A 115,343-nucleotide genomic window follows, 5' to 3' on the forward strand; every position below is an offset into this window, starting at 1 on the left:
CGACCGGACCGAACACCTCGCCCTGCCCGGCGTGCTGACCGCCGCACAGGCCGCCGAGACCGTCGCCGGCATCCTCGCCGCCCAACGCGCCGACGGCGCCATCCCCTGGTACCGCGGCCACCACCTCGACCCCTGGGACCACACCGAGGCCGCCATGGCCCTCGACGCGGCCGGCGAACACCAGGCCGCCGCCCGCGCCTACGCCTGGCTGGCCCGGCACCAGAACGAGGACGGCTCCTGGTACGCCGCCTACGCCGACCGCCCCGAGGGCGTGGACACCACCGCCCCGCAGGACGCCGGCAAGGAGTCCAACTTCACTGCCTACGTCGCCGTCGGCGTCTGGCACCACTACCTCGCCACCGGCGACGACACCTTCCTCGACCGCATGTGGCCCGTCGTCTACGCGGCCGTCGAGTTCACCCTCGCCCTGCAACGCCCCGGCGGCCAGATCGGCTGGAAGCGCGAGGCCGACGGCACCCCCGTCACCGACGCCCTGCTGACCGGCTGCTCCTCCGTGCACCAGGCGCTGCGCTGCGCCCTGGCCATCGCCGACCACCGCGAGGAACCCCAGCCCGACTGGGAACTGGCCGTGGGCGCCCTGCGACACGCCATCCGGCGGCACCCCGAACGCTTCCTCGACAAGTCCCGCTACTCCATGGACTGGTACTACCCGGTGCTCGCCGGGGCGCTGACCGGCCCGGAGGCCAAGGCGCGCATCGAGGAACGCTGGGAGGAGTTCGTCGTCCCCGACCTCGGGGTGCGCTGCGTGCTGCCCAACCCGTGGGTGACCGGCGGCGAGAGCTGCGAACTGGCCCTCGCGCTGTGGGCCTCGGGGGAGTCCGACCGGGCCGTGGAGGTGCTCCGCTCCATCGCGCACCTGCGGGCCGAGAACGGCATGTACTGGACCGGCCGGGTCTTCGACGAGGACGCCGTGTGGCCGGTGGAACAGACCACGTGGACGGCGGGCGCGCTGATCCTGGCCGCCGCCGCGCTCGGCGGGGACGAGGCCACGGGCGAGGTCTTCGGCGGCGGCCGGCTGCCGGCCGGGCTGGAACCCGCGTGCGCGGAGGAGTGCGGCGCCGGCCACTGAGCCCGGCCGGCCGCGCGCGAACGCCCCGGGCGGGGAGCCATCCCCGCGCGGGGCGTCGGTGCCCGGTGGGCGGACCTCAGAGCCGGCGGGCCAGGGCGTGGCCGACGACGAGGTACAGCAGGGCGGGCAGGCCGTAGGAGAGGAGGACCCGCAGCCACTCGGGGTCCACCGTGAAGATGTCGTGGCACCAGGCGGTCAGCCAGGTCGCCGCGTCGTGGAAGAACGCGACCACGGCGTTCCCCGTGTTCGCGTCCAGCATCCACATCACGATCCACAGGACGATGATGAGGACGACCGCGTCCGTCACCAGGGCGATCAGGCGCCCGGCGGTACCGCTCGTTCGTGCGCGCAGCGCGCTGTGTGTGGGCATGTCGCGCTTCTTGCCGCCCCCGGGGTTCGCAAACCCGTGCGAGGGCGGCGCTTGCCGTGTACCCGTCAGGAGTTGAGCTCGGCGAGCACCCGCAGGGTGTGCGGGTCGGGCGCGGTGACGAGCAGGTCCGTCACGGGCCCCTTGCGCCACTCCTCCAACCGCTCCGCGATGCGCTCCCGGGGGCCGACCAACGAGATCTCGTCGGCGAACGCGTCGGGCACGGCGAGCACGGCCTCCTCCCGACGGCCGGCCAGGAACAGCTCCTGCACCCGCCGGGCCTCCTCCGCGTACCCCATCCGCCCCATCAGGTCGGCGTGGAAGTTGCGGGTGGCGTGCCCCATGCCGCCGATGTAGAACCCGAGCATCGCCTTCACCGGCAGCAGCCCCTCCGCCACGTCCTCGCAGACCCGCGCCCGCGCCATCGGGGCGATCGTGAACCCGGCGGGGAGGTCGGCGAGGGACGCCTCGTAGACGTCGGTGCGCAGCGGGGACCAGTACAGCGGCAGCCAGCCGTCGGCGATGCGGGTGGTCTGCGCGATGTTCTTCGGGCCCTCGGCGCCCAGCAGGATCGGCAGGTCGGCGCGGAGCGGGTGGGTGATGGGCCGCAGCGGCTTGCCGATGCCGACGCCGTCGGCGCCCCGGTAGGGGTGGGAGTGGAAGCGCCCGTCGACCTCCACGGGGGCCTCGCGGCGCAGCACCTGCCGGATCACGTCCACGTACTCGCGGGTGGCGGTCAGCGGGCTCGCCGGGAACGGCCGCCCGTACCAGCCCTCCACCACCTGCGGCCCGGACAGCCCGAGCCCCAGGATCATCCGGCCGCCGGAGAGGTGGTCGAGGGTGAGGGCGTGCATGGCGGTGGCGGTGGGGGAGCGGGCGGCCATCTGGGCGATGGCGGTCCCGAGCCGGATCCGGCTGGTGTGGGCGGCGATCCAGGTCAACGGGGTGAAGGCGTCGGAGCCCCATGCCTCGGCGGTCCACACGGAGTCGTAGCCGAGCCGTTCGGCCTCGCGGGCGAGTTCGAGGTGCTCGGGGTTGGGTCCGCGTCCCCAGTACCCCAGTGCCAGTCCCAGCCGCATGCCGCACCCCTTCCCGTATCTGACGACACGTCAGATCCCGTGTCGGCCCGACTGTAGGCCAACGCCCCGCGGCCCGGAAGGGGCGGCGGGGCGTCGGGGGGTGAGGGGTGGGTCGGGGGGATCAGCCGCGTTGGATGTTGCCCGTGTCGTTCAGGACGCCGCGGCGCTTGTCCTGGGTCTCCGCGATCAGCGTGTTCGGGCCGCGCTGGTCCACCGCCAGGTACCAGGTGCCCGGCTCCAGGCGGGCGATGGGCGCGCCGCCGCCGTCCAGCGGGAACAGCGGACGGGACTCGGGCACCGCGAACCAGAACGGCGCGAAGCCGGGGGCCGTGCCCGCCGCGTGCGGGTCCGGGCGGTCGGCGGGGGTGGCGTCACGGGGGCCGCCGAAGGGGTCGGAGGCGCCGCGTCCGGTGCCGGGCACCCCGTACGGCGAGGTCTCGCCCGGCACGCCGGCGCCGAAGCCGCCGGGCTGCCCGGTGTGCGGCTGTCCGACGCCCGGCTGTCCGGGGGTGCCCCACTGGGGGGCGCCGGGGCCGCCGGCCGGGCCCGCGCCGGGGCCGCCGCTCGGACGGGGGCCGCCGGCCGGGACCAGCGGGGCGGCCAGGGCCGGCACCCGCGAGCCGAAGAGCAGCACGCCGGCGATGGCGAGGGAGCCGAGGAAGGCCAGGATCAGGCCGGCGCCCACGTCGGAGGTGCCGGGGGTGTTCAGGGACCACAGGGCCGCCCACGCCGCGAGCACGGCCAGCACGGTGGCCCAGGCGTTCGGGGTCAGCCCCAGCACCGAGCGGTCGAGCGGCGCGAACTTCGGCACGACGGCCAGGGCGGCGGCGCCCAGGGCCGGCAGGAAGACGGTGGGCAGGACCAGCGGCACGAGGTCCAGCGACCAGGCGGACGCGCCGCCGCAGTCCACGGCCAGGCGCCCGCAGTCGAACGAGTAGTAGTCGAGGAACGAGGCGATGAGCAGCACGACCGCTGCTCCGATCACCACGCCGTCGCCTCGGGTGAGGGAGCGGATGTTCACGGGGAGTCCTTCTCGGTCGTCTCGGGGCCTCGTCGGCCGGCCTCGGGTCTGGCCTCGGGTCTGGCCGCGGTGGCGTTGCGGGCCCGCGGCGAGAGACCATCGTACGGATGCGCGGGCCGGTGGGGGGAGCGGCCTCGAAGCTCGCGCCGGACGGATCGGGGCGAGTCGGGGCGCACGGGAGGACCCGGGGCGCGTCGCGGCCCCCGGGCCGGGCGGGCTCGGGGGCCGGACGGTACGGGCGTTGCGGCCGGGGTGGCCGGGGTGGCCGGTGCGGGCGGTGCCGGTGGTGCGGCCGGTGCCGGCGGGGGCGGTGGTGGTGCGGGCCGGGTCGGGTCAGCCGCCGAGGAAGCCGATCAGGCCGTCGGCGATGCCCTGGGCCGCCTTCTGGCGCCACTGTGGGTCGGTGAGCCGGCCGGCGTCCTGCGCGTCGCGCATGTTGCCGCACTCCAGGAAGACCTTGGGCTGCTTGGACAGGTTGAGGCCGCCGAGGTCGTCGCGGGTGACGATGCCGGTGCCGCCGCCGAGGTAGTTGGCGGGCGCGGAGCCGGTGGCGCGCACGAAGTTGCCCGCGATCCGCTCGCCGAGGTTCTTGGAGGGGCCGACGATCGCGGAGGTGTCGGCGGCGCCGCCCTTGACGAGCGCGGGCAGGATCACGTGGAAGCCGCGGTTGCCGGCGGAGGAGCCGTCGGCGTGGATGGAGATCACGGCGTCGGCGTGGGCCTCGTTGCCGATCCGGGCGCGTTCGTCGATGCACGGGCCCCAGGCGCGCTCGCCGGTGTGGGTCAGCAGCACCTTCACCCCGCGCGCCCGCAGCAGCTCGCTCACCCGGCGCGAGACGTCCATGGTGAACTCGGCCTCCTTGTAGCCGGCGTTCGTGGCGGTGCCGGTGGTGTCGCACTCCTTGCGGCCGGTGCCGATGTTCACGAGCTGGTTGATCTCGCGGCCGTGGCTGAAGTTGTTCAGGTTGTGGCCGGGGTCGACGACCACGGTGCGGCCGCTGAGCGGCAGGCCGGGCGCGGGGGCCGGGGGTTGGGCGGCGGCGGGCGGGGTCGCGCCCCGGGGGTCCGCGTTCGCGCCCGGGTCCGTGTCGGTGTCGCCGGCCTTGGGGGTCGCGGTGCCGGGGGCCGGGGTGGAGGGGGCCGGGGCGGGGGGCGTGGTGGCGGCGGGGGCACCGCTGGGCTTGGCGTCGCCGCCGGTGCCCGCGCCGCCGGCCGGGCCGGGGGAGCTCGCGCCGACGATGGCGGTGGACCCGCCGCCCCCGTTGTCGTCGTCGACCACGTTGGCCAGCATCCAGCCGGCCAGGCAGGCGGGCGCGAGGGCGGCCAGGGCGACCGTCAGCGTGGCCCGGCGCACGAACCAGGGGCGGTCCGGGCTGATGGAGGAGGCGGACTCGGGCTGCGGAGGGCTGTCGTCGTTCAGCACCCCGTGATGCTAGACCGTAAGTCGGTCAATCGTCCGGATCCTGCTCCATCCGGGGGCGGGTGGGGCCCCCGGGGCCCGGGGGGCTCAGATGCCGGGGGCGGTGCGGCGCAGGACGCGCAGCGAGTCGGTGACGGAGACCTCCTCGAACGCGCCCGAGGCCAGGGCGCGCTGGTGCACCCGCCAGGGCGCCTGCCCGCCGTCGGCGGGGTCGGGGAACACGTCGTGGATGACGAGGAGGCCGCCGACGGCCAGGTGCGGCACCCAGCCCTCGTAGTCCCCGCTCGCGTGCTCGTCGGTGTGTCCGCCGTCCACGAAGACCAGGCCCAGCGGGGTGCCCCAGACGCGGGCGGCCTGCGGGGAGCGGCCCACGAGCGCGAGCACGTGCTCCTCCAGCCCGGCCGCGTGCAGGATCCGGCGAAAGGTGGGGAGGGTGTCCATGAGGCCGACCTCGGGGTCGACCAGGCTCGGGTCGTGGTACTCCCAGCCGGGCTGCTGCTCCTCGCTGCCCCGGTGGTGGTCGACGGTCACGGCGAGCACGCCGGCGGCGCGGGCGGCGTCGGCCAGCAGCAGGGTGGAGCGCCCGCAGTAGGTGCCGATCTCCAGCAGCGGCAGGCCCAGCGCGGTGGCCGCCTCGGCCGCCGCCGCGTACAGGGCGAGGCCCTCGGCGTACGGCATGAAGCCCTTGGCGGCCTCGAAGGCGGCGAGGGTCTCCGGCTTGGGGGTGGCGGCCACGGCCATGGGTCCTCCGACGGTCGGTGCTGGTGGGCGGGGGTGCGGGCGGGGCGCCCGTGCCGCGGCGGCCCATGCTGCCCTACCGGCGGGTAGTCGTCACCCTCCGGGGTCGTCGGTCCGGTCGACACGAATCTGACCTTCCGTCAGACTGTAACGTGTTCTACTCTGCCGGTCGACCCGGCGGACGGCCGCCGACCTCGCCGACGAGGAGCGTCATGGGCATCGGAACCACCACCGAACACGCCGAGTTGGCCGCCGCCGTACGCGGTTGGGCCACCCGACACGCACCCCCCGAGGAGACCCGCAAACTCCTCGACGCGCCCCCCGCCGCCCCCGGCACCCGCCCCGCCCACTGGGACGCCCTGGCCGGCTCCGGCCTGCTCGCCCCCCACCTCGACGGCGGCACCCTCCTCGACCTCGCCGTCGTCCTCGAAGAGGCCGCCCGCGCCGCCCTCCCCGGCCCCCTCCTGCCCACCGCCCTCGCCTCCGTCCTCCTCGACCGCGCCGGCCGCCCCGAGCTCGCCGGCGAACTCGCCGAGGGCACCCGGATCGGCGCCGTCGCCCTGGGCCCCGGCACGCTGACCGCCGTCACCGTCGAGGGCGGCGGACTGCTCCTCGACGGCCTCGCCCCGCCCGTCCTCGGCGCCGACGCCGCCGACCTCCTGCTGCTCCAGGCCACCGCCGCCGACGGCACCCGCTGGTGCGCCGTGGACGCCGCCGACCTCGCCGTCCGCGTCCACGACAGCGCCGACCCCACCCGCCCCACCGCCGAGGTCCACGCCCGGGGCGTCACCGTCCCCGCCGACCGGATCCTCGACCTCACCGGCGCCGAAGCCCTCGACCTCGCCTGCGTCCTGTTCGCCGCCGACGCCTGCGGCACCGCCGCCAAGGCCCTCGACCTCGCCGCCGAACACGCCCGCGTCCGCGTCCAGTTCGGCAGCCCCATCGGCCGCTTCCAAGGCGTCAAACACCTCTGCGCCGACATGCTCGTCCGCCTCGAACAGGCCCGCGCCCTCACCTGGGACGCCGCCGAGGCCGGCCAGGACCGCGCCCTGGCCCCCGAGACCCGCGCCCTGGTCACCGCCCTCGCCGCCGGCGTCGCCCTCGACGCCGCCCACGGCTGCGCCAAGGACGCCATCCAGATCCTCGGCGGCATCGGCTTCACCTGGGAACACGACGCCCACATCTACCTGCGCCGGGCCCTGGTCGCCCGCCAACTCCTCGGCACCGGCGACACCCACCGGCTGCGCGCCGTCCGCCACGCCGCCGCCGGCGCCCGCCGCGAACTCCGCCTCGACCTCCCGCCCGAGGCCGAGACCCACCGCGCCGCCTCCCGCGCCGCCCTCGCCGCCGCCCGCGGCCAGGACCCGGCCACCGCCCGCCGCACCCTCGCCCCCACCGGCTGGGCCGCCCCCCACCTGCCCGCCCCGCACGGGCGCGGCGCCGGCCCCGTCGAACAGATCGTGGTCCAACAGGAGATGCGGGCCGCCGGCGTCCGCCTCGCCGACCTCTCCATCGCCACCTGGGTCGTGCCCTCCCTCCTCGCCCACGGCACCCCCGCCCAACAAGAGGCATGGGTGCCGGCCACCCTCACCGGCGAGCTCACCTGGTGCCAGCTCTTCTCCGAACCCGAGGCCGGCTCCGACCTCGCCTCCCTGCGCACCCGCGCCGAACGCCTCGACGACGGCACCGGCCGCTGGCGCGTCACCGGCCAGAAGGTGTGGACCAGCTCCGCCCACACCGCCCACCTCGGCATCCTCCTCGCCCGCACCGACCCCACCGCCCCCAAGCACAAGGGCCTGGGTTACTTCGTCGTCGACATGCGCCACACCCCCGGCATCGAGATCCGGCCGCTGAAGGAGATCACCGGCGAGGCCCTGTTCAACGAGGTCTGGTTCGAGGACGCGATCCTCCCCGCCGACGCCCTCGTCGGCGGCGAGACCGAGGGCTGGAAGGTCGCCCGCAACACCCTCGGCAACGAACGCGTCCACATGGCCGACCAGATGCGCTTCGACACCGGCCTCGAAGCCCTCCTGGCCCGCGCCGCCGACCTTGACGGCGCGACCCGCGCCCGCCTCGGCGCCCTCGTGGCCGAGGCCCACGCCCTGGCCTGCATCGGCCTGCGCACCACCATCGGCCAGGTCTCCGGCCTCGAACCCGGCCCCGGCGCCTCGATCCGCAAACTCGTCCAGACCCCGCACCAACAGAAGGTCGCCGAACTCGCCCTCGAACTCCTCGGCCCCGCCGGGGCCGTCGCCGAGGGCCCCGGCGCCCGCGCCGTGCACGGGATGCTCATGTCCCGCTGCCTGACCATCGCCGGCGGCACCACCCAGGTCCAGCTCAACGTCGTCGCCGAACGCATCCTCGGCCTGCCCCGCGACTGACCCCGCGACCGATCCCCCCGAACCCGTACGGAAGAAAGAGGCGATCCCCGTGGCACCGCACACCAAGAGCTACCTCGTCGGCGTCGGCATGACCCCCTTCGTCAAACCCGAGTCCCGCGACTGGCAGTACTGGGACATGGCCCGCGAGGCCGGTGCCGCCGCCCTCGCCGACGCCGGCGTCGACTACGGCCTCGTCGAACAGGCCGCCGTCGGCTACTGCTTCCAGGCGTCCACCGCCGGCCAGCGCGCCGTCTACGAACTCGGCCTCACCGGCCTGCCCGTGCACAACCTCAACAACAACTGCGCCACCGGCTCCACCGCCCTCATGTACGCCCGCCAACTCGTCGAGGGCGGCCTCGCCGACTGCGTCCTCGCCCTCGGCTTCGAGAAGATGAAGCGCGGGGCCCTCGGCGGCGGCTCCGACGGCGGCGACTTCGCGACCTCCCCCGTCGCCCGCCACTACGGGATCATGGCCGCCCGGCACGGCTTCGAGATGAGCCCGCCCACCGCCCAGATCTTCGGCAACGCCGCCCGCGAACACATGGAGCGGTACGGCACCACCGAGGCCCAACTCGCCGCCGTCGGAGCCAAGAACCACCGCCACTCCGCCGACAACCCCTACGCCCAGTTCCGCGACGTGTACACCGTCGAGGAGATCCTCGCCGCCCGTCCCGTGCACAGCCCGCTCACCAAGCTCCAGTGCTCGCCCACCTCCGACGGCGCCGCCGCCGCCCTCGTGGTCTCCGAACGCTTCGTCGTCACCCACGGCCTGCACGACAAGGCCGTCGAGATCGCCGCCCAGGCCATGACCACCGACACCGAGGAGTCCTTCGCGTCCGGCTCCTGCATCGACGTGGTCGGCAAGCCCATGACCCGCACCGCCGCCCGGCAGGTCTGGGAGCGCTCCGGGCTCGGCATCGAGGACGTGGACGTGATCGAACTCCACGACTGCTTCTCGATCAACGAACTGCTCACCTACGAGGCCCTCGGCATGTGCGCCGACGGGGCCGCCGGCAAGCTCGTCGAGAGCGGCGCCACCACGCACGGCGGTCAATGGGTCGTGAACCCCTCCGGCGGCCTCATCTCCAAGGGCCACCCGCTGGGTGCCACCGGCCTGGCCCAGGCCGCCGAGCTGGTCTGGCAACTGCGCGGCGAGGCCGGCCCCCGCCAGGTCCCCGGAGCCCGCGTCGGCCTCGCCCACAACATCGGGCTCGGCGGCGCGGCGGTGGTCACGCTGCTGAAACGCTAGAGCCCAGGAGCGGTAGGTGGGGCGATAGGGCTCAGGCGGGTTCCGGGGCCCGCAACGGCGGGTCCAGGACCAGTTCCCCGGCCGCCGCCCGGCGGATCGCCTCCGCCAGCTCCCCGGCCGGCACGTCGCGCAGCACCGCCCCCGCCGCCCCGGCGGCCAGCGCCTCGGCCAGCGGCCCTGGGCGCGCCGACCCCACCCGCAGCAGCACCCGGGCCTCGGGGTCGGCCGCCCGCACCGCGGCCAGCTCCGCCGCGTCGTCCAGCAGCACCACCTCGGGACGCCCGTCGGCCACCGCGCCGGCCGTCCCCGGGCCGTGCGCGGGCGGCACGCTGGGCGCGAGGTCCGGCTCCAGCCCCAGCAGCACCGCCAGCGCGGGCGCGTCGGGGCCGGTCAGCAGGACCCGCAGGGACCGGCGGGGCCGGTGCTCGGCAGGCATCTCGTCCACGTCCGCCAGGGTAGGCCGCGCCCGCCGGCCCGGCGACCCGGGCGGTTCGGGACGGGCCCCCGCGGGCCCCCACCGGCCCGCGACCGCGTGAACTGACGAATCGTCAGCCGCCGCGTCGGAAGCCTTCCCAACCCCCGGGCCGTGCGTTATACATTCCTCCACCGGTACTGAAACGCGTTCCAGAAACCGCTCCGGCGGGGCCCGCCGAACGCGATCCGCACCGGTCCGCAGACGACCTCGGCGCGGCCGACGGTGCGGACGGCCGCGCCGGGGTCTTCCACGAAACAAGGAGCCACGTCCTCATGCCGATCGACGCAAGCCAGGCACTCGCCGCCGAACCCCGGCGCAGCGCCCTCGCCTGGGATCACAAGGACATCCAGCTCTACCACCTCGGCCTCGGGGCCGGTCTGCCCGCCGAGGACCCCGACGAACTCCGCTACACCCTGGAGTCCAAACTCCACGTCCTGCCCAGCTTCGCCACCGTCGCCGGCGCCGGCATGGCCATGCTCGGCGGGCTCGGCGCCCCCGGCATCAAGGTCAACCTCGCCCACGTCCTGCACGGCGGCCACTCCATCGAGCTGCACCGCCCCATCCCTGTGAAGGGCGAGGCCACCTCCAGCTCCACCGTCCAGGCCGTGTACGACAAGGGCAAGGCCGCCGTCATCGTGCTCCGCTCCGAGGTCTCCGACGCCGACGGCCCGCTGTGGACCAGCGACGCCTCCATCTTCGTGCGCGGCGAGGGCGGCTTCGGTGGCGAACGCGGACCCAGCGAACGCGCCGAACTCCCCGACCGCGAACCCGACCGGACCGAGGACCGCCGCATCCGCGAGGACCAGGCCCTCCTCTACCGGCTCTCCGGCGACTGGAACCCCCTCCACGCCGACCCCGAGTTCGCCAAGCTCGCCGGCTTCGACCGCCCCATCCTGCACGGCCTGTGCTCCTACGGCATGACCCTCAAGGCCGTCGTGGACACCGTCCTGGACGGCGACGTGTCCCGCGTCCGCGCCTACCGCACCCGCTTCGCCGGGATCGTCTTCCCCGGCGAGACCCTCCGGATCCGCATGTGGCGCCACGAGGGCCGGGTGCAGGTCACCGTCCACGCCGTCGAACGGGACGGCGCGCCCGTCCTCGCCGACACCTTCGTCGAGCACGTCTGACCCGCCCCCCGCACCAACCCGACACATCGAGGAGCCGCACCGTGCGCGCAGCGCTGCAGAGCGAGATCGGTCAGGACAAGCTGGAGGTCGTCGAGGACGTCGAGGCGGCGGGATTCGGGCCCGGCAAGGTCCGCATCCGGGTCCGGGCCACCGGACTGTGCCACTCCGACCTCTCCGCGATGAGCGGCGTGCTGCCCCAGCCCGCCCCGTTCATCCCCGGCCACGAGGGCGCCGGCGAGATCGTCGACGTCGGCGACGGGGTCACCTCCCTCGCCGCCGGCGACCGGGTCCTGGTCTGTTGGCTGCCGCCCTGCGGCCGCTGCCCCGCCTGCGTGCGCGGCCAGGGCCAGCTGTGCCTGGAGAGCTTCATGAACGTGGCCACCCCCAACTTCAAGCGCCCCGGCGGCGACGTCTTCGGCTTCGCCGGCACCGGCACCTTCGCCGAGGAGATGGTCGTCCCCGCCTCCTGCGCCGTGCCCATCCCCGACGACCTCCCCTTCGACATCGCCGCCCTCATCGGCTGCGGGGTCACCACCGGTCTGGGCGCCGCCATCAACACCGCCAAGGTCGAGGCCGGGTCCTCGGTGGCCGTCATCGGCTGCGGCGGCGTCGGCATCTCCGTGATCCAGGGCGCCAAGCTCCAGGGCGCCGCCCAGATCGTCGCCGTCGACCCCGTCGAATCCCGCCGCGAGGCCGCCCTCCGCTTCGGCGCCACCGAGGCCGTCGCCCCCGACGCCCTCGGCGACGCCAAGAACCGGATCACCTCCGGCGAGGGCTTCGACTACGTCTTCGAGGTCGTCGGCAAGTCCGCCACCGCCAAGACCGCCTACGACGCCACCCGGCGCGGCGGCAGCGTCGTCATCGTCGGCGCCGGCGCCATGGACGACAACTTCCAGGTCAACATGTTCTCCCTGTTCTTCGACGAGAAGAAGATCCTGCCGTCCATGTACGGCGGCGGCGACGTCCTGCGCTCCTACCGCCGCACCATCGACCTGTGGCGCGCCGGCCGCATCGACCTGGAGAGCCTGATCACCCACCGGGTGCGGCTCGCCGAGGTCAACGAGGCCCTCGACCAGATGCGCACCGGCGTCGCCCTGCGCACCTGCATCGAGATCTGACCCGGCACACCGCGCACCCCCGCCGGGACCGGCGGACGGGACCTTCCCGTCCGCCGCGCCCGCGCGCCCTCCTTCGTCCACGTTGCCTCCGAGAGGAAACCGGTCATGTCTCTCCCCCTGGACGGCCTGTCCGCCGTCGTCACGGGCGCCGGGCGCGGTCTCGGCCGGGCCGAGGCCCTCGAACTGGCCCGGCTCGGCGCGAGCGTCGTCGTCAACGACTTCGGACAGCCGGGCCGCGACGGCTCCGGCGCCGCCTCGGCCGGACCCGCCGACGAGGTGGTGGCCGAGATCCGCGCGGCCGGCGGCGCCGCCGTCGCCCACCTCGGCGACGTGGCCGACCACGAACAGGCCCGCGACCTCGTCGACACCGCGATCCGCGAGTTCGGCAAGCTCGACGTGCTCGTCAACAACGCGGGCATCCTCCGCGACCGCATGGTGTTCTCCATGACCGAGGAGGAATGGGACACCGTCATCCGCGTCCACCTCAAGGGCCACTTCAACACCACCCACTTCGCGGCGGTGCACTGGCGGCAGCGCGCCAAGGCCGCCGCCGACGGCCGCGTGCACGGCCGGATCGTCAACACCTCCTCCGAGGCGTTCCTCGGCGGCTCCGCCGGCCAGCCCAACTACGCCGCCGCCAAGGGCGGAATCGTCGGGCTCACCACCTCCACCGCCCTCGCGCTCGGCAAGTACGGGGTCACCGCCAACGCGATCTGCCCGCGCGCCCGCACCCGCATGACCGAGGACGTGTTCGCCGGGTTCCAGGTCCCCGAGGAGGGCCGGCTCGACGCCCTCGCCCCCGAACACGTCGCCCCGCTCGTCGGCTGGCTCGCCGGCCCCTCCTCGGGACAGGCCAACGGGCAGCTGTTCGTCGTGCACGGCGGGATCGTCGCCGTCATGGAACGCCCCAAGGTCGCCGCCAAGTTCGACACCGCGAAGGAGACCTTCTCCTACGAGGAACTCGACGGACTCCTCGGCGCCCACTACGCCGACCGCCCCGCCGGCGAGACCTTCGCGGCCACCGAGGTCCTCGGCCTCAAACACGGCGGCCACGCGGGCTGACCGGCGGGGCCGGGGCGGCGCGAGAGCCCGGGCGGCCGGAGGGCTCACGGGCACGGGCGCTCGGGTACGGGCGCGGACTCACGGGCACGGGCACGCTCGGGCCGCCCGCCCGCTCAGAAGCCCGTCGGGCGACCCGCCAGGGCCTGCCCCAGGGACAACACCGCGCCCGGCATTCCCACCGGCCCCGACCGTCCGGCCGTGACCCACGCACCCTCCGTGCCGGGAGAGCCGGCCGCCCCCACCGGCTCCGCCGTCGGACCGGCGGGCGCCGGCGCGGGAACCGGCACGGGAGTCGACACGACGGACCCCACGCCCGCCACCGACCCGCCCAGCACCGGCCCCCCGCCCATCGGCCCGGGCCCCGAGCCCCTCGGGCCCGCGCCCACCGGCCCAGGGCCCATCGGGTCCGCGCCCACCGGCCCGCCACCCAGCACGGCGCCCGCGCCCACCGGCCCGCCACCCAGCACGGCGCCCGCGCCCACCGGCCCGCCACCCAGCACCGCGCCCGCCCCCACCGGCCCCGCGCCCACAGGCCCCGACCCCGTGGGGGCCGGGCTCGCGGGGCTCGCCGTCGGGGGCGAGGGGTGGGCGCGGGTCGGGCCGGCCGGGGCGCTCGGCGGCATCGACAGGCCCACCAGCGCGCACGGCGCCTGCGGGGTCGAACACGGCAGCCGCAGCCGCCCGCCCTCCGTCCACAGCCCCGCCCCGCCCAACCAGCCGACCGGCGCGCCCAGCCGGAACACGTGCCGGTCCGCCGGCCGCCACAGCAACAGCCCCTCGGTCGGCCCGTAGCCCGCCGGATCCGTGCGCCGGAACGCGACCGCGCAGGTCTCCGGCGTCAACGCCTGCCCGGGCTGCACCGCGAACGGCACCGACCGGCCGGCCTCCCCCCGCAGGCACTCCGGGAACCGCACCACCGGCCGCGCGCTGCCCAACACCCCCCACCCCAGCCGGTCCTCGCCGCTCGCGTCCGACCGCACCAGCAACAACCCGCTGTCCGGGTCGGCCAACAGCAGCCGGTCGTCGCTGTCCTCGCCGATCTGCAACAGCGGGGTCACCTCCCCGCCCCGCCCCAGGTCCACCGCGACCGCCTTCACCCGGCCGCGCGGATTGTCGTGCGCGGCCTGCCGGTCCACGGCCAGCAACCGGCCCTCCCGGTCCAGCCACACCCCGCCCGTGCAGCGGCCCTCCACGTCCGCGATCCGCTCCGGCATCCGCCCCTCGTGCCCCGCGACCCGCCACACGGTGCTCAGCGTCGCCCCCGTGACCAGCGCGTACGCGTCCACCCCGGTGGGGGCCGGCGGCAGCAGTCGGATCGTGGCCCCGGCCGGCGGCTCGATCACCCCGAGCGGCAACTGGCCGGTGCGCGGCCCCACCGGATACAGCAGTGAGAACGCGTGCCGCCGCCCGATCCTGCGGTGGATCAGCACCCGCCCGTCCGAGAGCGGTCGCACCTCGCTGTCCGGCTCCTCCGGCTGGTCCAGGGGGAGGGGGACGGCGTACGGCTCCGGGCCGTCCAGGGTCCAGCGCTCCGCGTACCGCGCGGCCCCGGTCCCCGCGAGCCGGGCCGCGTAACCCCCGTCGGCGGTGATCGCGAACGGCGCGCCCGCCCCGGCCGCCGGCGGCATGTCGGGACGCGGGGGCACGGGGGGCGGCGCCGGCGTCGGGGGCCCGGAGGCCGCCCCGATCACCGGGAACACCCGGGTCGCGTCGGAATCCCGCTGCTGTTCGTCGTGCACGGACACCGCCTCCGCTCGTCCACATCGACCCCCGCGGTCCCCCCTTCTCGACGGCACAGCCTGTCACCGTGGGGCCACCTCCGGTGAGGAAGCTAGTTTTCGCACTTCCTGACGAACAACACGACCGGGTGGCCTTCACACCAAAGGGTGTCGCGACACCGGTTCCCCCCCGAACCCACCCCGGAATGTGCCGGCGGGACGTGCGGACGGCGGGCCCGGCGGAGGGGGGCTTGTGGACGGTAGCCTTGACCCGTGCCCCGTCTCTCCGAAGTCATCGCAGCCCTCGACGCCCTGTGGCCCCCGGACCGTGCCGAACAGTGGGACGCCGTCGGCACCGTCTGTGGCGACCCCGACGCCGAGGTCGGGCGCGTGCTGTTCGCCGTGGACCCCGTGCAGGAGATCGCCGACGAGGCCGTGGCCCTCGGCGCGGATCTCTTCGTCACCCACCACCCGCTGTGGCTGCGCGGCACCACCACGGTGTCCGCCGGCACCTTCAAGGGCAAGGTCGCGCACACCCTGATCCGGGCCGGCGTCGCCCTGCACGTCGCGCACACCAACGCCGACTCCGCCGACCCCGGGGTCTCCGACGCCCTCGCCGGGGCCCTGGACCTGCGGATCACCGGGCCGCTCGTGCCCGACCCCACCGACCCCAAGGGCCGGCGCGGGCTGGGCCGGATCTGTGAACTCGACCACCCCGAGACCCTCCGCGAGTTCGCCGCCCGCGCCGCCGCGCGCCTGCCGCGCACCGCGCAGGGCATCCGGGCCGCCGGCGACCCCGACGCGTTGATCCGCACCGTCGCCGTCAGCGGCGGCTCCGGCGACAGCCTCTTCGACCACGTGCGGGCCGCCGGTGTGGACGCGTTCCTCACCGCCGACCTGCGCCACCACCCGGCCTCCGAGGTCCGCGAACGCGGCCCGCTGGCCCTGGTGGACGCCGCGCACTGGGCCACCGAGTGGCCCTGGTGCGAACAGGCCGCCGCCGAACTCGACGCGATCTCGGAACGGCACGGCTGGGGGCTGCGCACGCACGTGTCCCACACGGTCACCGACCCGTGGACCGCGCACGTCCCCTCCTGATCCCTCCCGGGATCCCCGTACCACCCCCATCTCCACCCGTTTTCCTCTTCCTTGGAGCCCCCAACTGAACGCCGACACCGCCGACCAGATCCGACTTCTCGACGTGCAGGCGCTGGACGTGCGGCTGTCCCAGCTCGCCCACAAGCGCGCCTCGCTGCCCGAGCACGCCGAGCTGGACTCCCTCACCAAGGACCTGACCCAGCAGCGCGACCTGCTCGTCGCCGCCCAGACCCAGGAGGGCGACACCGCCCGCGAGCAGGTCAAGGCCGAGCAGGACGTGGACCAGGTCCGCAAGCGCGCCGTCCGCGACCAGGAGCGCCTGGACTCGGGCTCCGTGCGCTCCCCGAAGGACCTGGAGAACCTCCAGCGCGAACTGACCTCCCTGGCCAAGCGGCAGGGCGACCTGGAGGACATCGTCCTGGAGGTCATGGAGCGTCGCGAGGCCACCCAGGAGCGGGTCACCGCGCTGACCGAGCGGGTCGCCGCCCTCCAGGCCAAGTCCGACGACGCCAAGACCCGTCGCGACGCCGCCACCACCGAGATCGACGCCGACGCCGAGGCCGTGGCCAAGGACCGCGAGGTCGTCGTGGGCTCCGTGCCCGCCGACCTGATCGCCCTGTACGAGAAGATCCGCGCCAAGCAGAACGGGATCGGCGCCGCCAAGCTGTACCAGCGCCGCTGCCTGGGCTGCCAGCTGGAGCTGGACATGGCCGAGATCAACGAGATCAAGGCCGCGCCCGGCAACCGGGTCGTGCGTCACGACAACTGCGGCCGCATCCTGGTCCGCACCGCCGAGTCCGGGATCTGACCGGCGGTGGCGACCCCGCGGTACGTGGTGGAGGCCGACGGCGGGTCCCGGGGCAACCCGGGGCCGGCCGGGTACGGCGCCGTCGTCCTGGACCCGGCCACGGGTGAGACCCTCGCCGAACGCGCCGAGTACATCGGGGTCGCCACCAACAACGTCGCCGAGTACCGGGGCCTGATCGCCGGCCTGAGGGCCGTGCGCGAACTGGACCCGGAGGCCACCGTCCTGGTGCGGATGGACTCCAAGCTCGTCGTGGAGCAGATGTCGGGCCGCTGGAAGGTCAAGCACCCCGACATGCGCCCGCTGGCGGCCGAGGCGGCCCGGCTGCTGCCGGGGCGGAACGTGTCGTACGAGTGGATGCCGCGCGAGCGCAACAAGCACGCCGACCGGCTCGCGAACGAGGCCATGGACGCGGGCCAGGCCGGTCGTGAGTGGCGGCCCGCCGAGCCCTCGGCGGCGCGCGCCCTGGCCGTGCCGCCGCCCGCCGGCGTCCCCGGGGACGCGCGGGCGGGGGCCGCCGCCGTGCGGGCCGCCCTGGCCCGACCGGCCGCGCCGGAGGCCGACGCGCTGTTCGCGGCGGAGGACATCGCGCCGACCGCGCCCGCCGCGCCGACCGCGCCCGCTGGGCCGACCGCGCCCGCGTCGGCGGTGGCGCCGGGCTGGGCCGGGCCCGATCTGGGGGCTCCGACCACCTTCGTGCTGCTCCGGCACGGGGAGACGGCCCTCACCCCGCAGAAGCGTTTCTCCGGCAGTGGGGGCACCGACCCCGAACTCTCGGAGGTCGGCCTCGGCCAGGCCGCCGCCGCCGGCCGCGCACTCGCCGCGCGCGGCGGACTCGACGTCGTGCTCTCCTCCCCGCTGCGCCGCTGCCGGCAGACCGCCGAGGCCGTCGCCGAACGCCTCGGCCTGCCGGTGGTCGTGGACGAGGGACTGCGCGAGACCGACTTCGGGGCCTGGGAGGGACTCACCTTCGGGGAGGTCCGCGAACGCCACCCCGAGGACCTCGCGGCCTGGCTCGCCGACCCCTCGGCCGCGCCCACCGGCGGCGGGGAGAGCTTCGACACGGTCGCGGCGCGGGTCGAGGAGGCCCGGGAGCGGCTGATCGCGGCGTACGGGGGCCGGACCCTGCTGGCCGTCACGCACGTCACGCCGATCAAGACCCTGGTGCGGCTCGCGCTGGGCGCCCCGCCCGCGTCGATGTTCCGGATGGAGCTGTCGGCGGCGGCCCTGTCGGTGGTGGCCCACTACCGGGACGGCAACGCCTCGGTCCGCTCCTTCAACGACGTCTCGCACCTGGCCTGATCCGGCAAGGGCACGAAAAGACCCGAGGGGCCCTCGCGGGCCCCTCGGGGGGTGCAGATCGACCGGAGCTGTACGCCGGGTTTTGTCACCCGACGGCCTCGCGGCCGCCGGGGAGACGGTCATCCATCTAGGACCGGTGTTGCCACCGGCCTCGTGCGGTCTACCCGCGAACTCGGGCGGGCAGCCCTCGATCGTCCGCGCGGGGCCGTCCTTGCGGACGACCCACCGTGACCTTGCTCCGGGTGGGGTTTACCTAGCCGCCTGGGTCACCCCAGGCGCTGGTGGTCTCTTACACCACCGTTTCACCCTTACCGGCGGCCGAAGCCCCCGGCGGTCTGTTCTCTGTGGCACTGTCCCGCGGGTCACCCCGGGTGGGCGTTACCCACCACCCTGCCGTGTGGAGCCCGGACGTTCCTCGGCGGGACCCGGGGGCCCCGACGCGACCGTCCACTCCGGTCGTTCTGCGGTGGACCATGCTACCCGGGCCGGCGGGTCTCCTTGACCTTGACGCGGCGGCAGGGTTTCCACTGGGACCATGCGAATCGGAGAGATCGCCGCGCTGGTCGGCGTCACCACCCGTGCCATCCGGCACTACCACCACGTCGGGCTGCTGCCCGAACCCCGCCGGCTCGGCAACGGGTACCGCGTGTACAGCGTGCGCGACGCCGTGCGCCTGGCCCGGGTACGGCGGCTCACCGAGCTGGGGCTGAGCCTGGACGAGGTGCGCGACGTGCTCGCCGAGGACGCCGGGCGCGACCTCGCCGAGGTGCTGGCCGAACTGGACGCGGACCTGGCCCGGCAGGAGGAGGCGCTGCGGGTGCGCCGCGCCCGGCTGGCCGCGCTGCTCGCGGCGGGCGCGGAGGGCGGGGCGGACGCCGTGGACCTGGTGTCGCCGGGGATCGCGGAGCTGCTGGCGATGGCGCCCGCGACCGACTCCCCGACCGCCGCCCTGGACCGCGAGCACCTGTCGCTGCTGGACGCCTCCGGGGTGCCGGGGGAGTCGCTGTACGCGCTGATGGGGCCGCTGGTGAGCGATCCGGCGGTGCTGCGGTTCTACGAGCGGCTGGACGAGCTGGCGGACGCGGCCCCCGAGGACCCGCGGGTGCCGGAGCTGGCCGCGGACCTGGTGGCGGCGCTGCCGGAGGGCCTGTACCGGCTGATGGCCGAGCAGGCGCCGGGCGCGCAGGCCGCGCCGGGCTTCGGGGAGGCGCTGCTCGCCGAGTACGCGCCGGCCCAGGCGGCGGTGGTGCGGCGGGTGCTGGACGCGGTGACGGAGCGGGTCGCGGACGGTGCGCGGTGAGCGGCGCGCGGGGACTGACGCGGGCCGCGCGGATCGCCGTGGGCTGCGCGCTGCCGGCGGAGCTCGCGCTGGTGGTGTGCGTGCTCGCGGGGGTGCGGATACCGGGGGCCGTGCTCGTGGCGGCCGAGATCGTGGTGCTGGGGGTGCTGGTGTTGGAGGCGGTGGTGCTGGGCGGGCACTACCGGGCCGCGCGGGCGGCCGGGCTGGACCGGGCCGGGGCGCGGCGGGCGTCGGTGCGGGCCGTGGTACCGCCGCCGGCGCTGCTGTTGGTGCGGCACGAGCTGGCCGGGATGGGGGCGCTGGTCCGGTGGGCGGGGCGCCGGCCGCACGGGGTGCGGGAGGGCGATCACGCCGCCGGGTACACGGGTCCGCAGACGGCGATGGTGTACGGGATGTTGTTCGTGTGCGTGGTGGAGACGGTGGTCATGGCGTTGGTGATCCCGTGGCCGGTGGTGCACTGGATCGTGCTGGTGCTGGACGTGTACACGATCGCGGCAGTGCTGGCCCTGCACGCGGCGTGCGTGACCAGGCCGCACGTGGTGGGCGCGGACGGGTCCCTGCGGATCCGTTACGGCGCCCTGTTCGACCTGCGGCTGGCGCCGGGGGACGTGGTCGCGGCCCGGTTGGAGAGCCGCTTCCCCGAGGGCCGGACGGTGGCCCTGGGGGAGGACGGGGTGCTGGACGTGAACGTGGGCAGCCAGACGACGGTGACGGTGGAGCTGGCCGGCCCCACCCCGTTCCGGCGTCCGCTGGGGGCCCTGGCGCGGACCCACACGGTCCGTTTCCACGCCGACGACCCGCGCGCCCTGCTGGCCGCCCTGCGGGCGGCGGGGGTGCCCGCTACGCGGGCGTGAACAGGACCCCGCCGTCCTTCGCGGCCGGGTCGGCGCGCGTGAGGCGGACGCGGAGGCTCCCGCCGAGCGGCAGTGGGCCGCCGCCCTCGACGCGGCCGACGACGGCGGGTTCGTCGAGGTGGACGGTGCCGGTGGTGGGTTCGTGGTCCTTGACGTCGATGACCACGGCCCGGAACGTCTCGCCGACCCGGCCCTGGAGCAGGGCCGCCTCGACCAGGTCCACGCTCGCGCGTTCCACCGCGCCGGCCGTCCGATTGCCCTCGGCCATCTCGCGGGGCAGTTCGGGCAGGGCCTCGGTGACCCAGGCGGGGGGTTCGCGGCCGGCGACGGCGGCCAGGCACAGTTCCCCCGCGTAGCGGTCCACGAGCCGCCGCAGCGGGGCGGTGGCGTGGGTGTAGGGGGCGGCGACGGCGGCGTGCACGGCGGGGTCGGGGAGTCGGCCGTCGGTGAAGACGGTGTAGCCGGCGCCGCGCAGCAGGGTGGTGCACTCCTGGAGGAACGCGGCGTGCGCCGGGCGGTGGGCGTCGAGGGAGCGGATCAGTTCGGCGTAGGACACGTGGTGCGGCCAGTCGATGCCGAGGGCCTTCGCGGAGCGGCGCAGCCGGCCGACGGCGCCGTCGGGGGCGAGCGGCAGGGTCCGCAGGATGCCGGCGCCGGCCCGCAGCATCAGGTCGGCGGCGGCCATGCCGGTGAGCAGGGAGATCTGCGCGTTCCAGCCGTCGGCGGGCAGCGGCGCCCGGTAGACCAGCCCGTAGCCGCCGTCCGCGCGGGTCACGACCTCCTGTTCGGGGACGTCGAGGGAGACCCCGCCGCGTTCGGCCTCGCGGTCCTCGCGCAGCCGGCCGATCTCGGCGAGCAGCGCGAGGGGTTCCTCGGCGGTGCCCGCGTCGAGGGCGCGCTGCACCCCGTCGTAGTCGAGTTTGGCGCGGCTGCGGACCAGGGCGCGGGAGACGTGGGTGTCGACGGCGCGGCCCTCGGCGTCGAGGTCGATCCGCCACAGCAGGGCGGCCCGCTCGCGGTCGGGGAGCAGGCTCGCGGCGTCCTCGGAGAGCACGGTGGGGTGCAGGGGCACCTTGCCGTCGGGCAGGTAGAGGGTGGTGACGCGGTGGTGGGCCTCGGTGTCGAGGGCGCCGCCGGGGCGGACGAAGGCGGCCACGTCGGCGATCGCGTAGTGCACCCGGTAGCCGCGCGGGGAGCCGTCGGGGGCGGTGCGGCGGGCCAGGTGGACGGCCTGGTCGAGATCGACGGAGGTGGGCGGGTCGATCGTGAACAGGGGCAGGTCGCGGGCGTCGTCCCGGGGGCCGAGCGCGGGGTCGGGGCCGCGTCGGGCGGCCTCCTCGGCCTCGGCGAGGACGGCGGGCGGGAACGCGGCCGGCACCCGCAGCGAGGCGCGCAACGCGGTCAGCGCCTCCCGCAGGGCGGCCCCGTCCGTGTCCGAGACGCGCAAGTGACGGCGGGGCATGGACCGAGCCTAGGCTCCCGGCCCCGGGACGGCGCGGTGAGGGCGCGCGGACGCCTTACCCTGGCGCGGGGGCCGCACCCTCCGCCGTGTCGTGCCTGTGAATGGAGAACCACCGTGCTCGTGCTGTTGCCGCCGTCCGAGGGAAAGGCCGCCGGCGGCTCCGGCGCCCCGCTGCGCCCCGAGGCCCTGTCGCTGCCGGGGCTGGCCGGGGCGCGGGCGGCCGTGCTCGCGGAGCTGGTCGAGCTGTGCCGGGGCGACGAGCTCAAGGCCCGCGAGGTGCTGGGGCTGAGCGAGGGGCTGCGCGGGGAGGTCGCGAAGAACGCCGGGCTGTACGAGGCGGCGGCGCGCCCGGCGGGGGAGATCTACACGGGGGTGCTGTACGACGCCCTGGGCCTGGCCTCGCTGCCGGCCGCCGCCCGTGACCTGGCCGAGCGGACGCTGCTGGTGTTCTCGGGGCTGTGGGGGGCGGTGTCGGTCGCGGACGAGATCCCGTCCTACCGGTGCTCGATGGGCGTGAAGCTGCCGGCGCTGGGGGCGCTGGGCGCGTACTGGCGGGAGCCGATGGCGACGGTCATGCCGGAGCGGGCCGGGGACGGGCTGGTGCTGGACCTGCGGTCGGCGGCGTACGCGGCGGCGTGGAAGCCGAAGGGCGAGGTCGCCGGGCGCACGGCGACGGTGCGGGTGTTGCACGCGCGGATGGTGGACGGGGTGGAGAAGCGCTCGGTGGTCAGCCACTTCAACAAGGCGACCAAGGGCCGGCTGGTGCGGGATCTGCTGACGGCCGGGGCCGCGCCCGCGTCCCCGGCGGAGCTGGTGACGGCGCTGCGGGACCTGGGGCACACGGTGGAGTGCGAGCCGCCCGCGAAGGCGGGCAAGGCGTGGTCCCTGGACGTGGTGGTCACCGAGATCCACTGAGCGGTCCGCCGCCGCCCGGGTCCGGGCGGCGGCGGGCGGGTCAGCGGCCCAGCGGCCAGGCGACGGCGTTCGGGCGGTCGCCGGTGGCGTCGGCGTGCCGGCCGCAGGCGTCGGTGAGGGCCTCCAGCAGGTTCAGCGGGTCGGGCAGCGGGTGCTCGGGGCCCCGTACCCAGGTCACGCGGTCCTCACCGGGCAGGACGGCGGGCGGCACGAGCACGTAGCTGCCCCGGCAGTGCCAGCGCAGGCCGGGGTGCTCGTCCATGGTCTCGGGGTGGCAGTCCAGCTCGCAGGGCCACCATTCGTCCTCGTCCTCGGGGGTGCCCCGGGTCGCGGTGAAGAACAGGGCGCGGGCCTCGTCGCCGCTGCCGCCGGACTCGGCGACCGGGCCGACCTCGACCCCTTCGGCCAGGAGGCGCTCCAGGGCGGCGCGGCCGGCGGCCAGGGGCACGTCGAGCACGTCGTGGACCATGCCGGTGGCGGTCACGAAGTTGGCGGCGGGCTGGTTGCGGGCCCACCGTTCGATCTGGGCCCGGTCGGTGGTGGACTGGGTCTGCCAGGCGAAGGAGAGCGGGTGCCGGGCGGGGGTGGGACAGCCGACCCGGCCGCAGGAGCAGCGGTAGCCGTCGGGGTGGGCGGCGGGGGCCAAGGGGAGGCCGGCCGCGGCGGCGGCCAGCAGCAGGGCCTCGCGTTCGCGGGCCGGATCACCGGGACCGGGTTTGCCGCGCCTGCGCAGCCAGGCGCCGATCTTGCCGTACTCGCCGCGCTCCGCGCGACCGGACGTGGACCCCATCTATCCCCTCACACCTCACCGTTGCCCCGGCAGATCTGCACATCGTCGCACCATCCGGCGGCGCGGATGACCGTCCGGGGCGATGCGGGCCCCTCGCCCGAAGGGTTCACGGGCCCTGGAATCCTCCCATAACCCCAATTTTCGGCCGAACATTCTCGGCCAATTCCGGGCGGAGGGGTCCGGGAGGGCGCCGGGTGAGCTTCGCCACCCGGCCGGGGGACGCGCACGAACGGACGGTCGGCGGACCGGGCTCAGGGGCGGGCCGGCAGGATCCCGCGCAGGGTCTGGTCCACGAGGGCCTCGGCCCACGCGTGGGTCAGCGGGGCCGTGCGCAGCAGCCAGCGGTGCGTCACCGCCCCCACCAGCGCCTCGGTGGTCAGCCGCGGATCGGTGTCGGACGCGATCTCGCCCACCTCGATCGCCCGCCGCAGCCGGGCCTCGTACCGCGCCATCGAGGGCTCCAACAGCTCGGCCGCGAACCGGGCCCCGAGGACGGGGTCGTCGGCGCCCGCGATGGTCAGGGCCCGGCCGGGGGCCTCGGTGCGCGGATCGGTGAACTCGTCCACGGTCGCCCGCAGCACCGTCTTGAGGTCGGCCGCCAGATCGCCCGTGTCGGGGAACGCGAGCGCCTCCTCGTCCCCCGCGGACCGCGCGTACAGGTCGACGGCGGCGTCGAGGAGCACGGCGGCCTTGGAGTCCCACCACCGGTAGATGGTCTGCTTGCCGACGCCCGCGCGGGCGGCGATCGCCTCGACGGTCAGCTTCCGGTACCCCACCTCGCCGATCAGGGCGAGGGCCGCGTCGAGGATGGCGCGCCGGGAACGGTCGCTGCGACGGGAGGCGTCCGGGGCGGGACGGGACGTGGGCGCGGGGGTGGCGGGGGGCGTCATGGGCCCACCCTAACGGTGCGACGAGACGGCGCGTATCGCCGGGCGTCCGTCCCGCGTGCGTCTGGCGCGTGTTTTCGGACGGTGGACATGGTCATCGCGCCAACCACGGAACCACCCGATCAGTTCACTGCGCGGCCGCCCCCGGGGAGAAACAATTCTCTCCTCTCCGTACCGTGAGGAGCCTTCTTTGCGCAGAGACGCCACACCCCGGCGCTACCTGATGTGCCCACCCGCGCACTTCAAGGTCACGTACTCCATCAACCCGTGGATGGACCCCACCAAACCCGTCGACCTGCCCCTGGCCAACGCCCAGTGGGAGGACCTGCGGGACCGCTACCTCTCCCTCGGCCACACCGTCGACCTCCTCGACCCCGACCCCGACCTCCCCGACATGGTGTTCGCCGCCAACGGCGCCCTCGTCGTCGACGGCCGCGTGCTCGGCGCCCGCTTCGCCCACCCCGAACGCTCCGCCGAGGCCGCCGCCCACCTCGCCTGGTTCCGCGCCCACGGCTACGCCGAGATCGCCGAACCCGTCCACATCAACGAGGGCGAGGGAGATTTCGCCGTCACCGCGAGCTGGATCCTCGCCGGCCGCGGCTTCCGCTCCAGCCCCCTCTCCCACGACGAGGCCCAGGAGTTCTTCGGCCGCCCCGTCATCGGCCTCGACCTCGTCGACCCGCGCTTCTACCACCTCGACACCGCGCTGTTCGTGCTCTCCGACGACGAGATCGCCTACTTCCCCGGCGCCTTCTCGCCCGGCAGCCGCGCCGTCCTGGCCCGCCTCTTCCCCGACGCCCTCCTCGTCGCCGAACGCGACGCCCTCGCCTTCGGCCTCAACGCCGTCAGCGACGGACTGCACGTGCTGCTGCCCCAGGCCGCGACCGGCCTGTTCGCGCCGCTGCGGGACCGGGGCTTCGAACCCGTCGGGATGGACCTCGGCGAACTCCTCAAGGGCGGCGGCAGCGTCAAGTGCTGCACCCAGGAACTGCGCCCCTGACCGAGAAAAGGGGCCGGGCGGCGGCCCGACGGGAAGACCCCCGTCCCGCCGTCGCCCGGCCCCTCGCGGCTCGCGGCTCGCGCCTCGCCCTCGTCGTGACGCGCGCGCTCAGTCCTGCGCCGGGGGCCACGGGTCGCCCCAGGCCGCGTCCCGCGCCGCCTTGTACAGGTCCCCGTGCCGCTTCGTCACCGTCGCCCGCACCTGCGTCGGCCCCGCGCCCTCCGCCGCGTCCGCGCCCGGCCGCTCGCACAGCTCCAGCGACACCAGCCCCTTGCGGATCTGCGGCCGCCGCGTGATCCGCGCCGACACCGGCGACACCGGCAGCCGGGTCGCCGCCACGTACGCGAACTTCTCGTCCTCGTGCGCCAGCGAACCGCCCTTGACCTGCCGGTGCAGCGAGGAACGACTCACCCGCGCCGAGAAGTGACACCAGTCCTTCCCCGGCTCGATCGGGCACGCCCCGTCGTGCGGGCACGGCGCCGCGATCCGCAGCCCCGCCGCCAGCAGTGCCTCGCGCGCCTCGATGATCCGCAGGTAGCCCTCCGGCGTGCCCGGCTCCACCACCAGCACCGACCCGCCGGCCCGCGCCGCCTCCGCGACCACCACCGCCCGCGCCCGCTGCGTCAGCTCGCCCAACACGTAGCTCACCGTCACCAGGTCCACCTCGGGCAGCGACAGCTCCGCCCCGATCACCGCCCGCCGCCACGAGGCCCCGGACAACACCGGATCCCCCGATGCCCCGGCCAGCTCACGGCCCAGCGCGAGCGCCGGCTCCGCCCAGTCCAGCACCGTAGTTTCCCGCGGCCCGTCCCAGGTCGCGGCCACCGCCCAGGTCGCCGCCCCGGTCCCGCCGCCCACGTCCACGTGCGAGGCCGGCGCCCACCCGGGCACCGCGTCCGCCAGACCCGCCAACGCCGAACGCACCGCCTCGAAGGTCGCGGGCATCCGGTACGCGGCGTACGCGGCCACGTCGGACCGGTCCCGCAGCACGGGCGCGTCGGTCGGGGTCCGACCACGGTAGTTCGCGATCAGCCGGTCCACGGCTGCCGCCGCCTGCTTCGGCGGCAGCCCGTCCAGCAGCCCGGCCAGGGCTCCGCGCAGGGTCTCGGAGGGGGAAATCGAGGCGTTCACCCCGGAAGCCTACGGCTTTCCGACGACCGGACCGGCCGCCTCCGCACCGTCCACGGCCTCCGCCACCGCCTGCCGCTCCACCGCCATCGGCGCCCGCGCCGCCCACGGCCGGCACATGCCCAGGAAGAACGCCGCCGCCAGCACCGAACACACCAACTGCACCAGCGCCATCGGCACCGCCGTGTCCTCCCCGGCGATCCCCACCAACGGCGAGGCCACCGCGCCCACCAGGAACGAGGACGTGCCCAGCAGCGCCGAGGCCGAACCCGCCGCGTGCGGGGTCCGCATCAACGCCTGCGCGTTCGTGTTCGGCATCACCACACCCATCGCCGACATCAACACGAACAACCCCGCCGCCATCGGGAACAGCCCCACCTCCCCGAACACGCCCGAGGCCATCACCAGCAGCGCCACCGACGCCACCGTGATCACGACCATGCCCACCACCAGCACCTTGTCCAGGCTCACCCGACCCACCAACAGCCGACCGTTCACCTGACCCATCACGATCAACCCGATCGCGTTCACCCCGAACAGCAACGAGAACGTCTGCGGCGAGGCCCCGTAGATCTCCTGCACCACGAACGGCGACGCCGAGATGTACGCGAACAGCGTCGCGAACGCGAAACCGCCCGCCAGCATGTACCCCGCGAACACCCGGTCCGCGACCAGCCCCTTCATCGTGCGCAGCGCCTCGCCGACCCCACCGGTCTGCCGGCGCCCCGGCGGCAGCGTCTCCGCCAGCCCCCGCCACACCACCAACGTCAGCAGCGCGCCCACACCCGTCAACACCCAGAAGACCCCGCGCCAGTCCGCGAACCGCAGGATCTGCCCGCCGATCAACGGGGCCACGATCGGCGCCGCACCCGAGATCAACATCAGCGTGGAGAAGAACCGGGCCATCTCCACCCCGTCGTACAGGTCCCGCACCACGGCCCGCGCGATCACGATCCCCGCCGCCCCGGCCAGCCCCTGCGCCAACCGGAACGCGATCAGCGACTCGGCGTTCGGCGCCACCGCGCACGCCACCGTCGCCACCACGTACACCAGCATGCCGATCAGCAGCGGCCGACGCCGACCCAACTTGTCACTGAGCGGGCCGATCACCAGCTGCCCCAGCGCCATGCCCGCCAGACACGCCGTGAGCGTCAACTGGATCGTCGCCGCCGGCCGCGACAACGCCTCGGTCACCTGGGGGAGGGCCGGGAGGTACATGTCCATCGACAACGGAGGCAGGGCCGTCAGGCCCCCGAGTATGAACGTCACGAACAACCCCGTCCGCCGCGCGGCCACGAGCTTCGCGTCCGGGGCGATCCGAGGTTCGGGTACGGCGGCGGGCCGCGACGGGGCGGCACCTCGCTCGGGCATGGGTTCTCCACTCTTCGGCACGGCGTGTACTCCCCCTGATCGACACCATTTTCTCAGCCGGCGGACCGCCCGCGCCCCGATCAGGGGTGTGACATATCGTGCGGCCCCATGAACGCAGCCCAGAACAAGATCGCCGTGGTCACCGGCGCCGGCTCCGGCATCGGCCGCGCCGTCGCCCTCACCCTCGCCGGCGCCGGCTGGCACGTCGCCCTCGCCGGCCGCCGCGCCGACGCCCTCGCCGAGACCGCCGCCCTCGCCGGCGACCACGCCGAAACCCTCGCCGTGCCCACCGACATCACGGACGCCGACGCCGTCGAACACCTCTTCACCGAGGTCGACGCCCGCTGGGGCCGCGTGGACCTGCTCTTCAACAACGCCGGCACCTTCGGCCCCGCCGGCGTCGCCCTCGACGAGATCACCCCCGACCAGTGGCGGCAGGTCGTCGACGTCAACCTCACCGGCGCGTTCCTCTGCGCGCAGAGTGCCTTCCGCCGCATGAAGGCGCAATCCCCGCAGGGCGGCCGCATCATCAACAACGGCTCCATCTCCGCACACGCCCCGCGCCCCAACTCGATCGCCTACACCGCCACCAAGCACGCCATGACGGGCCTCACCAAGTCCCTCTCCCTGGACGGCCGCCCGTTCCGCGTCGCCTGCGGCCAGATCGACATCGGCAACGCCGCCACCGAGATGACCGAACGCATGCAGACCGGCATCCTCCAGGCCAACGGCCAACTCGCCGTCGAACCCGTCATGAACGCCGACGACGTGGCCCGCACCGTCCTGCACATGGCCGAACTCCCGCTGGAGGCCAACGTCCAGTTCGCCACGGTCCTCGCCACGACCATGCCCTACATCGGCCGCGGCTGACCCCCACCGCCCACCTGTACCGACCGGAACGCGCGGACAGGGCGCGTGCCCGGCCGGGGTCAGCGACGCCCGTAGTGGTGCCAGGCGCTCACCCCGCCGGGGAGTCCCGCCCGAGGTGGAGGTCCTCCGCGATCGCGGTGCAGAAGACGGCTCCCGCGAGCCAACCGGCCTTGTCCGGTCCCGAGGCGGGAAGGATCAGACTGCGACGAACCCACGGTTCGGGTCGCGCGGAGAACTCGACGGTGGCGACGGCCCAGACGCCGTCCGATTCCTCGGAGAGGGAGAAGCCGCGCAACACTCCTCCGTATTCCGAGAGGACCCCGCCGAGCGCACTGTCGACCTCGGCGCGGAACTCCGCGAGGTAACGCCGCTCCTCAACGGTCAAGGCCATGCCCTCGACACCCGCAGTCGTAGTGGCACGCCGTGATCGTGACGGACATCGTTCGTCGAACCATCGACGTGAGCACGGGACCACCTCGCGGGCCGGGGGCTTGTGGACGCGACCAGTCACTCTGACCGCGCCGCCGGGGCGAGCCGGGGCCGCCACACCCGTCCGACGGGAACACCACCCGTCCGTGTCGCTCCCCCGACCACGTGCCGTCCGAGGGGCGCCGGGGAGGCCCCCGGTCCCGTCGGGGCCCGGGCTGCCCCCGATCATGGGCGGATGACCGCTCACCGACTCACCGACGAAGTCCTCCAGTACGCCGCCTTCAGCGGTGATCCCGCCGGCGGGAACCCCGCCGGGGTCGTGCTCGACGCCTCCGCGCTCGACGACGCCGCCATGCTCGCGATCGCCGCCCGGCTCGGGCACAGCGAGACCGCCTTCCTGACCGCCCCGCCCGCCGGACTCGACGGGCCCGCCGGGCGCACGTTCACCGTCCGCTACTTCAGCCCCAAGGCCGAGGTGCCGTTCTGCGGGCACGCGACCGTGGCCGCGGCCGTCGCCCTCGCCGATCGGATCGGTACCGGCGAGCTGCTGTTCGCCACCCAGGCCGGGCCCGTGCCCGTCACCGTGACCACCGCGCCCGACGGCTCCGCGCGCGCCGTGCTCACCAGCGTCGAACCGCACGTCACCGAGGTCGAGGACGCCGAACTCGCCGAGGCCCTCGCCGCCCTCGGCTGGGCCGCCGAGGACCTGGACGCGCAACTGCCGCCCCGGATCGGCTACGCCGGCGCCCGGCACCTGATCCTCGCCGCCGGCACCCGCGCCCGGCTCGCGGACCTGGACTACGACTTCGACCGGCTCGCCGCGTTCATGACCCGCCTGGACCTCACCACGCTCCAGCTCGTGCACCGCGCCGCCGACCGCGTCTTCCACGTGCGCGACCCGTTCCCGATCGGCGGGGTGGTCGAGGACCCGGCCACGGGGGCCGCGGCGGCGGCCTTCGGCGCGTACGCGCGGGAACTGGGGCTCGTGCCCGAGGACGCCGTCCTCACCCTCCACCAGGGCGAGGACATGGGGCGGCCCGGGGAGCTGACCGTGGAACTGCGCACGGGCGACCCGCGCGTACGAGTCGGCGGCGCCGGCGTCCGGATGCCCTGACCTGCCCTGAGCCGGCCTGAGCCGGCCTGAAAGGCCGCAGGCCCCTCCCTGCTCGGGAGGGGCCTGCGGGTGTGCTCGTAGTCAGCTCTGCATCTGCGCCGGCTGTCGGGGCGGCTTCGGGGTGGTGGTGTCTCGGTTGGCGAAGAGGAAGAGGCCGAGGGTCGGCAGCAGGTACGCGCACCACACGGCGACCTGCCACACCGTCGGGTCCGGCTGGAAGTTCAGCGTGCCCTTCAGCAGGGTCCCGTACCAGCTCGTCGGCGGGATCGCCGCGCTCACGTCGAATGCCTTGTCCGCGAGCCCCGGCAGGAACGCCGCCTCCTGGAGGTCGTGCACCCCGTACGCCAGCACCCCGGCCGCGACCACGACCAGCATTCCGCCCGTCCACGTGAAGAACCGGGCCAGGTTGATCCGCAGCGCGCCCCGGTAGAAGAGGACGCCGAGGCCGATCGCCGCCGCGATGCCCAGCAGCACGCCGACCAGCGGGCCCGAGCCGTTGCCCGCCGCGTGCACCGAGTTCCACACGAACAGCGAGGTCTCCAGCCCTTCCCGGCCCACGGCCAGGAACGCGGTCGCGGCCAGCGCCCCCGAGCCCATGGCGAGGGCCGCGTCGAGCCGGCCGTGGAGTTCGGCCTTCAGGTGCCGGGCGGTGCGCTTCATCCAGAACACCATCCACGTCACCAGCCCCACCGAGAGGATCGACAGGGTGCCGCCGATGGCCTCCTGCGCCTCGAAGGTCAGGGTGCGGGTGCCGAACTCCAGGACCGCGCCGAAGACCAGGCTGAGGGTGACGGCGGCCCCGATGCCCAGCCAGATGGCGGGCAGCCGGTGCCGGTTGTCGGTCTTGACCAGGTAGGCGATCAGGATGCAGACGACCAGGCTCGCCTCCAGCCCCTCGCGCAGGCCGATCAGGAAGTTGCTGAACATGTCGGGTTTCCCTCGTGTTCCTCGCGTCAGGAGAACAGCGTCCGGCCCCACCAGTCGTCCTTGTCGCGGACGCCCGGCGGGACGGCGAAGACGGCCGAACCCACATGTTGGATGTACTCGTTGAGCGCGTCGGCGCGGGCCAGGGACCGCTGCACGGGCACGAACCCGGTGCGCACGTCCTTCTGGTAGGCCAGGAAGAACAGGCCCGCGTCGAGCCGGCCGAGGCCGTCGGTGCCGTCGGTGAAGCTGTAGCCGCGGCGCAGCAGTGTGGCCCCGGAGTTGGTGTCGGGGTGCGCCAGGCGCACGTGAGCGTCCGGCTTCATCGCCTTGAGGAAGGGCTCGTCACGTTCCTTGGACTTGCCGACGGGCGCGCCCTCGCCCTTGTCGCGGCCGAACACGTCCTCCTGCTCCTGCAGCGAGGTGCGGTCCCAGGTCTCGATGTGCATCCGGATGCGGCGGGCCACGAGGTACGAGCCGCCGGCCATCCAGGGTTGTCCGCCGCCGTCCGCGCCCACCCACACGTGCTTGTCGAGGGCGGCGGTGTCGGTGCCGGAGACGTTCCGGGTGCCGTCCTTGAAGCCCATCATGTTGCGCGGGGTCTGTTCGTCGGGGGTGGTGGAGGAGGTCTTGCCGAAGCCGAGCTGGGACCAGCGGATCGCGACCGTGCCGAATCCGATCCGGGCGAGTTGCCGGATCGCGTGCACGGCGACCTGCGGGTCGTCGGCGCATGCCTGGACGCACAGGTCGCCGCCGGAGCGGGCCGGGTCGAGGTTGTCGCCGGGGAACAGTTCCAGGTCCACGAGGGCCTCGGGCCGCCGGCCGTCGGGCACCAGGCCGCGTTCGGGGGCGAACAGGCCGGGTCCGAAACCGATGGTGAGGGTGAGCCGGGACGCCTTGAGGCCGAGGGCCTCGCCGGTGTCGTCGGGCGGGGCCTCGGGCAGGCCGCCGAAGCCGCCCTCGCCGACGGGTTGTCCGGCCGCCATCAGCCGGGCGGCGGCCGTCCATTCCTTCAGCATCCGCACCAGCGCGGCCCGGTCCTTGGTCTTCACGTCGAACGCGGCGAAGTGCAGCCGGTCCTGCACGGGGGTCGCGATGCCCGCCTGGTGTTCGCCGTGGAAGGGGACGGCCGCGCCGGCCGACGCCGCCGGCACCGGGTCGGGGCCCAGGCCGAGGGCGGCGCCGGTGCCGACGGTCGCGGCGGCGCCCAGCGCGAGCCCGGCCCCGCCCCAGCCGAGCAGGGCACGGCGGGAGGGGCGGGAGGGGCGGGTCGGACGGGCGGCGGACTCGTCGGACGCTTCCGGGACGGGGGTGTTCTCGTCGGCCATCACGGTCCTCCTCGGCGTGGGTCGGCGGGCTGTTCTCGGGCTACTTGACGACGGCGGCGGCGAGCTTGGACAGCGGCTCGGCAAGCGCGTTCACCGCGTCCGACAGCTCCTTGCGGTCGTTCTCGGCGACCTTGTCGTAGGAGGTGAACACGTAGGTGTTCTTGTCGGCCCGGTACTTGTCGAGGAGGGTGTTCAGGGCCGCGAAGCGGGTGTCGAGGTCCTTGACGAGGGCCGCGTCGTTCTTCGTGGCGACCGGCTTCAGCAGGTCGAAGGACTTCTGCGCGCCCTCCACGTTGGCCTTGAAGTCGACGAGGTCGGTGTGGCTGTAGCGCTCCTCCTCGCCGGTGACCTTGCCGGTGGCGACCTCGTCGAGGAGTTCCTTGGCGCCGTTGGCCATGGAGGTGGGGGTGATCTCGGCCTGGCCCACCTTCTTCTGCCAGGCGGTGAGGTCGGTGATCAGGGTGTCGGCGAGCTTCTTCTCCTCGTCGCCGATCTTCCCGCCCTCCCACAGGGCCTTCTCCAGCCGGTGCCAGCCGGTCCAGGTCTGCCCGGCCTCCAGGCCGTCCTCGCGGACGTCGACCTTGGGGTCGATGTCGCCGAAGGACTCGGCGACGGGCTCGGTGCGCTCCCAGCCGATCCGGGACTCGGCGTAGGCGGCCTTGGCCTTCTCCACGTCGCCGGCCTTGACGGCCTCGGCGAAGGCCCTGGCCTTGGGGAGGGTCTCGTCGGCCTGCTGCCGGACGTAGGTGCGGTAGGCGGCCACGGCCGCGTCGGCCTCGGCGCTGCGCTTGGCGCCGCCGCCGTCACCGGTGACCTTGACCTGCTGCCGGATGCCGTCGCCGACCATGCCGGGCTTGCAGGCGATGGCGTAGTCGCCGGCCTTGATCTCGGCGGTGATGGTGGCCTTGGCGCCCGCGCCGATGTTCTCGCGCTCGGTGACGATGCGGTCGTCGGGGAAGAGCACGTACACCTCGGTGACCTTGGAGCCCTTGTTCTCCACGTCGAGGGTGACCTTGCCGGCGGGGAACTCCTTGGCGGAGACCTCGCAGGCGGTGTCGGAGGCGGTCACCTTGATCGTGTCCGTGCCGGGCGCGGCCTTCTCGGCGCAGCCGGTGACGGCGGTCAGGGCCGCCGCGGCGGCGACCGCGGTGGTGACGGAGAGGCGGACGGGACGCATGGCGGGCTCCTGGCAGTGGGTCGATCGGCCCGGTCCGCGAGCGGGTCCGGCCGGTGAGGCTGACCTAACTTAACCAAGCCTTACCTCCCCGGAACAGGCGGGACCCGTGATTCCGCTCTCACCTTTCGCCCCCGGACACGGCCCTGTCACGGAGCCCCCAGGACCGCCCCACGAGAGGGCAAAGCGCCGGTCAAATCACCCGTGGGCACTCTCGTCCGCCCCGTCCCGTCCCGCCGGATCCGCCGGGGCGTCGCGCAGTGGCAGCACGAGGGCCGCCCCCGTGCGCGGGTGCGCGAGCACCTCCACCGGCTGCCGGTACACCCGTGACAGCAGCCCCGCCTCCAGCACCTCGCCGGGCGGGCCCGCCACCGCGATGCGCCCCTCGTGCAGCACGGCCACCCGGTCGGCGTGCGCGGCGGCCAGCCCCAGGTCGTGCAGGACGACGACCACGGCGTCCCCGGCGGCGGCCCGCGCCCGGCACAGCCGCAGCACGAGTTCCTGGTGCCGCAGGTCGAGGGCGGCGGTGGGCTCGTCGAGCAGCAGCAGCGGGGTGTCCTGGGCGAGCACGCGGGCGAGGGCGACCCGGGCGCGCTCCCCGCCGGAGAGGGCGGGGAAGGGGCGGCCGGCGAAGGCGGTGACCTCGGTGGCGGCCATGGCCTCGGCCACGATCCGGTCGTCCTCGGCCTCGCGTCCGGTGCCGGCCCAGGGGGCGCGGCCCATGCGGACCACGTCGAGGACGGGGAACGGGAAGGAGAGGGCGGCGTCCTGGGGGAGGACGGCGCGCCGCAGCGCGAGGTCGGCGGGCGACCAGTCGCCGGCCGGGCGCCCGTCCACGGTGACGGAACCGGCGGACAGCGGCAGGTCGGCGCAGAGCGCGGCGAGCAGGGTGGACTTGCCCGCGCCGTTCGGGCCGACCAGGGCCAGCACCTCCCCGGCGCGCACGGCGAGGTCGATGCCGGCGAGGACCTCCCGGCCGCCCGCGCCGTGCCGGGCCCGCACCCCGCGCGCCTCGGCGAACACCGTCCCGGCGGTCGGACGCCGGGGCGGCAGGCGCCGCGCGCGGGCCCGGGCCCGGCCCCACGTCCGCCGTCCGAACGGCGCGCGCGACGCGGCGGGGGCGGGGGCGGTGTCGGCATCGGTGTCGGCATCGGTGTCGGCGTCCGCACGGGGCACGGCGTCGGTCTCGTGCGAGGTGTTCGTGGTCGCGGCCATCAGGCCCAGCCTCCCTGGCGGCGACGGGTCCGGCGCAGGAGCCAGAAGAAGAAGGGGCTGCCGAGCAGCGCGGTCAGCACGCCCAGCGGCAGTTCGGCGGGCTCGGCGACGGTCCGGGCCGCGAGATCGCCGGCCACGAGCACGAGGGCCCCGCCCAGGGCGCTGCCCGGGATCAGGAAGCGGTGCCCGGGGCCGTGCGCCATCCGCAGCAGGTGCGGCACGAGCAGCCCGACGAACGTGATGATCCCGGCCACCGCCACCGCCGCCGCCGTCAGCAGCGCGACCACGAGGATCAGCGCGAGCCGCAGCCGTTCCACGTCCACGCCCAGGTGACGGGCGGGCCGTTCGCCGAGCGCCAGCAGGTCCAGCCGGCGCGCGTAGAGGGGGGCGACGCACAGGCCGAGGAGGGCGCAGGGCAGGACGGCGAGGACCTTGGGCCAGGTGGCCTGGGCGAGGGAGCCGAGCTGCCAGAAGGTGATCTGGTTGACCTGGCCGGAGTCGGCGAAGAACACGAACAGGCCGATCAGGGCGCCCGCGAAGGCGTTCACGGCGATGCCGGTGAGGATGAGGGTGACGACCTCGGTGCGCCCGCCGGAGCGGGAGAGGGCGTAGACCACGCCGACGGTGATCAGCCCGGCGACGAAGGCGCAGGCGGTGATCGTCCAGGTGCCGAGGAAGGTCAGGCCGAGGGCGATGGCGGCGACCGCGCCGACGGCCGCGCCGGCGGAGATGCCGATGACGCCGGGTTCGGCGAGCGGGTTGCCGAACACGCCCTGCATGAGGGCGCCCGCGCAGCCGAGGCTCGCGCCGACGAGCAGGGCGAGGACCACGCGGGGCAGTCGCACGTTCCACAGCACGCTCTCCGGGACCCGGTCCAGGGGCGCGCCGCCGAGGCCGATCCGGTGCTGGAGGGAGCCGAGCACGTCGCCGAGCGGGATCCGGTAGGCGCCGGTGCCGGCGGCCACGAGGGCGAGGACGACGAGGGCGGCGGCGAGACCGAGGACGAGCAGGGGCGCGGTCCCGCGCGCCCGGGCCGGGGCCGGCGTGGTCCCGGCCTGTTTCGGCGCCGTCGCGGGCGGGTCGAGGGGGAGGGTCATGGATCAGTTGGCCTTGTCGTACAGCTGGGTGACGAGGGACTTCAACACCTGGTCGGTGCGCGGCCCGTAGTTGAGGAGGACCCCGTCGTCGACGGTGAGGACGCGGCGGTCCATGCCGGCCGGGGTCTGGGCGATGCCGGGGACCTTGAGGAGTCCGTCGACGCCGCCGACGGAGTCCAGGCCCTTGGTCATGACGAGGACGGCGTCGGGGGCGGCGGCGGCCAGGGCCTCGCTGGTGATGGGGGTGAAGTCCTTGGCGAGCCCGGACTCCTTGCCCGCGTCGACCGCGCCCGCGGCCTCCAGGAGGGAGGCCGCGCCGGAGTCGGCGCCGCCGAGCATGTAGACGGAGGCGGTGCCGCGCAGGTAGAGGAAGGCGACGCGGGGCCGGTCGCCCTTGGCGCCGGCGCCGGCGGGGACGCCGGCGGTCGCGGCGGCGAGGCGTTCGTCGGTGCGCTTCTTGAGGGCGTCGCCGGCGGCGGGCACGCCGAGGGCGGCGGCGACGGCGTCGATGCGCTTGTCCACGTCGGCGAGGGTCTTGGCGGGCGGGATCACGAGCACGGGCACGCCGGCGTCGCGGATCTGGTCCACGGCCTCGGCCGGTCCGGTGGTGGTCTCGGCGAGGACGAGGTCGGGCTTCAGGGAGAGGACGCTCTCGGCGGACACGTCGTGGGCGCGGGTCACGATCGGGAGTTTCGCGGCCTGTTCGAAGGTGGCGGTGAGGTCGCGGGCGACGACCTTGGGGCCGAGGCCGAGGGTCTGCACGATCTCGTTGAGGCTGCCGCTGAGCGGGATGATCCGCTCGGTGGAGGCGATCGTGACGCGCGCGCCGTCGGCGGAGGCCGCGGTGACGGGCAGGGCCTGGCCGGCGGGGGCCGCGAGGGGTTCGAGCCGGTCGGGCAGGGCGGGGGCGGCGGCGGGCCGGGCGCCCGTCGATCCGGTGCCGGGGCTCGTGCCGCCCGCGCCGCCGCCGCATCCGGTCACGGCGAGGGCCGTCGCGAGGACGCCGGCGAGGGCGAGGGCCGCCCTGCGTGCGGGGGTTGTGGCTGTGCGGGTGGGCACGGGGGCACCGTCCTGATCGTCCGACCGAAGTGCTGCGGTTCCGAGATGCTCGGCACTTCCGCACCGACCGGCCGTTAGCTTAGGTTAGCCTAACTTCACTTGCCAGACCTTGGAGGGGACATTCATGTCCGCACGACCTGCCCGTGTGCTCACGGTCGCCGCGTTGGCGACCCTGCTGGGCGCCCTGCTGCCCACGACCGCCGCCGAGGCGGCCGAGAGCACGGTGCGGGGAGGTCGACTCGACTGGGGCATCAAGTCCTCGTTCCAGAGCTACGTCACCGGCCCCATCGCGAAGGGGCAGTTCAAGCTGCGGGACGGCGCGGCCACCGCCGGCGGCAGCATGTTCCGCTTCCACAGCGCCAACGGCCGCTACGACCCCGACAGCGGAACCTTCGAGGCCGCGTTCGGCGGGGCCGTGCAGTTCGTCGGGCACGCCAAGCCCGACGGCACCAACGAACTCGACCTCACCATGTCCCGCCCCACCGTCCGGATATCCGGCGGCAAGGGCACCCTCCTGCTCGACGTGGCCGGCACCGAGAAGGGCAGCACGAAGATCGTCGACCGCAAGGCCGTCCCCTTCGCCACCCTCGACCTCGGATCGGTGAACATGCGCGGCGCCGCGAGCCCCCTGGGCCTGACCGGCGTCCCCGCCACCCTCACCACCGAGGGCGCCGCCGCCTTCGCCGGCTACTACACCGCCGGCACCCGCCTCGACCCCGTCTCCCTCTCCGCCGACCTCGTCGCCGCCGCGACCGGCGCGGGCGCGAGTGCGAATGCGAGCGCGAGCCCGAGCGCGGGCGCGGGTTCCGCCGCGCCCAGCCCCTCCGGTTCGGCCGCGGCCGGCCCCTTCGCCGACGGAGCCGTCGACTGGGGCGTGCGACGCACCTTCCGCGAGTACGTCACCGGCTCCGTCGGCCAGGGCAAGTGGACCCTCGCCGACGGCGCCAAGGACGGCGGCGCGCTGTTCCGCTTCGGCGCCGGCACGGGGGAGTGGGACGGCGCGAAGGGCACCCTCGACGGGAAGTTCGCCGGCTCCGTCCACTTCACCGGCGCCCACCTCGACCTCCGACTGTCCGCCGTCACCGTGAAGGTCGCCGAGGCCAAGGGCACCCTCACCGCCGACGTGACCACCGCCGGGAACACCGCCAAGGCCGTCCCCCTCGTCGAGTTCGACGCCAAGGACCTCAAGGCCGACGGCGGCCTGGCCCGCGTCACCGAGGCCCCCGCCACCCTCACCGAGGACGGGGCCAGGGCCTTCGACAACATGTACAAGGCGGGCACCGAGATGGACCCCGTCTCCCTCGCGGTCGCCGTCACCCCCGGCACCGCCCTGCCGGCCCTCCCCGACCTCGGCTCCACCGGCACCCCGGCCGCCCCCGCCCCGTCCGCCCCCGTCGCCTCGGAGACCCCGGTCGCGGCCGAACCCGCCGGCGACTCCTCCTCCACCGGCCTGTACGTGGGCATCGGCGCGGCCGTCCTGATCCTGGCCGCGGCGGCCGGCGCCCTCGTGATCCGCCGCCGCCGCACCGAACCGACCCCGGCCGCCGCGACGACCGGCACCCCGGGAGACGCGACGGACGGCACGACGGGCGGCACGACGGACAAGCCCGCCGCCTGAGCCCCACCCACGAACAACCCCACCCCCCCCACGAACACGGCACCACCCGAACCACCCGCACCACATCCCCACACCCCCGCATCACGGACCCGAGCGCCCCGGACACCCCGACACCCCGTCACCGTCCGGCCGCCCGGCGATCCGGCGACCCCGCGCCCCGCCACGCGCCCTTTCCCCCCTCGGCCCTCGTCGCCCAAGGAGCACCCCCGTGTCCGACCGGAACACCCCCCGCGCCACCCCGCGGCACACCCCGCCGCAGCACACCCCCCGCCCGGCCCGGCACTCGCGGCGGCTGCTCGCCGTCACCGCCGCCGGCCTCACCGCCATGGCCCTGGGCACCACCACCCTCCTGCTCCCCGCTACCGCCGCCGAACGCCCCGCCGGCGCCGACGGCACCACGCAGGGCGCCGCCCCCGTCTTCGAGCGCAAGATCCTCGACGGCACCCTCGACTGGGGCCTGCTCAAGCGCTTCCGCGAGTACGTCGTCCAGACCGGGCAGAACAAGCCCAACGGCACGATCACCGTCGCCGACGGCGCGAGCGTCAACGCCGACGGCAGCTTCCGCTTCGTCAAGCCGACCGGGAAGTACGCCTCCCCCTCGCACGTGACCACCGCCGCGTTCCAGGGCAGCGTCACCTTCGCCTCGCCCACCTATCCGGCCGGCCACGGCTTCACGATCACCCTCTCCGGCCTCCGCTTCGACACCGGCACCAAGACGATCACCGCGGACGTCACCACCGGCACCGGCGACCAGCGCAAGACCGTCAAGGACGTGGCCCTGGCCACCGGCGAGTTCGGCCGCGACAACGAGAACATCGCCACCAAGCTCACCAAGGGCGCCGCCGACTCCCTCGGCTCCCCCTCCTACGACGGCATGGCCGGCGACCCCTTCACCGCCAAGCTCACCTTCGAGGGCGCCCCCGCCTCCTCCTCCGCCCCCGCCTCCTCCTCGGCACCGGCGTCCTCCTCCGCCCCGGCCTCGTCCTCCGCCCCCGCCTCCTCCGCGCCGCCCTCCTCCTCCGCCCCGGCGACCGGGGGAACGACCGGCCCGACGGCGAGTACCACGTCCACCGCCACCGCCACGTCCACGACCGGCACCCCCGCCGGCGACGGCCGGATCCTGAACGCCCGGCTGAACTGGGGCGTGAAGGAGTCCCTGCGCCGGTACGTGGGGGAGAGCGGCGTCACCGCGTCCGACGGCGCGACGCGCGACGGCGAGGGTTACGCGTTCGCCTTCGACAGCGGCACCCTCGACCCGGCGAAGAAGTCCCTCACCTCCGCCCACAAGGGCTCGCTCCGCTTCCGCTTCGAGGCCCACGGCGTCGACATGACCTTCGCCAACCCCAAGATCGTGGCCGGCGGCACCACCGGCACCCTCTACGTGGACGTGCGCACCCCCGGCTCCGACAAGAAGGCCGTCCGCTTCGCCACCCTCGACCTGGCCAAGGCCGCCTACACCCCCACCGCCGGCGCCCTGACCCTGTCGAAGATCCCCACCGCCTTCACCGCCGAGGCCGTCGCCGCCCTCTCGACCGACCAGGCGAGCACCGGCTACAAGGTCGGCGACCTCATCGACCCCGTCACCCTCGCCCTCACCGTCGACCCGAACACCACCGTGCCCACCGGCACCCCGGGCACCACCACGGGCGGCTCGGGCGCCGCCGGCGGTTCCGGTGCGGCCGGGGGCGCGGGCACGGCCGGTGGCGGCGCGGGCTCGGCCGGCGGCAACCTCGCCTCCACCGGCGCCGAACTCCCCGCCGCGGCCGTCCTCACGGCGGCCGGGGCGGTCGTCGCGGCCGGCGCGGGCGCCGTCCTCGTGGCCCGTCGTCGTCGCCAGGCCGACGCCGCCACCCCCGCGGCCCACTGACCCCACCGACCCGAGTACCGACACCGACACCCCACCCCCAGAACCCCCACCCCCCGGGCCCCACACCCGGGTTCCCCCCACCCCGGAGGGCCGGTCGCCCCGACGACCGGCCCTCCGGCCCGTCCCGGCCCCGTGCCCGGTCCGTCCACCCCGCCCGTGTCCGTGCGGCCCGTCCGGGTGTTCAATTGCGGACATGAACGATCTCGACGTGCTGCTGGTGTTCTGCGCGGGCGACGGCCGGTACGGCAACGCCCTCGGCGTGGTCCGCGACGGCCGGACCCACCCCGACCAGGAGTCCCGTCAGGCACTCGCCCTCGAACTCGGCTACAGCGAGACCGTGTTCGTCGACGACCCCGAACGCGGGGTCGTGGACATCCACGCCCCCGGCGCCCGCCTCGACTTCGCCGGCCACCCCCTCGTCGGCCTCGCCTGGCTGCTCGACGTGGAGGAACTCCGGGTCCCGGCGGGGGAGGTGTGGGCGCGGCACGACGGCGAGTTCACGTGGATCACCGCCCGTCCCGAGTGGGTCACCGCCAAGCGCACCGTGCGCTACGAGAGCCCCGCCGAGGTCGAGGCCCTCGCCCCGCCCGAGCCCGGCTCCGGCTGGATCTACGCCTGGGCCTGGGAGGACGAGGCGGCGGGCCGCGTCCGGGCCCGGGGCTTCCCCGACCGGGGCACCATCGTGGAGGACGAGGCCACCGGCTCCGCCGCCCTCCTGCTGACCGCCGAACTCGGCCGCGCCCTCAACATCACCCAGGGCCGGGGCTCCCAGATCGTGACGGCCCCCGGCCCCGGCGGGGTCGTGGAACTCGGTGGCCGGGTCCGCTTCGCCCCCACCCGGGGCCTGTAGGCGCGAGGGCACTCGGGCAGGGCCGCCGGCGGGGCCGCGCGGGCGGGGCCGCGCGGGCACGCGAAAGGGGCCCTCCCGTCCGCCGGCCGGCGCGGGTCACGCGCACGGCTCGGGAACGGAAAGGGCCCTCGGGCGCCCCCACTCCCCCGTGGTTCGGGCGCCGGCCGGACACCGCCGGCGGGACCGGTCAGGCCCGCAGGGCGCCGGTGGTCGGGACGACCACGCCGAACAGGTCGGCGATCGTGGTCAGGGCGGCGGTCTGGAGCGCGGCGGCGGGCACGACGGTGCCGTCGGGCGCGGGCAGCGCGCGGGTCGCGGTCGCGTCGGCCACGACGGTGGGCCTGTAGCCGAGGTTGAACGCGCCCTGCGCCGTGAACTGCACGCACATGTGCGTCATGAACCCGGCCAGCACCAGCTCCTTGTCCGCGCCGGGCGCGAACCCGAGGCCGGTCAGGGTCTCGGTCAGCGTGGTGGCGTGGAAGGCGTTCGGGTAGTTCTTGACGACGACGGGCTCGCCGTCGATCGGGGCGACCTCGTCGCTGATCGCGCCGATCCGGGTCCGGATGTCGTACGGGGTGCCCTCGCCGGCGTCGTTGACGACGTGCACGACCGGGATCCCGGCCGCACGCGCCGCGCCGAGCAGCTCGGCCGTCGCCTTCACGGCCTCCTCCACGTCGGTCAGGGCCATGACGCCCTCGCGGTAGGTGTTCTGCACGTCGATCAGGACGAGGGCGGCGTCCGCGAGCCGGGCCGGCTCCTCGGGGAGGCCGGAGACGGCGCGCAGGGTGGGGGAGGGGGTGGGGGTGCTCATGACGAAACCTTTCAGCGGTTCGGGAAACGGGTTCGGGAAACGGGTGCTGGAAACGTGTGCGGGAAACGGGAAGGGCAGGACCGGGCACGCCGCGGCGCACGGGGCGCGCACGGACGGCCGGGCTGTCGGAGGGGGGAAGAGGGGGGCGGGGACGAGACCGCGTGGGGCCCGGGCCCTCAGGGGCCCGCGGTGCGGAAGCGGCGCCGGTAGCTCGCCGGGGTGGTGCCGAGCCGGCGGCGCATGGCCCGGTGCAGGGTCTCGGGGGAGCCGAGGCCGGCGGACGCGGAGACCTCGGCCAGCGGCAGGTCGGTGGTCTCCAGCAGCCGACGGGCGGCCTCCACCCGGGCCGATTCCACGTACGCGGCCGGCCCCATGCCGGTCTCCTGGGTGAAGACCCGCGCGAAGTGCCGTTCGCTGAGCGACATCCGGGCCGCGAGGACGGGCGCGGAGAGGTCGCGGTCGAGGTGGTCGGCGATCCACGTGCGCAGTTCGTCGATGTCCCGCCGGGAGGCGGCGGGTCGGCTGAGCGGCACGGAGAACTGGCTCTGCCCGCCCTGGCGTTTGAGGTACATGACGAGCTGTCGGGCCACCGCCAGCGCCGTCTGTTCCCCGAGGTCCTCGGCGACCAGCGCGAGCGAGAGGTCCAGGCAGGCGCTGATGCCGGCGCCCGTCCACAGCCGGCCCCGGTCGGCGCGCACGAAGATGGGGTCGGCGTCGACGGTGATCTCGGGGTGTTCGGCGGCGAGCTGGGCGGCGGTGGACCAGTGGGTGGTGGCCGTCATGCCGTCCAGCAGGCCCGCCGCCGCGAGCAGGTGCGCGCCCACGCAGACGGACGCGACGCGGCGGGCATCGGGGGCGACCCGGCGCAGCCAGTCGACGACCTGCCCGTCGATGCGGGCGACGAACCCGTGCGGACCGGGGTCCACGGCGCCGGGCACCAGGAGGGTGTCCACGCCGCCCGTCACCTCGTCGAAGGAGGTGTCGGCGAGGATCCGCACCCCGGCGGAGGTGCGGACCGGGCCGGCGGTGGGGCCGGCCAGGACCACCTCGTAGCCGGCGCGGCCCCCCGTCTCCCGGTTGGCGAGGGCGAAGACCTCGGCCGGGCCGGTGACGTCGAGGAGGTCGACGTCGGGGAAGACCGCGATGACGACGCGGTGGGTGCGGGGCATGTGCCCATCCTCCCCGCGCCCCGGGTCCGGCCGCAATGACGATTCCCCGTCACATTCGGACATGCCCGGGTCGGTGACCTGCGGGAACGCGCGCGGGGCCCGACCGTGCGAGACGGTCGGGCCCCGGGGCGGAGTGCTCACGGGCGGGTGCGGGCGAGCGGGTGCGGGCGGGGTGCCGCCGGGCCGGGGCGGGGGCCCGGGCGGGGCTGCGGGCCCGGGTCAGGCGGCGACGGGGAAGAGGTCGCCCAGCTCGCGGAAGACGGCGCCGTTGAAGTCGAAGGCGCGCTTGCACTCCTCCACGATCCGCTGCTTCTCCAGGTCGTCGGCGGCCACGCCGTCCAGCAGCTCGCGGTACAGGCGCTTGAAGGCGGCGGGGTTGGAGATGTCGGCGAACACGTAGAAGCGCACGCCGTCGCCCTTGCGCTCGAAGCCCCAGGTCCGCTCGGCCTTGTCGCGGATGATCTGGCCGCCGGAGAGGTCGCCGAGGTAGCGGGTGTAGTGGTGGGCGACGTAGCCGCCCGGCCAGGACGCGGCGCATTCGGCGACGCGGGCCGCGTAGGCGGCGGTGGCCGGCAGGGCGCGCACGGTGGAACGCCACTCGGAGCCGCGCAGGTGCGCCAGGTCGCGTTCGATCTCGGTGACGCGCATCAGCTCGGAGCGGATGAAGGGCCCGGCGACCGGGTCGTCGGCGAGGGCGGCGGCGCCGTCCTCCAGGGCCCGGTACACGAACCACAGCTGCTCGGTGTAGGCGGTGTAGGCGTCGACGCCGAGTCGGCCGCCGAGCAGGTCGCTCATGAAGGTCGAGGTCTCGGCCTCCGTGTGCTGCTCGTGGGAGGCGACACGGATGACGGTGGAGAAGGCGTCCAAGGCGGACCTCCGAGAGGCGTTGGGTAACGAGGACCGGGCGTGGCGGAGCAACCCCGCCACGCCGATCTTCCTACTTAGGTTTACCTAAGTCAATGGGTTCCCGACAACGTGTCGGAAAAAACCCGTGAACGTGGCCGAGCACACCCGTACGGCCGAGCCCGGGAACGCGAAAACGCCGGCCGCGAGGGCCGGCGTCTCGTCGCGCGGAACGTGGGAGGGCGGGGGTAGGGGGGCGGAGGTCAGGGGAGGGTAAGGATCTCGGCCCCGTCCGCCGTCACCACCAGGGTGTGCTCGAACTGCGCGGTCCGCTTCCGGTCCTTGGTCACGACGGTCCAGCCGTCGGCCCACATGTCGTACTCGTGGGTGCCCAGCGTCAGCATCGGCTCGATGGTGAAGGTCATGCCCTCCTCCATCACGGTGGTCGCGTGCGGGCTGTCGTAGTGCGGGACGATCAGGCCGGAGTGGAAGGACGTGCTGATGCCGTGGCCCGTGAAATCACGGACCACGCCGTAGCCGAAGCGCTTCGCGTACGACTCGATGACCCGGCCGATCACGTTGATCTGCCGCCCCGGCCGCACCGCCTTGATCGCGCGGTTCAGGGCCTCGCGGGTGCGCTCCACGAGCAGCCGCGACTCCTCGTCCACGTCCCCGCACAGGTAGGTGGCGTTGTTGTCGCCGTGCACGCCGCCGATGTACGCCGTCACGTCCAGGTTCACGATGTCGCCGTCGCGCAGCACCGTGGAGTCCGGAATGCCGTGGCAGATGACCTCGTTCACCGAGGTGCACAGCGACTTCGGGAAACCCCGGTAGCCCAGGGTCGACGGGTACGCGCCGTGGTCGCACATGTACTCGTGGGCGACCTTGTCCAGGGCGTCGGTCGTGACCCCCGGGGCGATCAGCTTGGCGGCCTCCTCCATCGCCCGCGCGGCGATCCCGCCCGCGTGGCGCATGGCCTCCACGGTCTCCGGGGTCTGCACCTCCGGCCCGGTGTACGGGGTCGGGGCGGGCTTGCCGACGTACTCGGGGCGACGGATGGCGCCGGGAACGGAACGGGTGGGAGAAAGCTCTCCTGGGACGAGCAGCGACTGGCTGGACATGCGGGCGAGTGTAGTCGGCGGTTCTCGGGCAGCATGGCGTCACAGGAGCCGATCACGGAGCACGACGAGGAGACGGTGACGATGGCGCTGCTCAAGAAACGCCAGGTGGGCAAACCGGGCGAATGGTACTACTGCCTCAAGCACAAGAAGGTCGAGGAAGGCCCGGAGTGCCCGGCCAAGGACCGCTTCGGCCCGTACACCTCCCGCGAGGACGCCAACCACGCCATGGAACGCGCCCGCGAACGCAACCTGCAGTGGGAGAACGACCCCCGCTGGCACGGCAAGACCACCGACGCCCCGACGGCCGAGGACGGCGACGGCGCCGGAGCCGCAGGTACGACGGACACGGGCACGGCCACCCCGACCGACTGACCCGACCCCGCCAAACGAAAAACGACGAGCGGCCCACACCACCGGGCGGCCACACCGCCGGGCGGAGCCACGCAGCCGGGCAGACGAACGCCGAGCCCGCCACACGCCCGGGCCGACGGTGGGGCGGGCACGCGGTCGGGCGGACGGATGCCGATGCGGGCACGCGGCCGGGTGGGCGGACGGTGAGGCGGGCACGCGGTCGGGCGGACGAACGCCGATGCGGGCACGCGGCCGGGTGGGCGGACGGTGAGGCGGGCACGCGGTCGGGCGGACGAACGCCGATGTGGGCACGCACCCGGGCGGGCGGTCGCCGACTCGGGCACGCGGTCGGGTGGTCGCGGAGGCGGGCACCTGGCCGGGCGGGCGGCTGGCGAGACGCGCACCCGGCCGGATGGGTGGATGCCGAAAGGCGCACCCGCCCGGATGGGCGGACAGCGAGGCGGGCATCCTGCGAGGCGGGCACACGGACGGCGAGACCCGCACCCGGCCGAACCGACGCCCGACCCCTCGCCACCCCGCGCCCACACCCGTCGCCCCGTCCCGCCCCGCACCGACGGACCGACCCCGCGCCCACACCTGTCGCCCTGCCTCGCCTCGCCCCGACGGACCGGCCCCGCGCACACACCAGTCGCCCCCGCCCCGGATCGACGGACCGACCCCGCGCCCACGATTCGGTCCTGCGGCTTGTGGCCGTAGCCGCGCCTGCGGCCTGGCCTCGCCCTCCCGTGGCCCAGTCCCGCCCCCGTGGTCCGCCCCTGGGGCCACGCCCGCGGATCGGCCCCGCGCGCACGGACCAGCCCCGTGCCCACGACCCGGTCCTGCGGCCCGTGGCCGCAACCGCGCCCGTGGCCTGGCCCGCCGCCTCCCTCGTCGGCTGACCCTGCCCCTCGCCCCCCCGGTGCCCCATCCCCGCCGGCCCAGCTCTGGGGCCATGCCCACGGATTGGCCCCGCGTGCACGGACCAGCCCTGCGCCCACGATCAGGTCTTGGGGCCCGTGGCCGTAAACGCGCCAGTGGCCTGGCCCCGCCGCCTCCCTCGTCGGCTGACCCCGCCCCTCGCCCCCCGTGCCCATCCCCGCCCCCGTGGCCCAGCTCTGGGGCCATGCCCACGGATCGGCCTCGCGTGCACGGACCAGCCCTGCGGCCACGATCCTGTCTTGGGGCCCGTGGCCGTAACCGCGCCCGTGGCCTGGCCCCGCCCCCTCGTGGCCGTAACGCGCCTGTGTCCTGGCCCCGCCCGCCCCCGTGGTCCGCCCCTGGGGCCCTGCCCACGGACCGGGGTCGTGGCCGGACCGAGAGCCGGACCAGGACCGGCCCCGGCTCCGGACCAGGGCCGGCTCACGGACCCGGACCGTGAGCGGTACTGGGAACGGGGTGGGGTGGGGCTACCAGCGGGCCGGTGGGGGTGAGGTCAGGGTGTCCGCCAGGCGGGCCAGGCGGTCGCGGAACCGGCGCGGGGTGCGTTGGGCCGGCAGCGAGTTCTCCCCGGCCGCCGCGCTCACCAGGTGCTGCACGGTGTCCAGGTCCGTCGCCGCGCCCGTCGGCACGCTCAGCAACTCGTGCGCCATCGACCCCAGGTCCGGATCGCCCGCGTCCAGCGACAACACCGTCGCCCCCGCCCGGCGCGCGTCGTGCACCCGTTCCAGCAGCCCCGCCCCCGGCCGCTCCGGGGCCACCACCAGCAGCGTCTCCCCCCGCCGCGCCCCCTCCAGCCGGCTCAGCCCCACCGACAGGTGCGCGGGTGCGCCGCGCGGAACGGCGTGCCGCACCAGCGTCGGCGCCAGCTCCGGCAGTCCCGCCCACGCCGACTCGTCCACCAGGTGCGCCGCCAGGTGCCACGGCTCGTGCCCCGAGGTGCCCACCAGCAACAGCCCGCCCCCCGCCGACACCACCGACCGCCGCAGGTTCCCCCCGAACCGCCGCGCCGCCCCCGGCCACTCCGTTCCCGCCAACACCTCGCGCAACAGCGCCACCCGTACCGCGTCCATGCCCCGCATCCTGCGCCCGCCGCCCGGGCGATCGCGCGCGGATCCGGGCCGCGTCACCCGTTCGGTCCCGCGCTACCCGGCAGTACCCTCGCCCCCATGACTTCCACTGAGAGCACCCCCGCCGCGCCCGCCCCCAAGGACCCGCGTGACCTGCCCGACGTGTCCGGACTCGTCGTCGGCGTCCTCGGCGGCACCGGCGACCAGGGCCGCGGCCTCGCCTACCGCCTCGCCCGCGCCGGCCAGAAGGTGATCATCGGCTCCCGCGCCGCCGACCGCGCCCGTGCCGCCGCCGACGAACTCGGCCTCGGCGTCGAGGGCGCGGACAACGCCGAATGCGCCCGCCGCAGCGACATCGTCATCGTGGCCGTGCCCTGGGACGGCCACGCCGCCACCCTCGAATCCCTGCGGGAGGACCTCGCGGGCAAGCTCGTCGTGGACTGCGTCAACCCGCTCGGCTTCGACAAGCAGGGCGCGTACGCCCTCAAGCCCGAGGAGGGCAGCGCCGCGCAGCAGGCCGCCGCGCTGCTCCCCGAGTCCCGGGTCACCGCCGCGTTCCACCACCTGTCGGCGGTCCTGCTCCAGGACGAGGCGATCGAGGAGATCGACACCGACGTCATGGTCCTGGGCGAGTCCCGCGCCGACACCGACACCATCCAGGCCCTCGCCGAACGCATCCCGGGCATGCGCGGCGTCTTCGCCGGCCGCCTGCGCAACGCCCACCAGGTCGAGGCCCTGGTCGCCAACATCATCTCCACCAACCGCCGCTACAAGGCCCACGCGGGCCTCCGCATCACGGACGTCTGACGGACCCGGCCTGGCCGGACCTGACCAGGCCCGACCAGGTCCGGCTCGGCTAGGCCGTTTCCTTGGGATCATCTGATCGTTGGTTGATGTGTGTCGTTGACTGATGCCCAGTGGGCCCGTATCGAGCCGTTGTTGCCGGATCGGTCCCCGAGGCGGGGTGGGCGGTGGCGGGATCACCGGCAGGTGATCGACGCGATCGCGTTCAAGTACCGGACCGGGACGCCGTGGATGGACCTGCCCGAGCACTTCGGTTCGTGGAAGGGCGCCCACAATCGGCTGCGGGTCTGGGCGGCGGACGGGACCTGGGAGAAGGTCTTCACCGCCCTCCTCGCCCAGGCCGACGCCGAGGGCGACCTGGACTGGGTCGTCGCGGTCGACTCCACGATCGTGCGTGCTCATCAGCACGCCGCCGGGGCCCGTCAAAAGGGGCCCCGGCCAGCGAGCCGCACGATCATGCCCTCGGACGCTCCCGCGGCGGACTGACCACGAAGATCCACCTCGCCGCCGACGGCCGCTGCAGGCCTCTCGCCTTCGTCATCACGCCGGGCCAGGCCGGTGACGCGCCCGCGTTCACGCAGGTCATGGCCCGCTTGCGGGTGCCCCGGCGGATCGGCCGTCCCAAAGTCACGCCGGACGTGGTCCTGGCCGACAAGGCGTACTCGTCCCGGGCGATCCGCCGACACCTGCGGCGACGTGGAATCAGGGCGGTGATCCCGCAGCCGGCCGACCAAGCCGCCAACCGCAAACGTCGCGGCCGGTTCGGCGGCCGCCCGCCGGCCTTCGACCGGGAGGCATACAAGCAGCGGAACACCGTCGAGCGGTGCATCAACAAGCTCAAGCAGTGGCGCGGCCTTGCCACCCGCTACGACAAAACCGCCACCATCTACCTCGCCGGACTCCACCTCGCCGCCATCTTCATCTGGTCAGCACGATGATCCGAAGGAAACGGCCTAGGTCCGGCTCGGCCTGGCTCCGCTCGGCCCGGCCCGATCCGGCCCGATCCGGCCTGGCTCGGCCCGATCCGGCCTGGCTCGGCCCGATCCGGCCTGGCTCGGCTCCGCCCGGCTCGGCCTGGCTCCGTCCGACCGGACCCGATTCGACCCAAACCAGGCTCGGCCAGACCTGATCCGATTCGGCCTGGCTCGGTCCACCAGGCCCGGCCCGGTGGGCCGGCGGCCCAGCGGTTTCACACCGCCGCGCCGGACCCGCCGGCCTCGTCGGACCGTCACGCCGGCCCCGTCACACCGCCCGTGTCACGCCGGCGATGCCGGACCCGGTCGGGTGGGCTCTCCGGTACCCGCCGGTCCCGCGTCGCCGCGCCGGCCGGGCATGGCGCGGCGGGACCCACCGGGCCGTCCGCACACTGGTCACGGGCGTCACGGGCGTCACGGGCGTCACGGGCGTCACGGGCGACGCGGGCGGCTCGACCGGGCCAACCGGCCCGACCGGTGCCGCCTCAGCGCCCGATCTCGACGCGCTCGATCAGCAGCGGGGAGAGCGGCTTGTCGCTGCGGTCCGTCTCCACCTTCCCGAGCGCGGCCACGACCGCCTGCGACTCCGCGTCGGCGACCTTGCCGAAGATGGTGTGCTTGAAGTTCAACCAGGTGGTCGGGCCCAGGGTGATGAAGAACTGCGAACCGTTCGTCCCCGGACCCGCGTTGGCCATGGCCAGCAGGTAGGGCTCGGAGAACGTCAGGTCGGGGTGCGCCTCGTCGCCGAAGGTGTACCCCGGCCCGCCCCGACCCGTGCCCGTCGGGTCACCGGCCTGGACCATGAACCCGTCGATGACCCGGTGGATGGGCGTGCCATCGTAGTAGGGCCCGCTGAGCGGCGTCGCGGTGCGCGGATCGGTCGCGCCCTCCTTGGTGCCTTCGGCGAGTTCCGCGAAGTTGCGCACGGTCTTCGGCGCGTGGTTCGGGTACAGCTCCAGCCGGATCGCACCCAGGGTGGTGTGGATCGTGGCCGTCTTGGCGGGGCTCGTGCTCATGGGACCCTCCCGGTCGTCACGTACGGTACGCCCGCGATCATCCCAGCCCGCACCCCCCAACCACCCGACTTCCTCCACATCCCCCGAGTCCGGGCCCCGCCAAGGCCGCTACCCGGACCCGCACACAACCCCACCCCACGACCCGCTCACGCCCTGTCCTCACCCGGACCCACACCCCAACAGTCGAGGGCGGGGGCAAGCCCCGTGGACCGCCGCCGCCCCCAAGGGCACGCTTGCAACGGCCCCACGCACCCCCCTCAGGCCGCCCCGGGCCGGCACCCTGCGGCGAGGCCACCCACCTCGCCCCCCACCCGCACCGAACCAACCCCGCACCGAACCAACCCCGCCGCACGACGACCTCCCCCGGTCGCCGAACCAGCGGAACCACCGGAACAGGCATCCCGAGGTGCCCTGATCCGCCGGGCGACGGGTCGTCGAGTGGCGGAGGTGGCCGCCTGCCGGCGGCGGGCAAGTCAAAAGCTTTTCCCAGGGGCGGCGGAGGGGAGCCGGGGCCAAGGCGATTGCCCGTCCTCACCCAATCCCGTGGCGAGCGCAGCCCCCCAACAACCACCCCCGGAGCCCGCGAAGGCCGCCCTCACGAACCCGGCCCGAACGCGGCCACCCACCACACCTCGACCGCCTACGGCCCCCGACGGCCCCACCCCGAAGGCCGGCCCCGCAGGGGGCAGGGGCGAGCCCGACGCGGCGGGCCCAAGGGGCCCGAAGCCCCCACCCCACCCGCACCCGGCAACGCACCGAGACCCCGTACCCCTCCCCGCCGCCACCGGGAAACGCTTTTGACCTACCCGCCGCCGGCAGGCGGCCACCCCAGCCCCGACCGCTCCCACCACCGCGCAACAACCCCGACCCACCAGGACGTACGCCCCCCACCCCCGACAAAATCAGCGAAGATAACCCCCAACAGCCCAGCCCCAAGAAGCGCCCACCCCCAAGGCCCAGATATGTCGGAAATGTCGCGATCCCCAATCCTTGCCAAAAACCCCACCCCGCCGCGACAAACCCGCAGGTGAAAGACTCCAGCCCCCGCGCACGCGGGGATGACCCCGAACCGGTGGCCGCGCGCCCGGCAGCAGCCCGCCAGCCCCCGCGCACGCGGGGATGACCCCCATCGTCTTGGAGGTCTTCATGAACACCCTGCCCAGCCCCCGCGCACGCGGGGATGACCCCTCGGCGAACCCCTTGCTGTCCTTGAGCCCTTGCCAGCCCCCGCGCACGCGCGGATGACCCCCTGCGGGAGCGCCAGCGGCGGCCTGCCGGATGCCCGCCAGCCAGCCCCCGCGCACGCGGGGATGACCCCGGTGGCCCAGTGGGGGTGGGTGCTGATGGCTTCCAGCCCCCGCGCATGCGGGGATGGTCTTGCGCCGGTTGCATTGGCTGATGGACTCGGTTGCCGGCCCCCGCGCGTGTGGGGGCGGTTTTCGGTTGGTGGGTTTGGTTGCCCGGGGCTTGTGCTTGCTTTCGTGGGGGCTGGTGGCTTTGGGGGTGGACCCCGGGGTGGGGTGGGGGTGGGCGTGGGGGACACTGGGGGGGTTCGTCCTAGCCGTACCGTCCCGCCGGAACCCGAGGAGCCCGATCCATGCCTCGCCTCGCCATCTACGCGATCGTCGTTTGTGCCCTGTCCGTGGCGGCAGCGGTGGTCGCCTTCGTGGAGGGCAGTTTTCTCGGGATCGTGTGGGTGTTGCTGGCGGGCATCACCTCGAACATGGCGTGGTTCTACATTCGCAAGGCCAAGATGCGGGCCGCCGCCCAGCAGGCCGCCCCTGCCCGGACCGTTGAGGTCTGAGCCATGGCTCTGGTGGTCTGAGATCGGGTGACGCCCGGTGAGGGCCCGCCGGTCTTCGCCGGGACCCCACCGGGGTCGTGCGGGGGTTACTTCGCTCGGCGGAGGGTGAAGCGTTCGCCGTCGATCGCCACGACGATCCAGAAGATGTCGGCGAACTTGATCTGCCTGTCCACCTCCACCGTGCCCATGAACTTCGCGCCCCTCGCCTTCGCGCCGAGGCGGGTCTGGAGTTCGTAGAGGGTGCCCGCGATGGACTCGCCGACCCCCGGGTCCGCCTGTTGTACGGGCGGCGGGGCGATCGAGGTGCCCGTGCTCCGGGTGTTCGCCGCCGCCGCGGCCTTGTCCTCGACGATCTTGCGGACCCGGCCCTCGAAGTCCAGGTACTCGCTGTCCGTCAGCAGGGCCCGGAGGTGGGCCTCCAGGTTGTCCTTGCCGGGGTTCACGGCGAACGTCGCGAAGTAGCCCAGCCCGCGGTTCGGGCCCACCACCCATTCCCGGGCGATGGCGTCGCCGTACACGCGGCGCACCGAGTCGAGCTCGTGCGCGAAGACGAGACCGTTCTCCGGCGCGCCGTGCAGCACGTGCCCGAACTCGTGCCAGATCTTGCCCTCCAGCGCGATCCCGCCCTCCTTGACCGTCGCGATCTTGATGAGGATCGTGTCGAGGACGATGCGTTGCTGCACCGCGCTGATGAGCTCCGGGGACTTCTCCTGGCGCCGTCCCTCGAAGTCCACGGTGTTGCGGTACAGGTCGATCTGGGTCTGGGTCTTGATGGTCAGCGCGTCGTTCGCGGCCTGGAGGTTGAAGCTGTCGGGCACGACGACGATCGACGCGCCCGGCCTGATGCGCCACAGGATCCCGGACGCGAGCGCGTCCGGGTCCGGGGCGAAGGAGTTCGTGCCGTTGTAGGTGCCCTCGGGCAGGCCGCCCTGGTGGTGTTCGGACATGGTGGTGTACCCCGTCCCTCCCCTGAGACCGCCGCCGCGTCCGGTGCGCGCCGGCGGGAAACCCCCGGCCGACGCCCCTCGGGGGCGGCGTGGCCGGGGGATGACTGCCCAGGGCGCGACGACGGAAACCGGCCGGCGGGGGGCGCACGTCAGACGCCGGCGCCCGCCGTCCCGTCCGCCGTCCGCGCGCCCCCTGCGGGCCGGGCCACGGAGTCGGCCCCGGCCCCCGCCTCGGCTTCGGTGTCGATCGTGGCCGGGACCGTGTTCGCGCGTTCGGTGACGAGGGCCGGGGCGCGGGCCGTGACGGCGCGGTCGGCGGGCGGCAGGTCGCCGTACAGGTGCTCGGTGACGTGGGCGACCCGTTCCCGGATCCCGTCCTGCGTGGCCCGTCCGGCCTCGGTGAGGGTGAGGGTGACGGAGCCGGTGTCGCCGGCCCCGCCCGTGATGAGCCCGGCCCCGCCCGTGACGAGCCCGGCCCCGCCCGTGACGAGCCCGGCCCCGCCCGTGACGAGCCCGGCCCCGCCCGTGACGAGCCCGGCCGCCACCAGCCCGGCCGGCGCGGCCTCGGCGGTGGCGTGTCGACCTTGAGTCCGTACCGGATCCGGGCGAGGAGCGTGGCGCGGGTGTGGGGGCCGGTGGAGCGGGAGTTGAGGGCGTTGGCCCGGGTGAAGTCGAGCCCGAGCGGGTCGAGGGTGGTGCGTTTCGGGACGGCGTGGGTCGCGTAGTGGGCGAGGCCGATGGCTTGGCCGGTGAGCGTGGCGTCCGCGGGCGCGGGCGCGGGCACGGGCGCGGGGGTGAGGGGCGGGGGCTGCGTGGCCAGGGCCGCGCCGAACGCGGCCCGGGGCGCCGGGGCGGGGTGGGGGATGCGCGTGGGCATCGGAGTCCCGCGCAGGGGCGAACGCGGGACGGTGCTGCCCCGTGTGGGGGACGTGGCGGACCTCGTTCGGCCCTATGGGACCGTCCGTCGATCCGCTGCGTTCGTGCGTCCGCCCTAACTCGCCCCGTCACGCCCCCGCCCCGCCCCCGACCCCGTCAGTCGTGGGTGGGGCGGGCAGTGCGCGGCGTGCCGTACGGGGGCAGTGTGAAGGTGTCGGCGGGCGGGACGAGGAAGCGGTCGAGGGCCGCGGCGACGCGGGGGTGGGCGGCGGCCCGCAGCACGGTGTTCAGGGTGCGGATGCCGACGCGGGTGCGGGGCGAGGCGACGCGGGGCACGCCGGGCGGGAGGTGCTGGGCGCGGGCGGTGTAGGGGCGCAGGAGGTGTTCGTAGCGGGCGAAGGCGTCGCCGTGGCGTGCGTGGTGGGCGAGTTCGCCGGCGAGGACGTAGGCGCCGGTGAGGGCGAGGCTGGTGCCCATGCCGCTGAGGGGGGACGCGCAGTACGCGGCGTCGCCGACGACCACGACACGGCCCCGGGACCACGTGGGCATGCGGACCTGGACGACGTGGTCGAGGAAGAAGTCCTCGGCGTCGTCCAGAGCGGCGAGGATCCGCGGGACCTCCCAGCCCACGTCGGCGAAGAGGGCGCGCAGCAGCGTCCGTTGGGCGTCGGGGGCGAGGCGTTCGTGGCCTCGGGGCGGGGAGAGCCAGGCGAGGGAGGCGCGGGTGGTGCCCCGGTTGTCGGGGCGGAGGGTCGCCGTGCGCCCGCCGGGGGCGTTGTGCCAGCGCGCCCAGCGGCCGTCGGAGGGGTGGTGGGGGATGGTGAGGTACGCGGTCGAGATCCCGACGGACCGCACGTCGGTGAGCCGGGACGCGGCGGACCGCCCGTCCGAGGACCGCCCGTCCGAGGACCGCCCGTCCGAGGACCGCCCGTCCGAGGACCGCCCGTCCGGGGACCGTCCGTCCGGGGACCGTCCGTCCGGGGACCGTCCGTCCGGGGACAGCCCGTCCGGGGAGCGGCCGAGGGCGGCGGCCCTGTCGGGGCCGTCGGGGCCGTTGGGGCCCACGGACCCGCCCGACGCGGCGGTGGTGCCGGCCCTGCGCGTGCCGCCGGCCGTGGCCGCGTTGCCCGTGCCGCTGGTCCTGCCAGCGTTGCCCATGCCGCCCGTGTTGCCTGTGGCGCCCGCGTTGCCCGTGCCGCTGGTCCTGCCAGCGTTGCCCATGCCGCCCGTGTTGCCTGTGGCGCCCGCGTTGCCCGTGGCGCCCGTGTTGCTCATGCTGCTCGTGTCGCCCGCGTTGTCTGTGCCGTACGTGCCGTACGTGCCGTCCGGGCCACCCGCGCGGCCCATGCCGTCCGGGCCACCCGCGCGGCCCATGCCGCTCGTGCCGGCCGCGCTGCCCATGCCGCTTGTGCCGGCCGCGTTGCCCGTGCCGGTCCTCCCGGCGGCCCCGCCGGACCCGGCGGTGCCCTCGGGTGGGCCGAAGACGAGGTCGCGGGTGCGGGAGCGGGCTCCGTCCGCCGCGACGACCAGGTCGAAGGCGCGTTCCGTCCCGCTGCGGAAGGTGACGTGCACCTGCTCGCCGACCTCCGCGAGGTGCGTGATCTCGTCCCCGAACAGGTACTCCGTGCGGGGGACGGTGTCCTCGTACAGGACGCGGGAGAGGTCGGCGCGCAGGATCTCCAGGTCGGAGATCGGCCCCTGCCCGCCGAAGGCCCCGGACGGGAACGCGGCCTTGACGCGGTCCGCCCCGTCGACGAAGCGGATGCCCTCCTCGCGGGTGGCGTGCGCGCGCAGGACGGGCTCCAGGCCCATCCTGCGCACGACCTCGCGGCCGGCGCCGCGCACGTCCACGGTCTGGCCGCCGTCGCGCAGGGCGGGGGCGCGTTCGACGATCGTGGCCCGCATGCCGTGCCGGTCGAGCCAGTGGGCGAGGGCCGGGCCGGCGATGCCGGCTCCCGCGATCAGGACGTTCCGGTGTGCCATGTGACTCCCCATGTCCGTGTGCCGGTGTGCCGGTATGCCGTGCTGTGCCGTGTCGCTCGCCCGCCCGCCCGCCCGCCCGTGCGTGTGCGGGCGTCCGTGCTTCGGTGTGTCCGTTCCGTCCTACCCCGTCCCGTGCGCGGCCCGGCCGGCGTCAGAGGGTGACACGCTCCCCGTCCGCCCCGGTCCCCGTCCCGGTCGCGGGGGTGATGCCGTGCTGCTCCTCCTCCGGGCGGGCCTCGCGGGGGAGGAGGAAGGTGATCGCGAAGAACGCGACGAGCAGGCACGCCTGCGCGATCAGCGCGTGGTGGAACCCGGCGGTGAAGTCGCCCGTCTTGGCCCGGTCGAAGAAGACCGACCCGAAGACGGCCACGCCGATGGACCCGCCGACCGCCTGCACCGCCGTCAGGACGCCGGACGCGGAGCCGATCTCGTGGTCGTCGACGGCGGCCAGGATGAAGCTGAACAGGGCCGCGATCACCAGACCCGCGCCGACACCGGCCACGACGGTGCCCGGCACGATGTCCCAGATGGAAAAGGCCGAGGCGTCGAGTCCGTCGAGTTCGAACCACAGCAGGGCCGCGCCGGCGAGCTGCACGAGCGGCCCGACCTGGAGCACGCCGCGTCCGATCCGGTTGGCGAGGAACGCGCCGCTGACCGCGCCGCCGATCGCGGTGCCCACGGCGAGCGGCAGGTTGCCGAGGCCGGCCTCGCCGGCGGTGAACTGCCGGCCGATCTGGAGGTAGAGGGTCAGCACGAGCTGGGTGCCGATGAGCCCACCGAAGAACAGGGCGATCCCGCCGAGCCCGACGGTGAAGGCGGGCTTGCGGAGCAGGGCCGGGGTGACGAGGGGTTCCCGGCCGGCGGCGGAGGCGCGACGCTGTTGGACGGCGAACAGGGCGAAGCCGATCACCGACGCGGCCATGCTCAGCCACGTCCACAGCGGCCACCCGTCCTCCTGCCCCTGGTTCAGCGGCAGCACGAGCAGGGCGCACGACGCGATGACCAGGGCCGCGCCGGTCACGTCGACCCGCACCGTGCGATCGCCGTCCTTCGCCGGCACGAACTTCGCGGCGATGATCAGCGCGGCGATGCCGATGGGCAGGTTGATCAGGAACACCGAGCGCCAGCCGAGGCCGAAGAAGTCGCCCTCGATGAGGAAGCCGCCGAGCACCGGCCCGATGATGCCGCCCAGCCCGAGGACCGGGCCGAAGATCGCGAACACCTTGGTGAGCTCGGGTCCGGAGAAGTTCTCCCGCAGCAGGCCCAGGCCCTGCGGCAGCAGCATGGCCCCGGCGGTGCCCTGGAGGAGGCGGAAGGCGATCAGCGACCCGATGTTCGGCGCGAGCGCGCACAGGAGGGAGCTCGCGGTGAACGCGGCGAGGCCGATCAGGAACATGCGGCGCCGGCCGTAGCGGTCGCCGAGTCGTCCGCCGAGGACCAGCCCGGCGCCGAGGGTGAGGGCGTAGCCGCCGATCACCCATTGCAGGCCGACGGGCCCGGAACCGAGGGATCGCTCCAGGTCGGGGCCCGCGACGTTGACGATCGAGGCGTCCAGGAGGTCCATGATCTCGGCCGTGATCATGACCGCCAGGATCAGCCACCGCCATCGGTAGGGCGCGGCGGGGGCGCCGGCGCCGGGGGCGTCGGAGGTGGGGGCAGGGGCGGACACGAGCAGATACCTCCATGGTGAAGTAATTCCATGGTGAAGGTAAATTGGTGGAGGTAGGTTGTCAACCGGAAGCGCCGGCGTGATCACGCGGCGCACGACGAGGGCGGAGAGTCCGGTGGAAGAAGCCAGGCGCGACGACGTCGCGGAGCAACGCGAGCGGCTGACGGAGGCGCTGCGGATCTACGGCGCGCACTACACCGAACTCGGTCGCCGCTTCGCCGCGTGGCTCGGCCTGCACTCCACCGACGCGGTGGCACTGCTCCAGATCACCGCCGCCGAGGAACGCGGCACGCCGCTGTCACCCGCCCGGCTCAGCGAACGCATCTCGCTCTCCACCGGCGCCACCACCGCGCTCCTGAACCGCCTCGAAGCGGCCGGACACATCACCCGGGCCCGCGAACACACCGACCGCCGCGTGGTCACCCTGCGCGGCGGCGCGCACATCAGCGCCCGCGCGGAGGAGTTCTTCGACCCGATCGCCGACCGCCTCGACGCGGCGATGTCCCCCTACTCGACCGAACTCCTCGACCGCTTCGAAGCGCTCATGACCGACCTCAACGCCACCCTGGACACCCACCTCAAAACGGCCGGCCCGCCCCCACCGCCCACCACCCCGACCCCCTGACGAGCCTCCGTCCCGGCGGGTGGGAGGGGACGCTGTCGGGGGCGCGCCGGGCCTCAGCCGCCGTCCACCCGAGCCCCGGCAACGAACGCGCCCCAGGCGGCGGGGGTCACGCGCAGACTGCCCTTGGCGTGATCCTTGGTGTCGCGCACGAGCACGGCGGCGTCGGCCTTCGCCACCTCGACGCAGTTGCCCCCTTCGGGGCCACTGTGGGCCGACTTGATCCAGGTCGTGGCGGGGGAAGTGTCCATCGAGTCCTCCGGGGTGCCGTGCCGAGACGTCGCACACACGATGACGGCCCCCTTCCCGTCAGGGAAGAGGGCCGTCGGGGCGCGTGAGGGCTCAGGCCGCGTGAGCCTTGGCGCCCGAGACGAACGCGTCCCACGCGGCGGGGGTCACGCGCAGACTGCCCTTGGCGTGGTCCTTGGTGTCACGTACGTGGACTGCTGTGCAAGTCCTCGCCACCTCGATGCAGTTACCCCCGTCGGGGCCGCTGTGGGTCGACTTGATCCACTGGATGGGGCGAGGCTTCACAGGCTCTCCAAGTGCTTTCTGATCAGGTCCGCGCTGTCACGTGTTGGCAGTGCCTCCGCAGTGAGGTCGTCGAAGGCGGATGCGGCGTTCCGTACGTGCTCGGGGTCGGTGATGATCCCAGCCGTACGGTACGTCTCGACGCACACCGAAGTCACGTGCGCAGGAGACCGCAGCAAGGTGACGGGCCACTCCAGCAGGCGGTGAGCCTTGGCCCGCTTGGACAGCACCTGGATTCGGATTGTGGGGCTCTCGCTGTGTCGCAACAGTGCGTGCAACTGCTCGCGCATCACTTCAGGGGGGCCGATCTCCCGCTCGACGACCGACTCGCACAAGATCACCCTAAGGCTCGGCGGCCTGGCACCGGACAGCCGGTTCTGTCGGATCAGGCGCGAGGCCAGGGACACCGCAACCTCCGCCTCCGTGCACCGTGGCAGCCCGCCGCGAAAGACGGCACGTGCGTACTCGGGCGTCTGTAGCAGGCCCGGGACCACCGTCGGGGACCATTCGCAGATCTCGATCGCTTCCCGTTCCAAGGCCATGCGGCGGCGATACAGAACGGGAACGCCTTGGTCGGCGATCTCGTCCGCCAGTCGCTTGAACAGCCCGTCGGTGCCGAAGAACTGGTCGAGGATCGCGGGTATGCCGGCGGGGATCGAGCCCGCGCCGCTCTCGATGCGGCTGATCGTGGACTTCGAGGTGCCGATGTGCCGGCCCAGGGCGGTCTGGGTGAGTGGGTGGGGGTTCCACAACTCGCGGGCGCTGCGGAGTTCCTCGCCGAATTGTCGGCGTGGGTCGGCTGCTTGGGTGTCCGGCTCTTCTGCCACGCGGGGCTCCCTCCCGGGCTTCTGGTCGCATCGAGCATTCCGCCGTATTTCCCAGTTCACACCGAACGGCATATGCCGCCGCGACCAGGTCACCGGTCGGGAATCGAAACGTTGGCGCAGGTGTCCGCAGAGGAGGAGCCTTGTGGACGTGAGCGCCGAACACGGCGAATTCTCAGGTGAGTTGTGACCTGCGGTATTCGGCTTTGTTCGGCTCGGTCGTCGAAAAGAAATGCGAGGTGTGCGAATGCGGGACGAAGAGGAGTTCGACAGCCCGGCTCTGCCGGCGCCGAGGCCGGTCGTGGGGTGTGGGGAGTGTGCCGGGTTCGAGGCGCGGCGGGTGGTGGCGGCGCGGGGCTTCGACCACTCCGCCGTGACCGACGCGCGCGTGCTGCTGCGGCGGCACCTGGACGCGGCGCACGCCGAGCAGCCGACCGTGGCGATGACCATCCGCGTCTCGCGGGACTCCGGACGGACCTGGGGCCCGACCGTCGTGCACCCCTCCGACCCCCGCCAGGGCCCGCCGCCGGTGCGGGCCGTCGCGGCGCCGTGCGCCTGCGGCTCCTGTGACCCCGAGCTCGTCCGCCGGGCCGAGGACGCCGGCCTGCGTGCGTCCGGGGCCGGGGGTGGGGCCGCGACCTGAGGTCGGGGTGGGCCCGCGTGGCGCCCGGCTCGCCGCGGGCCCGGGGTCCCCTTGACGGCCGTGTCGTCGCTGACCAGACGAGAGGGAGGGTGGTGGGATGGTTCGGGGGATGTCGGGAAGTGGGGGAACGGGCTGAGGAGGGGTGATCGTGGGCAGTGGTGAGGCTGGGCGGGTCGGGCGGTTGGCTGGCAGGGTGTGTGTGATCGCCGGGTGTGGTGGGGAGATCGCGGAGGCGGTCGCCGTGCGGCTCGCGGCGGAGGACGGTGTCGTCGTCGGGATCGATCGGGCCGAGCCGGTCACCGGTTTCCCCGTCTTCGCCGCCGACCTCACCTCCGAGGACCAGGTGCGGGAGGTGTTCGCCGCGATCACCGCCGAGTACGGGCGGATCGACGTGCTCCACAACAACGCCGGCCCCCTCCACCGCGAGGACCGTTCACTGTTCGCCGGCTCCGCGCAGATCTGGGACCGGGTCTTCCGCGACAACCTCACCCCGGTGGTGTTGGCCTGCAAGTACGGGATCCCGGCGATGCTCGCCGGCGAGGGCTCGGGCGGCGGATCGGTGATCAACACCGGGTCCTTCCTCGCCGGGATGGGGGCCGCGACCGCGCAGATGGCGTTCTCCGCGGCCAAGGCCGCCGTGACGCAACTGTCCCGGGACCTGGGCGTCCATCTGGCCCGGCAGGGGGTCCGGGTGAACGCCCTCGCGCTGGGCCCCGTGGAGACGGCGGAGTCCCGGGCCATGTTCGAGACGTTGGGTCCGGACGGGGCGGCGCGACGGTTCACCCACATCCCGACCGGACGCTTCGCGACCGTACGGGAGATCGCGGGCACGGTGGCCTACCTGGCCAGTGACGACTCGGGGTACGTCACGGCCTCGGTCGTCCCGGTCAACGGCGGAATCCCGCACGCGTACACCCTGCCCGAGTAGACCCTCGCGCCGGGCCCGAAGCGCTCCCCGAAGGCCAAGGGGTGGGCGGGGATGGCTTGTTCGGGTGGGTCTCGTGGGGGCGTCGCGTCCTACACTGTGCGGCACGCGAGCACCGAGCGGGGGCATGGTGTGACACAGGGGGCACGGCCCGGTGACGTGATCGGCGGTCGCTACGGGTTGATCGACATCGTCGCCTCGGGCGGCATGGGCCGGGTCTGGCGGGCGTCGGACGACCGGCTCCACGTGCAGGTCGCGGTCAAGGAGTTGTGGTTTCAGGGTCCGCTGTCGGAGGCCCAGCGGGCGGTGGCGGTGCGGCGGGCCGAAGTGGAGGCGTTGAACGCCGTCCGGCTGCGCGATCACCCGCACATCGTCACGGTGCACGACGTGGTCGTCGAGGACGGCGTGCCCTGGATCGTCATGCAGTTCGTCTCCGGAGGCACCCTCCAACAGCGTTTGAAGGGAGGCGCGTTGCCGGTTTCGGAGGTCGCGACGCTCGCGGTGTCGCTGCTGGAGGCGCTGCGGGCCGCGCACGCGCAGGACATCGTGCACCGCGACGTGAAACCCGCGAACGTCATGATCGACGCGACCGGCCGGGTCCTCCTCGCCGACTTCGGCATCTCCGCGCCCACCACCGGCACCGGCCTGACCTCGACCGGGGTCGTCATCGGCTCCGCGCCCTACCTCTCCCCGGAACGCGCCGCCGGCCTGCCCGCCGGCCCGGCCGGCGACATGTTCTCCCTGGGCGTGACCCTCTACGAGGCGGTGGAGGGTCGCTCGCCCTTCCTCCGGCCCTCCGACCTGGCCTCCGCCCACGCCGTCCGGTACGAGCCGTACCCGCCCATGGAGCACGCGGGCCCGCTGCGGCCGCTGATCACGGGGCTGCTCCGGAAGGGGGCGGCGAGCCGGCTCACGGTCGACCAGGCGCTGGCCCTGCTCGCGTCCGCCATGGTCGGCGCGCCACCGGAGGGCCCGCCCGGGGACGAGTACACGCGGACGCGGGACGTCGGGCCGGTCGAGCCCCCCGTGCCGCCACCCCCCGTGCCGCCGCCGCCCGGATCGGCGGAGCCCGGATCGCCACCGCCCGGATCGTCGGCCCCCGAGGCGCCGCCCGAGCCGCCGTCCGGGGACGCGGGGGAATCGGAGCGGGTGGCGCTCCGGATCACCAACCTGGCCGGGGTGTCGATCCGGGCCGTGCTCGGGGTGGACGAACTCGGGGACATACCCACCGGCAGGACCCTCGGGTACGCCCTCGAACCCTTCTCCGCCCGCACCCTGCGGGTGTCGGCCCCCGGGTTGGCCACGGTCCCGCGCATGTTGCGCCCGAAGCCCGGCAAGGTCCTGTCGGTCACGGTGCGCAACGAGGACGGCGCCCTGCGCCTGACCGGGAGCGGGACCCCGCCCCGGCCCCCGCGTCCCAAGCCGGACACCGCCGGCAAGGCCGGCAAGGACAAGGTCGACGTGGGCGTGCGACCGCCCATGTCGTCGTCCCAGCGGCCCAAGCCTCCCGTGCCACCGTCACCGGCCCCCTCAAGTTCCGAAGCCGGCAATGTGGTGGTCGGGATCCTCGTCATCGCCCTGATCCTGGTCGTCCTGAACTACGTGAACTCCGAGGGCTTCTCCGGCTGGGCGAGCCACTACCTGAACGATTCGGTCGCGTCGGCGAGGACCGGCGACTGTCTCTACGCGGACGTCCGACAGGAGGCGCGGCCCGGCGAGGCGGCGACCTCCGACGGGCACGCGTGGGTGACGGTGCCCTGTTGGGCGGCGGCGGCCGAGTACGAGGTGCGGACGGATCCGACCTACGTCGCGAACTTCACGTCCGCCACCTGCGTGATCGGGGCCAGTGTGATCTGGGTGTCCCAGGAGCCCGGCTCCGTCACCGGGCCGAACCGATTCCCCGGCACCTACCTGTGCGCGGCACCCAAGACCTGACGCCCGAGCGCTCCCGTCAGCGATTGTCGAGGAACTGTCGGCAGATGCCGTCCGTGTCCCGCCAGAAGCTGTAGAGGTCGCGGCCGCAGTACGTGGTGGCGTCGTCCACGCCCAGCAGGGACAGCAGGGTGCGCACGAGGTCGAAGAACCACACGTTGACCGTCGGGATCCACAGCAGCGCGAACACCAGCAGCAGGCCGAACGGGGCCAGCGGGGCCACCTCGCGGCGCACGCGCGCCGACAGCCAGGGCTCGATCACCCCGTACCCGTCCAGGCCCGGCACCGGCAGGAAGTTCAGCAGCGCCGCCGACACCTGGAGCAGGGCCAGGAACCCGAGGGCGAACACGAACGCGGTGGGCACCCCGTCGAGCGCGTCCAGCCAGAACGGGGCCGTGCACACGACCGCGAACGCCACGTTCGTCAGCGGGCCCGCCGCCGAGATCAGGCTGTGCCGCCACCGGCCCCGGATCGCGCCCCGGTCGATGTACACCGCGCCGCCGGGCAGGCCCAGCCCGCCGAGGATCACGAACAGCACCGGCAGCACGATGCTGAGCAGGGCGTGCGTGTACTTCAGCGGGTTCAGGGTCAGGTAGCCGCGCGCCCCCACCGACAGGTCGCCGCTGTGCAGGGCGGTCCGGGCGTGCGCGTACTCGTGCAGGCACAGCGACACGATCCACGCCGAGGTCACGAACAGGAACACCGCGAGCCCGATGCTCTCCGCGTAGTCCGTCCACACCGCCCACCCGGTGACGGCCATCACCGCCACGATCCCGAGGAACACGGGACTGATCCGACGCTCCGCGCGCCCCACCTGACTCGTCATGCGCGCAAGATACCCGCCGGCGGGCCGTTCGCCCCCGCCAGAAGGATTCGGACGGCCCCGAACCCGTCCCCGCGCCGATATCGGGCCGCGTTCACCGGGCGGACCACGCACAATGGGCCGGTGCGTTACGTGATTATCGGCAGTGTTCAGGCCATCCGCGACACCGACGAGCCGGTCCCGCTCGGCGGTGCCCGCCTGCGCGCGCTGCTGACGGCCCTGGCGCTGCGCCCGGGTCGGGCCGTGCCGCACGACACCCTGATCGACGAGGTGTGGGAGGACGCCCCGCCCGCCGACGCCCCCGCCGCCCTCCAGGCCCTCGTGGGCCGGTTGCGGCGGGCACTGGGGCGGGAACGGGTGGCCTCCGACGCCGGCGGGTACCGGCTGGTGGCCGCGCGGGACGCCGTGGACCTGTACCTCTTCGACCGGCTCGCCCGGGAGGCGGCCCGCGCCCTGACCGCCGTGCCCGCCGATCCGGCCGCCGCCGAAGGTCTCGCCGGGCGGGCCCTCGCCCTGTGGCGCGAGCCCGCCGACCAGGCGCCCGGCGAGCCGGGACGGTGGGCCACGCTGCGTCGCGAGACCGTCCGCACCCGCCTCGCCGCCGCCCTCGACCTCGGCGGGCGGGCCGAGGCCCTGCTGCCCGAGCTGGACGAGCTGTGCGCGGGGCATCCGCTGGACGAGCCGGCGCAGGGCTTGCGGATCCGGGCGTTGCGGGACGCGGGCCGGCCGGCGGAGGCGCTGGCCGCGTACGAGGAGGTGCGGCGCGGGCTGGCCGACCGGCTCGGCGCCGATCCGGGGCCGGCGCTGCGGGCCCTGCACCGCGAACTCCTCGACCCCGGGCCCGCCGCCCCCGTCCCCGGCCCTGTCCCCGCCATCGCCCCAACCCCCACCCCCGTGCCCGCTCCCGCCGACGATGCCGCGCCCGCGCCCGGGGGGCTCGTGCCGGCTCCCGAGTTGCCGGCGCCGGTGCCCGGGAACCTGCGGGCCCGGTTGACGACCTTCGTCGGGCGGGACGAGGACATCGCCGTGCTCGGCGCGGACCTCGCGCGCTCCCGGCTCGTGACCCTGCTCGGGCCCGGTGGGGCCGGGAAGACCCGGCTGTCGCAGGAGGCGGCCGAGGCGCACGGCGGGGCCGGGGCCTGGCCGGACGGGGTGTGGATGGTCGAGCTGGCGCCCGTGGACGACCCGGAGGACGTGCCCGAGGCCGCCCTCGCCGCGCTCGGCGCGCGCGAGACCCGGCTGCGCGGGGCCGCCGCCGAGGAGCTGCGGCAGCTCACCGACCGGACCGGGGACGATCCGCTGACCCGACTCGCCGAGCACTGCGCGCGCCGCCGGATGCTGATCCTCCTCGACAACTGCGAGCACGTCGTGGCCGCCGCCGCCCGGCTCGCCGACCACCTCCTCGCCCGCTGCCCCGGCGTGCGGATCCTCGCCACCAGCCGTGAGCCGCTGGGGGTGCCCGGCGAGCTGCTGCGCCCCCTGGATCCGCTGCCGGACCCGGCGGCCCTGCGGCTGCTCGCGGACCGGGGGCGGGCGGTGCGGCCCGGGTTCGACGTGACGGCCGATCCGGGGGCCGCCGCCGAGATCTGTCGCCGGCTGGACGGGATGCCGCTGGCGATCGAGCTGGCCGCCGCCCGGCTGCGGATGCTGACCCCGCGCCAGATCGCCGACCGCCTCGACGACCGCTTCAGGCTCCTGACCGGCGGCGCCCGCACCGTGCTGCCCCGGCAGCAGACCCTGCGGGCCGTCGTGGACTGGTCCTGGGACCTGCTCGACGCCGAGGAACGGACGGTGCTGCGCCGGCTGTCGGTGTTCGCGGGCGGCTGCGACCTGACGGCCGCCGAGGCCGTGTGCGCCGACCCCGACGCGCCCGCCGGTCCCGGCGCCGACGGCGAGCCGCTGTTCGCGGCCGACGTGCTGGGGCAGCTCGTGGACAAGTCCCTCGTGATCGCCGAACCCGATCCGCACGCCCCGGCCGGGTCCGCGATGCGCTACCGGCTGCTGGAGACGGTGTCCGAGTACGCGGCGGCCCGCCTGGACGAGGTCCCCGGGGACCGGGCCGCGGCCGAACGCCGGCACCTCGTGCACTTCCGGGAGCTGGTGCGGGCCGTCGAACCGCGGCTGCGCGGGCGGGAACAACGGGCGGGCGCCGCCCTGTTGGGCACCGAGTACGAGAACATCCGCTCCGCGCTGCGCCGGGCCGTCGCGGCCCGCGACGAGAGCGAGGCCCTGTGCCTCGTGCACGGCCTGATCTGGTACTGGGGGATGCACGACCTGCGGGGCGAGACCCGGCACTGGGCCGACGCGATCGCCGAACTCGGCCCGGACCCCTTCGCCGCGCCCGTCGTGCCCGCCGAACCCGTCCTGGACCGGGTGCTCGACGTGACCCCGCCCTACGCCGGGGAGCTGCTCACCGAGGCCCGGCGCGGGATCCGGCTGTTGCAGTTGGCCTCCCGCGACGACCGCAGCGAGGAGTGGCAGACGCCCGAGACGCAGGCGGTCGTGGACGGGATCCTCGCCTCCTACCGGCCCGGTCTGCCGCAGACCTGCCGCACCCCCGGCACCCTGTGGATCTACGCGGTGATGATCAACGGGGATCCGGAGCTGTTGGCGCGGACCCTGGACGCGACCGTGGAGACCGCCCGCGAGCTGGGCTTCGACTGGGAGCTGGCCACGGCCCTCCAGATGCGGGCCAACGTGCTCGCCAACCGGGTCGAGTGGGCCGGGGACGCCACGCGGGACGCCGAGGAGAGCCTGGCCATCCACCGCCGGCTCGGCGACGACTGGGGGTGCGCCGAGGCGCTGTCCGCGCGGGCCGAGGCCCGTGAGCGGGCCGGGGACTGGACGGCGGCCGTCGCCGACTACCGGGAGGCGGTCCGGCACGCGACGAGCCTGGGGGCCAGCGCCCAGGTCACGGTGTTGAAGGTGCGGATGGCGGGGGTGCTCGGCGAACTCGACGAGGGGGACACCGCCGAGGACCTGCTCACCGAGGTGCTGTCCGGGCCCGGGGAGTTCGGCAACGAGGCCCTGCCCGCCGCCCGCATGTTCCTGGCCACCCGCTACGGCCGCACCGGCCGGTTGCCGGAGGCCAGGGCCCAGATCGCGCTGTTGCGGGAGGAGTTCGCGTCCGGCGCGTACGCCGTGTTCGAGGGCTTCCTGCTGGGGGTGGTGGCCTGGTTGGACAACCTGGAACGGGACTGGGCGCGGGCCCGGGTGAGTCTGCGGGGGGCGCTGGCCGCGGCGGCCGATCCGCTGGCCCTGCTGATCGCGCCGCAGATGACGGCGACGTACTTCGCGACGGGCGCCGTGGCCCTGTCGGGGGTGGCCGCCGAGACGGGAGAGAAGGAGCCGGCGCTGGACGCGGTGCGGCTGCTGGGCGCCTACCGGGCGCGGTTGCCGGCCGGGCACCATCCGGTGTTCACCGAGCGGGCGAGCGTGGCGGAGGCGGAGGAACGGACGCGGGCCCTGTTGGCGCCCGAGGAATGGGAGCGGGCGCACGCCGAGGGCGGCGACCTCTCCGTGGGAGAGGCCACCGCCCTCGTCTGACCCCCGGGCACCCGCCGCGGCCGGGACGCGATCCGTCGCGCGGCGTGAGGCGGGCTCGGGCCCGATCCGCCTCGGGGTGTCCGCGGGTCAGGTCTTGTTGCGGAACTTGCGCACGGCCAGCGGGGCCGTGACCACGGTGATCGCGACGGTCCAGACCAGGGTGATCAGGACGGGGTGGGCGATCGGGCCGGTGCCGTTCATCAGGTTGCGGGCGGCGTCGGCGAGGTTGGACAGCGGGTTGACGTCGGTGAACGACTGGAGCCAGCCCGGCATGGTGGTGGTGGGCGCGAAGATCGAGCTGCCGAACTGGAGCGGCATCAGCACGAGCATCGCCATGCCCTGCACGGCCTGGGCGGTCTTCACCGTCAGACCCAGCAGGATGAAGATCCACATCAGGGAGGCGCCGAACAGCAGGGACAGGCCCACGGCCGCCAGCAGGTGCAGGAAGCCGCCGGGCACCGACATGCCCAGGATGAGGCCCATGACGAGCAGGATCGTGATGGCCACGATCATCCGGCCGACCTCGACGACGATCTTCGCGATGAGGACGGAGGAGCGGGCGATGGGCATGGACCGGAAGCGGTCCATGACGCCCTTCTTGAAGTCGTCGTGGACGCCGCTGCCCACCGCCATCGCGATGTTCATGCCCATCATGGCCATCAGGCCGGGGATCAGGTAGTTCACGTAGGTGTCGCGGTCGCCGGCGATGGCGCCGCCGAACACGAACACGAACAGCAGCGTGAAGACGATCGGCATGAACAGGACGTCGAACATCGACTCCGGATCCTGCTTGATCTGGAGCACGTTGCGGCGGGCCAGGGCCCCGATGTGCCGCAGGTGGGCGCGCAGGCCCAGCCGGCCCTCGGCGGGCGCGGGCCGCCCGGCCGCGGGGGTCGGGGCGGACGGGGACGGGGCGCTCGTGGGCGCGCCGGCGGTGGTGACGGTGCTCATGCCGCGACCTCCTCGGGGGACAGGACCTCGTCGGTCGGGGTGGTGGCGGGGGAGGCGTCGGCCTTCTGGCCGGTGATGGCGAGGAAGACCTCGTCCAGGCTCGGCAGGTAGGTGCCGAGGTCGGCGATGCCGAAGCCGCGCGCGGCCAGCAGGCCGACGACGGCCGTGAGCTGCTCGTCGGAGAGGATCGGCACGAGCAGGGCGCCCTCGTCGGGCACGGCCTGGCTGCCGGCGAGCCCGTCGAGGCCGGACTCGGCGAGAGCGCGGGCCATCGCGGGCAGGGCGGCGGTGTCGGCGGGCACGATCCGCAGGGTGCGGCCGCCGACGCGGGCCTTCAGCTCGTTCACGCCGCCCCGGGCGATGACCTTGCCCTTGTCGATGACGGTGAGCTCGCTCGCGAGCTGCTCCGCCTCCTCCATGTACTGGGTGGTGAGGAGCACGGTGGCGCCCTCGGCGACCATTCGCTGCACCTCGTCCCACACCTCGTTGCGGGTGCGGGGGTCGAGGCCGGTGGTGGGCTCGTCCAGGTAGAGGACGGCGGGGCGGCCGATCATGGAGGCCGCGAGGTCGAGGCGGCGGCGCATGCCGCCGGAGTAGTGCATGGCCGCCTTCTTGGCGGCGTCGGTCAGGGAGAACCGTTCCAGCAGCTCGTCGGCCCGGGCCCGGGCCTCCTTGCGCGGCAGGTCCAGCAGGCGGCCGATCATGTACAGGTTCTCGCGGCCGGAGAGCTTCTCGTCCACGGAGGCGTACTGGCCGGTGAGGCCGATGGTGCGGCGCAGTTGCCGGGGCTGGCGGACCACGTCGTAACCGGCGACGAAGGCGGTGCCGGCGTCGGGGACGAGGAGGGTGGACAGGCAGCGGACCAGGGTGGTCTTGCCGGCGCCGTTCGGCCCGAGGACACCGAGCACGGTGCCCTCGCGCACGTCGAGGTCCACGCCGTCCAGGGCCTTGGTCTCGCCGAAGTGCTTGACCAGTCCCCGGACCTCCACGGCGTTGCCGCCGCTGCGGGGGGTGTTGTCGTTTCGCGTCATGTCCCACAGGAAAGCAGCGACCACCGACAACGCGCCGACAGCCGACCGACAGAACCATCGGCAGCGGTGTCGGCGATGTGTCGGCGAGCTGTCGGGACCTGTCGGCGGCTGTCGGACGTCACGCGGGCGGGGGTCAGTGGAAGGCGTGCTCCTCCTGCGGGAAGGAACCGCCGACCACGTCCTGGGCGAAGGCGCGGGCCGCGTCGCCCATCGTGCGCCGCAGGTTCGCGTACTGCTTCACGAACCGGGGCAGCTTGCCGTCCGTCAGCCCCATCATGTCCGTCCACACCAGCACCTGCGCGTCACAGTCCGCGCCCGCGCCGATGCCCACGGTCGGGATGTGCAGGGACCGGGTCACCTCGGCCGCCAGCTCGGCCGGGACCAGCTCCAGCACCACCGCGAACGCGCCCGCGTCCTGTGCGGCCTTCGCGTCCCGCAGCAGCCGGTGCGCCGCCTCGTCCCCGCGGCCCTGCACCCGGTAGCCCATGGCGTTCACGGACTGCGGGGTCAGGCCCAGGTGCGACATGACCGGGATGCCGGCCGACACGATCAGCTCGGTCTGCGCCAGCGAACGCTCCCCGCCCTCCAGCTTCACCGCGCCGACCCCGGCCTCCTTCACCAGCCGGGTCGCGCTGCGCAGCGCCTGCGTCGGGCCCTCCTGGTAGGAGCCGAACGGCAGGTCGCCGACGACCAGGGCCCGCCGGGTGCCGCGCACGACGGCCGCCGACAGCAGGGTCATCTCGTCCATCGTGACCGGGACGGTGCTCTCGTAGCCCAGGTGACAGTTGCCCATCGAGTCCCCGACCAGGATCACCGGGATGCCCGACTCGTCGAAGACGGACGCGGTCATCGCGTCGTAGGCGGTGAGCATCGGCCACTTCTCGCCGCGCTCCTTGGCCAGGGCCAGGTCGCGGACGGTCACGCGGCGGTTCGCCTTGCCCCCGTAGAGGGTGGGGCCGGCCTGCGGCGCGGGTGCTGCGGCGGATGCGGGTACGGGCGCGGGCACGGCGGTGCCACTCGCGCCCGCGTCGCCCGAAGGCGAGACGGCGTGCGTCATCGGAACTGCTCCTCGTGTCATCTCGCGGCGCCCTGACGGCGTCCACGGACTCCCCTCCATGGTGGCATCCCGCGCGCGGGACGGGGAAGGGGTCGGCAACGGCCCGGGAACGATCCGCGAACGGCCCGGGAACCTCCCGGCCGGCGAGGCCGAACCGGCCCGCGGTGGGGCCGGAGGTCCGGGTCCTGAGACTCCCGACCGGACCGCTGTGCGAGCCCCGGACGCGACGCGCCCGGCCGAATGTGCGCGTTTCGTGACATCAGGAACCCGCGGCGCTGCTCTGATCGTCAAAGCGGTCGTACGGCCGTTCCAGGCCGGCACGGAAGGCTTCCGTCATCGCCTAGGGTCAGAGTCGCGGACGGAGCGCGAGGCACGGCAGTGAGGGTACGGGCATGGCACAGGCGTATGTGACGGAGTCGGGGAACGGCGGCTCCGAGCAGGAGCCCTCGGGATCCGGCTTCGGGCGCCGTTGGGCGGCCCTGCGCAGGGATCCGGGCATCTGGCGCCGGGGGCTGGTGCTCGCCGCCCTCGCGGTCCTCGTGGCCCTCGTGATGATCTTCCACGCGAGCCTGCCCAACGACATCGGCAACCTCGGCAGCCTCACCGAGACCTTCCTGCCCTGGTTCGGGCTGGCCGTGCCGCTGCTGCTGGTCGGCGCCGTGTGGCGGAAGTCGGCCACGGCGCTGATCGCGACGCTGCTGCTCTCCGCGGTCTGGCTGAACCTCTTCGGCTCCCTGTGGACCGACAAGTCGGGCACCGGCGGCAACCTCACCGTCGCCACCCACAACGTGGACGCCGACAACCCCGACCCGAGCGGCACCGCCGCCTCCGTCGCCCGCTCCGGCGCCGACGTGCTGGCCCTGACCGAACTCAAGGGCAGCGCCGTCCCCACCTACGAGAAGGCGCTCAAGGACACGTACAAGTACCACGCCGTGCAGGGCACGGTCGGCGTGTGGAGCAAGTACCCGCTCTCCGCCGACCGTCCCGTGGACATCAAGATGGGCTGGACCCGCGCCATGCGCGCCACCGTCGAGACCCCGCGCGGCCAGGTCGCCGTCTACGTGGCCCACCTGCCCTCCGTGCGGGTCAAGCTGAACGCCGGGTTCACCGCCAACCAGCGCGACAACAGCGCCGACGCCCTCGGCCAGGCCCTCGCCGCCGAACCCCTCAAGAAGGTCGTCCTCCTCGGCGACCTCAACGGCACCATGAACGACCGCTCGCTCTCCGAGGTCACCTCGCAGATGCGCTCCACCCAGGGCGCGGCCGGCGACGGCTTCGGCTTCTCCTGGCCCGCCCAGTTCCCGATGGCCCGGATCGACCAGATCATGGTCCGCGGGATCAAGCCCGAGGCGTCCTGGACCCTGCCGCGCACCGGCTCCGACCACCTGCCGGTCGCCGCCCGCGTCACCGTCTGAGCCGACGGGGCCGCCGGGGGGTCGGGGCCGCCGGGGCCGGTCAGTAGACGGCCACCGGGCGGCCCTCCAGTTCGTGCACGCGGACCTCGGTGTCGAAGATCTCCGTCAGCAGTTCGTCGCGCATCAGGTCCCGGGCCGGTTCCGAGGCCACGATCCGGCCGTCGCGCAGGGCCACGATCCGGTCCGACCAGGCCGCCGCGAAGTTGATGTCGTGGACGATGAGGACCACCGTCCGCCCCAGTTCGTCGGCGGCCCGCCGCAACTGCGCGAGCATCCGCACCGAGTGCTTCATGTCGAGGTTGTTCAGCGGCTCGTCCAGCAGGATGTACTCGGTGTCCTGCGCCAGCACCATCGCCACGTAGGCCCGCTGCCGCTGCCCGCCGGAGAGTTGGTCCAGGTGCCGGTCGCGCAGCGCCCCGAGGTCGAGGAACTCCAGGGCCTCGTCCACGATCCGCCGGTCGGCGGCGGTGTGCCGGCCCTGGTTGTGCGGGAAGCGGCCGAAGGCCACGAGTTCGGCGACGGTGACGCGCGCGGTGAAGTGGTTCTCCTGCCGCAGCACCGACAGCACCTTCGCCACGTCCTGCGACTTCGCCTTGTGCACGTCGAGGCCGCCGACGGTGACGGTGCCGGTGGTCGGCTCCGCGATCCGGCCCAGGATGGTCAACAGGGTCGATTTGCCCGCCCCGTTGGGCCCGACCAGCGAGGTCACCCCGCCGGCCGCGATCTCGCCCGAGACCGGCCCGAGCACCGTCTTGCCCTGGTAGGACTTGGTGATGTCGCGGAAGGTGATCACAGGGTGCCCTTTCGGAGCAGACAGGCGAGGAACACGGCCCCGCCGAGGAACTCGATGACGACGGTCAACATCCCGGACGCGTAGAAGACGTGCTCCATCGCGAACTGGCCCGACACCAGGGTCAACAGGCCCAGCACGAAGGCCATCGGCAGCACGATCGCGTGCCGGTGGGTACCCGCGAGCTGGTGGGCGACGACGGTCACGACGAACCCGAAGAAGGTCATCGGGCCGACCAGCGCCGTGGACAGGGCCAGCAGCACCGAGATCATGATCAGCGCCTGGGTCAGCTCCCGCTTGTGCGCGATGCCGAGCCCGGTGGCCGCGTCCCGCCCCAGCAGCAGCACGTCCAGCCGGCGCCGGCGCCGCCACACCAGGAACCCGATCACCGCGCACACGGCGAGCGCGAGCGGCAGGTGCCCGGCGTCGGCGGTGCCCAGCCGGCCGTACAGGCGGGCGGAGAGCACGTCGTACTGGGAGGGGGACAGGAGGCGCTGGAGGAAGGTGGAGAGGCTGGAGAAGGCCAGGCCGAGGGAGACGCCGACCAGCAGCAGCACGTGCAGGGAGCCGAGCCGGCCGCCGAACAGCCACCGGAACAGCAGGGTCGAGAACCCGACCATGAGGAGGGTCTGCACGACCAGCTTGGGCAGCCCGTCGGTGGCCGCGAGGGTCGCGCCGCCGAACAGGAACACCGTCAGCGTCTGCATGAGGGTGTACACGGACTCGAAGCCCATGATGGACGGGGTCAGCAGCCGGTTCTGCGTCACCGTCTGGAACAGCACGGTGCCCACGGACTGGCAGAACGCGGCCACCACCATCGCCCCGAGCATCGTCGCCCGCCGCTCGAAGGCGAACTCGAAGGAGCCGCGCACGAAGGCGAACAGGAACGCGGCGACCGCCGGCACCAGCAGCGCCGCGAGCAGCCACACCCGCAGGTGCGGGGCGAGGTCGCCGAGCCGCGGCCGGCGCCGGGCCGCGGTCGGGGTCGGGGCGGGGGGAGCGGTCTTGGTGATCTCGGTGGTCTCGGCGGTCTCAGCCATGGAGGGTCCTCCGCTGCCGCAGCAGCATCGCGACGAACACGGTCGCCCCGACGGCGCCGAGGATGACGGTGGACGGGATCTCCAGCGGGGCGATCACCACGCGGCCGATCAGGTCGCAGACCGTCATCAGGGCCACCGATCCGCACACCACCCACGGCAGGTTCGCGCGCACGTCGTCGCCCCGGGCCAGGGACACCAGGTTGGGGATCACCAGGCCCAGGAAGGGGATGAACCCGACCACGGTGGTGGTGACCCCGGTGGCCAGGGCCACCATCGTGACGCCGACCAGGACCACCCGCTCGTGCCGCAGCCCGAGGTTGGTGGCCACCTCCTTGCCGAGGCCCGCGATCGTGAACCGGTCGGCGGCCAGGTACAGCACGAGGACGACGACGGCCACGATCCACAGCGGCTCGTAGTGCCCGCGCACCACCGAACTGAAGCCGCCCGAGCGCCAGGTGCTCAGCATCTGGAGCAGGTCGGCGCCGGCGGCGAGGTAGAGGGTGACGGAGGAGACGATCGCGCCGAGCATGATGCCCACCAGGGGCACGACGATCGAGGAGCGAAGCCTGATCCGGCGCAGCACGCCGAGGAAGACCAGGGTGCCGAGGAACGCGAACACGCTCGCGGCGACCATGCGCTGCATGACGCCGGCGGCCGGGAAGAACAGGGCCAGCACGAGCACGCCGAGGGCGGCCCATTCGGCGGTGCCGGTGGTGGTCGGCTCGACGAACCGGTTCTGCACCAGCATCTGCATGATGACGCCGGACACCCCCATCGCGGCGGCGGCCAGGACGAGGGCGAGGGTGCGGGGGACGCGCGAGATGAGGAACATCTCCAGCGCGTCGGGATCGTCGATGAGGGCGCGCAGGGAGATGTCGTAGCCGCCGACGAAGAGGCTGGTGACGACGAGTGCGGCGGTGCCGAGGCCGGCCAGGGCCAGGGCTGCCGCGGGGGGCGGGCGGCGCATGGGGTCGCTTCGATCGTTCGGGTGCGGTGGGGGCGGGGCGCCGGTCGGGGAGGCGCCGGTGCCCCGGCGAGCGGTGGCTCGGCCGGGGCGGGGCGGTCGGGGGTGGTGCGGGGGCTCAGGCGGACTTCGTGAAGGCGCCGTGCACGGCGTCGAACGCGTCGGTGTACGCCTGGATGCCCTCGGTCACGTAGAAGTCGGGGTCCAGGTAGACGATCTGGTCCTTCGTCTTGAACGTGGTCTTCGCCCACGCCTCCTGGCTCTCCACGACCTTCTTCGCCGGGGTGATCTCCTGGCCGTCCTTGGCGGTGGCCGCGTCACGGTCCATCAGGATCATCCAGTCCGGGTTCAGCTGGGCGATGGTCTCGGGCGCCAGGCCCGAGTTGTTGTGCACGGAGTTGCTGTCCTTGCCGCCGTCGAGGACGTTCTTCAGGTTCAGCGGGGCCAGCAGGCGCCCGATCCGGCTCGCCCCGTTGTCCACCTTCCCGGCGCTGGCGACGGCGAGGAACACGCTCTCGCCCTTGGTCGCCTTGGCCGCCTTGTCGGAGGCGCCGTCGAGGGCCGTGACCAGCTCCTTGGCCTTCGCCTCCTGGCCGAAGATGACGCCGAGGGCGGTGGTCTGCTTCTTCAGCCCCTCGACGTAGCCGCCCTCGGAGTCGTCGGAGGGGGCGATGTCGATGGTCTTGGCGATCTTGGAGAGCTTCTCGGTGTGCTCGCCGAAGCGGTAGCCGCCGATGATGAGGTCGGGCTGCGCCTCGTTGATGGCCTCGAACAGGGGCTCGCGGTGGCTGCCCGCGTCGGCGATCTTCTTGTCCCCGGCCCAGTCCTCGTAGCCCTTCTTCGGCAGCAGCGGCTTGGGCGCCACGACGGGGGTGATCCCGAAGGCCCTCAGGGTGGCGAAGGAGGTGTTGTCCAGGGCGGCCACCTTCACGGGCTTGAGGGGGACCTCGACCTTGCCGTTCTTGGTGTCCACCGACACGGTCGACGCGGAGGCCGCCTTGTCCCCGTTCTTCTCCCCGTCGGCCGCCTTCGCGCCGCCGTCCTTGCCGCCGCAGGCGCCGAGGGTGAGCACCAGGCTCAGGGCCGCCGCCGTACCGAGGACCGTCTTGCGCACGCGCATGGGGGGATCGCACCTTTCGCGAAGGGGAGGGGAGGGGTGCGCGGGGGCGGGCCGGAAGCCGCCCATCCGCTCTGCACTTAGGTGAGCCTAACCTTCGCTTTTCGGTTGTCGAAGCCGCTCCGGCGATCACGCGACGAAGGACCCCGCAGGTCGGGCCGGAGGTCCCGAACGAGTTTCGCGCGGGCGCGCGGTGACGGGGTGTCGGGCGTCCGGGGCGTGCGCGCGGGCGGGAACGCCGGAGGGCCGGCGCTGTGGGCGCCGGCCCTCCGGTGGTGGTGCGGTGGTGGTGCGGGTGTCCGGTGCGGACCCGGGGTCGGGTCAGCCGATCGGACCGTCCCAGATGCCGTCCTCGTACTCCACGATCTCCGGGGTCAGCTCGATCTGGAGCGAGGTCGCGCTCTTCTTCACGCCGAAGCAGTACGTCGCGGTCGCCGACTTCCCGGGCAGCAGCGTCCCCTTGAACGGGGCGTCCGGGTCGTAGTAGAAGCGCGGGGCCTCCTCGCCCTTGTCGTCCCGGGCCTGCGCCAGGGCCGAGTCCAGCTTCACGGCGGTCTTCGAGTCGTTCTTGACGACCACGGTGACGCGCACCGTGTCCTCCGGCGGGTTCTTGTCGTACGGGTTGCGCTCCGTCTCGAACCGCTTGAGGTCGGAGAGCGTCACCGAGACGCCGTTGTCGTAGGACATGGCCTCGCCGATCTTGAGCGCGGTCACCTCCGCCGAGTCCGATTCCGAATCGTCCCCGTACTCGTCGGTCGAGCCGTCCTCGGAGCCGTCGCCGTACACGTCGGACCGCTCGGTCTGGCCGACGCTCCACTTGTCGGAGGTGCCCACGACCAGGCCCGTCAGCAGCATGCCGCCGATGGTGCCGACGAGGCCGACCCCGCCGAGGACGGTGCCCACGATGGCCATGGCCTTGCGCGGGGCGCCCTTGCCGGCCTGCACGATCGCCGCGATGCCCAGCCCGAGCGCCACCAGCGCCAGCACCGCGCCGATCATGAACACGAACGGGGTCAGCGCGAGCAGCAGGCCGATGATGCCGACGATCAGCGCGGCGAGCGCGAGACCGTTCGACTTCGGCGGCTGCGCCATCGGCGGGTACGCGAACGGCGTGCCGGCGGGCGGCGGACCGCCCCACGGGGCCCCCGGGGCACCCGGGAAGCCCGGACCGCCGGGCGGGGGACCGCCGTACGGGCCGCCGGCCGGGGCCTGACCGGGGGCCTGACCCGGGTACGCGTACCCGCCCGGGGCGCCCGGACCGGTCGGCGCGCCGAACCCGGCGGGGGCCTGCGCACCGGGCGCGGCGGGGGCGCCGAACCCGGCCGGGGCCGGGCCGGCGGCGGTCGGCGGACCGCTCGGCGGGGCGAACGGCGAGGGCGAGACCACGGTCGGCGTCGGCGCGGACACCGGGCCGGCCGGGAACGCCGAGGGAGCCGGGCCGGGCTCCGGGGCCGAGTCCGGGGACAGGGCCGGCAGGTCGAGCGTGGTCGCCGGCGGCGCGTCCGACGCGGCGGGCCGCTTGGTCAGGTCCGTGCGCGGCGGCAGCTCCGTCCGGGGCAGCTCCGTGCGCTCCGACTCCGGGCGCGGCGCGCGGCTCTCACCGCCGCCCTCGGGTATGGGGGCGGCGTTCGGGTTGGGGGGAGTGCTCATGCAGGATCCTCGCGGGGCCGGGTGTCGCTCTGCTCGTAGGCCAACCCTGTCATGAGCGCGACCCGTTCCGCTCGGGCCTTCGGGCCCCGGCCGCCCCCCGAGCGGGAGACGGCCGGGCCCCGGGAACGGCCCGCCGGGGGCCGGCGGAGGGTCAGGCCCGGTAGCCGAGCACCGTCATCATCCCGGCCTCCGCGTGGTACACATTGTGACAATGCACCATCCACAGGCCCGGGTTGTCGGCGTCGAACTCCGCCGTGAGGGTCTGCCCGGGCAGCACGGGCGCCGTGTCCTTGCGCGCCCCGCCCGCCCCGCCGGCCAGCGCGAAGGTGTGCCCGTGCAGGTGGAGCGGGTGCCACATCGTTGTGGAGTTGTTGAACTCCACCCGCACCCGCTCGCCCGCCACCACCCCGTGCCGCCGGTCCGGCCGGTACGGCTGCCCGTCGAACGCCCAGTCGTAGCGGGCCATCCCCCCGGTCAGCCGGATCCGCACCGTCCGGTCCGGGGCCCGCCGGGCCAGGGCCACCGACTCCGCCGGCCGCAGCCCCGCCGCCGTCCACGGCGCCCCCGACAACTCGGCGGGCCGCGTCGCCTCCGTCGGCCGCGCCCCGCCGCCGCCCGAACCCGTCCGCAACAGCGCGAGCCCGGCCCGGCCCTTGCCCTCGGCCACCGCCGTCAACGGGAACACCCCGTCCCCGGCCGTGACCACCACGTCGTACCGCTCGCCCATCCCCAGCAGCAGCGACCGGGCCTTCACCGGCACCACCGGGAAGCCGTCGGAGTGCGTCACCGTCAACTCGTGCCCGCCCAGCGCCAGCCGGTACGCGGTGTCCCCGCCCGCGTTCACGATCCGCAGCCGGATCCGGTCCCCGGGCCGGGCCTCGAACACCGACGGATCCTCCGGCACCCGCCCGTTCACCAGGTGGAAGGGGTACGCCACGTCGCCCGCGTCCGCGCCCAGCACGTCGCTGCGGGTGCCCATCGCCATCCGGGAGGGACCGGACCGGGACGGGGCGGGGGAGGGAGCGGGGGCCGGGGCGGTGCCCGGGGCCCGCAGCGGCGCGCGACCGCCGTGTCCCGTGTGCCCGCCGCCGCCGTCACCCGCGCCGCCGCCCGTGCCGTCGCCGCCCATGCCGCCGCGCAGCTCGGCCAGCACGGACTCCGGGGTGGAACCCTCCACCCCGTCCACCCAGTCGTCCAGGACCACCACCCACTCGCGGTCGTAGGACAGCGGCTCGCGCGGGTCCTCCACGATCAGCGGCGCGTACAGGCCCCGGTCCTGCTGGGTGCCCGAATGCGGGTGGAACCAATACGTGCCCGGGTGCGGCACCGCGAAGGAGTACGCGAACGAGGCGCCCGGCGCCACGTCCCGCTGGGTCAGCCCCGGCACCCCGTCCATGTCGTTGCGCAGGGCCAGACCGTGCCAGTGCAGGGAGGTCGCGGCCGGCAGGTGGTTGGCGAGGGTCAGGGACAGGGTGGACCCGGCCGTCACCCGGACCTCGGCGCCCGGCAGCCGGTCGCCGTACGCCCAGGTGCGCACGGTGCGGCCGGCGCCCAGGTCGATCGTGGTCGGGGTCGCCGTGAGCCGCAGTTCGCGGGCGGCCGGCCCGGCCTTGCGGGCGGCTTCGGCGGCCCGCACCTCGGGTCCGGCCGGATCCACCCAGCCGGCGCCCGCGTTCGCGCCCGCGCGGGGGTCGGCGGGGGAGGGGGAAGGCGCGGAGCCGTGGCCGGAGTGGCCGCCGGCGGGGGAGGAGCCGGGAGAGCAGGCGGCCAGGAGGCCGGCGCCGGCGAGGCCGAGACCGGCGCCGAGCAGGGCCCGGCGGGGCGGGGCGGCGGGCGGGTTGTGACGGGGGCGCTGATCGCGCATGGGAAACACCTCGTGGAGGTCGGTGCCGACGGATGGGGACGCGGGGGCGCGCGGCACGGCGCGGCACGGCGCGACGCGGTCACGCCCGGTCCCGGCCGGCCCCGAACGGGGTGCGGGAGGGCGGGCGTGCGGCGGTCGCGGGGTGGGCGACGCGGGGCCCCGGCGGTGTGGCGCGACCCGTGCGGAGCGGCCCCGGGCCCGGCCCGGTGTCGTCGGCCGCGCGGGGTGCGGGCGGTCGGGTCCGGCCCCGGGGCGTCGCCGTCGGCGGGACCGACGGGGACGGCGCGGGGACGCGGACGCGACCGTGCGGACGGCGCGGTGCGACGGGCGGGGCGGGGCTGGGCGTCGGCGCGGGCGGCGCGACGGGCCCGGGCGGGAGGGGCGGCGTCCTGGGAGACGGGCCCGGCCGGACCGGGCGTGCGGCGTCCTATACGCGCAGCACGACCTGACGGTCGAGGAGATCGCGCCCGGCGGGCGGCGCGGGCCCGGGCGAGGGGTGCGCGGCCCGGGGCGCGCCGGCGGTCGGATCGGCGGCGTCGGCCGCGCGCAGCCCGTGCCGCGAGGGCCCGAGCAGCAGCGGGATCAGCCCCGCGAGCACGGCCAGACAGACGGACATCGGATCCAGCCCGGAACCCGCCCCCCCGGCACCGTGCCCGGAGCCGTGGCCGGCCCGGTCGTCGCCGCCGGGCAGCAAACCGGACAGCGCCCCGTCCCCGAGCAGGCCGGCGGCCACGGGCGCGGAGTGCGCGAGGGGCGCCGCGTCGTGCGGCGTGCCCGGCGCGCGTTCCGCGGGGTGTCGGGCGGGCGGGTCGGACTGCCCGGTGGGGGACGGTCCGAAGTCGGGCGGGGCGGGGGGTGAGGCAACGTGTTCGGGTCCGGGCGCGTCTGTCCCGGTGTGAACGTCCGCCCCGGCCCGCGCGCGGGCGCCGGAACCGGTGCCCCCGGATCCGGCGGCGGTCGTGTCCGCCTCCCCGACCGAGGGCACCGCGTGCGCGACGCCCCGGACGGCGGAAGGGCCGGCGGTCGGACGCGAGTCCTCCGGATGGCCCAGCGTGTGCATGGTGACGAGCCCCACCAGCAGCGCGGCGAGCACGAGCACCCGGTGCCACCGGTGCGGTCGCGTCACGCGCGGGGGGAGGGCGGTCATGCCGGTCACCCTACCCCCCTCGGGTATCCCCGGACCCCGTGCACCCCCCACTCCCGATCTAGGATCAATCACACTATGTCCACACACGGTACGCGCAGGATCGCCGCGCTCCTCGGCCTGAGCGCCGCGGCCTACACCGCCTGGGTGCTCGAAGTGGTGCTGTCCACCGGGCTCAATCCCATCGACACCTACGTCAGCGAACTCGCCGCCCAGGACCAGCCCCTCGGCGGGCTGTTCCGGGCCACCGACTTCGTCGCCGGCCTACTCGCCTTCGTGGGCGGGCTCCTCGCCCTGGTCACCGTCCTGCGGCGCGGGGAACGCCGCGTGTGGGCGCTGCTCGGCTGGGCCGGGGTCACCCTGTTCGGCGCGGGCACCGCCTCCGACGCCTGGCTGCCGCTCAGCTGCAAGCCCACCGTGGACCCCGAGTGCGCGGCCCGCGAGACCGCCGGGCTGGTGCCCGCCACCCACCAGGCGCACGCCATCAGCAGCAGCGTCGCCATGTGCGGGGCCCTCGTCGGCATCGTGGCCCTCACCATCGCCGCCCGCCGCTACACCCGGCACGCCCCGCTGGCCCGCTACGGCCCCGTCCTCGTGGCCTTCGAACTGCTCGCGACCGTGTGGACGCTGACCTCCATCGCCCTGTTCACCGCCGGCCGCGGCACGTGGGCCCTCGGCGCCGGGCAGCGGCTCCAGGTGCTGTTCGTCGCCGTCTGGCTCGGCCTGCTGGCCTGGTCGGTGTGGAAGGAGCGCCGGCTGTGACGGACGGGCCCGAGCGGGGGACGAGCGTGCGCGACGCGACGGCGGACTTCGAGGGCTTCCTGCGCGTGGACGGCAGCCCGCTGCACGTGCTCGTCGAGGGCACCGGGCCCGTGGTCGTGCTCTCCGCCGGCCTCGGCCTCGGCTGGTTCGACTGGGACCCCGTCGCCGCCCTCCTCGCCCCCGACCACACCGTCGTCCGCTTCGACCGGCCCGGCCACGGCCGCAGCGGCCCCGTCACCGCCCCGCCCACGCTCGCCGGGGAGGCCGACCGGATCGCCGGGGTCCTCGACGCGCTGGGCCCCCGCGCCGCCGGCCCCGCCACCGTCGTCGGCCACTCGCTGGCCGGCCCGCACGCCGAGGGCTTCGCCCGCCGGCACCCCGCCCGCACCGCCGCGCTCGTCCTCGTGGACTCCAGCGTCGAGGCCGAACCCCCGGCCCCGCGCACCCCGCCCGCCCTGCGCACGGCACTGGCCCGCGCCGCCGGCGCCGGCCTCACCGCCCTAGCCCTGCCCCTGCTCCTCGGACCCGCGCTGCGCCGCGCGGGGGTCCGCGCCGCCCGCGTCGACGGCGTGGACACCGCGCCCCGCGCGGCCGTCCGCCGCTGCTACGGCACCGGCCGGGTCTGGACCGGAACCCTCCTGGCCAACGCCCGCTACCCCGAGACCCTCGCCGAACTCGCCCGGCTCCGCGAGACCCACCCGCTGACCGCGCCCACCACCGTGCTCGGCGCGTACGACGGCTCGGGCCGGCGGCGGGAACTCGACTGGCTCGGGCTCCAGGCCCACCTCGCGGACCTGCTCGGCGCCCGCTTCGAGGTCGCGACCCCGGCCGGACACCTCGTCCAGGCCGACCGGCCCCGGCAGGTCGCGCACGCGATCCGCCAGGCCCGGGGCTGACGCGCCCGACACGCCAGGCCCGGACGCGGGCCGGCCCCGCACCCCCGTCGTCTCGACAGGGGGCACGGGGCCGGCGGGGGCGCACGGGCGGCGTGGGGACGGGCCTCAGGTCACGGGGTCGCGCCCCGGGCCCGGAGCATGTCGGCCATCAGCGCGATCTCCGAACGCTGCGCGTCCACCATGCCCTGCGCCAGCTTCCGCTGCGTCGGCACCTCGCACAGCCGCGCACAGCCCTCGGCCATCGCGACCCCGCCCTTGTGGTGCTCGGTCATCAACCGCAGCCAGAACACCTCGGCCTCCCGGCCCGACAGGGTGCCCAGCCTCGCGATCTCCTCCTTCGTGGCCATGCCCGGCATCAACGCGCCCGGCTTGGTCACGGCCCCGCCGTGGTCCATCCCGGGCATCCCCGGCATCCCGGCCGTCCCGGCCGCGTCCTCGCCGCCGGAGCCGCCCTCGTGCATCCAGCTCATGGGCGGCAGCGCCGGCGCCACCTTCGGCAGGCCCCACAGGTCCAGCCAGCCCAGCATCATGCCGCGCTGGTTGGCCTGCGTGTTGGCGATGTCGTACGCCAGCCGGCGCACGTCCTCGTCCCCGGTGCGGTCGCGCACCACGAACGACATCTCCACCGCCTGCTGGTGGTGGACGGACATGTCCCGCGCGAACCCGGCGTCCGGGGACGCCGGATCCGGGGAGGTCGCGGGCGTGCCCGGCCCGCCCCGGGCCTCGGCGGCGGCCGGCCCGGGCGCGGAGTCCCCGCGCCCGGCGGCCACGACCGTGGCGCCCGTCGCGAACACCGCCGCGACCGCCACCGCGGCCAGCGCCGCCACGTACACGCGCACGCCCCCGCGCCGCCGGGGCCCGTCGACGGCGTCCGGTTCTTCGACGGCGTCGGGCCCGGTGTCCGCCTCGGGTCGTCGCCCGGTCACTGGGAGGAGACCCCGCCCGTGCACGCCGCGCCCGGCTCGGGGGTCTGCGGGCCCTGGACGTACTTCGAGAAGAACTGGTCCACGCGCGGGTCGGAGGCGTCCTTCACGGTCACCTGCTTGCCCCACGCCGACAGCATGATCGTCCCGGCCTGGTCCTCGACCGGGCTCATCAGCGTGTACTGGGTCTTCTTCACCTTCTCGGCGAGCTTCTCCACGTCCGCCTTCGGGGCCTTCGCGTTGTAGGTGATCCAGACCGCGCCGTGCTCCAGCGAGTGCACCGCGTTCACCTCGGGGATCGGGGCCGTGTACACGTCGCCCGAGCAGTTCATCCACCGCGGGTTGTGGTCACCGCCCACCGGCGGCTTCATCTCGTACTTCACCTGCGTCTCGACGTGGTTGCGGCCCAGCTTCGCCGCGTCCCACGTCTTCTCCTCCCCGATCGGCGCCTTCGCCTGCTCGGCCTTCTGCTCGGCCTTCTCGTCGGCCTTCAGCAGCACGTACGTGCCGAAGCCCACGAGGCCGGCCACGATCGCGACGGACGCGCCGATCGCGATGAACTTGTTGCGCCGGTCGCGAGTCTTCTCGGCCTTGCGCATCTCGGCTATGCGCGCCTGACGCGAGTGCGGCTCGGGGGAACGGGAGGTCTTGGTGCCCATGTCGGTGCCTGGTCCTTCTGCTGATGGGGGGTGGGGTGGAGTCGTACGGGTACGCGCGTGCACCGGTCGGCTCAGGACCGCAGCACCTGAAGGACGTGCAGATCGGGACCGCGCGCGCGAGGGCGCGCGGGGCTCGGCGGGCGGGGCGCCGCGGCCGGCACGAGCCGCACCGCGGGCGCGGGCCCCAGGACCCCGCCGGGCGGGGGAGCGGGCAGCACCCCGGCCGTCACGTGCGCCAGCGGCGAACAGCCGGCGCCGCCGTCCGGGCAGAGGAACGCGGCGCGCCCCCGCCCGGCGTCGTGGCCCCCGTGGAGGGTCGTGATCGGGCCGGCCGCGAACGGCGCCGCACCGGCGCCGAGGGCGGGCCCGACGCCGGGGGTCGTGCCGGGCCGGGCGCACAGCAGCAGCGCCGCGAACAACGCCACGACGGCGCAGGCGAGCGCCACCGGGCGCCCGCGACGCGCCCCGCGCGTGTACGGCCTACCCCCCATGGGCGCAGATGGTAATGCTCATGACGCCCGCACGGTCAGTGCGGGGTGCCGGCAGTCGTGGCGGGTGCGTAATGTGGCGGAAACCGGCGCCCGCGACACTGAGCGCGAGGCCGGTCCCACCCAGGCCGCTGAACTGCGAGGATGAGGGCATGGACAAGCAGCAGGAATTCGTCCTCCGGACGCTTGAGGAACGTGACATCCGCTTCGTGCGCCTGTGGTTCACGGACGTGCTGGGCTTCCTCAAGTCGGTGGCGGTCGCCCCGGCCGAACTCGAACAGGCATTTGACGAGGGCATCGGCTTCGACGGCTCGGCCATCGAGGGCTTCGCGCGGGTCTACGAATCGGACATGATCGCCAAGCCGGACCCGGGGACCTTCCAGATACTGCCGTGGCGTGCCGAGGCCCCGGGCACCGCGCGGATGTTCTGCGACATCCTCATGCCGGACGGCTCCCCCTCCTACGCCGACCCCCGCTACGTCCTCAAGCGGATCCTCGCCAAGACCTCCGACCTGGGGTTCACCTTCTACACCCACCCCGAGATCGAGTTCTTCCTGCTCAAGGACAAGCCCCTCGACGGCACCCGGCCCGTCCCCGCGGACAACTCCGGCTACTTCGACCACACCCCGCAGAACGTGGGCATGGACTTCCGTCGGCAGGCCATCACCATGCTGGAGTCGATGGGCATCTCGGTGGAGTTCAGCCACCACGAGGGCGCCCCGGGCCAGCAGGAGATCGACCTGCGGTACGCGGACGCGCTGTCGACGGCCGACAACATCATGACCTTCCGCCTGGTGATGAAGCAGGTCGCGCTGGAACAGGGCGTGCAGGCCACGTTCATGCCCAAGCCGTTCTCGGAGTACCCCGGCTCGGGCATGCACACCCACCTCTCCCTCTTCGAGGGCGACCGCAACGCGTTCTACGAGTCGGGCGCCGAGTACCAGCTGTCGAAGGTCGGCCGCAGCTTCATCGCGGGCCTGCTGCGGCACGCGGCGGAGACCTCGGCGGTCACCAACCAGTGGGTCAACTCGTACAAGCGCATCTGGGGCGGCTCGGCCCGCACCGCCGGCTCCGGCGGCGAGGCCCCCTCGTACATCTGCTGGGGCCACAACAACCGCTCGGCCCTGATCCGCGTCCCCATGTACAAGCCGGGCAAGACGGGTTCGGCCCGCGTGGAGGTCCGCTCGATCGACTCGGGCGCCAACCCCTACCTGACGTACGCGGTCCTCCTGGCCGCCGGCCTCAAGGGCATCGAGGAGGGCTACGAACTCCCCGCCGGCGCGGACGACGACGTCTGGGCCCTCTCCGACGCGGAACGCCGTGCGATGGGCATCGAACCCCTCCCCCAGAACCTGGGCGAGGCCATCGCCCTGATGGAACGCAGCGAACTCGTCGCGGAAACCCTGGGCGAACACGTCTTCGACTTCTTCCTGCGCAACAAGAAGCAGGAATGGGAGGAATACCGCTCGGAGGTAACGGCCTTCGAACTCCGCAAGAACCTCCCGGTCCTGTAACCGACACGTCGTGCGCGCGGGCCCCCGGTCTTCGACCGGGGGCCCGCGCGTCGTGTCGGTCGCTCAGGGGAGGGGGCTGTTGGGGACTGCCTGGTGCCAGGTGGGGGTGGGGGTGGTGAGGGTGTGGAGGGTGGCGTCCAGGCCGAGGACCGTGGTCGTGGTCGTGCCGTCGGCCTGGGTGGTCGCGGCGGGGGCGCCCGTGTAGAGGAGGGGGGACTCGGTCCAGGCGCCGGCGCCGCCGGCCGGGGCGGTGGCGACCGTGGGGGTGCCGGCGCGGCCCGTGAGGGTGGTGCCGGTGGCCGCGACGGCGCCGTAGCCGCCTTGGCCGCCGAGGTCGGCGGGGCGGGTCAGGGTCGGGCGGGGGCCGTCGGCGCGGACCAGGGTGGTGCGGACGGTGCCGGCTCCGGCCTGGCGGAAGTACAGGCGGACGCCGTCGGTCTCCGGGACGGCCGTCAGGGGGCCGGTGGGGGCGGGGAGGGCGTTGGGGCCGGTGTCCTTCAGGGGGGCGTTCGCGTTCGGGCGGGTCCAGATCGCGATGCCGCGCGGGGTCGCCGAGAAGACGATGCCGTGGCCCCGGGCGTCGTGGGCCGCGATCGGGTCGCCCTGGAGGTTCGCGCCGCCCAGCCGCTGCCAGGGACCCCAGCCGCCGGTGGGCAGTTGGGCGCGGGCGCGCAGGGTGCGGGCCGAGTCGCGGAGCACGACGGTGAGGCGGCCGGAGTCGTCGACGAGGGCGGTGGGGGCGCTGATCGCGGAGGTCCAGGCGTCGCTGGTCTCGGGGGTGCCCAGCGAGGTCCACGGGCCGAACGCCCCGTCGGGGGCGTTCTGCACGGAGAGGACGACCTCGCGCCGGTAGTCGGTGCCCCGGGTGCCGAGGTCGGTGCGGGTGCCGAGGACCGCGATGCGACGGTCGGGCAGGCGCAGGGCGGTGACGCCTGCGTCCATGCCGGTGCCGGGCAGCAGGGTGGGGCCGGACCAGGGGGCGTTCGGGCCGGGCCGGCGCCACACGCCGACCTGTCCGTCGACGGGGGTGAAGGCGGTCAGGTGGTCGGGCGCGCCCTCGACCAGCCAGGAGGTGGTGTCGGCGCGGGCGTAGCGCATGGCCTGGGTCCAGTGGTTGCCCTGGGGGCGGGCGGCGACCTTGCGGTCCCCGCAGCCGGCCGGGCTCTTGCACCAGTCCTGGCGGTCGGACCAGGCGTAGGACTTCATCACGTTGAGTTTCGTGGCGGCGGTCTGCGCGGGCAGGGTGGGCGGCAGGTAGCTGTTGAGGTAGCCGACGTAACTCTGGACCGTGAAGTGGGGCCGGTCCTTGACCTGCGCGTAGCGGGCGAGGGCGGCCTGGGCGAAGCGGGCGCCGTAGATGTGGTCCTGGTGGTCGATGAACTTCTTCGTGCGGCCGTTCATGCCCGGGCTGGGGTCCTGGGTGCGGACGGTGGTGGGCTGGTAGCGGCGCAGCACGCCGGCTATCGCGTCGACGAGCTGGTCACGGGTGTACGCCGAGGGCTTGGTGACCGGGGTGCCGGAGGTGAGGAGGGTCGGCAGGGTGGGGGTGCGTCCGTTCCACAGCGCGGGCAGGCTCACCGGCGCGTCGCCGGATATGGAGCGGGACTCGCGCAGCTGCATCCAGACCAGGTTCACACGGGGCTCGGCCACCAGCACGTCGACCTCGGCGGTGCCGCCGCCGGCGGTGGGCGCGGTCTCGCGGCGCCAGGGGCTGGTGCGGTCGCCGGTGGCCATCAGGGCGTACGCGGAGCGGATGCCGTTCTGGCGGGCCTCGGCGTAGGCGGGCCGGTCGGCGGGGCGGACGGGGTCCTTCAGCTGGGCGCTGTGCGCCTCGTTGCGGCCGTCGGCCTCGCCGGAGGTGAGGTAGGTGGTGGTGACGCGGAGCCCGGCCCGCAGCGACTGCGAGAGGTCCGGGTTCATGAAGTACAGGTCGTCGTCGGGGTGGGCCACGATCTGCACGACGGAGCCCGCCGTGACGCTCGCGCGGGTGGCCGCGGCGGCGGAGGCGGCGGAGCCGGCGGGGACGTGGGCCGCGGAGGTGTCGTTGCCGTAGGCGAGTGCGAGGACGCCGCCGGTCGCGGTGGCGACGACGGTGAGCGCGGCCGCGATGCGGATGCGGTGGGCAGGGAGCATCTCTGACGCCTTCATCGTGCAGGGGTCTGGCTGGGTGATGGAGCGCAGAGGAAGATGCGGGAACGTCGGGCTTGGTTCACCCGCACGGCCCTTTTTTGTCGGATCATCCGCTCTCTGTCCGATTCGGACCGTACGAGTGAACACCGGTGCGGGAGTGGGCTCTTGGGGCACGGAAGTGGGCGAAACGTGACAAACGCCCCTCAAGAGGGGCGTTTTGTGGGGAGGGTCACAGGACTTTCGGCCGTGACCGCCGTCACGTTCCCGGGCGTCGGGTCAGTGCCGCGAGCGTCGCGCACGCGCAGGCCGCCGCCACCGTCGCCGCGAGCGCCAGGGTGACCCCGTCCGGGTCCACCAGGGCCCGCCCGCGCAGTGCCTGCACGGTCACCGTGAGCACCAGTCCCGCGTACCCGCCGGCCAGCACCCACACCAGCCGCGCACGCGTCTCCGGCCGCAGCCGCCGCACCCGGGACAGCCCGAAGGCGGCCGCCGGCAGCACCTGGAGCGCGTGCATCCCCACGAAGTGCCCGACCCGCAGGTCCCCGGCGGTCCGAGCCCAGCCCGTGACCGGCAGCCCGGGGCCGCCGTCCGGCGCGCCGACGGTGTGCGCGCCGATGATGCCGGTCGCGCCCGCGCCGAGCTGCTCGGCGGTCGGCTGGCTCATCAGGAAGCCCAGCGCGAGCCCCACCACGGAGATGCCCGCGCCGAGCCGGATCGCCCAGGTCGTGGCCCGGTCCGGCAGGGGTTGGCGGAACAGCAGCACGGCGACGACGAGGGAGCCCAGCCACAGCACGGCCACGGTCGCGCCCATCACCGCGTACACGGCCGCGTCGAAGGGGGTGGTCTGGTTGAAGTGGCTGCGCTGTCCGCGCACGACCTGCACGAGGATCAGGGCCATCTCCGCCGCCGAGGCCCCGGCGACCACCGTCCCGGCCCACCAGCCGGCCCGCCGGCCCCGGGTGAGGTGCCCGTGCAGCCAGGCCAGCGTGGCCCCGTACACGCCGAGGGAGACGGCGAACTTCAGCGGTTTGAGCCAGATCGGCTCCCCGCCCAGGGTCCGGTCGTCGACGAGCAGCCCGATCGCCGCGACGAGGCCGGACAGGGCCATGGCCAGGGCGAGCAGGGCGAGCGGCCCGTGCGGGACCCGCGCGGGGCGGGCGGCGGGCGGCGCCTGAGTGAGTGGCGGTCGGTGTGTGGACATGGTGGATCCCCCGTGGAGCGGTGCCCCTTCGCGGCCCGCGCGCGGCACCCTCAGGTGCCGAGTGCCCCGACCCCCGCCAGGCGGGTGCTCAGGGCGTCAGCGACGGCCTCGCGACGGGCGTTGACGAAGAAGTGGCCGCCCGGGAACGGTTCGAGGTCGAACGCGGGCGCCGCGGACGCGCCGGGCGCGAACTCGGCCCAGCGTGCGGCGCCCGCCGTGTCCACGTGCGGGTCCTCGGTGCCGGTGAACACCGAGATCGGGCAGGTCAGGGCCCCGCCGGCGGTCGGCGCCGGGCCCCGGTAGGACTCGACGGCCTTGTAGTCGGCGCGCAGCGTCGGCAGGACCATGCGGACCAGCTCGGAGTCCGCGAGGACCTCGGCGGAGGTGCCGTCGAGGCGTTGCAGGTGCGTGATCAGCGCCTCGTCGGGCAGGCCGTGCACGGGCGGGCCCAGGCGGGGCAGGTCGGGGGCGCGGGCCCCGGAGACGATCAGCCGGGCGGGCCGGGGCCCGGGTCCGGGCGCGGCCTCCAGCCGGCGGGCCACCTCGTACGCGACGAGCGCCCCCATGCTGTGGCCGAACAGCACGAGCCGGCCGCCGGCCGGTCCCGCGAGGGAGGGTTCGGCGCGGACGGCGGTCGTGATCAGGTCGGCCAGTTCCGTCAGGTCGTCCACGAGGGGCTCGTGCCCCCGGTCGTGCCGGCCCGGGTACTGCACGCCGTACACGCCCGCGGTCGGGGCGAGCAGCCGCGCGTACGGGAAGTAGGTGGCGGCGGCGCCGCCGGCGTGGGGGAAGCACAGCAGTGTCGTCCCGCCCTCGGGCGGGGCCGAGAACCGACGGAACCAGGCGCCCGGGCGAGGGAGGGTCGACATGTCGGCTCAGAACCCGTTCTTGCCGCGGGGCATGACCACCTGGTCCACGATCCCGTACTCCAGGGCGCCCTGGGCGGTGAGGATCTTGTCGCGGTCCAGGTCCTCGCGGATGCGGGCCTTGTCCTGGCCGGTGTGCGTGGCCATGATGTCCTCGATCCGCTCCCGGATCCGCTCGATCTCCAGGGCCTGGATCTCCAGGTCGGAGACCTGGCCCTGCTGGCCGGGGCTGGCCGGGGCGTGCATCAGGACGCGGGAGTTGGGCAGGGCGATGCGCTTGCCCTTGGTGCCGGCGGCGAGGACCACGGACGCGGCCGAGGTGGCCTGCCCGATGCAGACGGTCTGGATGTCGGGCTTCACGAACTGCATCGTGTCGTAGATGGCGAGCAGCGAGGTGATCGAGCCGCCGGGCGAGTTGATGTAGATCGAGATGTCGCGGTCGGGGTCGGCGGACTCCAGGCACAGGAGCTGCGCCATCACGTCGCTGGCCGAGGTGTCGTCGATCTGCGCGCCGAGGAAGATGATGCGCTCCTCGAAGAGCTTGGCGTAGGGGTCGAACTCCCGGACGCCCTGCGAGGTGCGCTCGACGAAGCGGGGGACGACGTATCGCGCCTGGGGCGCGGAGTTGTGCGGGAACATGGCGGCCTCCGTGCTGGGCTGCTGTGTCGCGACGGGCTCGGCTCTGGCGGCTCCGTCGACGGTGACGGTCGATTCGGGGACGGCGGGACGACGCGGGGGGCGGGCGGCGGGGCGGGGTGCCGGTGGACGGCGCGTGCTTATGCCCCCGGCCGCGCCGGCGGCGGGACCCGCTGGGGGTCCCGGTCCGCCGGGCGCGGCCGGTACGGGGTCACGCCGGGCCGCGCGTGGCGCGTCGTCGTGTGGCGTCGTGTGTCGGGTCGGGCTGGTCGGGCGGTGCGGTGGGTCAGCGGGCCGCGAGGCCGCCGCCGCCCGGCATGTTCGGGGTGGCGGTGATGACGTCGTCGATCAGGCCGTAGTCCTTGGCCTCCTGCGCGGAGAACCAGTAGTCGCGGTCCGAGTCCTTCGTGATCCGCTCGACGTCGTTGCCGGAGTGCTCGGCGATGAGCTCCGCCATCTCCTTCTTCGTCTTCAGGAGGTGCTGCACGTAGATGCGGATGTCGCTGGCCGAGCCGGAGAAGCCGGCGGACGGCTGGTGCATCAGGATCTTGGCGTGCGGCAGGGCGAAGCGCTTGCCGGGGGCGCCGGCGGTGAGCAGGAACTGGCCCATCGAGGCGCAGAAGCCCATGGCGATGGTGACCACGTCGTTCTTGATGATCTGCATCGTGTCGTACACCGCCATGCCGGCGGTCACGGAGCCGCCGGGCGAGTTGATGTACAGGTAGATGTCCTCTTCGGACTGGGCCGCGAGCATGAGAAGCTGCGCGGTGATCCGGTTGGCGATTTCGTCGTCGACGGCCTGGCCGAGAAATACGATGCGGTGCGCCAGGAGGCTGCTGAATACCTGGTCGCCCATTCCCCACGCGGGCCCGGGGGCATTGTTCATCTGCGGCGCGATGTGTCCGATTTCCGCCGCCTGGTAGTCATCCTGACGAGTCACTGAACCCCCATGTGGATCCACCGGCGGCAGACGCCACCGTGCATTTCCGTGTGTTTCTCTGCTTCCGGTTCGGCGTTCCGATCGGATGTCAACTGCGGTGACACGTCCCGATCTTCACTCGTCGGACCGTAGCACGATCACCCCGGTGGTACAGCCGGGGTGCAAATCGTTCGCTGAGAGCGCACGGCGCCCCCCGCTTCCGGAACCGCCGGTTCGGACCGTCGCCCCGAAAGCCGCTGTGGTTAGATCGATCGATCATTGAGCACTGTTCGCACGGGGGTGGAACGTGACAATCGGTGAACATCGACGGCTGGAACGCGCGCATTTTCTGAGGAAAAGGCGTGAAAGCATCTTGCCGTGCGAGGTGGGACTCCCCGGAGGAGTCCGCAGACGCACGCCGGGGCTCCGCCGGGAAGAGGTCGCCGTCCTCGCCGGAGTGAGCCCCACCTGGTACACGTACCTCGAACAGGGACGCGACGTGTCGCCGTCCCCGGAGGTGCTGGACGGGCTGGCCGGAGTGCTCGGACTGACCGAGTTCGAACGGACCTACCTGCTGGAGCTGTCCTGCGAGCGCGGCCCTTCCGCATCCGCCGCCCGGGTCGACGGGGTGCGCCGCCACCTGGAGGTGCTGGCCGAGGGCATGTACCCGTATCCGGCCTACCTCTGCGACCACGCCGGCCGCGTCATTGGCTGGAATCGTGCAGTCCCGCAGTGGCTCACGGACTTCGGGCAGCTCCCCGAGAGCGAACGCAACCTCCTCGTGTGGATGCTGACCTCCGACACGGCCCACCACCGCTTCGTCGACTGGGAGGCATCGGCCCGCCATCTGGTGGCCCGATTCCGCGCCGAGTTGACGGATTGGCGAGGCTGTCCCCAAACCGGCCCGATGATCCGGGAGTTGGCGCAGCGCAGCCCCCACTTCCGTGAGTGGTGGGACGAACACCGGGTCAGCGGACCCCTCACCGGAGTCCACCGGATGCGCCACCCCGAGCAGGGAATCGTCGCCGTCCGCATGGTCGAACTGACCCACGAGGACGACGACGGCACGGTCCGTCTGATCGTGCACACCCCGCTCGCCGCGGAACAGCACCTCGCGGCCTGACCGAACCGTGACGCCCCGAATCCGCCACGCCCCGAGGGACCGACCCGCGTCGGACCGGCCCCCGGGGCGTTCCTGTCACCCGGCGTCCACGCCTTCCGGATCCGCGCCCCGGTCCGGGCCGGCGTCCGGGCCCGCGGCCGGCTCCGTCGACCGCTCGACCAGGTGCGCGGAGAGCGCCGCCACCGTCGGGTGGTCGAAGAGGAACGCCGCCGTCAGCGTCACCCCGGTCTCCGCGGTGAGCCGGTTGCGCAGCTCCACCGCCATCAGCGAGTCGAACCCCAGGTCCTGCAACTCCTCCTCGACCTCCACCTCCTCCGGGTCCTCGTAGCCCAACACCTCGGCCACCAGGCCCAGCACCAGCGAGTACGTCGACTCCGCGTCGAGCGCGACCCGAGCCGCACCCGATCCGGACCCCGACCCCGCCGCGATCCCGGCCCCGTCGGGGCCCGAGCCCGGTGCGAGCGACACGGACACCGGCGGCACGAGAGCCGACAGCAGCGCCGGCAGCTCACCCGCCGCCGCTCGCCCCGCGAGCGCCGACCGGTCCAACTCGGCCGCCACGAGCACCGGCTCCCCGCCGCTCAGCGCCGCGTCGAACAGCCCCAGGCCCAGCTTCACCGGCAACGGCCGCACCCCGGCCCGCGCCATCCGCTCCCGGTCCGCCGCGTCCAGCGCCCCGCCCATCCCGGCCCCGTCCCACAGGCCCCACACCAGGGACACCGCCGGCAGGCCGAGGGCCCGCCGCGCGTGGGCGAGGGAGTCCAGGACGGTGTTCGCCGCCGCGTAGTTGGCCTGCCCGGCGGTGCCGAGGGTGCCGGCGAGGGAGGAGTGCAGCACGAACGCGTCCAGGTCCAGATCCCGGGTCAGCTCGTGCAGCAGCAGCGCCGCGTCGGCCTTCGGCGCCAGCACGCCGGCGAGCCGCTCCCCGGTCAGCCCGCCCAGTGTGGTGTCGTCGAGGACACCGGCGGTGTGCACGACGGCGGAGAGGGGGTGCTCGGGGTCGATGTCGGTCAGGAGGGTGGTCAGTGAGTCCCGGTCGGTGATGTCGCAGGCCGTGAGGGTGACGTGGGCGCCGAGTTCGTCGAGTTCGGCGGCGAGCTCGCGGGCTCCGGGTGCCTCCGGGCCGCGTCGGGAGGTGAGGAGGAGGCGGGTCACGCCGTGTTCGGTGACCAGGTGGCGGGCGGTGAGTGCGCCGAGTGCGCCCGTGCCGCCCGTGATCAGGACCGTGCCCCCGGGCCGGAAGCCCCCGAAGGCCGGGCCGGCGGGCGCGGCCGGCACGGGCACGACGCGCGGCACGTGCACCACGCCCTCCCGCAGCGCGAACTGCCACTCGCCCGAGGCGAGGGCCGAGGGCAGGGCGGCCCGGGACGCGTCGGTGTCGTCGGTGTCCACGAGCACCACCCGCCCCGGCAGTTCCGCCCGCGCCGACCGGCCGAGCCCCCAGACCCCGGCCCCACCCGGGTCCGTGACCCGGTCCGCGTCCGTCACCCGCTGGGCCCGCGAGGTCACGAGCACGAGCCGGCCGCCGGCCCCGGACGCGGAGAACTCCCGCACCCGCTCAAGCGCCTCCCCGGTCGCCTCCCGCACCCCGCCGGAGACCCGCACCAGCACGTCGCCCTCGGGCCCGGGGGCGGCGGGCACGGCAGCCGCCGGCAGCGCCGGCCACAGGATCCGGTACAGCCCGTCCGGTCCTTCGTCCGTCCCCACGGGCGCCAGCAGCACTGCGTCCAGGTGCCGCGTCCACACCCCCGGCGCCCCGGTCGCGTCGGTGGGCACCGGACGGCTGTGCACGACGGCCGTCCGTTCCCCGCCCGGCACGGCCGGGGCCGACAGCGACACCTGCACGTCGAGTGAGCCCCCGGCCGGCAGGGCCAGCGGCGCGTGCGCCACCGACACCAGCCGCGGCCCGGCCACCAACTCCGCGCCCGCCACCAGGTCCAGCCCGCCCGCTCCCGGATGCGTGGCCGCCGACAGTCGCGCGGTGTGCACGAGCCCGCCGTCCACCAGCTCCGTCCCCGCCCCCAACAGCGGGTGCGTGACGGCGCCGGGCAGCGCGGCCGGCGCGACACCGGAGGAGAGGGACGAGCCGGCGACCGGCTCGGCCGACAGCCAGTAGCGCTGCCGCCGGAACGCGTGCGTGGGCAGCGCCGCCGGCGCCGTGCCGGCCGGGAACACCGCCGTCCAGTCCGGTTCCACCGCCCCCACCACGTGCAGCCGCGCCAGCGCCGTCACGACGCCCTCCGGGTCCGGGGTCATCGGCACGACCACGGGCCGCCGATCCGCGCCGGAGCCCCCGTCGCCGCTCGCCGCGTGGTCGAGGGTCTCCTCGATCGCGGGCGTCAGCAACGGCACCGGGCCGATCTCCAGGAACGCCGTCACCCCCGCACCGAGCAGGGATTCCACGACCTCCCGGAAGCGGACCGTGCCCCGCAGCTGCCCGGTCCAGAACCCCGGATCGGCCGGCTCGGCATCCGTGACCGGCGCGCCCGTCGTGTTGGACACCAGCGGCACGTGCAGGGGCCGGGCGGTCAGCGACCGCAGGGCCTCGGTCACGAACGGCAGCACCGGGTCCATGTGCGCGGAGTGGAAGGCGTTGCTCACGGCCAACCGGGTGGTCTTGCGGCCCTCGCCCGCCCAGTGGGCGAGCAGCGCGGCCACCGCCTCGGCACCACCCGACACCACCGTGGTGCGCGGCCCGTTGACCGCCGCGATCGACACCCCGTCGGGGAGCGTCGGCTCCACCTCCTCCGCACTCGCCTGCACGACCGCCATCACCCCGCCCGGCACCGCCGTGTGCTGCATGTGGTGAGCACGCGCGGCGATGTGCGAGACGGTGTCGGGCAGGTCCCACAGGCCCGCGTGGTGGGCGGCGGTGATCTCGCCGAGGGAATGCCCGGCCACCGCGCGCGGGTGCACGCCCCAGCTCGCGAGCAGATCCGTCAACGCCGTCTGCACGGCGAAGATCGCGGGCTGCGCGAACCGCGTCTCGTGCAGCCGCTCCGCCTCCGGCCCGTCCGGCACGGCGGCGAACACCTCGGGCAGCGGCCCCCCGAACGCGTCGAGCGCGGCGCGCAGCGAGGCCCCGAAGACGGGCCGGACGGTGCGCAGCTCGGCGCCCATGCCCGGGCGCTGCGAACCCTGCCCGGTGTAGACGAACGCGGTGCGCCCGCCCGGCCTGGCCCGGCCCGTGACCAGTCCGCGCGCGGTGCGCCCCTCGGCGAGGGCGCGCAGACCGGCGGCGAACCCGTCGAGGTCCTCGGCCACGACGGCCGCCCGGTGCGCGAACGCGGCCCGGGTGGTCGCGAGCGCGAGGCCCACGGCCGCCGGCGAGTCGACGGACGTCGCCGGGTCGTCGAGATGCGCGAGCAGCGCGGCGGCCTGCGCCCGCAGGCCCTCGACGGTCGGCGCGGACAACACCCACGGCACGGGGCCGGCGGGAGCGGTCGCGGTCCCGGTCGAGGTCGCTACGTCGGGCTCCGGTGCGGTGGGTGCGGGTTCTTCGAGGATGAGGTGGGCGTTGGTGCCGCTGATGCCGAAGGAGGAGACGGCGGCGCGGCGGGGTCGGTGGTCGGGGGTGGTCCAGGGGCGGGCCTCGGTGAGGAGGTTGACGTGGCCTTCGGTCCAGTCGATGCGGGTGGAGGGGGTGTCGGCGTGGAGGGTGGCGGGGAGGGTTTCGTGGCGCATGGCCATGATCATTTTGATGACGCCGGCGGCCCCGGCCGCTGCCTGTGTGTGGCCGATGTTGCTTTTGATGCTGCCGAGGTGGAGGGGGTGTTCGGGGTCGTGGTCCTGGCCGTAGGTGGCGAGGAGGGCTTGGGCTTCGATGGGGTCGCCGAGACGCGTGCCGGTGCCGTGGGCTTCGACGGCGTCGATGTCGGAGCCGTGGAGTCCGGCGGCGTCGAGGGCCTGGCGGATGACGCGTTGTTGGGAGGGGCCGTTGGGTGCGGTGAGGCCGTTGGACGCGCCGTCCTGGTTGACGGCGCTGCCCTTGATCACGGCGAGCACGGGGTGCCCGTTGCGGCGCGCGTCCGAGAGACGTTCCAGGACCAGCAGGCCCGCGCCCTCGGAGAAGCCCGTGCCGTCCGCCCCGTCCGCGAACGCCTTGCAGCGCCCGTCCGCCGACAGTCCGTTCTGCCGGCTGAACTCCACGAAGGTCGTGGGCGTGGACATCACGGTCACGCCGCCCGCGAGCGCGAGCGTGCACTCGCCCTGCCGCAGGGACTGCGCGGCCAGGTGCATGGCGACGAGGGAGGAGGAGCAGGCGGTGTCCACGCTGACCGCCGGGCCTTCCAGCCCGAAGGTGTACGAGACCCGTCCCGAGGCCACGCTGTTGGAGCTGCCGTTGACGAGGTAGCCCTCCAGCTCCTTCGGCGCCCGCGTGATCCGCGAGCCGTAGTCGTTGTACATGACCCCCGCGAACACGCCCGTGCGGCTGCCGCGCAGGCTCGTCGGATCGATGCCGGCCCGTTCGAACGCCTCCCACGCCGTCTCCAGCAGCAGCCGCTGCTGCGGGTCGGTGGCGAGGGCCTCGCGGGGGCTGATCCCGAAGAACTCGGGGTCGAAGAGGTCCGCGTCGTGCAGGAACCCGCCGTGCCGTGCCGTGATCGCGCCCGGGGCCTCCGGGTCGGCGGCGTGCAGGGCGGCCAGGTCCCAGTCCCGGCCGGTGGGGAAGTCCCCGATGGCGTCACGGCCCTCGGCCACGAGCTGCCACAGCTCCTCGGGCGCGGTCACCCCGCCGGGGAAGCGGCAGCCGATGCCGACGATCGCGATCGGCTCGTCCGCCGTCGGCACGGCGGCGGGCGCGGTGCGCGCCGGGGTGTCGGCGGCCGGGTCCGTTCCGGCGGACAGGGCCGTGTCCAGGTGCGCGGCCAGGGCCGTCACCGTCGGGTGGTCGAAGACCAGCGACGCGGGCAGCTTCAGCCCGGTCTCGGCGGTCAACCGGTTGCGCAGCTCGACGGCCGTCAGCGAGTCGAAGCCCAGCTCCGTGAACGCGCGGTCCACGGCCACCGTGCTCGGGTCGGTGTGCCCGAGCACCGCCGCCACCTGCACGCCGACCAGCTCGGCCAGCTCCCGCAGCCGGTCCGCCGCCGCGAGCGCGCGCAGCCGGCCGGCCCGGCCGCCGTCGGCCCCGCCGCCGGCGCCGGTCGCGCCGGTCGCGGCGGTCCGACGGGCGGTGCCGCGGACCAGGGCGCGCAGGGGGTCGGGCACGGGCGCCCCGGAACGCTCCGGCGCCCCGGTGTCCAGCCGGGCCGCGACCACCATCGGCGCGTCGGCCCGCAGGGCGGCGTCGAACAGGGCGAGCCCCTCGTCGGAGCCCAGCGGGGCCACCCCGGACCGCGCCAACCGGGCCAGGTCGCCCGCCGACAACTCGCCCGTCATCTCGCTCGCCTCGGCCCACAGGCCCCACGCGATCGACACCGCCGGCAGCCCCACTGCCCGCCGCGCGTGGGCGAGGGCGTCCAGGGCCGTGTTCGCGGCCGCGTAGTTGGCCTGACCGGCGGTCCCGAGGGTGCCGGCGAGGGAGGAGTAGAGGACGAACGCGTCCAGGTCCGGCCCGAGGTCCCGGGTCAGTTCGTGCAGCAGCAGCGCCGCGTCCGTCTTCGGGGCGAGGACGCGCGCCGTCCGCTCCGGGGTGAGGCCGTCGAGGAGGGCGTCGTCGAGGACGCCGGCGGTGTGGACGACGGCGGAGAGGGGGTGCTCGGGGTCGATGTCGGTCAGGAGGGTGGTCAGTGAGTCCCGGTCGGTGATGTCGCAGGCGGTGAGGGTCACGTGGGCGCCGAGTTCGCCGAGTTCGGCGGCGAGCTCGCGGGCTCCCGGGGCTTCCGGGCCGCGTCGGGAGGTGAGGAGGAGGTGGGTGACGCCGTGTTCGGTGACGAGGTGGCGGGCGGTGAGTGCGCCGAGGGCGCCCGTGCCCCCCGTGATCAGGACCGTGCCCCCGGGCCGGAAGCCCGTGAACGCGCCCGGTGTGTCCGGTGCGTCGGCCGCTTCGGGGGTCGGCGGTGCGAGCGGGGTCAGGCGGGGGACGAACCAGGAGCCGTCGCGCACCGCGAACTGCCCGCCGTCGGCGGAGACGGGGAGCGCCGGCACGGGTTCCCCGGCGGGCAGGTCCAGCAGCGCGAACCGGCCAGGGTGTTCGGTGCGCGCCGAGCGCACCAGCCCCCAGACGGCCGCCGCCACCGGGTCCGGCGAGCCGGTGCCGCGGCCCGGCACGGCCACCGCGTCCCGCGTGACGACGAGCAGCGGTCGCGCGTCCGGGCCGGTCCGCTCCCGCAGCGCGTCGAGCACCCGCGTCAGCACCCGTTCGGTGCTCTCGCCGGCCGTCGCCGCCACCTCGCACGCCTCGTACATGTCGTGTGCCTCGTGCGGGTCGGCGCCGGTGGTCGGGGCCGGCACGGGGCGCCAGTCGAGGGTCAGCAGCGGGCGGCGTCGGGCGCCCGCCGCGCGCAGTCGGGCCGGGTCGGCGGCCCGCAGGCCGAGTTCGGCCACGTGCGCGACCGGGCCGCCCAGCGGATCGGCCAGGGTCACCGAGACCGTGCCCGGCCGCAGCGCCCGCAGGCGGACGCGCAGGGTGTCGGCGCCCTCGGCGCGCAGGCTCACGCCGCTCCACGCGAAGGGCACGGCGCCCGCCGGCACGGCCGCGCCCAACGCGCCCAGGGGCAGCGGGTGCAGGGCCGCGTCGAACAGGGCCGGGTGCAGGCCGAAGCCCGCGGTGTCCGTGCCGGGGGCGAGGGAGACCTCCGCGTACACCTCGTCGCCCCGTCGCCACAGGCCACGCAGGCCGCGGAAGGCCGGCCCGTACTCGTAGCCCCGGGCGGCGAGGGTGTCGTAGGCGCCGGCCGGGTCCTCGGCTACGGCGCCGGCCGGGGGCCAGGGCGCGTCGGCGGCGAGCGGGGCGAACGCGGCGTCCTCGGCGGTCGAACCGTCCGGGCCCTCGGCGAGGGTGCCGGTGGCGTGTCGGGTCCACGGGGCGTGCGGGTCGGCGTCGTCGGGGCGGGAGGAGACGGTCGCGGTGCGGCGGCCGTCGGCGTCGGGCCCGGTGACGGTGACCCGCAGGCGGGCCGCCGTGTCCTCGGACAGCGGAAGCGGCTCCCGCAGGGTGAGTTCCTCCACGTGCCCCGCGCCCGCCTCCGTGCCGGCCCGCAGCACGAGTTCCGCGAGTGCCGTGCCCGGCAGCAGCGCGACGCCGTCCAGCGCGTGGTCGAGCAGCCACGGGTGGGTGCGGGGCGAGACGCGGCCGGTGAGCAGCAGGGCCCCCGATTCGTCGGCCTCGACGGCCGCGCCGAGCAGCGGGTGGTCCAGGCCGCGCAGGCCGGCGGTGCCGAGGTCGCCGGTGCGGCCGGGGGTGGGCAGCAGCCAGTACGGGGCGTGGCGGAAGGGGTGGGTGGGCAGGGTCGGCAGCGGGCCGGGGGTGGGGGAGGCCGCGAACAGGGCCTCGAAGTCCACGTCCGTGCCGCTCGTCCACGCCTCGGCCAGCGCCAGCCGCCATCGCTCGGGGCCGCCGTCGTCGCGGCGCAGGCTGCCCAGGGCGACGGTGGCGGCGCCGGCCGGCCCGGCCTCCGCGAGGGAGTCCTGCACGGCGGAGGTGAGCACGGGGTGCGCGCTGACCTCGACGAACGCCCGCACGCCGCGCTCCAGCAGGGTGCGGGTCGCGAGGTCGAAGCGGACCGTGGCCCGCAGGTTGCGGTACCAGTAGGCGGCGTCCAGGGTGCGGCCGTCGACGAACTCGCCGGTGACCGACGAGCAGAACGGCACCCGGGTCGCGCGCGGTGTGACCGGGGCGAGGAGTTCGGCGAGTTCCGCCTCGATGGCCTCCACGTGCGCCGAGTGCGAGGCGTAGTCCACCGGCACCCGGCGGGCGCGGACCCCGTCCGCCTCGCAGTCGGCCAGCAGCGCGTCCAGGGCCTCCGGGTCGCCGGAGACCACGCAGGAGCCGGGGCCGTTGACGGTGGCCACCGACAGGCGGTCGGCGCGGTCGGCGATGCGGGCGGAGACCCGGTCGAAGGGCTCGGGCACGGAGACCATGCCGCCGGTGCCGGCCAGTGCGAGCAGGGCCCGGCTGCGCAGCGCGACGACGCGGGCGGCGTCGGCGAGGGTGAGGGCGCCGGCGACGGCCGCCGCCGCGATCTCGCCCTGGGAGTGGCCGACGACGGCGTCCGGGCGGACCCCGTGGGCCTCCCACAGCGCGGCCAGCGACACCATCACCGCCCACAGCGCCGGTTGGACCACGTCCACCCGGTCGAAGCCGGGGGCGCCCGGCGCTGCGCGCAGCACGTCGAGCAGGGACCAGTCGACGAACTCGGCGAGGGCCGCCGCGCACTCCTCCAGCCGGTCCCGGAACGCGGGCGAGTCGGCGTGCAGGTCCAGGGCCATGCCCACCCACTGGGAGCCCTGGCCGGGGAAGACGAACACGGTGCCGTCGGGGCCGGCGGGGTGCCGTCCGCCGGTCACCAGGCGCGGGTCGGGGCGGCCGGCGGCCAGGGCGGCCAGGGCCTCGCGGACACCGTCGGGGTCGCCGGCGGTGATCACGGCCCGACGGTCCAGCACGGCGCGGCCGGTGCGCAGGGCGTGGGCGACGGCGGTGGGGTGCGGGGCGCGGTCGGTGCCGGGGGCGGGGGTGTCGAGGAGGGCGCAGACGCGGGCGGCGAGTTCGGCGAGGGCCTCGTCGCCTCGGGCGGAGAGCAGCAGCGGCGGCACGGGGCCGGTGGACGCGGGCTCCGGCGTGGTCGCGGGGGCCGGTTCGGGTTCGGGTTCTTCGAGGATGAGGTGGGCGTTGGTGCCGCTGATGCCGAAGGAGGAGACGGCGGCGCGGCGGGGTCGGTGGTCGGGGGTGGTCCAGGGGCGGGCCTCGGTGAGGAGGCTGACGTGGCCCTCGGTCCAGTCGATGCGGGTGGAGGGGGTGTCGGCGTGCAGGGTCGCGGGCAGGGTGCGGTGCCGCATCGCCATGATCATCTTCATGACGCCGGCCGCTCCGGCCGCCGCCTGCGTGTGGCCGATGTTGCTCTTGATGCTGCCGAGGTGGAGGGGGTGGTCCGCGTCGTGGTCCTGGCCGTAGGTGGCCAGCAGGGCCTGGGCCTCGATGGGGTCGCCGAGACGGGTGCCCGTGCCGTGCGCCTCGACCGCGTCCACCTCGGAACCGTGCAGTCCGGCCGCGCTCAGCGCCTGCCGGATCACGCGCTGCTGCGCCGGGCCGTTCGGGGCGGTGAGGCCGTTGGACGCGCCGTCCTGGTTGACGGCGCTGCCCTTGATGACGGCGAGCACGGGGTGCCCGTTGCGCCGCGCGTCCGAGAGGCGCTCCAGCACCAGCAGGCCCGCGCCCTCGCCCCACCCCGTGCCGTCGGCGTCGTCGGAGAACGCCTTGCAGCGCCCGTCCACCGACAGCCCGCGCTGCCGGCTGAACTCCACGAAGGTGTTCGGCGTGGACATCACCGCGACCCCGCCCGCGAGCGCGAGGCTGCACTCGCCCTGCCGCAGGGACTGCGCGGCCAGGTGCATGGCGACGAGGGAGGAGGAGCAGGCGGTGTCCACGCTGACCGCCGGGCCCTCCAGCCCGAAGGTGTAGGCGACCCGCCCCGAGACCACACTGCCCGTGTTCCCGGCCAGCAGCAGACCCTCGTACCCGGCCGGCGCGGGCGTCAGACGAGAGGCGTAGTCGTTGTACATGACCCCCGCGAACACGCCCGTGCGGCTGCCGCGCAGGCTCGTCGGATCGATGCCGGCCCGTTCGAACGCCTCCCACGCCGTCTCCAGCAGCAGGCGCTGCTGGGGGTCGGTGGCGAGGGCCTCGCGGGGGCTGATGCCGAAGAACTCGGGGTCGAAGAGGTCCGCGTCGTGCAGGAACCCGCCGTGCCGCGTGTACGAGGTGCCCTGCCGGTCCGGGTCCGGATCGTGCAGACCCGCAAGGTCCCAGCCCCGGTTCTCCGGGAACGTCGAGATCGCGTCCCGGCCGCCGGCCACCAGCTCCCACAGGGCCTCGGGCCCGTCCACACCACCGGGGAAGCGGCAGCCCAGGCCCACGATCGCGATCGGCTCCGCCGCCCCGCCCGCCTCCGAGCCCGCGCCGGTGCCCGCGCCCGGGTCCGTGCCCGCGTCCGTGCCCGGGTCGGTGTCGGCCGCGCCGACCGCGTCCGCGACCAGCCGCGCCGCGAGCGCCGCCGCCGTCGGGAAGTCGAACAACAACGACGCGGGCAGCGCCAGCCCCGTCACCCGGTTCAGTCGGTTCCGCAGCTCCACGGCCGTCAACGAGTCGAAGCCCAACTCGCCGAACGCCCGCTCCGCCGGCACCCCCTGCCCACCCGCGTGCCCCAGCACCGAACCGGCCTCGGCCCGCACCAGCGCCAACGCGGCCCGGTCACGTTCGGCCGCCGGCAACGCCCGCAGCTCCGCCGCCCACGCGCCCCCGGCCGGACCCCGGCCGCCGCCCGCCGTGCGCCGCCGCACCGGTACGCGCACCAGGCCCCGCCACAACGCCGGCAGCTCACCGCCGGCCGCCCGCTCCCGCAGCCCCGCCGCGTCCCACGGCGTGGCCACCACGGTCGGCGCGCCCGACACGAGCGCCGCGTCCCACAGCGCCAGCCCCGCCGCGTTCGACACCGGGGCCAGCCCGGCCCGCCGCAGCCGCGCCAGATCCGCCTCGCCCAGGGTCTCGCCCATGCCGCTCGCCTCGGCCCACAGACCCCAGGCGATCGAGGTCGCGGGCAGCCCCGCCGCGTGCCGGGCCCGCGCCAACGCGTCCAGGGCCGCGTTCGCCGCCGCGTAGTTCGCCTGCCCGGCCGTGCCCAGCGTGCCCGCCACCGACGAGAACAGCACGAACGCGTCCAGGTCGAGCCCCAGGTCCCGGGTCAGCTCGTGCAGCAGCAGCGCCGCGTCGGCCTTCGGCGCCAGCACCCCGGCGAGCCGCTCCCCGGTCAGCCCGCCCAGCGTGGTGTCGTCGAGGACGCCGGCGGTGTGCACGACGGCGGAGAGGGGGTGCTCGGGGTCGATGCCGGTCAGGAGGGTGGTCAGCGAGTCCCGGTCGGTGATGTCGCAGGCCGTGAGGGTGACGTGGGCGCCGAGTTCGGTGAGTTCGGTGGTCAACGCGCCGGCCCCCGGAGCCTCCGGGCCGCGTCGGGAGGTGAGCAGGAGGCGGGTGACGCCGTGTTCGGCGACCAGGTGGCGGGCGGTGAGCGCGCCCAGCGCGCCCGTGCCGCCCGTGATCAGCACCGTGCCCTCCGGGCGGAAGCCCCCGAAGACCGGGCCCCCGGTCGGGCCCGCGTCGGCCGGCAGCGCGGCCAGCCGGGCCGCCCGCAACTCACCGGCGCGCACCGACAACTCCGTCTCGCCCGCCGCCAACGCCGCCCCGACCACGCCCGCCGGCAGCCCCGCCGGGTCCCCGTCGAGCAGCGCGAACCGCCCCGGGTGCTCCGAGACCGCCGACCGCACCAGCCCGCGCACCGCGCCCGCCGCCGGATCCGTGTCCGCGTCCCGCGTCCGCACCAGCAGCACGCCGTCCGCCGCCTCCGCGAGCCACGCCCGCAGCCGCTCCCACGCCGCCGTCACCGCGACCAGCGGCGCACCGCCCGAGACCGCCTCATAGTCCCGCGCCGGATCCGCGACACCACCCGCCGCACCCGGCACCGCCGACACCGGCGACCACTCCACGCCCAACAGCCCCGGCCGCGCCGCGCCCGCCGCACCCGGCGCGGGCAGGGCCCGCAGGGTCAGCTCCGCGACCTCCGCCACCGGCACCCCGGCCGGATCCCGCAACTCCACCGACGCCGTGTCCGGCCCGGTCCGCACGATCCGCACCCGCAACTCCCGCGCCCCCACCGCGTGCAGCCGCACCCCGGAGAACACGAACGGCACCCGGGGACCCGCCCCCGGCCCGTCCACCTCCGTCACGTCCGTCAACACCAGCGGGTGCAGGGCCGCGTCCCACAGCGCCGGGTGCACCCCGAACGCCCCGGCGTCCCGCGCCCCGTCCGCCGGCAGGGACACCTCCGCCAGGAGCTCGTCCCCGCGCCGCCACAGCGCCGTCAGCCCCCGGAACGGCGAACCGTAGCCGTAGCCGGCCGCCGCCAACGCCTCGTACGCGCCCGCCGGATCCACCGACTCCGCGCCCGGACCCGGCCACGCCGCCCCGACCGCGGCCCCGGCCGCGACCGGCCCGTCCGCCGGCTCCGGACCCAGCACACCCGTCGCGTGCCGCGTCCACGCCCCGTCTGCGTCCCCGTCCCCGGCCACCCCGGGGCGCCGCTGCGGACGCGACAACACCAGCAGCTCCCGCCGCCCCGCCGCGTCCCCCGCCCCGACCGTCACCTGCACCTGCACCGCGCCCCGCTCCGGCACCACCAACGGCGCCAGCAGGGTCAACTCCTCCACCAGCGCGCACCCCGCCCGCTCCCCGGCGTGCAGGGCCAGCTCCGCGAACGCGGTGCCCGGCAACAGCACCCGGCCCCCGATCGCGTGCCCCGCCAGCCACGGATGCGTGTGCAGCGCCAACCGGCCCGTCAACAACAGGCCCCGCTCGTCGCCGAGTTCCACGGCCGCGCCCAGCAGCGGATGCCCGGCGCCCCCGTCCATCCCCAACCGGCCCGGATCGGCCGCGCCCGTCGACGGCGCCAGCCAGTGCCGCTCGCCCTGGAACGCGTACGTCGGCAGCTCGAAGCCCCCGCCCGACACCGACACCGGCGCCGGACCGAACACCTCCGCCCACGCGATCTCGGCCGCCCCGCATACGTGCAGGTCCGCGACCGCCGTCAGCAGCGCCCACTCCTCGTCCGCGACCCGCCGGCTCAGCGTGGACACCAGCCGCGTGCGGTCCGCGCCGAGCGCGGCCAGGGTCTCGGCCACGGCCGGGGTCAGCGCCGCGTCCGGACCGATCTCCACGTGCACGGTGGTGCCGGCCGCGTGCAGGGCCTCCACGCCCTCCCGGAACCGGACCGTGCCGCGTACGTGCCCCGTCCAGTACGCCGGATCGGCGACCGCGTCGTCGGTCGCGAACCCGCCCGTCACGTTGCTCACCAGCGGCAGCCGCAACGGCCGCGGCGCCAGGCCCGCCAGCACCTCGCCGATCGGACCCAGCGCGGGTTCGGTGTGCGCGGAGTGGAAGGCGTGCGAGACCCGCAGCCGGTTCGTCTCGCGCCCCAGGCCCGACCAGTGCGCGACGAGCGCGTCCACCTCGTCGGCCGCGCCGCTCACCACCGTGCCCGAGGGGCTGTTCACGGCCGCCAGGGACAGACCGGGGGTGAGGGTGGGCGACAGCTCCTCGGGCGTCGCGCGCACGGCGGCCATGGCCCCGCCCGCGATCGCCGTGTGCTGCATGTGGTGGGCGCGGGCGGTGACGAACGCGGCCGTGTCGGCCAGGTCCCACAGGCCCGCGTGGTGCGCGGCGGTGATCTCGCCGAGGGAGTGCCCGCCCACCGCGTCCGCGTGCACGCCCCAGCTCGCGAGCAGCGCCGTCAGGGCGTGCTGCACGGCCAGGATCGCGGGCTGCGCGTACTCGGTGGTGTGCAGCAGCGCGGCCTCCGGGCTGTCCGGGGCGGCCGACAGCAGGGGGCCCAGGGGCCGGGGCAGCAGTGCGTCGAACGCGGCCGTCGCCTCCGCGAGGGCGGCGGCGAACACGGGTCGGGCGGCGGCCAGGGCGGTGCCCGCGCCGGGCCGCTGGGAACCCTGCCCGGTGTACGTGAACGCGACCCGCGCCGAGTGCCGGGCCTCCCCGACCCGCACGGCCGCCGGGTCCTCGCCCCGCGCGAACGCCTCCAGCGCGGCCAGGAGTTCGGCCCGGTCGCGGCCGATGACGACGGCGCGGTGGGGGAGGGCGGCCCGGGTGCCGACGAGGGCGTGCGCGACGGCGCGCGGGTCGGCGTCCGGCCGCTCGCGCAGCGCGTCGACGAGCCGGGCGGCCTGGGCGCGCAGGGCGACCGGGGTCGCGGCGGACAGCGGCCACAGAACGGGGCCGGAGGGCGCGGTCGCGAGGTCGGGTGTGGTCGCGGGGGTCGGTTCGGGTTCGGGTTCTTCGAGGATGAGGTGGGCGTTGGTGCCGCTGATGCCGAAGGAGGAGACGGCGGCGCGGCGGGGTCGGTGGTCGGGGGTGGTCCAGGGGCGGGCCTCGGTGAGGAGGCTGACGTGGCCCTCGGTCCAGTCGATCCGCTGGGAGGGCTCGTTCACGTGGAGGGTGGCGGGGAGGGTCGCGTGCCGCATCGCCATGATCATTTTGATGACGCCGGCCGCTCCGGCCGCCGCCTGCGTGTGGCCGATGTTGCTTTTGATGCTGCCGAGGTGGAGGGGGTGTTCGGGGTCGTGGTCCTGGCCGTAGGTGGCGAGGAGGGCTTGGGCTTCGATGGGGTCGCCGAGGCGGGTGCCGGTGCCGTGGGCTTCGACGGCGTCGATGTCGGAGCCGTGGAGTCCGGCGGCGTCGAGGGCCTGGCGGATGACGCGTTGCTGGGAGGGCCCGTTGGGGGCCGTCAGACCGTTGGACGCGCCGTCCTGGTTGACGGCGCTGCCCTTGATCACGGCGAGCACGGGGTGTCCGTTGGCGCGCGCGTCCGAGAGGCGCTCCAGCACGAACACGCCCGCGCCCTCCGCCCAGCCGGTGCCGTCGGCGTCGTCGGAGAACGCCTTGCAGCGCCCGTCCTCGGACAGCCCGCGCTGCCGGCTGAACTCCACGAAGGTGCCCGGCGAGGACATCACGGTCACACCGCCCGCGAGCGCCAGCGTGCACTCGCCCTGCCGCAGCGATTGGGCCGCCAGGTGCATGGCCACCAGCGACGAGGAGCAGGCCGTGTCCACGCTGACCGCCGGGCCCTCCAGCCCGAAGGTGTACGCGAGCCGGCCCGAGGCCACGCTGTTGAACGTGCCCGTCAACAGGTACCCGTCGGTGTCCTCGACCGCCTCGTGCAGCCGGGGCCCGTAGTCGGGGGACATCAGGCCCGTGAACACGCCGGTGCGGCTGCCGCGCAGCCGGCCCGGGTCGATCCCGGCCCGCTCGAACGCCTCCCACGCCGTCTCCAGCAGCAGCCGCTGCTGCGGGTCCACCGCCAGGGCCTCGCGCGGGCTGATGCCGAAGAACTCGGCGTCGAAGAGGTCCGCGTCGTGCAGGAACCCGCCGTGCCGCGTGTACGAGGTGCCGCGCCGCTCCGGATCCGGGTCGTACAGCGACTCCAGGTCCCAGCCGCGGTTCTCCGGGAACGACGAGATCGCGTCCCGGCCCTCCGCCACGAGCTTCCACAGCTCCTCGGGCGCGCCGACTCCGCCGGGGAAGCGGCAGCCGATGCCGACGATCGCGATCGGCTCCTCCGCCGAGGCCGAGGCCGAGGCCGCCGCCGTCACCGCGGGCACGGCGTGCTCCGGGTTCTCGGCGGCCGTCCCCGTCCCGGCGGACAGGGCCGCGTCCAGGTGCGCGGCCAGGGCCGCCGGGGTCGGGAAGTCGAACAGGAGCGTCGCCGGCAGCCGCAGCCCCGTCGCCGCCTCCACGTGGTCGCGGACCTGCACCGCCCGCAGCGAGTTGAAGCCCAGGTCGGTGAAGGCCGCCTCCGGATCCGGGGCACCGTCCTGCTCGCCGCCCACCGCCGAGGCCGCCGCGCCCACCACGTCCAGCAGGGCCCGCGTCCGGCCCGCCGCCGGCAGCCCGGCCAGCCGGGCCCGCAGCTCGGCGCCCGGACCCGACTCGGCCGCCGCCGCGTCCACGACGGCCCGCAGCCCGCCCGGGGCGCCGCCCGCCCGGCCGCGCCCGACCGGGTCCGGCCAGTACCGGACCCGCCGGAAGGCGTACGGGGGCAGGTCGCACAGCGGCGCGGCCGGCAGCGTCTCCTCCCACGCGCAGGGCACGCCCACGGTGTGCAGCGCGGCCAGCGCCGTCAGCGCCGAACCGGTCTCCTCCCGGTCCCGTTGCAGGGACGCGATCACCGTCGGCCGTGCCCCGGCCGGGGCCCCGCCCTCCGCGCCGGCCGCGTCGAGGGTCGCGGTCACGGCCTGCGCGAGGACCGGGGTCGGCGACAGCTCCAGGAACGTCGTCACCCCCGCCGCCGCCAGGGACCGCACCCCGTCGGCGAAGCGGACCGTGGCCCTGATGTGGTCCACCCAGTACTCCGGGTCGCACAGCCGCTCCGGGTCCGCGATCCGGCCCGTCACGTTGGAGACCACCGGGATCCGGGGCGGGTGGTAGGTGAGCGAGGCGGCGGTGCGCCGGAACTCGTCGAGGATCGGGTCCATGTGCGGGGAGTGGCCCGCGACCGTGACCGCCAGCCGCTTCGCCTTCCGGCCCCGCTCGCGCCACAGCGCGCACACCGCGAGCACGGCCTCCTCGTCGCCCGAGACCACCGTGCCGTCCGGGGAGTTCAGGCCCGCGACGCCCACCGCCCCGGCCAGGTCGCCGAGGGCCGCGAAGGACTCCAGCACCTCCGCCTCGCCCGCCTGCACCGCCGCCATCGCCCCGCCCGCGCGGCTCTGGATCAGCCGGGCGCGGACGGCCGCCAGGACGCACACGTCGCGCAGCGACAGCACGCCCGCGACGTGCGCGGCGGCCAGCTCGCCCATGCTGTGCCCGGTGACGAACGCGGGCGTCACCCCCCAGGACTCGTACAGCCGGTACAGGGCCACCTCGACGGCGAGCAGCGCGGGCAGCGCGAAATCGGTGCGGTCCAGCAGCGCGGCCTCGGCGCTGCCCGGTTCGGCATGGATCAGCTCGCGGACGGGCCGCTCGGTGACCCGGTCGAGTTCGGCGCAGACCGCGTCGAACGCGGCCGCGTACACGGGGTGCGCCGCGTACAGCTCGCGGCCCATGCCCGGGCGCTGGCTGCCGCCGCCGCCGAAGAGGACGGCGAGGCCGCCGGGGCGGGCCGGCGCGTGCCCGGTGACGACCTGCCGGGAGGGCAGGCCCTCGGCCAGGGCCCGCAGGCCGGCCAGCAGTTCGGCGCGGGAGCCGGCGACGACGGCCGCGCGGTGCGGGAACGCGGTGCGGGTGCCGATCAGGGACCGGGCCACGGAGGCGGCGCCGAGTTCGGGGCGGGCGTCGAGGTGGTCGGCGAGGCGGGCGGCCTGGGCGCGGACGGCGGCCTCGGTGCGGCCGGACACGGTCCACGGCAGCGGACCCGCCTGCGCGGCCTCCGGCGCGGGCTCCGGTGCCGGGGCGGGCTCCGCCGACGGGGCGGCGGTGAGGACGAGGTGGCAGTTGGTGCCGCCCAGGCCGAGGGAGCCGACGGCGGCGGTGGCCGGGCCCCCGGCACGGTCGGCGGGCCACGGGCCGGTCTCGGTCTGCACCTTCAGCCGCAGCCCGTCGAAGTCGATCGCCGGGTTGGGGGTCTCGTGGTGCAGGGAGGCGGGGATGTGCCCGTGCCGCAGCCCGAGGGCGACCTTGACGAGCCCGGCGACACCGGCCGCCGCCTCCAGGTGCCCGATGTTGGTCTTGACCGAGCCCACCCGCAGCGGCCGGTCGGCGGGCCGGCCGGGGGCGGTGACGGCGCCGACCGCGCGGGCCTCGATCGGGTCGCCGACGGGGGTGCCGGTGCCGTGCAGTTCGAGGTAGTCCAGCTCGGTCGGATCCACGCCGGCGCGGCGCAGCGCCGCGCGCAGGGAAGCGCTCTGGGTCTCCTGCCCGGGGGTGGTCAGGCCCTCGGTGGCGCCGTCGTTGTTGACGGCGCTGCCCCGGATCACGCAGTACACGGGGTCGCCGTCGGCGAGCGCGGCGGCCAGCGGCTTGAGGACGACCAGGGCCCCGCCCTCGCCGCGCACGATGCCGTTGGCGCGGGCGTCCATGACGTGGCAGCGGGCGTCGGGGGAGAGGGCGCCGAGCCGGTCGAGGGCCAGGGTGGACTCGGGGATCAGGTTCAGGTTGACGCCGCCGGCCAGGGCGACCGTCGAGTCCCCGGCGCGCAGGCTCGCGCACGCGGCGTGCACGGCGACCAGGGACGCGGACTGGGCGCTGTCCACGGTCAGGCTCGGGCCGCGCAGGCCCAGGGCGTGGCTGACCCGGTTCGCGATGATGCCCCGGTGCCCGCCGGTGACGGTGTAGCGGCCCACGGCGGGGGCCCCGTACTCGTGCAGCAGCTTGGCGTAGTCGTCCCAGATCGCGCCGACGAACACGCCGGTGGCGCTGCCTGCGAGGTCGGCGGGCCGGATCCGGGCGTCCTCCAGCGCGGCCCAGGCCAGTTCGAGGACCACCCGCTGCTGCGGGTCGGTGGCCAGGGCCTCCTGGGGGGAGATCCCGAAGAACGCGGCGTCGAAGGCGTCGGCGTCGGGCAGGAACCCGCCGCGCCGCTCCACCGCGTCGGCGCCCGCCGGCAGCCGCCAGCGGCCCTCGGGGACCTCGCCGATGGCGTCGCGGCCCTCCCGCAGCAGCTCCCAGAACGCGTCGGGACCCTCGGCCCCGGGCAGCCGGCAGGCCAGGCCGATGACGGCGATCGGCTCGTCCGGGGCCCGGTGCGGGGCGGTCGGGGTCGCCGAGGGGATGCCGGTGCCGGTGGCGTGCTGCGGGCTCATGGGTGCGAGGTCTCCTGGGTGCCGGGGTGCGAGTGCGCGTGCCCGCGGGTGCGCGGGGTGCCGGTCGCCCGGGTCCCGCCCCCCGAAGGGTCGGGACCCGGGCGACCGGGGTGTGCGGCCGTACGGGTCGGCCGGAGGGTCAGGCGTCGGGGCCGGCCGCCGCGCCCGCGGCGAGGGCCTGGAGGGCCTGCTTCCAGGCGAGTTCGCCGCCCGCGGCCTCCATCACCAGCCACGGGTTCCAGAAGTCGCGGTAGAGGGTGATGCGGCCCTCGGCGTCGAAGCGGACGATCGACAGGTAGGTCTGGGTGTAGGCGCCGCCGGTGGCCTGGAGCACGGCCTCGCCGGTGAAGGAGGCCACGACCAGGCCCTCCTCGGCGGTCGGCAGGAACTCGGGCTCGGCGAAGTCCACCTTCAGCTGCTGCCCGAACATGGTCATCTGGGCCAGGAGTTCGGCCCGGCCCCGCATCCGGCCGGCGAAGCCCCAGGCGGGGTAGGGGAATTCGAGGACGCCGTCCTCGGCGAACAGGTCCACCCACTCCTCCACCCGGCCGGAGCCGAGCAGTTCGAGGCTGTGGCGGAAGAGTGCGCGGTGATCGACGGTGCTCATGAGGGGACTCGCTCTCTGCGGTGCGTGCGGTGGCTGGAAGGGCAGGGGTTACGGGGTGTCGCTGTCGGTGTCGGTGTCCGTGGTGACCAGGCCGCTGAAGACCTTGTCGACGGCCCGGTCCGGGAGCAGTCGGGACAGCAGCCGGCCGCCGGTGGCGTCCTTGCCGACGCCGTAGCGGGTCCTGGGCCGGGGGCTGACCAGGGCGCGCAGGATGGTGCGGGCCACGTGGTCGGGGGTGAGGCCGCCGGTGCGCGCGGAGTGCTCGTTCTCCTCCAGGAACCGGCGGAAGGACTGCCGGTAGAGGGCGGCGACGGGGGCGGGGGCGGACTCCAGGGTGCGGCCGGCCTCCAGCGCCATCTTGTCCCAGATCGGGGTGGTGATCGCCCCCGGCTGCACCACGCTGACCGAGATGCCGAACGGGGCCAGCTCCCGGCGCAGCGAGTCGCTGAGGGCCTCCTTCGCGAACTGGGCGGCGGCGTACGCCCCCATGTAGGGGAGGGCCACGTTGCCGAGGCCGGAGGTGACGTTCACGATCCGGCCCGGGGTGTCGCCCGCCCGCAGCAGCGGCAGCGCGGCCCGGATCACGGCGAGCTGCCCCACCACGTTCGTGTCGAGCTGCCGGCGCAGCAGCGCGCTGTCCACGCACTCCAGCGGCGCGGTCACGGCGATGCCCGCGTTGTTGACCAGCCCGAACAGGCCCCCCTCGGGTTCCTCCTCGGCGATGGTGTCCAGGACCTTCGCGATGCCGTCCTCGTCGGTGACGTCGAGGATCACGGGGGTCAGGTTCGGGACGCCGGCGGCGGCGAGGCGCTCGGCGTCCTCGACGCGCCGCACCCCGGCCCGGACCCGGAAGCCGACCCGGGCCAGACGGTGCGCGGTGACCTCGCCCAGGCCCGAGGAGGCGCCGGTGACGAGGACGGCCTTCCCTCGGGGGTCGAGCAGGGGGGACTGTGGTGACACGAGGTTTTCTCCGTTGCGGTCGGGGCGGCGCGGGCGCGGGGACGGGGTCAGGAGGACTTCACGGCGGCGAGGAGCGCCTCCACGGAGGCGTCCGCGAGGCGCAGGGCCCGGTCGGCGTCCACCGCGCCCTCCACGTGGGTGAAGTTCCACGACAGCCGGTCGTGGGCGGTGGTGATCGACGCGCAGTAGTAGGCGTTCACCGACAGTCCGGCGACGAACTCGGCGCGCGTGACCCGCCACGGCCCCACCTCGTCGGGGAAGTCGAAGCGGCCCACGTTCGACACGCACAGCGTGATCGGGCCCTTCTCCTGCATGAACGTGAGGAACCGCTCGCTCTTCGCCACCGACTTGGGGGCCACCGGGCCCAGCGAGGCCACCGAGGTCAGGTGCTCCCCGTGCCGGCGCCGCCGCGACAGGTCCCGGGCCACGGAACGGGCGATCGGCCACAGCGGGGCCCCCGGCCGGTGGTCCACGATCGAGGGCACGGTCGCCACGTAGGTGCCGACCTCGTCCTCCCGCACCACCGGGTCCAGGGCCTCGCGGAAGGTGATGGGGGAGCCGATCGTGAACGGCCCCGGTTCGTCCCCCGCGTCCTTGGCGGCGGCGAGGGCCATGGCGGCGGTCAACGCCCCGTGCACCGTGGTCTGTTCCCGCTTGCACGCCTCGATCAGCGCCGCCAGGTCCTCGCCGGTGATCGAGCGGGTCAGCAGTTGGGTGACGCGCCGGTCGAAGGGGACCCGCTCGGTGGGTTCGAAGCGGCGCGGGGCCAGCTTCTTCGCCAGGTCCCGTTCGGCGAGCTGCTGTCCGATCACCTTGCGCAGGCCGGCCGCGCCCCGGTGCCCGGCGGGCAGCAGCCCCTCGGGCGGGGGCAGGGTCCGCAGGGTGCTCACGGCGGGCGGTTCGGCGTCGCCGGCGGCGAGGACGGCGGCGGCCAGTTCGATCCACTGCCGGGCCAGGGTCAGCACCGTGGTGCCGTCGGCGATCACGTGCGACAGGGTGAGGACCAGGTCGTGGGTGTCGGGGGCGCCGTCGACCCCGGTACGGGTCACCAGCAGGGCGCGGGCCAGCGGCCCGGCGGTCGAGTTCACGGCCGTGACCAGCTCGTGCGCGTTGACCTCGCGTTCCCAGTGCGCGTCGGCGTCCGGCTCGGGGGCGTCGGCGGGCACGCGGACCGTGCGCAGCGGGATCGGGCGGTCCGGGGCGGGCCGGAACCGGGGCCTGGTGCCGTCCGCCTCGGCCTCGATCGCGACCCGCAGCAGCGGGTGCCGGGCCTGGAGCGAGGACAGGGCGCGGCGGGCGGTGTCGGGGTCGAGGGCGCCGTGCAGCCGGGTGTGGCCCACGACGTTCAGGGGGGAGAGCTGGTCGCAGATCCAGTACCAGCGTTCCAGGGGGCTGAGCGGGCGGGCCGGTTCGCCGGTGGGCACGGCCCCCGGGGTGTGCTTGCGGCTCACGCGCCTGCCTCCAGGGAGAAGTCGAGGTACTCGGAGTTGGTCTTGTCGAGGACGGAGTCGGGGGCGAAGCGGAAGAACAGGTCGCGGCCGATGATCCGCAGGCGCTGTTCGGTCTGCTCCAGGCCGCTCAGGGCGTGCGCGCCGTTCACGATCTTGCGGGTGCGGTCGCGGCGGGCGGCCTCGTAGGAGCGCAGGCCCCGGCGGGGGTCGGCGCCGGCGGCGAGGGCGTCGCGCAGGTGGTGGGCGAGGACGACGGCGTCCTCGACGGCCATGCACGCGCCCTGGCCGAGGCTGGTCATCATGGGGTGCGCGGCGTCCCCGAGGAGGGTCACGGGGCCGTCGCCCCAGCGCTCCAGGAACGGCCGGTCGCGGGCCGGGAACGCGGTGATCTCCTCGATGGGGGTGGCCTCGACGGCCGCGACCACCTCCGGGGCCCAGCCCGCGTACGCGTCGAGGATCTCGGCCTTGTCGCCGTCCCAGGCGCGGGCCCGCTCCACCGGCATGTTCTTCGTGCCCCACCAGTAGATCCGGCCGGCGCCGATGTTCGCGATGCCGAAGCGGGCGCCGCGGCCCCAGTAGTGGGCGCCGTACTGCTTGGGCACCCGGGGGTGGGTGAACTCGGGGGTGGCGACCCAGCACAGGTAGCCGGTCTCGCGGGGCTCCTCCGGGCCCGCGACCTGCCGGCGGATCGCCGAGTCGAAGCCGTCGGCGCCGATCAGCACGTCGGCGCGGGCCTCGGAGCCGTCGCGGAACAGGACGGTGACGCCGTCCGCGTCGTGCTCGTAGCCGACGGCCGCCGAGTCCAGACGCAGCGGGGTGTCGTCGATCTCCTTGAGCAGCAACTGCTGGAGCAGGGTCCGCGAGACGCCGAAGCTGGGCGCGCCCAGCCGTTCGCAGATCTCCTTGAACCGGAGGGTGCGGATGACCTCGCCGCCGGTGGTGAGGAAGTGCAGCTCCTCCAGGATCTCGGCGTGGTCCTCCATCCGCAGGTCGATGTCCAGGGTCCGCAGGGCCGTCACCGCGTTCGTCATGAACGACAGGGCCCCGCCCGCCGGTCGCAGCTCGCGGGCCCGTTCGTGGACCTCCACGTCCACGCCGACCTTGCGCAGGGCGGCGGCGGCGGTCAACCCGCCGATGCCCGCCCCGACCACGATCGCCTTCGTCTTGCCGGCGGCAGTCACGATGCCGTCCCTTCCTCGGAGGTGTCCGCG

The 115,343-nt window shown here is 74.9% G+C and carries 88 protein-coding genes, 1 other RNA gene, 1 pseudogene and 1 CRISPR repeat array (2 of these 91 cut by a window edge); of the genes and pseudogenes, 32 read left to right on the plus strand and 58 right to left on the minus strand.

Translation table 11 applies throughout. The features are described 5' to 3' along the window. On the plus strand, nucleotides 1-1,090 hold the 3' portion of the coding sequence (locus tag ACN20G_RS18910) for a prenyltransferase (protein WP_424213973.1). 11 nt of this gene lie to the left of the window's left edge; 1,090 of the gene's 1,101 nt are visible here — the last part of the coding sequence; its start codon lies beyond the left edge, outside the window; it ends in the stop codon at nucleotides 1,088-1,090. A gap of 76 nt (nucleotides 1,091-1,166) precedes the next feature. Here the strand turns inward: ACN20G_RS18910 and ACN20G_RS18915 are convergent, their stop codons facing one another. The 5 genes from ACN20G_RS18915 to ACN20G_RS18935 form a co-directional block, all read right to left on the minus strand. After that, entirely contained in the window at nucleotides 1,167-1,460 is a 294-nt protein-coding gene (locus ACN20G_RS18915; RefSeq protein WP_424213974.1) for a hypothetical protein, read from the minus strand. A gap of 65 nt (nucleotides 1,461-1,525) precedes the next feature. Beyond that, nucleotides 1,526-2,536 (minus strand): LLM class F420-dependent oxidoreductase, encoded by a 1,011-nt coding sequence (locus ACN20G_RS18920; protein ID WP_424213975.1) that lies wholly within the window; start codon nucleotides 2,534-2,536, stop codon nucleotides 1,526-1,528. Between the two features lie 121 nt (nucleotides 2,537-2,657). Then, the gene (locus ACN20G_RS18925; RefSeq protein ID WP_424213976.1) at nucleotides 2,658-3,557 is read right to left on the minus strand and encodes a hypothetical protein; all 900 of its coding nucleotides are present in this window, start codon (nucleotides 3,555-3,557) and stop codon (nucleotides 2,658-2,660) included. A gap of 333 nt (nucleotides 3,558-3,890) precedes the next feature. Beyond that, nucleotides 3,891-4,979, minus strand: a complete 1,089-nt coding sequence (locus tag ACN20G_RS18930) for an N-acetylmuramoyl-L-alanine amidase (protein ID WP_424213977.1) — start codon at nucleotides 4,977-4,979, stop codon at nucleotides 3,891-3,893. 84 nt (nucleotides 4,980-5,063) lie between these two features. Continuing rightward, nucleotides 5,064-5,717, minus strand: coding sequence for a class I SAM-dependent methyltransferase (locus ACN20G_RS18935; protein ID WP_424213978.1), 654 nt, complete (start codon nucleotides 5,715-5,717; stop codon nucleotides 5,064-5,066). Between the two features lie 209 nt (nucleotides 5,718-5,926). On the opposite strand from ACN20G_RS18935, the gene ACN20G_RS18940 reads away from it, so the two are divergent. Then, a complete protein-coding gene (locus ACN20G_RS18940; protein WP_424213979.1) occupies nucleotides 5,927-8,095 on the plus strand; it encodes an acyl-CoA dehydrogenase in 2,169 nt (722 codons plus the stop codon). A 49-nt stretch (nucleotides 8,096-8,144) separates the two neighbouring features. Continuing rightward, a complete protein-coding gene (locus tag ACN20G_RS18945; protein ID WP_424213980.1) occupies nucleotides 8,145-9,344 on the plus strand; it encodes a thiolase C-terminal domain-containing protein in 1,200 nt (399 codons plus the stop codon). Nucleotides 9,345-9,375: 31 nt separating this feature from the next. Here ACN20G_RS18945 and ACN20G_RS18950 read toward each other — a convergent pair whose 3' ends face one another. Further along, nucleotides 9,376-9,780: a DNA-binding response regulator gene (locus ACN20G_RS18950; protein WP_424215577.1), complete on the minus strand. Its 405-nt coding sequence runs from the start codon at nucleotides 9,778-9,780 to the stop codon at nucleotides 9,376-9,378. 311 nt (nucleotides 9,781-10,091) lie between these two features. Between ACN20G_RS18950 and ACN20G_RS18955 the strand changes: the two genes are divergently transcribed. From ACN20G_RS18955 to ACN20G_RS18965, 3 genes are all read left to right on the plus strand, one after another. After that, complete coding sequence (locus ACN20G_RS18955) at nucleotides 10,092-10,946, plus strand: MaoC/PaaZ C-terminal domain-containing protein (protein ID WP_424213981.1); 855 nt, start codon at nucleotides 10,092-10,094, stop codon at nucleotides 10,944-10,946. Nucleotides 10,947-10,987: 41 nt separating this feature from the next. Beyond that, the gene (locus ACN20G_RS18960) at nucleotides 10,988-12,064 is read left to right on the plus strand and encodes a Zn-dependent alcohol dehydrogenase (protein ID WP_424213982.1); all 1,077 of its coding nucleotides are present in this window, start codon (nucleotides 10,988-10,990) and stop codon (nucleotides 12,062-12,064) included. 105 nt (nucleotides 12,065-12,169) lie between these two features. Beyond that, nucleotides 12,170-13,126, plus strand: coding sequence for a 3-oxoacyl-ACP reductase (locus tag ACN20G_RS18965; protein WP_424213983.1), 957 nt, complete (start codon nucleotides 12,170-12,172; stop codon nucleotides 13,124-13,126). Between the two features lie 113 nt (nucleotides 13,127-13,239). On the opposite strand, the gene ACN20G_RS18970 is transcribed toward ACN20G_RS18965, so the two are convergent. Continuing rightward, nucleotides 13,240-14,871, minus strand: a complete 1,632-nt coding sequence (locus tag ACN20G_RS18970) for a hypothetical protein (RefSeq protein ID WP_424213984.1) — start codon at nucleotides 14,869-14,871, stop codon at nucleotides 13,240-13,242. A gap of 246 nt (nucleotides 14,872-15,117) precedes the next feature. Here ACN20G_RS18970 and ACN20G_RS18975 point away from each other — a divergent pair, with 246 nt between their 5' ends. From ACN20G_RS18975 to ACN20G_RS18985, 3 genes are all read left to right on the plus strand, one after another. Further along, nucleotides 15,118-15,942: a Nif3-like dinuclear metal center hexameric protein gene (locus ACN20G_RS18975; RefSeq protein WP_424213985.1), complete on the plus strand. Its 825-nt coding sequence runs from the start codon at nucleotides 15,118-15,120 to the stop codon at nucleotides 15,940-15,942. 64 nt (nucleotides 15,943-16,006) lie between these two features. Next, nucleotides 16,007-16,750 (plus strand): zinc ribbon domain-containing protein, encoded by a 744-nt coding sequence (locus ACN20G_RS18980; protein WP_424215578.1) that lies wholly within the window; start codon nucleotides 16,007-16,009, stop codon nucleotides 16,748-16,750. Nucleotides 16,751-16,756: 6 nt separating this feature from the next. Then, on the plus strand, nucleotides 16,757-18,049 hold the full coding sequence (locus ACN20G_RS18985; RefSeq protein WP_424213986.1) for a bifunctional RNase H/acid phosphatase: 1,293 nt from the start codon (nucleotides 16,757-16,759) through the stop codon (nucleotides 18,047-18,049). 55 nt (nucleotides 18,050-18,104) lie between these two features. Here ACN20G_RS18985 and rnpB read toward each other — a convergent pair. Next, nucleotides 18,105-18,508: RNase P RNA component class A (gene rnpB / locus ACN20G_RS18990), an RNA gene on the minus strand. A 76-nt stretch (nucleotides 18,509-18,584) separates the two neighbouring features. Here rnpB and ACN20G_RS18995 point away from each other — a divergent pair. Beyond that, entirely contained in the window at nucleotides 18,585-19,349 is a 765-nt protein-coding gene (locus ACN20G_RS18995) for a MerR family transcriptional regulator (protein ID WP_424213987.1), read from the plus strand. After that, a complete protein-coding gene (locus tag ACN20G_RS19000; RefSeq protein WP_424213988.1) occupies nucleotides 19,346-20,203 on the plus strand; it encodes a hypothetical protein in 858 nt (285 codons plus the stop codon). Before ACN20G_RS18995 ends, ACN20G_RS19000 begins: the two co-directional genes overlap by 4 nt. Here ACN20G_RS19000 and ACN20G_RS19005 read toward each other — a convergent pair. After that, the gene (locus ACN20G_RS19005; protein ID WP_424213989.1) at nucleotides 20,190-21,665 is read right to left on the minus strand and encodes an RNB domain-containing ribonuclease; all 1,476 of its coding nucleotides are present in this window, start codon (nucleotides 21,663-21,665) and stop codon (nucleotides 20,190-20,192) included. The genes ACN20G_RS19000 and ACN20G_RS19005 overlap by 14 nt on opposite strands. 114 nt (nucleotides 21,666-21,779) lie before the next feature. Here ACN20G_RS19005 and yaaA point away from each other — a divergent pair, with 114 nt between their 5' ends. After that, on the plus strand, nucleotides 21,780-22,580 hold the full coding sequence (gene yaaA, locus ACN20G_RS19010) for a peroxide stress protein YaaA (protein WP_424213990.1): 801 nt from the start codon (nucleotides 21,780-21,782) through the stop codon (nucleotides 22,578-22,580). 40 nt (nucleotides 22,581-22,620) lie between these two features. On the opposite strand, the gene ACN20G_RS19015 is transcribed toward yaaA, so the two are convergent. Both ACN20G_RS19015 and ACN20G_RS19020 read right to left on the minus strand, forming a co-directional pair. After that, nucleotides 22,621-23,370: a bifunctional DNA primase/polymerase gene (locus ACN20G_RS19015; protein ID WP_424213991.1), complete on the minus strand. Its 750-nt coding sequence runs from the start codon at nucleotides 23,368-23,370 to the stop codon at nucleotides 22,621-22,623. A gap of 251 nt (nucleotides 23,371-23,621) precedes the next feature. Further along, nucleotides 23,622-24,260, minus strand: coding sequence for a TetR/AcrR family transcriptional regulator (locus tag ACN20G_RS19020; protein WP_424213992.1), 639 nt, complete (start codon nucleotides 24,258-24,260; stop codon nucleotides 23,622-23,624). A gap of 187 nt (nucleotides 24,261-24,447) precedes the next feature. On the opposite strand from ACN20G_RS19020, the gene ddaH reads away from it, so the two are divergent. Next, nucleotides 24,448-25,257 (plus strand): dimethylargininase, encoded by an 810-nt coding sequence (ddaH, locus tag ACN20G_RS19025; protein WP_424213993.1) that lies wholly within the window; start codon nucleotides 24,448-24,450, stop codon nucleotides 25,255-25,257. 108 nt (nucleotides 25,258-25,365) lie between these two features. Here ddaH and ACN20G_RS19030 read toward each other — a convergent pair whose 3' ends face one another. Continuing rightward, on the minus strand, nucleotides 25,366-26,388 hold the full coding sequence (locus ACN20G_RS19030) for a small ribosomal subunit Rsm22 family protein (RefSeq protein ID WP_424213994.1): 1,023 nt from the start codon (nucleotides 26,386-26,388) through the stop codon (nucleotides 25,366-25,368). Between the two features lie 9 nt (nucleotides 26,389-26,397). After that, the gene (locus ACN20G_RS19035) at nucleotides 26,398-27,756 is read right to left on the minus strand and encodes a Bcr/CflA family multidrug efflux MFS transporter (protein ID WP_424213995.1); all 1,359 of its coding nucleotides are present in this window, start codon (nucleotides 27,754-27,756) and stop codon (nucleotides 26,398-26,400) included. Between the two features lie 108 nt (nucleotides 27,757-27,864). On the opposite strand from ACN20G_RS19035, the gene ACN20G_RS19040 reads away from it, so the two are divergent. Further along, nucleotides 27,865-28,626 (plus strand): SDR family oxidoreductase, encoded by a 762-nt coding sequence (locus tag ACN20G_RS19040; RefSeq protein WP_424213996.1) that lies wholly within the window; start codon nucleotides 27,865-27,867, stop codon nucleotides 28,624-28,626. Between the two features lie 88 nt (nucleotides 28,627-28,714). Here ACN20G_RS19040 and ACN20G_RS19045 read toward each other — a convergent pair whose 3' ends face one another. Next, nucleotides 28,715-29,017 carry a hypothetical protein gene (locus tag ACN20G_RS19045; protein ID WP_424213997.1) on the minus strand — a complete coding sequence of 101 codons (303 nt, stop codon included), beginning with the start codon at nucleotides 29,015-29,017 and terminating at the stop codon, nucleotides 28,715-28,717. A gap of 273 nt (nucleotides 29,018-29,290) precedes the next feature. On the opposite strand from ACN20G_RS19045, the gene ACN20G_RS19050 reads away from it, so the two are divergent. Then, the gene (locus ACN20G_RS19050) at nucleotides 29,291-30,169 is read left to right on the plus strand and encodes a PhzF family phenazine biosynthesis protein (RefSeq protein ID WP_424213998.1); all 879 of its coding nucleotides are present in this window, start codon (nucleotides 29,291-29,293) and stop codon (nucleotides 30,167-30,169) included. An 81-nt stretch (nucleotides 30,170-30,250) separates the two neighbouring features. Here ACN20G_RS19050 and efeU read toward each other — a convergent pair whose 3' ends face one another. The 6 genes from efeU to ACN20G_RS19080 all read right to left on the minus strand — a co-directional run bounded on the left by efeU (nucleotide 30,251) and on the right by ACN20G_RS19080 (nucleotide 36,966). Next, nucleotides 30,251-31,096: an iron uptake transporter permease EfeU gene (gene efeU, locus ACN20G_RS19055; protein WP_424213999.1), complete on the minus strand. Its 846-nt coding sequence runs from the start codon at nucleotides 31,094-31,096 to the stop codon at nucleotides 30,251-30,253. Between the two features lie 26 nt (nucleotides 31,097-31,122). Beyond that, the gene (gene efeB / locus ACN20G_RS19060; RefSeq protein ID WP_424214000.1) at nucleotides 31,123-32,421 is read right to left on the minus strand and encodes an iron uptake transporter deferrochelatase/peroxidase subunit; all 1,299 of its coding nucleotides are present in this window, start codon (nucleotides 32,419-32,421) and stop codon (nucleotides 31,123-31,125) included. A gap of 40 nt (nucleotides 32,422-32,461) precedes the next feature. Continuing rightward, entirely contained in the window at nucleotides 32,462-33,598 is a 1,137-nt protein-coding gene (gene efeO / locus ACN20G_RS19065) for an iron uptake system protein EfeO (RefSeq protein ID WP_424214001.1), read from the minus strand. Between the two features lie 195 nt (nucleotides 33,599-33,793). Beyond that, a complete protein-coding gene (locus ACN20G_RS19070; protein WP_424214002.1) occupies nucleotides 33,794-34,810 on the minus strand; it encodes a heme ABC transporter ATP-binding protein in 1,017 nt (338 codons plus the stop codon). Beyond that, on the minus strand, nucleotides 34,810-35,907 hold the full coding sequence (locus ACN20G_RS19075) for a FecCD family ABC transporter permease (protein ID WP_424214003.1): 1,098 nt from the start codon (nucleotides 35,905-35,907) through the stop codon (nucleotides 34,810-34,812). Before ACN20G_RS19075 ends, ACN20G_RS19070 begins: the two co-directional genes overlap by 1 nt. Nucleotides 35,908-35,910: 3 nt before the next feature. Further along, the gene (locus ACN20G_RS19080) at nucleotides 35,911-36,966 is read right to left on the minus strand and encodes a heme/hemin ABC transporter substrate-binding protein (RefSeq protein ID WP_424214004.1); all 1,056 of its coding nucleotides are present in this window, start codon (nucleotides 36,964-36,966) and stop codon (nucleotides 35,911-35,913) included. Between the two features lie 124 nt (nucleotides 36,967-37,090). Here ACN20G_RS19080 and ACN20G_RS19085 point away from each other — a divergent pair, with 124 nt between their 5' ends. From ACN20G_RS19085 to ACN20G_RS19095, 3 genes are all read left to right on the plus strand, one after another. After that, the gene (locus ACN20G_RS19085) at nucleotides 37,091-38,584 is read left to right on the plus strand and encodes an HtaA domain-containing protein (protein ID WP_424214005.1); all 1,494 of its coding nucleotides are present in this window, start codon (nucleotides 37,091-37,093) and stop codon (nucleotides 38,582-38,584) included. 208 nt (nucleotides 38,585-38,792) lie between these two features. Then, complete coding sequence (locus ACN20G_RS19090; protein ID WP_424214006.1) at nucleotides 38,793-40,451, plus strand: HtaA domain-containing protein; 1,659 nt, start codon at nucleotides 38,793-38,795, stop codon at nucleotides 40,449-40,451. Nucleotides 40,452-40,644: 193 nt separating this feature from the next. After that, on the plus strand, nucleotides 40,645-41,301 hold the full coding sequence (locus ACN20G_RS19095; RefSeq protein WP_424214007.1) for a PhzF family phenazine biosynthesis protein: 657 nt from the start codon (nucleotides 40,645-40,647) through the stop codon (nucleotides 41,299-41,301). Nucleotides 41,302-41,488: 187 nt separating this feature from the next. Here ACN20G_RS19095 and ACN20G_RS19100 read toward each other — a convergent pair whose 3' ends face one another. The 4 genes from ACN20G_RS19100 to map form a co-directional block, all read right to left on the minus strand. Next, the gene (locus tag ACN20G_RS19100; protein ID WP_424214008.1) at nucleotides 41,489-42,112 is read right to left on the minus strand and encodes an isochorismatase family protein; all 624 of its coding nucleotides are present in this window, start codon (nucleotides 42,110-42,112) and stop codon (nucleotides 41,489-41,491) included. A gap of 176 nt (nucleotides 42,113-42,288) precedes the next feature. Continuing rightward, nucleotides 42,289-43,281, minus strand: coding sequence for a GlxA family transcriptional regulator (locus ACN20G_RS19105; RefSeq protein WP_424214009.1), 993 nt, complete (start codon nucleotides 43,279-43,281; stop codon nucleotides 42,289-42,291). A gap of 219 nt (nucleotides 43,282-43,500) precedes the next feature. Continuing rightward, nucleotides 43,501-44,148 (minus strand): heme oxygenase (biliverdin-producing), encoded by a 648-nt coding sequence (locus ACN20G_RS19110; RefSeq protein ID WP_424214010.1) that lies wholly within the window; start codon nucleotides 44,146-44,148, stop codon nucleotides 43,501-43,503. Between the two features lie 239 nt (nucleotides 44,149-44,387). Further along, on the minus strand, nucleotides 44,388-45,245 hold the full coding sequence (gene map / locus ACN20G_RS19115; protein WP_424214011.1) for a type I methionyl aminopeptidase: 858 nt from the start codon (nucleotides 45,243-45,245) through the stop codon (nucleotides 44,388-44,390). An 81-nt stretch (nucleotides 45,246-45,326) separates the two neighbouring features. On the opposite strand from map, the gene ACN20G_RS19120 reads away from it, so the two are divergent. Further along, nucleotides 45,327-45,617, plus strand: coding sequence for a hypothetical protein (locus tag ACN20G_RS19120; RefSeq protein WP_424215579.1), 291 nt, complete (start codon nucleotides 45,327-45,329; stop codon nucleotides 45,615-45,617). A gap of 1,385 nt (nucleotides 45,618-47,002) precedes the next feature. On the opposite strand, the gene ACN20G_RS19125 is transcribed toward ACN20G_RS19120, so the two are convergent. Beyond that, the gene (locus ACN20G_RS19125) at nucleotides 47,003-47,605 is read right to left on the minus strand and encodes a hypothetical protein (RefSeq protein WP_424214012.1); all 603 of its coding nucleotides are present in this window, start codon (nucleotides 47,603-47,605) and stop codon (nucleotides 47,003-47,005) included. A gap of 96 nt (nucleotides 47,606-47,701) precedes the next feature. Between ACN20G_RS19125 and npdG the strand changes: the two genes are divergently transcribed. Further along, nucleotides 47,702-48,409: an NADPH-dependent F420 reductase gene (npdG, locus tag ACN20G_RS19130; RefSeq protein ID WP_424214013.1), complete on the plus strand. Its 708-nt coding sequence runs from the start codon at nucleotides 47,702-47,704 to the stop codon at nucleotides 48,407-48,409. A 90-nt stretch (nucleotides 48,410-48,499) separates the two neighbouring features. Then, nucleotides 48,500-49,344, plus strand: a pseudogene (locus ACN20G_RS19135) (IS5 family transposase). A 521-nt stretch (nucleotides 49,345-49,865) separates the two neighbouring features. Here ACN20G_RS19135 and ACN20G_RS19140 read toward each other — a convergent pair. Then, complete coding sequence (locus tag ACN20G_RS19140) at nucleotides 49,866-50,396, minus strand: peptidylprolyl isomerase (RefSeq protein ID WP_424214014.1); 531 nt, start codon at nucleotides 50,394-50,396, stop codon at nucleotides 49,866-49,868. A gap of 1,037 nt (nucleotides 50,397-51,433) precedes the next feature. Continuing rightward, nucleotides 51,434-51,775: direct repeats of the CRISPR family, unit length 29 nt; unit sequence CCAGCCCCCGCGCACGCGGGGATGACCCC. A gap of 218 nt (nucleotides 51,776-51,993) precedes the next feature. On the opposite strand from ACN20G_RS19140, the gene ACN20G_RS19145 reads away from it, so the two are divergent. Beyond that, nucleotides 51,994-52,200, plus strand: coding sequence for a hypothetical protein (locus tag ACN20G_RS19145; RefSeq protein ID WP_424214015.1), 207 nt, complete (start codon nucleotides 51,994-51,996; stop codon nucleotides 52,198-52,200). A gap of 86 nt (nucleotides 52,201-52,286) precedes the next feature. Here the strand turns inward: ACN20G_RS19145 and ACN20G_RS19150 are convergent, their stop codons facing one another. The 4 genes from ACN20G_RS19150 to ACN20G_RS19165 all read right to left on the minus strand — a co-directional run bounded on the left by ACN20G_RS19150 (nucleotide 52,287) and on the right by ACN20G_RS19165 (nucleotide 57,588). Further along, entirely contained in the window at nucleotides 52,287-53,147 is an 861-nt protein-coding gene (locus ACN20G_RS19150) for a hypothetical protein (RefSeq protein ID WP_424214016.1), read from the minus strand. A gap of 149 nt (nucleotides 53,148-53,296) precedes the next feature. Then, nucleotides 53,297-53,692 carry a hypothetical protein gene (locus ACN20G_RS19155; RefSeq protein WP_424214017.1) on the minus strand — a complete coding sequence of 132 codons (396 nt, stop codon included), beginning with the start codon at nucleotides 53,690-53,692 and terminating at the stop codon, nucleotides 53,297-53,299. A gap of 487 nt (nucleotides 53,693-54,179) precedes the next feature. Beyond that, nucleotides 54,180-56,006 carry an FAD-dependent monooxygenase gene (locus ACN20G_RS19160; protein ID WP_424214018.1) on the minus strand — a complete coding sequence of 609 codons (1,827 nt, stop codon included), beginning with the start codon at nucleotides 56,004-56,006 and terminating at the stop codon, nucleotides 54,180-54,182. A 151-nt stretch (nucleotides 56,007-56,157) separates the two neighbouring features. After that, nucleotides 56,158-57,588: an MFS transporter gene (locus tag ACN20G_RS19165; protein WP_424215580.1), complete on the minus strand. Its 1,431-nt coding sequence runs from the start codon at nucleotides 57,586-57,588 to the stop codon at nucleotides 56,158-56,160. A gap of 202 nt (nucleotides 57,589-57,790) precedes the next feature. Here ACN20G_RS19165 and ACN20G_RS19170 point away from each other — a divergent pair, with 202 nt between their 5' ends. Then, nucleotides 57,791-58,300 (plus strand): MarR family winged helix-turn-helix transcriptional regulator, encoded by a 510-nt coding sequence (locus ACN20G_RS19170; RefSeq protein WP_424214019.1) that lies wholly within the window; start codon nucleotides 57,791-57,793, stop codon nucleotides 58,298-58,300. 53 nt (nucleotides 58,301-58,353) lie between these two features. On the opposite strand, the gene ACN20G_RS19175 is transcribed toward ACN20G_RS19170, so the two are convergent. The 3 genes from ACN20G_RS19175 to ACN20G_RS19185 all read right to left on the minus strand — a co-directional run bounded on the left by ACN20G_RS19175 (nucleotide 58,354) and on the right by ACN20G_RS19185 (nucleotide 59,655). Continuing rightward, entirely contained in the window at nucleotides 58,354-58,548 is a 195-nt protein-coding gene (locus ACN20G_RS19175) for a DUF397 domain-containing protein (protein ID WP_424214020.1), read from the minus strand. A gap of 91 nt (nucleotides 58,549-58,639) precedes the next feature. Further along, nucleotides 58,640-58,831: a DUF397 domain-containing protein gene (locus ACN20G_RS19180; RefSeq protein WP_424214021.1), complete on the minus strand. Its 192-nt coding sequence runs from the start codon at nucleotides 58,829-58,831 to the stop codon at nucleotides 58,640-58,642. Continuing rightward, nucleotides 58,828-59,655: a helix-turn-helix domain-containing protein gene (locus ACN20G_RS19185; protein WP_424214022.1), complete on the minus strand. Its 828-nt coding sequence runs from the start codon at nucleotides 59,653-59,655 to the stop codon at nucleotides 58,828-58,830. Before ACN20G_RS19185 ends, ACN20G_RS19180 begins: the two co-directional genes overlap by 4 nt. Before the next feature lie 244 nt (nucleotides 59,656-59,899). Here ACN20G_RS19185 and ACN20G_RS19190 point away from each other — a divergent pair, with 244 nt between their 5' ends. The 3 genes from ACN20G_RS19190 to ACN20G_RS19200 all read left to right on the plus strand — a co-directional run bounded on the left by ACN20G_RS19190 (nucleotide 59,900) and on the right by ACN20G_RS19200 (nucleotide 63,155). After that, nucleotides 59,900-60,295, plus strand: coding sequence for a hypothetical protein (locus tag ACN20G_RS19190; protein WP_424214023.1), 396 nt, complete (start codon nucleotides 59,900-59,902; stop codon nucleotides 60,293-60,295). 193 nt (nucleotides 60,296-60,488) lie between these two features. Continuing rightward, nucleotides 60,489-61,223, plus strand: coding sequence for an SDR family oxidoreductase (locus ACN20G_RS19195; protein ID WP_424214024.1), 735 nt, complete (start codon nucleotides 60,489-60,491; stop codon nucleotides 61,221-61,223). A 129-nt stretch (nucleotides 61,224-61,352) separates the two neighbouring features. Further along, nucleotides 61,353-63,155, plus strand: coding sequence for a serine/threonine-protein kinase (locus ACN20G_RS19200; protein ID WP_424214025.1), 1,803 nt, complete (start codon nucleotides 61,353-61,355; stop codon nucleotides 63,153-63,155). Nucleotides 63,156-63,171: 16 nt separating this feature from the next. On the opposite strand, the gene ACN20G_RS19205 is transcribed toward ACN20G_RS19200, so the two are convergent. After that, nucleotides 63,172-63,978 (minus strand): site-2 protease family protein, encoded by an 807-nt coding sequence (locus ACN20G_RS19205; RefSeq protein WP_424214026.1) that lies wholly within the window; start codon nucleotides 63,976-63,978, stop codon nucleotides 63,172-63,174. Nucleotides 63,979-64,098: 120 nt separating this feature from the next. On the opposite strand from ACN20G_RS19205, the gene ACN20G_RS19210 reads away from it, so the two are divergent. Then, a complete protein-coding gene (locus ACN20G_RS19210) occupies nucleotides 64,099-67,521 on the plus strand; it encodes an AfsR/SARP family transcriptional regulator (protein WP_424214027.1) in 3,423 nt (1,140 codons plus the stop codon). An 87-nt stretch (nucleotides 67,522-67,608) separates the two neighbouring features. On the opposite strand, the gene ACN20G_RS19215 is transcribed toward ACN20G_RS19210, so the two are convergent. The 3 genes from ACN20G_RS19215 to panB form a co-directional block, all read right to left on the minus strand. Then, nucleotides 67,609-68,472, minus strand: coding sequence for an ABC transporter permease (locus tag ACN20G_RS19215; RefSeq protein WP_424214028.1), 864 nt, complete (start codon nucleotides 68,470-68,472; stop codon nucleotides 67,609-67,611). Beyond that, nucleotides 68,469-69,503 carry an ATP-binding cassette domain-containing protein gene (locus ACN20G_RS19220; protein ID WP_424214029.1) on the minus strand — a complete coding sequence of 345 codons (1,035 nt, stop codon included), beginning with the start codon at nucleotides 69,501-69,503 and terminating at the stop codon, nucleotides 68,469-68,471. Before ACN20G_RS19220 ends, ACN20G_RS19215 begins: the two co-directional genes overlap by 4 nt. A 133-nt stretch (nucleotides 69,504-69,636) precedes the next feature. Then, nucleotides 69,637-70,560: a 3-methyl-2-oxobutanoate hydroxymethyltransferase gene (panB, locus tag ACN20G_RS19225; protein ID WP_424214030.1), complete on the minus strand. Its 924-nt coding sequence runs from the start codon at nucleotides 70,558-70,560 to the stop codon at nucleotides 69,637-69,639. Between the two features lie 392 nt (nucleotides 70,561-70,952). Here panB and ACN20G_RS19230 point away from each other — a divergent pair, with 392 nt between their 5' ends. After that, nucleotides 70,953-71,975, plus strand: coding sequence for an endonuclease/exonuclease/phosphatase family protein (locus ACN20G_RS19230; protein WP_424214031.1), 1,023 nt, complete (start codon nucleotides 70,953-70,955; stop codon nucleotides 71,973-71,975). Between the two features lie 40 nt (nucleotides 71,976-72,015). Here the strand turns inward: ACN20G_RS19230 and ACN20G_RS19235 are convergent, their stop codons facing one another. The 7 genes from ACN20G_RS19235 to ACN20G_RS19265 form a co-directional block, all read right to left on the minus strand. Next, complete coding sequence (locus tag ACN20G_RS19235; RefSeq protein WP_424214032.1) at nucleotides 72,016-72,768, minus strand: ABC transporter ATP-binding protein; 753 nt, start codon at nucleotides 72,766-72,768, stop codon at nucleotides 72,016-72,018. Continuing rightward, nucleotides 72,765-73,805: an iron chelate uptake ABC transporter family permease subunit gene (locus tag ACN20G_RS19240; RefSeq protein WP_424214033.1), complete on the minus strand. Its 1,041-nt coding sequence runs from the start codon at nucleotides 73,803-73,805 to the stop codon at nucleotides 72,765-72,767. The genes ACN20G_RS19235 and ACN20G_RS19240 overlap by 4 nt, the downstream gene beginning before the upstream one ends. Next, a complete protein-coding gene (locus ACN20G_RS19245) occupies nucleotides 73,798-74,772 on the minus strand; it encodes an ABC transporter permease (protein WP_424214034.1) in 975 nt (324 codons plus the stop codon). The genes ACN20G_RS19240 and ACN20G_RS19245 overlap by 8 nt, the downstream gene beginning before the upstream one ends. 115 nt (nucleotides 74,773-74,887) lie before the next feature. Beyond that, nucleotides 74,888-75,889, minus strand: coding sequence for a siderophore ABC transporter substrate-binding protein (locus ACN20G_RS19250; protein WP_424214035.1), 1,002 nt, complete (start codon nucleotides 75,887-75,889; stop codon nucleotides 74,888-74,890). Between the two features lie 318 nt (nucleotides 75,890-76,207). Continuing rightward, entirely contained in the window at nucleotides 76,208-77,536 is a 1,329-nt protein-coding gene (locus ACN20G_RS19255) for a DUF4352 domain-containing protein (protein ID WP_424214036.1), read from the minus strand. A 151-nt stretch (nucleotides 77,537-77,687) separates the two neighbouring features. Continuing rightward, nucleotides 77,688-79,400, minus strand: a complete 1,713-nt coding sequence (locus ACN20G_RS19260; RefSeq protein WP_424214037.1) for a multicopper oxidase family protein — start codon at nucleotides 79,398-79,400, stop codon at nucleotides 77,688-77,690. Between the two features lie 427 nt (nucleotides 79,401-79,827). Continuing rightward, complete coding sequence (locus ACN20G_RS19265) at nucleotides 79,828-80,547, minus strand: hypothetical protein (RefSeq protein ID WP_424214038.1); 720 nt, start codon at nucleotides 80,545-80,547, stop codon at nucleotides 79,828-79,830. Nucleotides 80,548-80,622: 75 nt separating this feature from the next. Between ACN20G_RS19265 and ACN20G_RS19270 the strand changes: the two genes are divergently transcribed. Then, the gene (locus tag ACN20G_RS19270; protein WP_424214039.1) at nucleotides 80,623-81,306 is read left to right on the plus strand and encodes a DUF998 domain-containing protein; all 684 of its coding nucleotides are present in this window, start codon (nucleotides 80,623-80,625) and stop codon (nucleotides 81,304-81,306) included. After that, nucleotides 81,303-82,202 carry an alpha/beta fold hydrolase gene (locus tag ACN20G_RS19275; protein ID WP_424214040.1) on the plus strand — a complete coding sequence of 300 codons (900 nt, stop codon included), beginning with the start codon at nucleotides 81,303-81,305 and terminating at the stop codon, nucleotides 82,200-82,202. Before ACN20G_RS19270 ends, ACN20G_RS19275 begins: the two co-directional genes overlap by 4 nt. A gap of 110 nt (nucleotides 82,203-82,312) precedes the next feature. Here ACN20G_RS19275 and ACN20G_RS19280 read toward each other — a convergent pair whose 3' ends face one another. From ACN20G_RS19280 to ACN20G_RS19290, 3 genes are all read right to left on the minus strand, one after another. Beyond that, nucleotides 82,313-83,041: a DUF305 domain-containing protein gene (locus tag ACN20G_RS19280; protein ID WP_424215581.1), complete on the minus strand. Its 729-nt coding sequence runs from the start codon at nucleotides 83,039-83,041 to the stop codon at nucleotides 82,313-82,315. Nucleotides 83,042-83,124: 83 nt separating this feature from the next. Further along, nucleotides 83,125-83,784: a DUF3105 domain-containing protein gene (locus ACN20G_RS19285; protein ID WP_424214041.1), complete on the minus strand. Its 660-nt coding sequence runs from the start codon at nucleotides 83,782-83,784 to the stop codon at nucleotides 83,125-83,127. A 71-nt stretch (nucleotides 83,785-83,855) separates the two neighbouring features. Then, nucleotides 83,856-84,275 (minus strand): hypothetical protein, encoded by a 420-nt coding sequence (locus tag ACN20G_RS19290; RefSeq protein WP_424214042.1) that lies wholly within the window; start codon nucleotides 84,273-84,275, stop codon nucleotides 83,856-83,858. Nucleotides 84,276-84,424: 149 nt separating this feature from the next. On the opposite strand from ACN20G_RS19290, the gene glnA reads away from it, so the two are divergent. Beyond that, a complete protein-coding gene (glnA, locus tag ACN20G_RS19295) occupies nucleotides 84,425-85,786 on the plus strand; it encodes a type I glutamate--ammonia ligase (protein WP_424214043.1) in 1,362 nt (453 codons plus the stop codon). A gap of 63 nt (nucleotides 85,787-85,849) precedes the next feature. Here the strand turns inward: glnA and ACN20G_RS19300 are convergent, their stop codons facing one another. The 5 genes from ACN20G_RS19300 to ACN20G_RS19320 all read right to left on the minus strand — a co-directional run bounded on the left by ACN20G_RS19300 (nucleotide 85,850) and on the right by ACN20G_RS19320 (nucleotide 91,505). Then, entirely contained in the window at nucleotides 85,850-87,919 is a 2,070-nt protein-coding gene (locus tag ACN20G_RS19300; protein ID WP_424214044.1) for a PIG-L family deacetylase, read from the minus strand. Between the two features lie 253 nt (nucleotides 87,920-88,172). Beyond that, entirely contained in the window at nucleotides 88,173-89,117 is a 945-nt protein-coding gene (locus tag ACN20G_RS19305) for a hypothetical protein (protein WP_424214045.1), read from the minus strand. Nucleotides 89,118-89,167: 50 nt separating this feature from the next. Beyond that, complete coding sequence (locus tag ACN20G_RS19310; RefSeq protein ID WP_424214046.1) at nucleotides 89,168-89,986, minus strand: thioesterase II family protein; 819 nt, start codon at nucleotides 89,984-89,986, stop codon at nucleotides 89,168-89,170. Nucleotides 89,987-89,992: 6 nt separating this feature from the next. Continuing rightward, nucleotides 89,993-90,622, minus strand: coding sequence for an ATP-dependent Clp protease proteolytic subunit (locus tag ACN20G_RS19315; protein WP_424214047.1), 630 nt, complete (start codon nucleotides 90,620-90,622; stop codon nucleotides 89,993-89,995). Nucleotides 90,623-90,905: 283 nt separating this feature from the next. Beyond that, entirely contained in the window at nucleotides 90,906-91,505 is a 600-nt protein-coding gene (locus tag ACN20G_RS19320) for an ATP-dependent Clp protease proteolytic subunit (protein WP_424215582.1), read from the minus strand. A gap of 418 nt (nucleotides 91,506-91,923) precedes the next feature. Here ACN20G_RS19320 and ACN20G_RS19325 point away from each other — a divergent pair, with 418 nt between their 5' ends. Continuing rightward, nucleotides 91,924-92,661: a helix-turn-helix transcriptional regulator gene (locus tag ACN20G_RS19325; RefSeq protein ID WP_424214048.1), complete on the plus strand. Its 738-nt coding sequence runs from the start codon at nucleotides 91,924-91,926 to the stop codon at nucleotides 92,659-92,661. A 75-nt stretch (nucleotides 92,662-92,736) separates the two neighbouring features. Here ACN20G_RS19325 and ACN20G_RS19330 read toward each other — a convergent pair whose 3' ends face one another. The 6 genes from ACN20G_RS19330 to ACN20G_RS19355 all read right to left on the minus strand — a co-directional run. Beyond that, complete coding sequence (locus tag ACN20G_RS19330) at nucleotides 92,737-111,114, minus strand: SDR family NAD(P)-dependent oxidoreductase (protein ID WP_424214049.1); 18,378 nt, start codon at nucleotides 111,112-111,114, stop codon at nucleotides 92,737-92,739. Between the two features lie 139 nt (nucleotides 111,115-111,253). Next, nucleotides 111,254-111,721 carry a nuclear transport factor 2 family protein gene (locus tag ACN20G_RS19335; protein ID WP_424214050.1) on the minus strand — a complete coding sequence of 156 codons (468 nt, stop codon included), beginning with the start codon at nucleotides 111,719-111,721 and terminating at the stop codon, nucleotides 111,254-111,256. A gap of 48 nt (nucleotides 111,722-111,769) precedes the next feature. Further along, complete coding sequence (locus tag ACN20G_RS19340) at nucleotides 111,770-112,681, minus strand: SDR family oxidoreductase (RefSeq protein WP_424214051.1); 912 nt, start codon at nucleotides 112,679-112,681, stop codon at nucleotides 111,770-111,772. Between the two features lie 47 nt (nucleotides 112,682-112,728). Further along, nucleotides 112,729-114,132, minus strand: coding sequence for a phthiocerol/phthiodiolone dimycocerosyl transferase family protein (locus tag ACN20G_RS19345; protein WP_424214052.1), 1,404 nt, complete (start codon nucleotides 114,130-114,132; stop codon nucleotides 112,729-112,731). Beyond that, nucleotides 114,129-115,313 carry an FAD-dependent monooxygenase gene (locus ACN20G_RS19350; protein WP_424214053.1) on the minus strand — a complete coding sequence of 395 codons (1,185 nt, stop codon included), beginning with the start codon at nucleotides 115,311-115,313 and terminating at the stop codon, nucleotides 114,129-114,131. Before ACN20G_RS19350 ends, ACN20G_RS19345 begins: the two co-directional genes overlap by 4 nt. Beyond that, nucleotides 115,310-115,343, minus strand: the end of a protein-coding gene (locus tag ACN20G_RS19355; protein WP_424214054.1) for an amino acid adenylation domain-containing protein. Its footprint extends 7,232 nt past the window's final position; 34 of the gene's 7,266 nt are visible here — the last part of the coding sequence; its start codon lies beyond the right edge, outside the window — the gene reads right to left on this strand; the stop codon is at nucleotides 115,310-115,312. The genes ACN20G_RS19350 and ACN20G_RS19355 overlap by 4 nt, the downstream gene beginning before the upstream one ends.

The sequence above is a fragment of the Streptomyces dryopteridis genome (assembly GCF_049606955.1).
GTDB lineage: Bacteria > Actinomycetota > Actinomycetes > Streptomycetales > Streptomycetaceae > Streptomyces.

Excerpts from the sequence above, each read along its gene's own strand:
- ACN20G_RS19240 (WP_424214033.1), bottom strand. The coding sequence starts at position 73,805 with ATGGCTGAGACCGCCGAGACCACCGAGATCACCAAGACCGCTCCCCCC.
- ACN20G_RS18935 (WP_424213978.1), bottom strand. The coding sequence starts at position 5,717 with ATGGCCGTGGCCGCCACCCCCAAGCCGGAGACCCTCGCCGCCTTCGAG.
- ACN20G_RS19050 (WP_424213998.1), top strand. The coding sequence starts at position 29,291 with ATGACCGCTCACCGACTCACCGACGAAGTCCTCCAGTACGCCGCCTTC.
- ACN20G_RS19260 (WP_424214037.1), bottom strand. The coding sequence starts at position 79,400 with ATGCGCGATCAGCGCCCCCGTCACAACCCGCCCGCCGCCCCGCCCCGC.
- efeO (WP_424214001.1), bottom strand. The coding sequence starts at position 33,598 with ATGCGTCCCGTCCGCCTCTCCGTCACCACCGCGGTCGCCGCCGCGGCG.
- efeB (WP_424214000.1), bottom strand. The coding sequence starts at position 32,421 with ATGGCCGACGAGAACACCCCCGTCCCGGAAGCGTCCGACGAGTCCGCC.
- ACN20G_RS19265 (WP_424214038.1), bottom strand. The coding sequence starts at position 80,547 with ATGACCGCCCTCCCCCCGCGCGTGACGCGACCGCACCGGTGGCACCGG.
- ACN20G_RS19120 (WP_424215579.1), top strand. The coding sequence starts at position 45,327 with ATGGCGCTGCTCAAGAAACGCCAGGTGGGCAAACCGGGCGAATGGTAC.
- ACN20G_RS19245 (WP_424214034.1), bottom strand. The coding sequence starts at position 74,772 with ATGCGCCGCCCGCCCCCCGCGGCAGCCCTGGCCCTGGCCGGCCTCGGC.
- ACN20G_RS19125 (WP_424214012.1), bottom strand. The coding sequence starts at position 47,605 with ATGGACGCGGTACGGGTGGCGCTGTTGCGCGAGGTGTTGGCGGGAACG.
- ACN20G_RS19230 (WP_424214031.1), top strand. The coding sequence starts at position 70,953 with ATGGCACAGGCGTATGTGACGGAGTCGGGGAACGGCGGCTCCGAGCAG.
- ACN20G_RS19285 (WP_424214041.1), bottom strand. The coding sequence starts at position 83,784 with ATGGGCACCAAGACCTCCCGTTCCCCCGAGCCGCACTCGCGTCAGGCG.
- ACN20G_RS19140 (WP_424214014.1), bottom strand. The coding sequence starts at position 50,396 with ATGAGCACGAGCCCCGCCAAGACGGCCACGATCCACACCACCCTGGGT.
- ACN20G_RS19165 (WP_424215580.1), bottom strand. The coding sequence starts at position 57,588 with ATGATCACGGCCGAGATCATGGACCTCCTGGACGCCTCGATCGTCAAC.
- ACN20G_RS19175 (WP_424214020.1), bottom strand. The coding sequence starts at position 58,548 with ATGGACACTTCCCCCGCCACGACCTGGATCAAGTCGGCCCACAGTGGC.
- ACN20G_RS19150 (WP_424214016.1), bottom strand. The coding sequence starts at position 53,147 with ATGTCCGAACACCACCAGGGCGGCCTGCCCGAGGGCACCTACAACGGC.
- ACN20G_RS19040 (WP_424213996.1), top strand. The coding sequence starts at position 27,865 with ATGAACGCAGCCCAGAACAAGATCGCCGTGGTCACCGGCGCCGGCTCC.
- ACN20G_RS18955 (WP_424213981.1), top strand. The coding sequence starts at position 10,092 with ATGCCGATCGACGCAAGCCAGGCACTCGCCGCCGAACCCCGGCGCAGC.
- ACN20G_RS18950 (WP_424215577.1), bottom strand. The coding sequence starts at position 9,780 with ATGCCTGCCGAGCACCGGCCCCGCCGGTCCCTGCGGGTCCTGCTGACC.
- glnA (WP_424214043.1), top strand. The coding sequence starts at position 84,425 with ATGGACAAGCAGCAGGAATTCGTCCTCCGGACGCTTGAGGAACGTGAC.
- ACN20G_RS19075 (WP_424214003.1), bottom strand. The coding sequence starts at position 35,907 with ATGACCCTCCCCCTCGACCCGCCCGCGACGGCGCCGAAACAGGCCGGG.
- ACN20G_RS19045 (WP_424213997.1), bottom strand. The coding sequence starts at position 29,017 with ATGGCCTTGACCGTTGAGGAGCGGCGTTACCTCGCGGAGTTCCGCGCC.
- ACN20G_RS19190 (WP_424214023.1), top strand. The coding sequence starts at position 59,900 with ATGCGGGACGAAGAGGAGTTCGACAGCCCGGCTCTGCCGGCGCCGAGG.
- map (WP_424214011.1), bottom strand. The coding sequence starts at position 45,245 with ATGTCCAGCCAGTCGCTGCTCGTCCCAGGAGAGCTTTCTCCCACCCGT.
- ACN20G_RS19335 (WP_424214050.1), bottom strand. The coding sequence starts at position 111,721 with ATGAGCACCGTCGATCACCGCGCACTCTTCCGCCACAGCCTCGAACTG.
- ACN20G_RS19290 (WP_424214042.1), bottom strand. The coding sequence starts at position 84,275 with ATGGGGGGTAGGCCGTACACGCGCGGGGCGCGTCGCGGGCGCCCGGTG.
- ACN20G_RS19300 (WP_424214044.1), bottom strand. The coding sequence starts at position 87,919 with ATGCTCCCTGCCCACCGCATCCGCATCGCGGCCGCGCTCACCGTCGTC.
- ACN20G_RS18965 (WP_424213983.1), top strand. The coding sequence starts at position 12,170 with ATGTCTCTCCCCCTGGACGGCCTGTCCGCCGTCGTCACGGGCGCCGGG.
- ACN20G_RS19270 (WP_424214039.1), top strand. The coding sequence starts at position 80,623 with ATGTCCACACACGGTACGCGCAGGATCGCCGCGCTCCTCGGCCTGAGC.
- ACN20G_RS19305 (WP_424214045.1), bottom strand. The coding sequence starts at position 89,117 with ATGTCCACACACCGACCGCCACTCACTCAGGCGCCGCCCGCCGCCCGC.
- ACN20G_RS19205 (WP_424214026.1), bottom strand. The coding sequence starts at position 63,978 with ATGACGAGTCAGGTGGGGCGCGCGGAGCGTCGGATCAGTCCCGTGTTC.
- ACN20G_RS19330 (WP_424214049.1), bottom strand. The coding sequence starts at position 111,114 with ATGAGCCCGCAGCACGCCACCGGCACCGGCATCCCCTCGGCGACCCCG.
- ACN20G_RS19020 (WP_424213992.1), bottom strand. The coding sequence starts at position 24,260 with ATGACGCCCCCCGCCACCCCCGCGCCCACGTCCCGTCCCGCCCCGGAC.
- ACN20G_RS19220 (WP_424214029.1), bottom strand. The coding sequence starts at position 69,503 with ATGACGCGAAACGACAACACCCCCCGCAGCGGCGGCAACGCCGTGGAG.
- ACN20G_RS19255 (WP_424214036.1), bottom strand. The coding sequence starts at position 77,536 with ATGAGCACTCCCCCCAACCCGAACGCCGCCCCCATACCCGAGGGCGGC.
- ACN20G_RS19310 (WP_424214046.1), bottom strand. The coding sequence starts at position 89,986 with ATGTCGACCCTCCCTCGCCCGGGCGCCTGGTTCCGTCGGTTCTCGGCC.
- ACN20G_RS19035 (WP_424213995.1), bottom strand. The coding sequence starts at position 27,756 with ATGCCCGAGCGAGGTGCCGCCCCGTCGCGGCCCGCCGCCGTACCCGAA.
- ACN20G_RS19215 (WP_424214028.1), bottom strand. The coding sequence starts at position 68,472 with ATGAGCACCGTCACCACCGCCGGCGCGCCCACGAGCGCCCCGTCCCCG.
- ACN20G_RS19005 (WP_424213989.1), bottom strand. The coding sequence starts at position 21,665 with ATGCCCCGCCGTCACTTGCGCGTCTCGGACACGGACGGGGCCGCCCTG.
- ACN20G_RS18940 (WP_424213979.1), top strand. The coding sequence starts at position 5,927 with ATGGGCATCGGAACCACCACCGAACACGCCGAGTTGGCCGCCGCCGTA.
- ACN20G_RS19250 (WP_424214035.1), bottom strand. The coding sequence starts at position 75,889 with ATGCGCGTGCGCAAGACGGTCCTCGGTACGGCGGCGGCCCTGAGCCTG.
- ACN20G_RS19145 (WP_424214015.1), top strand. The coding sequence starts at position 51,994 with ATGCCTCGCCTCGCCATCTACGCGATCGTCGTTTGTGCCCTGTCCGTG.
- ACN20G_RS19100 (WP_424214008.1), bottom strand. The coding sequence starts at position 42,112 with ATGAGCACCCCCACCCCCTCCCCCACCCTGCGCGCCGTCTCCGGCCTC.
- ACN20G_RS19160 (WP_424214018.1), bottom strand. The coding sequence starts at position 56,006 with ATGGCACACCGGAACGTCCTGATCGCGGGAGCCGGCATCGCCGGCCCG.
- ACN20G_RS19320 (WP_424215582.1), bottom strand. The coding sequence starts at position 91,505 with ATGAACAATGCCCCCGGGCCCGCGTGGGGAATGGGCGACCAGGTATTC.
- ACN20G_RS18920 (WP_424213975.1), bottom strand. The coding sequence starts at position 2,536 with ATGCGGCTGGGACTGGCACTGGGGTACTGGGGACGCGGACCCAACCCC.
- efeU (WP_424213999.1), bottom strand. The coding sequence starts at position 31,096 with ATGTTCAGCAACTTCCTGATCGGCCTGCGCGAGGGGCTGGAGGCGAGC.
- panB (WP_424214030.1), bottom strand. The coding sequence starts at position 70,560 with ATGACGCACGCCGTCTCGCCTTCGGGCGACGCGGGCGCGAGTGGCACC.
- ACN20G_RS19015 (WP_424213991.1), bottom strand. The coding sequence starts at position 23,370 with ATGGGGTCCACGTCCGGTCGCGCGGAGCGCGGCGAGTACGGCAAGATC.
- ACN20G_RS19085 (WP_424214005.1), top strand. The coding sequence starts at position 37,091 with ATGTCCGCACGACCTGCCCGTGTGCTCACGGTCGCCGCGTTGGCGACC.
- ACN20G_RS19070 (WP_424214002.1), bottom strand. The coding sequence starts at position 34,810 with ATGGCCGCGACCACGAACACCTCGCACGAGACCGACGCCGTGCCCCGT.
- ACN20G_RS18915 (WP_424213974.1), bottom strand. The coding sequence starts at position 1,460 with ATGCCCACACACAGCGCGCTGCGCGCACGAACGAGCGGTACCGCCGGG.
- ACN20G_RS19105 (WP_424214009.1), bottom strand. The coding sequence starts at position 43,281 with ATGCCCCGCACCCACCGCGTCGTCATCGCGGTCTTCCCCGACGTCGAC.
- ACN20G_RS18995 (WP_424213987.1), top strand. The coding sequence starts at position 18,585 with ATGCGAATCGGAGAGATCGCCGCGCTGGTCGGCGTCACCACCCGTGCC.
- ACN20G_RS19315 (WP_424214047.1), bottom strand. The coding sequence starts at position 90,622 with ATGTTCCCGCACAACTCCGCGCCCCAGGCGCGATACGTCGTCCCCCGC.
- ACN20G_RS19095 (WP_424214007.1), top strand. The coding sequence starts at position 40,645 with ATGAACGATCTCGACGTGCTGCTGGTGTTCTGCGCGGGCGACGGCCGG.
- npdG (WP_424214013.1), top strand. The coding sequence starts at position 47,702 with ATGACTTCCACTGAGAGCACCCCCGCCGCGCCCGCCCCCAAGGACCCG.